We start from the raw sequence: 115343 nt of genomic DNA, 5'->3' as shown, positions 1-115343 counted from the left end.
CGGTTTGGTGCGGTTGATTTCGTCAATCACAGCGTAGATGTAATCCAGTTTCGCCGGATCGGGAAAGAGGCCAGCTACCGGGTTTTCCCGGAAGGCAAGGGGCTCTTCAAAAACAGGACCATCGTCGGTGAAGTCGAGGCCCATGCCCATGGCATACGGAACCACCAGGATATCGGAAAACAGGATGGCCGCATCGACGCCTAAATCGTCTACCGGAAGGAGAGTTACTTTGGCCGCCACTTCCGGATGTTGCATCATCTGCCAGAACGTGTATTGCTTTTTAATCTCCAGGTAGGAGGGCAACACACGGCCGGCCTGGCGCATAAACCACACCGGGGGCCGCTCGGTCGGTTTGCCTTTCAGGGTACGTAATAAAATGGATTCGGTCGGGTTTGTCTGCATCAGGGTATTAACCTTTCTGTTTGATTTTTTTCAATGCGTTGTAACTGGCCTCGATGGTGCGCTGAATGTCTTCGTCGCTGTGTGCTGCCGAAACAAACCCGGCTTCGAATTGCGACGGCGCCATGTAGATGCCGCTTTCCAGCGAATGTTTGAAATAATCGGAGAAAACCTTCGTATCGCATTTCATCACATCGGCAAAGGAAGTCACCTTCTCTTCTTTCGTGAAGAAGAGGGTAAACATGGACCCGACGCGGTTCACCACGGCCGGGAAATCCAGTTCGCGGAGGCTGTTTTTCAGGCCTTCTTCCAGCATACCGGCTTTCCGTTCCAGGTCGTCATAAATCATCGAGTCGTTGTCCAGCAATCGCAACTGCGTCAATCCGGCGGCCATGGCCAGCGGATTTCCCGAAAGGGTTCCGGCCTGGTAAACGGGGCCCTGTGGCGCCAGGTGATCCATGATGGCTTTTTTACCACCGTAAGCTCCGACCGGCAATCCGCCACCGATGATTTTTCCTAAGGTCGTCAGATCGGGTTCGATGCCCAGCAGGCTTTGTGCGCCGCCTTTGGCTACCCTGAAACCGGTCATCACCTCATCGAAAATGAGCAGCGCTCCGTGTTTTGTGCACAGGTCGCGTACGCCCTGCATGAATTCTTTCGTCGGAACCACCACCCCCATGTTGCCGGTAACGGGCTCGATGATGAGTGCGGCAATGTTGTCGCCGTGTTTCTCAAAATGGGCGGCTACCGAATCCAAATCGTTGAATTGAGCCGTGAGCGTATCGTGTGCTGTTCCGGTGGTAACGCCCGGTGTGTTGGGTGTTCCGAAAGTCAAAGCTCCGGAGCCGGCAGCAATCAGAAAGCTGTCGTTGTGACCGTGGTAGCAGCCTTCGAATTTGATGACCAAATCGCGGCCGGTGTAGCCACGGGCCAGACGCAACGCACTCATGGTGGCCTCGGTGCCCGAGTTCACCATCCGCACGCTCTCGATGGACGGCATCATCTTCCGCACTTGCCTGGCCATTTCGGTTTCCAGCAGGGTGGGAGCGCCAAAACTGGTGCCCTTCTGCATGGTTTCGGACAATGCTTTCAGCACGTCGGGGTGGGCGTGACCGAGAATCATGGGTCCCCACGAACCTACATAGTCGATGTATTCGTTGCCGTCGATGTCACGGACTTTGGAGCCTTTGGCACTTTCGATGAAGACCGGATCACTTTCCACGCTCTTGAACGAACGCACCGGTGAGTTCACTCCGCCGGGGATGTACTCCAGCGCTTCCTGAAAGGCCTGTATGCTTTTGGTAAATTCCATGTATATGAATGCTTTTCAATAGACCTGTGCTGTCCCAGTTAGCCAGAACAGCACAAGTTCAATTCTTATAAATCTTTCACAATATCCTGCGAGTGGTAGGTGATGATGATGTCGGAGCCGGCGCGTTTGATGGAAGTCAGAATCTCGCGAACGATGCGTTTTTCATCAATCCATCCGTTGGCGGCTGCCGCTTTTACCATCGAGAATTCGCCACTGACGTTGTAGGCAGCAATCGGCATGTTGAAGTTGGTTTTCACCCGCTGAATCACATCGAGGTAGCTCAAGGCCGGTTTTACCATCACGATGTCGGCGCCTTCTTCAATGTCCAGTGCTACTTCGCGCAGTGCTTCGTTGGCATTGGCCGGGTCCATCTGGTAGGTCTGGCGGTCGCCAAACTGCGGTGCACTTTCGGCTGCATCGCGGAACGGTCCATAGAAAGCCGACGCATACTTGGCTGAGTAAGCCATGATGGGCAGGTTATGGAAACCATTTTTATCGAGCTCCTGGCGGATGGCGCCCACACGGCCGTCCATCATATCGCTGGGGGCTACCATATCCACACCTTCATTGGCCAGCGAAACCGATTGTTTAGCCAGCGTAACCAGGGTCAGGTCATTGTCTACATCGCCATCGACGATGGTTCCGCAGTGACCGTGCGTGGTGTACTCGCAGTTGCAAATATCAGCAATGATGTACAAATCCGGAACGGCTTTTTTCAGGGCACGGGTAGCTTGCTGTACAATGCCGTTGTGCTCGCAGGCGACCAAACCGGTTTCGTCCTTGTGTTCGGGTATCCCGAAAAGGAGAACGGCCTGGATGCCGATACCGTATAGACGTTTGCACTCTTCCACCAACTGATCGACCGACAACTGGTAGTTGCCCGGCATCGATTTGATGGGATTGCGGACATTGGTACCCGGACAAACGAAAAGCGGCATGATGAGATCGTCGCGGGTTAAAACAGTTTCACGAACCAGGTTCCTCAGAACCGGTGTTTTGCGCAGACGGCGCAGACGAGTGGTAGGAAATGCCATAATAATTGATTTTTTATGTTATTCGTTAAATGCTATGTTGTAATGACCGGCAATGGCGGCCATTAATCCTTCTGAATTACTCATGGAAGCGACCACAACAGGGGCGATTCCGTGTTTTTCTGCCGCTTTGGCCGTGGTATGCCCAATGCAGGCAATTCGCAAAGCGGAAGATGCCACCGTATTTTTCGTTAGTTGCCTGAAGTTATCGATGCCCGACGGACTTGTGAAGATGATCAGTTCATAATCGTCTGCTTCAATACGTCGCAGAATATCGTCGTTCATTACTTCCGGCATCACGGTTTGGTATACTTCCATCCGCTCAACCGTTGCTTTTCCGGCAAGTTTCTCTTCGATGAGGTGACGGGCTAAGTTACCAACCGACAGCAATACTTTTTCACCTTCCGTAATTTCATCGTACAACTCTTCCGAAAATTCATCGCCGGTTTGTCCGTGGTTGATGAAATGGGCTGCATGACCGTATGGTGTTAACTTGCTCGCTGTTTTCTTCCCAACGGTGGCGATTTTTATTTTTCCCGGAAGGGAATAGTTGCCCTGGACGGTTTTAAGCTGCTCGAAAAAGCAGCGAATGCCGTTGGGACTGGTAAAAACCAACCAATCGAATTTCTCCAGGTTCTCCAGCGTGTCTTTCATCTTCGTGCTTAGCGGAACGGACCGAATTTCGATCATCGGGAGTTCCAGCAGGGTGGCGCCTTCTGCAGCAAACCATCGCTTCAGGTCCTCCGATTTTCCTTTCGGTCGGGTCGAGATGAATACCTTATGTTGCAATTGACTTTTGCTCATTTTTCTTCTCCGCTATTCTACCGGACGAATATTCTGCAAAATAGTTTTTCCGCCTCTTTCCAGCAGTGTTGTGGCCAGTTGGATACCGAGGTGCTCACCGTCTTTTTCATTTCCCGTGAGGGAATCCTCCAGGTATTCCGTCCCGTCTACTGATGATACGAAGCCGGTAATGGTCATTTGCCCGTTTTCCCGGCGGGTGTAGCACCCAATAGGTACCTGACAACCTCCTTCGAGGGTTCGCAGAAAAGCCCGCTCGGCGGTTCCGGCTAACCAGGTTTCTTCATGATTGATTCCGGCCATCAGTTCGTTAATATATGTATCGCCTTCCTTGGTTTCGATGGCGATGATGCCCTGCGACGGCGGTGGCATCAGCTGGTCAGGTTCCAGAATTTCAGTGATGTAATCGTCGAGGCCGATGCGCTGCAAACCGGCAGCGGCCATAATCATCACGTCGCAGTAGCCTTCCTCCATTTTGCGAAGGCGGGTATTGACATTGCCGCGAATATCGTTGATTTGAAAATCGGGATTATGTCGCAGGAGTGAAGCCCGGCGGCGCAGGCTCGATGTTGCCAGAATATCTTCGGTTGTCAGTTCATCCAGCTTTTTCCCTTCGCGGCTGACCAGTGCGTCGCGGTATTCGGCGCGTTCCAGCACTGCTGCTAATTTTAAACCTTCCGGAAGGGTAGTAGGGAGGTCTTTCAAACTGTGAACAGCCAGATCGACTTCGCCGGCCACCATGGCCATTTCAATTTCCTTGGTAAACAATCCCTTGTCACCAATTTTGGAAAGGGCGACATCCAGTATTTTGTCTCCTTTGGTGTGAATAATTTTGATTTCGACGGGCAGGTCCGGATAAGTTGACTCGAGCGCTTCTTTTACGGCATTCGCCTGATACAACGCAAGCTGGCTTCCGCGTGTTCCTATCCTGACAGTTTTATTTTTCATAAAATAAGAGCTTTCAGCAGATTGATTCCGGTCGGGCCGGAATGGGATTATTCGTTTACCTTGAACAATTCGTTGATGATGCGCAGTGATTCGGCGTCGCGGCCGTTGTCGGTAATCTCCTTCAGGTTTTTGATGAGGATGCGGGCATAACGCTGCGTCAAATGCTCGGTGTATTCATCTACCTGGCGTTGCACATCTTCCGAATCAATCTTCTTGTACCCGCTCAGCTCTTCCTGATTCACCCGTTGCAAGTTCGCTTTGATAGCCTTGATGGCCGGACGCAGCGAACGACTGGCGTACCAGTCACAGAACTCGGCAACCACCTCGTCGATGATGGGACGGGCACTCTCAACAGCGACCATGCGCTTTTCGGTATTTTCGGCAATGTTCTGCTTCAGGTCATCGACACCAAACAGTTGCACGCCAGGTAACGTTCCCACGCTTTCTTCCACATTCCGGGGCACCGACAAGTCAATGAAAATCTGTTGATGTCCATTTGGCTCTTTCTTTTCAGTCGTCACCATTTTTTTGTCGATGAGATATTCGGGCGATGAGGTAACTACCATGACGATATCGTGCGATGCCAAATGATTGGGATAGTGTTCAAAAGGAATGGTACTGCCGTTGTAGCGCTTTGCCAGGTGTTCGGCTTTTTCGAGGGTACGGTTACTGACCGAAAAATCGGTTACGCCTTTTTTTATGAGGCTTTGCAGGGCAATTCCAGCTGTGTCGCCAGCACCAATGAGCAGTACTTTCTTTTGCGAAAGGTCGTCGACCAGGTTGTTGCAAACCTCTACCGCGGCCGCGCTTACGGATGTTGCCCCCACTTTGATGGCGGTCTCGGTGCGTACACGCTTGCCTGCCTCGAATGATTTCTGGAAGAGCCGCATCAACACGGCATCGGTCATGTTGGCTTTGGTACAGTGCAGGTAGGCGTCTTTCACCTGTCCGATAATCTGATCTTCACCAATCACCATGGAATCAAAACCAGCAATAACCTCGAACAGATGCCGGGCGACATCTTCGTCTTTTTTCCGGTAGAAATATTCGGCGTGTGAATTTTCCGGTTTTTTAAACTGGTTGACTTGTGCTAAGATGAGCTCGAAAGCTTTCTTTGACGGGTATTTACTCTGTGAAAAATAAATTTCCGTACGGTTACAGGTCGACAGAACCACCATGTCGGTGATGTCAGTCGCTTGCTGCACCTCTTCGTAAAAAGGCTGAATTTCCTCTGTCAGGAATGTATATTGTCCCCTGATGTCAAGGGATGCCGTCTTATGGCTGATACCTAAAAGGCCAATCATTTGTTGCTGCTTTGTGGACAACCGCCATACAAAAATACAGATTATCAGGAATATGGCGAACTATCCTGTCGGTCAATTATTATTCAAGCAATTACTTTCTTCTCGTAGGAAGAGTTTTAGGAATGATTTAGCCAAAGATTGGCGGAGGCCGGGAGAATAAACGGAAAGCGAGATGATGCTCCGGAAACTGAGTAGGTGCCTCTACTATTTTATGCACAATTCCAGCGGTGTAGGATTTTTCGTCAGATGCTTGCATTTCTGTCTGATCGAAATGAATGCCTGCAATGTCGCTGAAAAAATGAACGGTGTCCCCGGATGTTACATCGCTTTCTTCTGCAATGTTAATGGTATTTGCCGTGATTGAATCTACTGTGTTTTCTTCCACATTCGGTTTACCCAACAGCCACGATCCCAATCCTACGACGTAAAGTACGACGAGGAAAAGGTAAGGCAATGTGTTCGATAATACTCCGAAGAAAAACACCGGCAGATTATTTAATTATCAATATATTATAGTTGCTCTATTAACTGCTTAAGTTAAAGGAGTTCTGCAAACTTACTAAATCTGGCCGAGACTCTTTCTTTAAGAATGCTTAAAATTGAATTAGCCTAAGCTTATGTTTGCTGCGTAGAAAACAAGTTGATCGGGATAAAGTTTTGCCTGTGTATTTTACTTTTCTCTATTTCTATTGTGTATAAATAACAACTGCATTAACTCCGATTTCAATGGCCGTTTGGCGCGATGTTTTGATTGACTCTGAAAAGATTATTCGGATCGTATTTGCTTTTAATTTTTACCAATCGGTCGTAATTGTGTTTGTAGCTTGCCTTTATCCGGTCTTGCCCTTCGTTCATTATAAAGTTTAGATAGGCGCCGCCGGAGGAGAAAGGATGAACTGCGTCCCAGTAGTTTTTGCACCAGTTGGTAATCTTTTCAGCATTGGCCGGGTCTGGATCAATACCTACAATAACGCCTGCATATTTTGCATCCCGATAAGCCCATGGCGTTTCGTCTTTACCGACCCGGCTCGCTGCTCCACTAATTGGATACAGGTGCATTTGAGAAAGCGGCGTCGGTATGGCCTTACCGAATTCCATATGTTTAGCAATGGCTTTTGAATCCAGTTCATTGAAGAAATCAGCTTTCCAATACCATTGCAAACCGGGTGGCATTAAACCATCGAACAGCGATTGTAATGCAGGAAATGGCATGGCACCCAGGTGCTCGAATATGGGAGCATGTTCCAAGACAGGTTTAAATGCTTCTTCCGCTTTATCCAAATTGCCTGTATAGCACCATATAATTCCACAAAAATGTTTGTTATGTAAAAACTCAGGGAATGGTGCTCCTGGAATGACCAATGTTGCGATGAAACCATTTAAATCGTCAGGTGCGTTTTGAATGAATTTATCGTACCATTTCATAATCTCCTCTGTTTTTTCAATAGGCCAGAGTGTTGGTCCGCCATAAACTGTTTTTACCGGATGGGCCTGGAATTTAAATGAAGTCACAACTCCAAAGTTTCCGCCACCTCCACGAATGGCCCAAAATAGATCGGGATGTTGGTCTTTATTTACGGTAACAAACGATCCGTCGGCCAATACCATATCAGCTTCCAGTAAACTGTCGATTGTCAATCCGTATTTTCGGGACAAATAACCAACGCCGCCACCCAAAGTCAGGCCTCCGACTCCGGTTGTAGAAACCATTCCGCCGGGAACGGCTAATCCAAAAGCATGCGTTGCATGATCAAGTTCTCTCAAAATGTTACCTCCGCCAACTCTGACTGTTTTGTCTGTGGTATTTACGCGAACATACTTGATGCCCGATAAATCAATGACCAGGCCGTCGTCGCACGATCCTAAACCTCCGCCGTTATGTCCACCACCTCTGACTGCAATCAAAACATTGTTTTCTCTACCAAAATTCACACAGTGAATTACATCGGCAGCATCCACACAGTTGACAATCAGCCCGGGATGTTTATCGATCATTCCGTTGTAAACTTTTCGAGCCTCTTCGTAATTTTCATCTTTCGGAAGGATCAATGTTCCACTGATTTGTGAAGCTAACTCCTCAATTACAGTGGGTTCTAAATCTTTAATTGTGGTTGTCATATTTCTGTTTTTTGCGGTTAAATGCAAAAGCTGATTACTGAGCGACAATCATGCCCTTTAGAGACCACAAAATTGCCAGTACATCCTTTTTCGAATCGTCATCAATTTGATGTTTGTCGAGGATAAGCATGATATCATCCACTACCTCCATGTATTCTTCTGGTCTGATGTTCATTCCCTTGTGAGCAGCGGGCATTTCTTTACCGGAATATTGAGCTTGTCCACCACTTCCCGCACTAAAGAAATCGATGGTGTGTTGCCGGATAAGTGCCAAATGTTCGGGTTGCTCTTTTAATGGCAAAAAACGTTTCTGAATAACCGGATTATTCATGTGGGTTTCAATTACATCATCTACGATGGATGCGATTCCCTCAGTCTTTCCCAACCGTTCAAATAATGTTGGTTGACTGTTGTTTTTTGTGTCGTTACCGTTTTTCATATGCAAAGACTTTAGATTATTATTGAATAGATAGATTTACTCGTTTTATCATATTGGTAAGTGAAATCCGTAACAGATAAACTGCGATTAATGCGTTTATTATGTGTTGTATAAGCAATTTAAGACAAGAATGTCTTAAATGCTGGTAATTTTGGTTTTAATGCTGGTAATTTTGGTTCAGGAAATCTTCAGAGGAGAAGAAAACGGTTTATCGGAGGTTTGTATGTAATCGGAAGGTAAAATACCGAATCTCTTTTTAAAGCATTTGGAAAAATAGGAGGGACTATTAAAACCTGTTTCGTATGCTATTTCAGAAATATTCCCGGACTTTTTATTGAATAATCTTAGAGCTTTGTTTAGGCGATATGAAAGCAGGAAATTATTGGGCGAAATTCCCATCAGCTCCATCATCTTGCGATACAGCTGAGATTTACTAAACCCCAGATGCAGATTGAAGTCATTAACTTTTAACTGAGTATTTCCAGATTCCTTTTCAGCGAAGTCGAGCAGCTGGTTAATAAAATGTTCGTCGGAAGGCGAAATGGCTTCTACTTGCATGTTTTTAACAAACTGGTTGGAATTTTCACTTACATATAAATCCTTCACTTCCGATGAAACTACTATGTCAGCTTTGGAAGTATCAGTCATCCGTTCAGCAGATTGGACAACTTCCTCAAAGAGTTCTTTTTTCTCTGTAATAGGAGAACCTGCGCAGAGTCCGATTTTCAATTTTATATGACACGGGTTTTGTTTACAGGTCAGTTTTTTGAAAATAGCCTGGTTTTCTACAGCACATTGAACTGCATTAGTTACAGATTTAAAAGAGACCAAAAAGCCATTATGGTAGTGCCTTACAATTCTCCCGTTGAACTCTTCAAATACTTCCGGAATTTTCTTGTTGTACTCTGCTAATGATTTATTCAGCCTAATCAATTCATTTAATTTCAATGAAGACACTTTGAGTTTAGCAACCATAATGGTTCTAAAAGCCGGATCATCAATGATATTCAGTGCGGTATTCCTTGTATTTTGCGGGTCTTCAATTCTTCCCAGAAAAGATTCTACCAGGTCTACATCGACTTCGGTAACAATATGAGGTACATTCCCATGGGCATTGTGATGCATGTCTTTAAGAGCCTGTTTATTTGGAGCCTCAATCAGGCAGAAGGCAGTTTTTCTTCTTTCGTCGAACCAGTAGGTGAGCCCCCGGCAATTGTAGTTGTCCTGTATCTTTAAATCTTGCTGATGTAATTGTGCTACGTGTTCTGCTGTGACTGCTTCAGAAACATCATGTCGGTCCATGTAAATTGGCATACCCCTGTTTTTTAGCTTTCTACTTCTCCGATGAACTTTGTTTTCCCTACCTTTTCAACGAACTATTCGCACATTATTATAGTTATCGAGCGAACGATTTGGTTTCTTGTCTATTAAATTTAAGACTTTTTATTCGGATATCTATAAGTTTCGGAAAATGAAGGGGTAAGGACGAATCTGTTCCGTTAGATTAAATAAAATAATTCGATATATTTGATCTCTTTTTTCGAAAAATATCCTTTAGATGATTGGAATAATTACTATAAAACAAATTTGTAACCAATTTTGTCGGCTCCTGACTAAATAAGCAAAACCAACATTCATGCACACCAAAGAGGAACACTTTAAAGATTTGATTGCCGGGAACGAAGAGCGGTTGGTGCGAATCTGCCGGTACTATCATTCCAATGCCGAAGGGCAAAAGGACTTGTACCAGGAGATATTGGTCAACATCTGGAAAAGCCTCGACAAGTTTCGTGGTGAATCGTCGATCAATACCTGGATTTACCGCATCGCCGTCAATACGGCCATCAGTTTTAGCGGAAAATCGTACCGGCAATCCAAACTGATGATCAACACGGATAGTTCGGCTATGCAAATCCTGTACGATCACAATGAGCTGGAAAGTAAGCTGGAACAGGAAGCTTTGTTTGAACAGCTGCAGGTAGAGCTCAACCAGCTTTCGATTATCGACAAAGCGCTGATTTCGCTTTTGCTGGAAGGCTTGACAATGAAGGAAATTGCTAACGTAATTGGTATTACGGAGCCGAACGTGAAAGTGAAAATTCACCGAATTAAGAATCAGCTGAAAGAGAAGCTTGTTCGTGATGCATGATGTTGGAAAAGCTGTCGGAAACGGCAGAAAAAGAGTGTTACATGTTAAAATTGAGACCTGTCATGAATACAAAAAATAATAGCGACAAAAACAATCATTTACTGGATATCAACGGATTGATTCCCGGTTTGCAGAAAGAAGATCGGCGAAACGAACGAATCATGCGGAACTTCCAGTGGTTGATGTGGATCATGATCCCCGTTTACTTTGGGTTGCTGGTGGTGAATCCTGATAAAGACCTGATTTGGAGTGACCGGGTGGGTGGTTTCATCTATGTTCTGGCTTTCTTGCTGATTGGATTGATCATGAGGCATTATTACAAGGAGTACAAAGCGGTCGATTATTCGTTGCCTACTACCGAGATGTTAAGAAAGGCCATCAAACGGTACAAGTTGTTACGTCCTCAGAAATTATACATCTTGATTCCCGTCCTTTTAATCGACGTTGGGTATGTCTTTCTTTCTTTGAATCATTTCAAAGATGTAGATTACCTGGACCGCGTGTTGATTTACCAGGCTGTTTACCTGGGAGCTATCATTATTGGAGCCGGTATTGGTGTACTTATCTGGCGAAAGCGACAGAAACCTTTGCGCGATGCAGCCGTGGAATTGCTGCGGGAAATTGAATCGGAGTAAGGTATTTAGCCACACGAAATAAGAGAGCCGGAAGCCATTAGCATATCACATGACTTCCGGTTTATTTTTCCTGGTTCATCCGTTTTTTTATTTCTTTCCTCATTACGAAAGTGCCCGCAATGATGGCAACAGAAATACCCAGCCAGCCATAGTGCCGTAACACGTTTGGTTTCATGAAAATGGTGTACAGGTTCCAGATGGCAAAAAGAGCCATTACGATAATGAGAACAATCTGCCACCTTAGTTTATTCTGGTCACTCATTGGTCAGTCTTTTATTTTCAAGTTTTAAAATCGCAAAGTTAAGTGATTTTTTAATGCTCTGCCTGCGAACCGATAGTTTCTCCTTCGTACTTTTTCAGGCTTTTTTGTGCGGCATGCCGGCCCATACTGACCAACTCTTTGGCCCGGTAAAAATCAAACGTGCTGCAAGCTTCGTGTGATATTTCCATCAAAATATCCGGCGGGTGATTTTTCAGGTTGGCTTGCCCAATGTGGTAGGTCATCATCGCAATGGTTTTGTTGATGAGGTCGAAATATCCCAGTTTCTCTTCTTTATTGTCTGATGAAGAAAGATGCAACTGTTGGTAAAATTCCCTGATTTTTTCCTGGTAAACCGACCGGTTGTTCTTCTCTTCTTTTTTCGAAACGGCAGGTTTGTCTACCGGAACATCGGCGTTTACATTGACGGCAATCAGGAGATCGTCTTTTTCCCGTTTAACGTGATTGAGCGGAATATTATTGATAATGCCTCCGTCGACCAGCAAACCGTTTTTTGTTTTTACGGGAGTGAAAACAGTCGGAATGGCCATCGATGCTCGTATCGCTTCGAATACACTTCCTTTCCGGAAAACGACTTCTTTTTTATTCATAATATCAGCGGCAACAGCGGCATAGTGGATGCTCAGTTCCTCAATTTTGGCATCAGGAATGAATTCCTTCATCTTGTTCAGTACCTTGTCGCCTTTGATGAGTCCCTGCGAGCTGAGGGTAAAATCGACCAGATTGAAGACCTTGAATTTGTCAAGCGTGTACAGCCATTCTTTGTACTCCTCCATTTTGCCCAGGGCATAAACGCCACCTACCAATGCCCCCATCGAAGTTCCGGCAATGGAGCTGATTTCAAATCCTTGTTTTTCGAGCTCTTCTATAACGCCAATGTGAGCGATTCCACGGGCTCCACCACCCGACAAGACCAGGGATACTTTTTGTTTCATACGTTTCCTGAAAAGGAGAGTGATTAAATACTTATGTTCAAATAAAGATAATCATTTTCAGTTTGCCTGAAAGCGCAAGCTACACCCCGCCCACTTCATTTTATTCATTCCTGTAATTCTGAAAAAAATTTTTCCAATGAAAAACTATGATCATTTAAAAACTCGTTAATTTCATCAATGAATTCGGGCTGTTTTCGTTGACGATTGACGGTTAAATGTATAACTATTGAATCCCGGTCGGGTGGGTATCCTGTTGTAATGGTCCAGCACAGTGCATTAGGACACTCCAACAGAGCAAATCGAACTCCACCCTTTATTTGGCTTATACTCAATGAGAATTCTCCCCATATTCCACCGATTTTCAATTTATCACCTTCGGGATTATCAATCGCAAATAGTTCATTGCTAATCTTTTCGAGGTTGCTTAATTGTATGTGCTTTTGAATGAGGTGTTCCGTTGTTTTTACTTTAATTATTCTGAAAAACTCCATATTTCTTTTATTGAGAAAATTGATCTAATTGAGACCAATTAATGACTTTCCTCTTTTTTTGAGTCACATTTGGTGGCGGCAATATCTCAAATGTTTTTGAGAAAGCAGAGCTTACCGATAAATATTCCAATAAATCGTAGGAACCATGGAATATCATTTACTGATTTCCTGGTTAACCGATTGAAGCCATTCGTAGAGCTCATGCGCTTGCTGCGACCGGTTCTCAATCCGGATATCGCCGAGTTGTTGGAGCAAGATACGTTCGTATCGGTTGGTTGATTGGTCGAGAATATACCCAGCGTAAACAGCGCTACCGGCATCAGCCATTTCAGAAACGGGGTCACTAAGTGGCCCCTTGGCTGCCAAAGGCAATAGCAGGAATTTGGCTTTTAGTACTTCCGGGTTTATTTGGTAACAAATGCTGTCTGTATTCTGCAGATTCTGCTCCATATCGGTAGCAGAAATCGTTCCGGTGGAATCAGGAAAGTTCCAGTTGTCGGGTAAGTTATAGCAATGAAGTTCACCCGATGAATTGATTAGCCAGCCGCGATGCTGAAAGCCCCAGGCGTAATTCACATATTCGAATTGAAACAACACTTTCTGCCGGAGGGCGTATCGCGGATTATCTGATGGCACATGATCACATCCGGTAAGCAGAAGTACTATGAATATCAACAATGCTCTTCTCATGGTGGTTAGCTTTTTTCTATCCGTGAGATGCATTCAGTTGCCTGGAAGTTGCGCTTTTGTATTGATTTTTAACCCAAATCTTTTAGAAAATCATTAATCGCTAATCCTCCTGATTATGTTTTTGCCAGCTTTCAAATTGTTTTTTTAGCGCTTGTACTTTTTTCGGAAATTGTGTTGCGAGGTTCGTCATTTCTCCCGGATCGGTTTCCAGATCGACCAGAAACAAGGAATCTTTCGGTGCAAATTTCTTTCCGGAAATCACTGGGTTGCCAAGCAATTTCCATCTGCCATTTCTCGCCGCCCAGTGTTTTCCGTTTTGCCAGCAGAAAGCAGGGTGCAACGTCTCGTGCCTTTTATCGTTCAGAATGGGGACCAGGCTTTTCCCGTCAAGGTTATGGGTGTCGAGTTTGATTTTGCATAGCTCGGCCAATGTTGGCATCCAGTCTCCATTTATGGCGACCTGGTTACGCACTTCTCCAGGATGTAATCGGGCTGGCCAGCTAATTGCCGCCGGAACCCGGATTCCTCCTTCAAACAGACTAAATTTAGAACCACGCAGAACACCGGCACTTCCTCCGCCGAAATGCGCTCTTTCCTCAGTAGAATAGCCATTATCTGACTGGAAAACGATGATGGTATTTTTGCGTAAGCCCAGTTCTTCTAACTTATTCAAGAGCTGACCTATTTTTTCGTCCATGGTCGAAATAAAAGCTGCGTATAAATCTCTTGGGTATTTCACTCCTTTCTCCCGGTAATATTTTAGCCATTTAGGTGAGCCCTGATAGGGGTAATGCGGCGTGTTCATGGCGTAATACATAAAGAACGGATGGTCTTTATTTTCATCCAGAAATTTCGAAGCTTCCTGAACCATCAAGTCGGGAAAATACCGGCCCGAATAAAACACTTCCTTTCCATTTCGATACAAATCGTGCCGGTTAGGACCGTCCCAGTAGAAAAAATGGGAAAAATTGTCGATACAGCCCACAAAATGACCGAATGAATAATCGAATCCCTGAGCATTTGGCTGTTTATCTTTGGCATGGCCTAAATGCCATTTCCCAATGTGCGCCGTTTTGTATCCTGCATCTTTAAACATTTCGGCCATGGTGTACTGGCTTCCCGGCATACCGGCTTCGAGACTTCTTGCGCTAACATTGCCGGGCACGCCAGCTCGCTGTGGTGTTTTCCCGGTAAGCAACCCGGCCCGCGACGGTGAACAGATAGGAGCTCCGTAAAACCGGGTGAATTTGACACCGCTTTCTACCAACTTGTCCATATTGGGTGTCACTAAATCAGTGGCACCAAAACAATTTAGGTCGATGGCACCCTGGTCATCCGAATAAATAATGATGACGTTGGGGCGGTTGGCCGGTGGATTTCCGGCATGAGCCGATAGACCGGTTCCGGCAAGCAGTAGTGACCCGGTTATGGTTTTCGCTAATCGATTCATTCCAAAAAGGTTTAGTTAGAAGTGTAGCCTAAATTAAGGAATGATTCGAATTAACCCAAATACGTTTCCAGGATTATCTAATTCGAGCTGTTGGGCTTCATTTTTCTTTCTTTGTTTTTCAGTTCACTTCAAATCCGCAGTGAAATATCCTTTTTTCCCGTTGTACAAATTGCACCAAATGGAAAGTTTCACAGGTTTCACGTTCAATGGCATTCTTCGTCGGGGATTCAGAAAAAACTCTACCTGGCCAATCGAACACGTTTCGTCCGATTTCAGATTGTAGCCGGTTATCTTGTAGTATTCATTTACCGTCAGTTGCATGTTCAGATAGTCAAACGAATCCTGATTGGCAATCACAATGTGGTGCCCCTCCAGATGAGCGGAAGCGTGGAGCTGTACCATCGAGTTGTTCTCGTTGGAGTAGGAACGATAAATGAAGAAAATTAGCGTCCCGATAATAGCAAAGGATACGAGGTAAGCGATTTTTGTTTTCATGGCAGATAAGTTAGCCATTTATTCTTTTAATACAATCTTTAAAATCCCGTAGGTGCCGCGGCTACCATAAAGAGCTGTTGCAATGACTCCTGACTGGAAATCATAATCTCTGATTCTATCCAAACTTAACTTCTTTAGCTCTTTTTCGGAGACTGGTTTGCCATCAATTATTACGAGTGGCAATGTCAGGTACTTGTCTTTTAAGCCATTTGAGATGTGGTGAATGTAACTTAAGTTCAGCGCCAAATCATATGCTGTTTTCACTTTCTGAGGTCGGAAGTCTGCTGCTTTCAACTCAGTGGATTTTATATTTGTAATTGGAAATTGTTCTGCGATTCTTTTGACCTGTCCTGTGGCGATGACTGATAGAAACAAGAAAGTTGAGAGGAATAATAGCTTTTTCATATTGTTGGATTTGCTATGTTGTTTTAATTTTTGGTGGCTTTTTTCCTGCGCATACTGGCCCTGGCCATAACAATGGATACCGCTACAATCACCGGGATATCAGTTTTTAGTGAAATGTAAGAAGTGAGATCCTTTTCTGAATCGAAGTGTCCGGTAATCATCTGTTTAATCGGGTCCCATAAATCGAAGAGTAGTAAGCAAAGGGACATGATGAGAGCGGTGAGCAGAAACTGTTTTCCGAATTGCAGGATTTCTTTTTTCATACATTTATAGTGAGCGCTTTATCGTTTGCGTGTATTTAATTATACGCGTAATCTGTTATGTTATTCGGTTGAAATACTTCTTCTGTATGGATGTGGATAAAAACATTCAACGGACCTGTCAGATCGGAAACGGTCGTTCGGAAACTGACTAAAACAATGTCTTCCGCTTCGTTATCAGGATTTTTAATGACTTTAGCATTTGCATCTTGCCAATTAACCGTTACAAACTTTTGTTCTGAAGCGTTCAACGAATTCCAGGCAATCTCTTTAAATTTTAGTAAATCGGCTTTGCTCAGGTCGTTATCTTTTTCACATGATGGAGTTAAGAAAGATAAAAAAGTCAGTAATAGTGCGACTAAGAGAATATTTCGGTTCATAAGTACAAATGTTAGTTATGTTCTAATGATGAACCAGGCGACTTTAAGGTTGCTTTAGTTCTTGTCAAAACTCAGTTTAGTTTTTATTGCAGTACTTTTGGTAATATTTATTTGCAACGGTAAATCCATTTTTCACTGCTTTTTCCCAGTCATGGCAAGCTTTATCTTTTAATCCCAACTTATACATGGTAATTCCTCTGTTTGTTAGGCCGCTGGTTGAAGTGGAATCCAATTTTAATAAGTAATTGTAGTCATTCAGAGCTGACTCCAGTTTCCCGGTTTTTAGGTATATATTCCCCCGATTCAGATAGTAATAAGGCACCAGGTAAAAGTCTTCGCCATATACTTTAGCATATTTCATCGCGTTTGTATATTCTATAATTGCCTTTTCATAATTGGCGTTTAGTCTGTAGACCTCACCACAATAGAAGTTTAGCACGTCATCTTCCTGAAAGATTCTTTTTCCTTTGTCTAATGCTTTAATAATTATTGCATTGTGTTTGTGGTCTGCAATGGCTATCTGGTACAGTCGCAGATAAGTTTCCCGTATGGTTGAGTCTGTTTTTATAGATGCTAACAACTTGTTTAGAGCACTGTCGTAATTCTTATTTTTAATTTCTGAAATTGCCTCATTGGCTAATTGTATGGCTGCATTTCTGCTGTCGATTGAACCGGAGTAGGTCTTTTGTCCCAGCGCACAGGTCATTGTTAGAAATACCATGAATGTGAAAAGAACTGTTTTTTTCATGTAGGCCGGTTTGCGGTTGTTACTTTATTGGTTTCTGAAAAATAGAAAAAATCTCCCAGAACCTTCTCCTTTATATTCTACATGTTGTCTGATTATAGCAAATCAAAATTTTCATTCACGTACCAGATCTATACATTCATCAAAAAATTCAGACTGTTCATCAAAAAGATCGGGATAATTATCTTTTTTCAATTTATATTCATTATACGGTTTGTAGCAAATGGTTTTAGTCGGGTATGTGAGGGAAAAGTTTATTTCATGTCACTTTGAGAATTTATCGAAATAAATAGGTTAGGATGAAGATTAGAAATGTGGTAAGGTATAGCGACTATTTTTATTTGGTTTAATACAACGTTTAAAAGTCGCCGAAAGCCGCCGGACAGTTATCCGGCGGCTTGTTTTATAGATGTGGTGTGTCTTTTATCTTGCAGAATATCAATGGTGTTCTTTCAGGTAACTTCCCGCTTCAATTGTAGGGTAAAGCTCTTCGTACGTTTTTACTTTTCCCTGGATTTGCTTGTATATTAATCCCCGGTGTAGTTGTTCAAGGCTGCTACAGCCAGCAGCAGCAAATAGTTCCAGAAAATCATTGAGGGTTTCAGACTGATAGTTTTTCACCCGTTTCCATTTGTCTTCCACGACCAATCCTTTCATTAATCCAGGCTTATTGGTCGTAATGCCGGTGGGGCATTCATTGGTATCACATTTCAGAGCCTGGATACATCCCAGCGCCAGCATCATACCCCGTGCTGAGTTGCAAACATCGGCGCCCAGACTGAGTGCTTTGAATATGTCGAAAGCTGTGAATATTTTGGTGGCCGTAAAAATCCTGATTTCATCTTTAAGGTTAAATCCCCGCAGTGTATCCACGACGAAAACCAGCGCCAATTCCCAGGGCATGCCGACGTAATTGGAGAAATCGATGGGAGCAGCCCCGGTACCACCTTCAGCACCGTCGACAGTTATGAAGTCGGGCTTGATGCCTGTTTCGACCATCTCTTGACATATCTCTACAAACTCGTCTTTGCTGCCAATGCTCAGCTTGAATCCGACCGGCTTGCCTTTTGAAAGTTCTCTCAACTGCTGAACAAATTCCAGCAGACCGCGGGCATTACTAAAAGCGCTGTGCCCGGGAGGCGAAAGGACCGTGGTGTGAGGTTCCACTCCTCTGATTTGCGCAATCTCTTCATTGTTTTTCTTCGCCGGCAATACACCACCATGGCCTGGTTTGGCTCCCTGCGAGAGCTTAATCTCAATCATTTTAACTTCTTCAGCAGCAGCTTGCTTTTCGAACTTTTCGGGAGAAAAGTGACCGTCGTCGGTTCGACAGCCAAAGTAACCCGTACCTACTTCGTACATCAGGTCTCCGCCCTGCCGGTGATAGGGCGAAATAGCACCCTCGCCGGTATCGTGGAAAAAGTTTCCGGCAGCGGCCGCTTTGTTCAGTGCTATCACGGCATTTTTGCTGAGCGCACCGAAGCTCATCGCCGAGATATTAAACAGGCTGGCTGAATATGGATGCTGACAAGCACTTCCGCCAACGGTAACCCGGGGTGGTTTATCCAGTTTTGGAGCCGGATAGATGCTGTGCTGTAGCCATTTGAAATTGTCCTCCTCTACATCCAGTTCGGTACCAAACGGATGTGTTTCGTTTTGTTTTTTGGCACGCTCATAAATATAAGCCCGATGGTTCCGGTCGATAGGTTTACCATCGGTATCCGACTCGATGAAATATTGATGAATTTCGGGAGAAATCATTTCGAATAGATACCTGGCATGACCAATTACCGGGAAATTCCGGAGGATGGTGTGTTTCTTTTGTGCCAAATCGTAAATGCCGACACCCACAAAAAAGACAACAATGCCGATGAGTGTGTATATCGGGTATTTTATCAGGCTTAGCCCGAGTAATACAACAACGGTTGCTATCACTGTCAGCGTGATGGATTTTCTCATATCTGTGTTTTAGTCAAAATAACCTTCTATTTCTTTCTTTAAGTTTTCCCATTGTTCCCGGTTTCCGCCCAGCGACTGAATGATCTCTTTCACTTTCGACAAGCCGAAATCGGTAGCTTCGGTTAAACCAATTCGCGGTGGAAGCGACAACTCGCCACTGTTGACGATTGCTTCGATGATGAAAGGCTTTTTAGAAGCTTTGGCCATTGCCACGGCTTTCTCCACATCACGAGCATGCTCGACCTTTATACCTTCACCTCCGCAAAGTTGTGCATAGGCCACAAAGTCGAAGTTATCTACGTGCAGCGCGTCGAGGTTGGGTGCCAATCCGGCTTCTTCCATTTCAATTTTGACGAAGCTCAATTCATCGTTTTTGAAGACAATTACTTTGATGGGTAGATTGTATTTTACTGCCGTAGAAAATTCGTGGAGGGTCATGTTGAATGCTCCGTCACCAACCATCGCCCATACTTCCCTTTCGGGAAACTGAAACTGAGCGCCTAGGGCCGCGGGGAGACCGACGGCCATGGAGCCGTGGTTAAACGAACCGATAATTCTTCTTTCGGAATGAAAATTCATGAAGTTCGACGACCAGATAACTGAAGTACCCGTGTCGAGCGCAAAGATGGCGTCATCGGCAGCCTGCTCACTGATACTTCGGGCAAATATTTCGGGATGAATGGGCTCGAGCTCCCGCTCGTCATCGGCTTTTTGCTCCATCGATTTTTTCCATTCGCGAAATTCCTTCTTCAGGTCGTCCAGAAAACTGCAGTCTTCTTTTTCCGGGCAGTTTTCCAACAGAAGCGCTACCGTTTCATGGATGTCTCCGTGCAGCCCCAATGTTACGGGGATTCGGTTCCCGATGTTTTCCGGGCGAATATCAATCTGAATAACATTGGTTTCTTTCGGTAGAAAATCGGTATAAGGAAAGTCGGTACCGAGCATGATGAGCAAATCGGGTTCCATAACGGCCTTGTATCCCGATGGATTTCCGATTAGGCCGGTTAATCCCACTACGTTTTCCATCGAGTGGTCAAAAATGTCAGAAGCTCTCAGCGTGTGAGTGACTGGGGCGTTTATTCGGTTGGAGAATGCCTCTACGGTTTCTTTAGCTCCCCGGCAACCAGCTCCTGCCAGGATTCCGATTTTTTTCGCATCGGCAATCAGGTTTACGGCCTCCTCTATCAGCTTGGTGGGTGGGGTGGTAATTGACTCTGAGCGGAAAGCAGAGTGAATGTATTTTTCGCTTTCGGCTTCCATCATGGCTATATCAGCCGGTAATTCAATCCGGCAAACGCAATTGTCATTCAACGCTGTTCGAATGGCTTTCAGGATAATTTTCGGTGCTTGTTCGGGTGAGCGGATGATGGCCTGGTAACCACACACATCGGCAAATACCTTTTCGAGGTTTACTTCCTGGTGGAAATTGGTGCCCTGCACAGCAACCGGAACCTGACCGGTGATGGCCAATACAGGGGAGCGTTCTTTTTTGGCATTGTATAAACCGTTAATCAGATGAAGTGCTCCCGGCCCTACCGTGCTGGCGCAAACACCCAGATTGTTGCCCAGTTCACCTTGCGCAAAAGCGGCATAAGCACCATTCTCCTCATGCTTTACTCTTATCCATTCGATAGTGTCTTGCTTTGCTATTGCAGAAATGATTGGATTCAGTGCATCTCCGGCTACTCCAAAAATGTGCTGAACTCCTTCCTGTTTTAAGATATGAAGAAGCTGCTCGGATACATTCATGATATTATCTTTTATTCGTTTTCGGAAGGCGTACCGATTAAACGAACAAGTAATAATGTCTTTTGTTTTCCGATACTTGGCGAGATAGCTTCTTCGTTGCCTGTTTAACTTTCTTTAATAATGATAAGGATGTTCTATCTGTTTTTAGTTGTCGAAGTTTATTTCCGGAAGAACCGTTCCACCGTTTCGTTGAACTGTTCGGGATGCTGGATACAAACACTGTGGTTCGAATCGGGGAAAATGCACAACTCTGCTTTGGGAATGGCCTTGAATATCCGAATCGTGTGACAAGGCTTGATGATGTCGTGATCGCCGGCCATCACCAGTGTCGGACATTTTATTGTATGAAGATTTTGATCGGAAATGTGAGGCTGGTACAGCATCATCTTATTGAGAGCAATGGCTGTTGGTGTTGCCTTCTTATCATGTTCCACAAAATTTTTCATATCCAGAATATCCTTATAAGGAACAGCAGTAGAATCGGGAACCGTGTTGGCGCCGGAAATGGCCAGCTTTTTCACCTTGTCGGGATGTTCAATGGCAAGCAACAAACCATCGATGCCGCCGTCACTCCAACCGAGTACGTATGCAGAATCGACGTGGAGCTGTTCCATCAGGGCGTTAAAGTCCGAAACCATTAACCGGTAGGAGATGGTATCGGGAGAACCGCCCGATTTTCCTTGCAAACGGCTGTCGATAGCAATCACGCGGTAATGTTTTTCGAAGAAAGGAATCTGGTTCCGGAAAGCGTTAATGGAACCTCCGTTGCCGTGAAACATCACCAAAGGCTCACCACTTCCGTAAGTTTCGTAATAGAGTTGTATCCCGTTCACAGTATCGTAATGACCGGCTTTGGGATTGTTGCCGTAAGCTATGTTTTCCGACTGTGCTTTTACTCCGGCGATGAAGAAAAAGAAAACCAAAATCAAACTCGTTGCTTTGTTCATCATCTTATCTCTTTTTGTTTATACTGCGAGGACGCAAGCCCGGCTCACTGGATAAAATTAAACTAATTTCAGGTATTTGATGAGCATGGAGATGTGATTAGGCCTTGAACGACATGGTGAAAGTGGTTCCCCTGTTGGGCTCGCTTTCAACCTCGATTTTTCCGCCCAAACTGGTAATGTGGTTGTGTACCAGGTAAAGTCCAATACCTTTACTTTCTTTATGGTCGTGAAATTTCTGACGCAAACCGAAAATTTTGTCTTTCACTCTTTCCATGTCGAATCCCAAACCGTTGTCACTAAATATCAACAGAGCTCTTCCATCGGCTTTTTCTGAACGAACCTGAATGATCGGATGTCTATCGGACCTGGCGTATTTAATCGAATTCGTCATCAGATTCAGGAAAACACTTTCCATGTATGCCCGGTTAAACCGGATGGTATTCAAAGCTGAAAAGTCGGCATGAATAAATGTCCCGGATGTTTCGACTATTGATTGTATCGATTTACGCACTTTGTTCAGTGTTTCGCTCAAATTCACCTCTTCCAAACGGGAATGAGCCTGATGTTTTTCGCTTAAAGCATCGACATAATTATCCAACGATTCTTTCAGGTATTCACCCGATAATTTTAAGATCTTAACTAATTCAATAGCCTCTTCGTCGGTAAACTTCGAAATATCGAGCATATCGAGTACCGCCAGCACATTGTTAACCGGCGCTCGTAGATCATGTGAGGTAGTGTAAGTTAACTGTTTTAAATCATTGTTTGAGCTGGACAGTTGGGAGAGCAAAGCGCTTCGATCGGCTTCCAGTCTTTTCTTATGAGTGATGTTTTTAGCAATAGCGAAGATTAGTTTCTCACTTTCAATTGGATAGGAAGTCCAGGATAACCATACAATCTCACCACTTTTGGTTTTATACCGGTTTTCAAAATGAAGAAGTGGTTTTGCCCTGGTAAGCTCCTCCCTTGCCTTATCAGTAGCACGCTTATCAGCACAATATACAAAGTCATTAATTGGGCGGGCATACAATTCTTCCATGCTATATCCCAGTAACTTCGAAACGGCTGGATTTATTTTCCTGAAATATCCGTCGTATCCTGCAATGCACAACAAGTCGGGCGACAAATCGAAATAAAGTTCATAATTAAAATTCGCACTATTCATCTCTGTTGAATGAGTCATAAATCGATCTGCTGTTATTCTACTTTATCCAAGGTATATAGCCATTTTTGGCTTTTCTCCCTGTGTTTATTTTGAACGGAGAAAATGAACAAAAGTTGTTGTAGGGAATGAATTATCAATCAAAGGAGGATAAACTCTTTATTTAATCCCAAACAAATCGCCACGAACCATCGGACTGGCGTTTCCAAACCGTGTGAAAAATTCCCTCGGACGTTTTCGCGTTTCCCAGCGAGTCGGTCACAGTGTATTGATAACTGCCATAGGTGTATCCCAAATCGCCCGATGAGGAAACCTCTACAAAGTCAGGTTTCCAGGTAAGACTGACTTTCTTCGACGGTGTCGGTTGTTGGGAATAAAAGTCCTGTATTGCCTGTTTCCCTTTAATTAATTGGCTATTGCGCAGTATGACTGCATCATCGTCCGCATAGGTGAGAAATGCTTTGGAAATGCCTTGCCTTTGTACCATTTCTGCGAACGACTGCTCAGTTTGCTTGATCTCTGTTTTCCACTGTTCCACTTGCTTCTCTTCTTCCGGTTGGCATGAAGTCAGTAAGAAAATGGGCATAAGTAACAGCGCAAAGAGTTTTTTCATATGGTTTGAATTGGATGTGGTGTGTGAATTTTAGAACAGCAGGGCTACAATTCAAATTATTTCAATACATACGATGCCAGCACATGATGGACGTCGTACACATTCACTGATTTGTTGAACTGTTTCTTAACACTGGGCGTTTGTTCTCCAGCGACCCAAATCTTCAGTTCAGCGTCCGGATCGAATGCATTGGGAGCTTCGATGCTGAACTTCGAAATATTTTTGTAAGCGATGGATTTGTATTCGACCTTATCCCCGGCTAATCCCTGTTTGTCGATTAGTATTAATCGTTTGGTGGTAAAGATGAATACGTCGTGGTATAGTTTGAATCCGAGTTCAATACCTTCGCCTTCAATCAATAGCTTGTCGTATTTCTTCAAGAGCTCTTCCGGTTCCACTGTTCCGGCTTTGCCCAAAAGTGATGAAAATAGTCCCATATCGTTTTGTTTATTGGTTTGGCTTTATTTCTTCAAGGTAATTAAATATCTGAATACGATCAACCAAACCTTTTGGGTGTAGGATTACCTGACGGAGATTATTTTAGTTTCAGGCGAAAGCCAAATACGGGAAGCTCTTCCTGCATGAAGTCGAGGTCTTTAGAACGTTTAAATCCTAGATTTTCATACATTTTCCAGGCTACTTGCATCGCTTTGGTCGAGTGAATAATCACTTGCTCCTGCTTTAGAGCTTTGGCTTTTCGAATGCATTCATTGCTCAGGAGTTTGCCGATGCCTTGTTTCCGGAAGGAAGGCGCAACAGCCAGTAACCTGAAGCCGGACGCATTTTTCTCGTGAGTGGCGGTGCCGCCGGAACCATAATATTGCATATCGCTGAAATACACTACGCCACCGGCTATTTTGCCCTCCGGCGAAACGGCTACCAAAAGTTCCGTGTATGGTTTCTTTGTCCATTCCCCGATGTTGGCCAGCAAGTTGTAGTATTCGGGTTGTTCCGATTGTTTCGGAAATCCTTCCAGTTGGGAATAAACTTCGACCATGATTTGACCTAAAGTATCAAACTCTTCTGGTCTACCATTGCGGATGGTGTAGATTTGCTGATGCATCGTTGATATTTAACTGTTACCAAATTAATATTTCACCTATTCAAAAATTGCTACAACCCGGGCTGGTGCTGCTGATGCTCCCACAATCTTCAATGGAAAAACAGCCACTTTAAAACCGGAATAGGGGAGTGCTCCCAGGTTGACCAGCTGTTCCATGTGATAATATTCCTTTTCCTTTCCTACCAGGTGAGCTTCCCAAAATAATTCCGGATTTCCCGATGCTTTCGCTTTTTCAATCATATGTGGCAAAGGCAAATCCCATCCCCACGAATCGATTCCCATCACTTTGATGCCTTGCTCGATCAGCCATTCAGTAGCTTCGGCGCTCATACCAGTCCCGATTTTGTGAAAATTTTTGTTTCCATTGAATTTGTCTCTTCCGGTTTTGATCAGGACAATCATACCTTTTTTGAGTTCCAGATTATTTTGGGTAAGGAAACCTGTAATATCTTCTACCGTAATAGGATCGAAATCGGCCTTGTGTTCCATGTCGATAACCAATCCGTCGGCATAACAGAGATCCAATGGCATTTCATCGATGGTTTTGGCTTTTTCTCCGTTCGTCGTTGGCGCGTAGTGCCAGGGAGCATCGATATGCGTGGTGGCATGAACCCCCATTTTCGTTATGGTATCATCAGCCCATCCGGTAAAGCCTTTCGGGAAAAGTTTAAACGGCAGTCCCAGTAACCGAATCAGCCATCTCGCTTTCCCGTGTGGTTTATGTTTAACTCTTACTTTCATAAACCACGGGTCATTCGGGTTGTACTGAATGGGTTTGGAAAGATCGACTATTGGCATATCATTTCTGCTTTTGGTTATTTCCGGTCTTTGGTGTCCGAAAATAACCATTCTCAGTTTACAAAAATCTCCTGTCAAAACATTTTTACCTGAATTCCCGTTTAACATTTCGGACAGATAATTGAAATAAAACATGCGTAAACTTGCTCTTAACCCTTATCGTCGGAAGATTACGTCCGGCTTTCTTTTGTTTGCTGTACTTTTGGTGTTGAATGCGTGCTCTTCCGACAATTCAAATGCGCCTTCAACCTCCGTCAATCCGTTTGCTCCAACTAACGGTTCATTCAATCATAACCTCGGGCCGGGGGCTTCGGCACATGAATTCCTGGCATCCGATACTTACACACAACTGGTTGTTGAAGTACAGTACATGGATGGTTACAAACCGACCGCTGATGCTATTTCGCAACTGAAAACATTTCTGGAAAACCGCTTGAATAAGCCTTCCGGAATTTCGTTCATTTATACGCAAATTGCGCCCGGAGGGAAGACTACCTACACGCTGGATGACATAGCGAAGATGGAAGAAAATAATCGCACAGAATTTACAGAAGGCCAGAAAATTGCCGGCTATTTTTTGTTTCTCGATGGTGGATATACCGAAGACACGGACAAATCGAAGGTGTTGGGTGTTACCTATCGAAACACATCAGTCGCCATATTTGAAAAGACGATTCAGTCATTAACTGCTCAGCCAACAGATCCTCAGCGATATGTTCTGGAAGCAACTGTTTATGAGCATGAGTTTGGACATGTTCTGGGATTGGTTAACAATGGTTCGCCGATGCAAACCGATCACGAGGATGCGTCCCACCCACACCATTGCGACAATTCGAACTGCCTGATGAACTGGCAGGTTGAAAGCGGTGGTGTTGTGGGGAACTTGTTCGGAACAAATCCAATTCCGACGCTCGATCAAAACTGTTTGGATGATTTAAAAGCGAATGGAGGTAAATAGTCAGATCGTAATTTTTAAATGAAAATCATGTCTGGTTACGCCGGGCATTTTTTTATTGAGATGACCATCTCTTTTCGTACATTTCGGGTACTGTTATTTGACTACCTAACCACTAAGCTATGAACCGAAAACTGATATCTGTTATTCTAATCATTTTTACACTGATGGTAAATCAAAGTTCTGCGCAGGAGCAAAATAAACCTCACGTTAAATTAGGCATTGCCGGACTGACTCATGGTCACGTGGGGTGGATTTTGGATGCGATGAAAAAAGGTGATGTTGATGTTGTCGGGATTGCCGAAAGTAAACGGGAAGTGGCCGAACGATATTCAAAACAGTACGGTTTTCCGATGAGCATGGTTTATCCAACGTTGGAGGAAATGGTTGCTCAAACAAAGCCAGACGGAGTAACAGCTTTCGGACCAATATTCGATCATTTGCATGTGGTAGAAGTATGTGCACCACTGCACATCGATGTGATGGTAGAGAAACCGTTGGCTGTGAATGGTGAACATGCACAAAAGATGGCTCGTCTGGCTCGTGAAAACGGAATCAAATTGGTGACTGATTATGAGACGACTTGGTATCCAACCAACCATTTGGCTTATCGAATGGCGGTAGATGACAAAAAACTGGGTGAAATTCGCAAAGTAATTGTTTGTGATGGTCATCAGGGACCGAAGGAGATTAATGTGCAGCCGGAATTTCTGGCCTGGTTGACTGACCCGAAACTGAATGGCGGAGGCGCTGTGGTCGATTTTGGATGTTATGGCGCGAACCTTATCACCTGGCTAATGCAGAACCAAAAGCCACTGACCGTCTCAGCTACGTTGCAGACGATGAAACCGGATGTCTATCCTAAAGTGGACGACGAAGCAACTATCATCTTAACGTATCCGGGGACGCAGGGAATCATTCAGGCTTCGTGGAACTGGCCTTTCAGCCGGAAAGATATGCAGATTTACGGTCGCACAGGAGAGTTATTTGCGGCCAGCCGGCATGAATTTGACTACCGCTTAGCAGGAGAAAATACTGAAACGAAGAAAGAGCTTTCCGAGAGGCCGGCACCTTATAACGACCCGTTTGCCTGGTTTGAGGCAGTAATAAGAGGCGATATAATGGTCAATTCAACTGATCTTTCATCATTGGAAAACAACCTGATTGTTGTTGAAATACTGGATGCTGCCCGTGAAAGTGCCCGCTCGGGAAAAGTCGTTCATCTGTAAGACGACACGCTGAATATGCCCGGTTTAATCACCTTCGGGCATATCTCCAAGCGTTTTTCTTAGGTTGATGAGCGTTGTATTTTCAAACGGATGATAGGTCTGTTCGAAGGGCTCTTCGCAAATGGCCCGATAAATGGACTGAGTCCGATCGTCATTTGTATCGAAATGTGTGATTCCGCAAATCAACTGAAGCATCTCTTCCCGGGTCGCGCCCGTTTCCGATGCCAGAATGATTTCGCGCAGCAGGCTTCCGGCAGACGAAACGTTCAATGATTCTCCTCCAATCGCCAACATCCTGTTAATAACTAAATTAACTTGTTCCTCCTGTAGGTGAAGTTGCTGTTTTTTCATAGGTTACCTTACGTTATTGCAGTTACTCTTCTTTTTTGCACATGCGCCTCAAATATACAGCCCTTTCGGGTTATGGCAAATATGTTGTATTACATGTTGAGATTCCGTTATTTCTATTGCTTAAGAAAGTTGAAAACCATTGAGTTCGTAATACCCCTGTCCTGTATGACATTCCTGTTAAGTTGAAAGCAATTACTTTTTAAATATTATTTGGATTCACCGTCGATTCCATATTTTGTCTCCGTGAATTTTATCCATTTGTATGCTTAAACTAACTAATTATGAGGAGAACGTATTTCCTGTTTATTTTCTTGTGTTTCAGTGTTATTTATTTGCCTTCGGCGAAAGCGCAACAGCATGATATTAATCTGGATTCGAACTGGGTTGCCAAACGAAAAGCCGACGTCCAGGTGGATGGTACTGTGATTACTTCGTCTGGTTACCAGCACACCGGCTGGATGGACGCGGTCGTTCCGGGAACGGTATTGACCACGCTGTTGCACAATCATTTGGTGCCCGACCCGTTTGTGGGACTGAACAACAAAGAAATACCGGACATTCACGATGTCGGAAGAGGCTATTATACCTATTGGTTTTATACCGAATTGCCTGAATTGAACGTGAAACAGGGCGAACAGGTCTGGTTGAAATTCAGGGGAATCAATTATGCGGCCAATATTTTCCTTAACGGGAAAAGAGTGAATAAGGATACACACGAAGGAATGTTCTTACGCGAGAAATACAACATCACCAATTTGTACCATTCAGGGAAAGGGAACAGGCTGGCGGTGTTGGTCGAACCTCCTTCTCCGGAAGGTGATGCATCGCGCGGACAGGGCGGAGACGGAACTATTGCGCGGAATGTGGCGATGCAATGTACTGCTGGTTGGGATTGGATTTGCCCGATGCATGATCGCAATACCGGAATATGGGACAAAGTTAGCCTGGAAGTTACCGGTGCGGTTGATGTATTCAATCCACATGTAGTAACTCGTGTTCCTGGAAAAAGAACACCGGATGCGAAACAGGAGCCTGCTTTTGTGAAGGTTTCTTCGGAGTTGAAAAATGCCACGGACCGCAAGCAAACCGGTATGTTGCAGGTTACCCTTAACGGAAAAAGCTATTCCCGTAAGGTGACGCTTCAACCTTACCAAGAAGAAGAGGTTGGTCTGGATGAGATAAAGGTAACTGACCCGAAACTGTGGTGGCCCAACGGGATGGGAAAACATCCTTTGTATACGCTGAAGGTTTCGTTTGTGGAAGACGGAAAAGTTTCTGACGAACAGCGGGTAACCTTTGGCATTCGGGAAACCGGCAGTTATTTCGGCGAGAAAGTTGGAGCGAGAGTATTTCTGGTAAACGGTCAAAAGGTATTCATCAAAGGAGGAAACTGGATTGCTTCGGATGCGATGCTGCGATTGTCGAAGGAGCGGTATGACGCGGAAGTTCGAATGCATGCAGAGATGAACATGAATATGATTCGGGTTTGGGGAGGTTCCATCACTGAACGGCCTGAATTTTACGATGCTTGTGACAAATACGGTTTGCTGGTGTGGCAGGAGTTTTGGGTGACCGGCGATTGCAACGGTCGCTGGCCTGATCCGCTCAAAAAGGAATCGCAGGCTCGCCGGCATGCCTATCCCGATGATCATTCTCTCTTTCTGAAAGCAGCCGAAGACCAGATAAAAATGCTAAGAAACCATCCGAGCCTTTACTTGTGGTGCGGTGGAAATGAATATACGCCGGCTGATGATATCAATGCGGCATTGCGGGATGATGTCATTCCACAAACGGATGGTACCCGACTTTACCTGGAAGAATCGACCGGGACACAGTTGATGCGAAATACGATTGGTGGAAATGGGGACGGTCCTTATGGCATTCTAGAGCCCGACTGGATTTTTAAAACCAAATCCTACCCGTTTAACCCGGAGATTGGTTCCATTGGGATGGCCAACATTGAATCACTGAAGAAATTTATTCCTGCCAAGGATTTGGTTCCACCGAAAGGTAACTGGGTTCCTGAGTCGTGGAGATACCACAAATACATTCCGCTACACGATTTCCCAGACCGATATGGTAAAGTGAAAGACATCAACGATTTCTGTCGAAAGGCGCAAATTGTGAGCTATGAGCAGTATCGGGCACTTCAGGAAGGTTTTAACTTCCGGATGTGGAGCGATTACACCGGTATGCTGGTCTGGAAGAATCAAAATCCGTGGACGGCTTTGCGCGGTTTCTTCTATGACTATTATCTCGATTATACCGGTGGATATTTTGGCTACAAAGAAGCAGCACAACCGGTACATATTCAGTTGAATCTGAATGATTCGGTGGCGTGCGTTGTGAATCAGACACCTTTTAAGCAATCAGGTTTGACCGCTATAACAACGCTTTATTCTATTCATGGTAAGAAACTGGATGAGCAATCAGAAAAGAAAGATGTTGCTGCTAATTCTGTTACGATGTTGGGAAAAGTAAAACTGCCAGCTGAGGATCCGGACGAAGTTTATTTTCTGAAGCTGACATTGAAAGACAAAGATGGAAAGGACGTTGATGAGAATCTCTACTGGCTATCGAAGAATCCCAAATCGTATGAGCAGCTGAATCAGTTGAAACCGACTTCTGTAAAAGTGAAAACGGAAAAAACGGCTGATGGAAAATACAGCATGCGCATTCTGAATCCCGGGAAGGAGACCGCTTTCTTTATCCGGTTAAAAGTAGTGAATGAGAAAAAGGATGAGTTGGTTTTGCCGGTCTTTTTCAATCGAAATTATTTCACGCTGTTACCGGGCGAGGAGGAGGACGTTAATTTAGATTTGAGTCAGCACTTTGGTCAGATCGACATGCAAGATGTGAGATTGGTAGCGGAAGGGTGGAATGTATCTGAACAGAAAGTCGCTCTGTCTGAAAAATAGCATAAAAAAATCCGGAACGCAGCCTGGGAAGCTGAATTCCGGATGACAGACAACGAAATTGGTTTTAGGATGTATTTGGGAAGAATTAAGTTCTAAGTGTTAGGTATTTCAGGTGATTGGTATTTTCTTTTTGGACTTTCTTTTGCCTTTTTCTAAACGCGGACCTGCCGGTTGCTCATTGTCAAATTTGGTAAATCGTGAATTTTGTGAAATGAATTCCGGAACCAATAACTTCATGCGGCTGACCAGTTTTTCTTCATCTTCGAGTTGAACAGCAGCAAGCAGCCCTCTGATGCTTTCATTTACCTCGTCGTAAGGATACTTACGAACTTGGGCAATCATGATTTTCGGGTGATGGGTAGGCAGCGTATTTTCCTTGTTCGCCAAAAGTTCTTCATAGAGTTTCTCTCCGGGGCGTAATCCCGTGAATTTGATGGCAATGTCCTGTTCAGGAACAAACCCGGAAAGCGAGATCATCCTTTTTGCGAGGTCGTATATTTTCACCGGTTTACCCATGTCGAAAACATAAATCTCGCCGCCTTTTCCCATAAAACCGGCTTCGAGAACCAACTGACAAGCTTCCGGTATGGTCATGAAAAAACGCGTAATATCGGGGTGAGTGACAGTAACGGGACCTCCTTCTTCAATTTGTTTTTGGAAAAGCGGAACAACTGATCCGTTAGAACCAAGCACATTGCCGAAGCGTGTGGTGATAAATTGGGTGTTAATACCTTGTTTCTGAGACAACGCCTGGATATATATTTCGCAAATCCGCTTGGATGCTCCCATCACATTGGTGGGATTGACTGCTTTGTCGGTAGATAACATCACAAACTTTTTCACCTTGAACTGGACAGACAGATCGGCGAGTAATAAAGCTCCACCGATGTTCACACGAATAGCTTCGTAAGGGTGTGCTTCCATTAATGGAACATGTTTGTAAGCGGCAGCATTGAAAACAATGTCAGGTTGATATCGGGCGAAAACCTGGTATAGACGGAACGGGTCGCGGACATCACCAATAATGAGGTCGAATGAAGTTTTCGGGAACTTTACTTTTAGTTCGTTTTGCAAATCATACAGTGGAGTCTCAGCCTGATCATACAAAATGGCATGACGGATATCGAAAGCCATGAGCTGACGCACAATTTCGGAGCCAATTGAACCGGCTGCACCAGTTATCAGGATGATCGAATCCTTGAGGCCTTCCTTGATTTTGTCGATTTCCAGATGGATAGCCTCCCGGCTGAGTAAGTCGGCTATCATGACATTTCGAATTTGTTTGGAATTCAACTGGCCGTTCATCCAATCGTTTACGGCAGGAATTTGTTTCAGTTGGATATTATTATCCAGGCACATTTCCAGTAGCTGTTTCTTCCGCGTCGGCGAAATATTTGGCTGATTGATGGAAATGATGATTTCCTGAACCAACTCGGCCTTGACCACTCTTCGGAAGGCTTGCCGGGCAGAATAGATGGGGATGCCGTTGAGCGTTTTCCCGTTAAGGGTCCGTTTGTCATCGATGAATCCAACAACTTTATAGCCAGAAATACGGTCTTGCGCCAATACGTTGAGTGTGATGAGTCCGAGCTCTCCTGCACCAAAAAGCATCACGCTTTTGAGCGGGCGATTCGGGAGGAAGCAGTACTGGTAGGTTTCTTTGATAGCCATCCGGGTGCCTACCAGCAGAACCGTGGTTACAAAAAAGTGAATCAGGATAACAGAATACGGGATGACCAGAAATTCCATATCCGGAAAGTTCCGCGCAGCGGTGGATAGAAACAGTAAGCTGGTGGCTCCAGTCGACATAGCTAAAACCAACTTGACAGCATCCTGAATGGTTGTGTGTCGGATGATTCCGCTGAATGAACCAAAAAACAGAAAGGCTCCGATGTAGACCGGAAGAGCGACGAGGAAATGACTCGTTGCCCGATGAATATCTATTAAAACGGGATCCAGGTTAAATCTGAGGAGATAGGCCAGAACGAAACTGATCGCAGTAACGAACAGGTCCATGATTAACACCATGCCACGTGGGACAATGTGTCGGAGTAGAAATTTTTTGAGTAGGCGAAGCATAGGAATTTAGGTAACTTAAAATAGATAATGTGAATGTTTTTGCATTATCCTGAGGGAGGGAGTGTTTGGTGTAATGTTTTAGAACTTCCACTCAATGGAAGAGTAGAGCTTTATTTCATGCTGATAATCTTTAGATTGTGAATTTTACTTTAGTGATTCTGTATTTTGGGATGGTATAGCGGTATGACAAATCTCTTTCCTGTCAAATAAGCGATTAATAACACCAGCGATGCGTAACCGGTCTTCGTCTGTTAGGTTGGAACCACTGGGCAGGCATTGTCCTTTGCGGAATAATCTTTCCGATGTTCCGTCACCATAAAATGGATATTTGCGGAAAATCGGCTGCAAATGCATTGGCTTCCATAGCGGCCGCGATTCGATATTTTCGGCTGCGAATGCTTTTCGAAGCATCTCGCAGGTGATACCTCCGGTTTGACGGTCATCAACAGTAATAGCGGTTAACCAGTAGTTGGAGAAGAAACGGTCATCCGGTTCTTCCTGGAAGGATATTCCCGGTATACCGGAAAATAGTTCCCGATAGAATAGTTGGTTTTTTCGTCGCTGAACAACACGTTGGTCGATGACTTCCATTTGCCCAAGGCCAATACCGGCGGTGATGTTGCTCATCCGATAGTTATAACCAATGGAAGTGTGCTGATAATGAGGAGCTGGATCGCGGGCCTGTGTGGAGAGGAATCGTGCTTTGGCTGTCGATTTTTTATCGTTGGATAAAAGGGCTCCTCCACCGGAAGTGGTGATAATTTTATTCCCGTTAAATGAGAGAACTCCTATTGCACCTATCGAACCCAGTGCTTGTCCGTTATAACGACTGCCCAACGCTTCGGCTGCATCTTCTATTACCGGAATCTGGTAATAATTTGCAATCTCCATGATTTCCTCCATTTTGCTTGGCATGCCATAAACATGCACGGGAATAATAGCCTTGGGTTTCTTTCCTCTTTTTATCCGGGCTTTAATGGCTGTTTCCAACCAGTCAGGACTCATGTTCCAGGTTCGTGGTTCACTTTCGACAAGAATGGGGTGCGCACACTGGTAGATTATCGGATTAATGGTGGCAGAAAAAGTGAGAGAGGATGCAATTACTTCATCACCGGTTTTTACTCCCAGTATAATCAAGGCCAGGTGTAACGCTGCAGTGCCAGAGCTTAGCACTGCAGCATCCTGTACCTGATGGTAGCGTGCCAGTACTTGTTCGAATTCATCGACATTGGGCCCCAAAGGAGCCACCCAATTGGTCTGAATTGCTTCAACGATATATTGCAATTCATGGCCACTCAGATGGGGGGATGATAACCAAATCTTCTTCTCCATTGTGATGCTCAGTTGAAGTTAGAGTTTGTTGTGGTTTGCTCTGTTTTTCGGTTGACATCAATATTCTGAGGCTTTTCTTCAACCGGAGCATCGATTTTATCGAGCCAGGCTTCCTTCCAGAAGAAATAGCAGTTCCGATCGCACACGGCTTTGTAGCCGGGCATTTTTCCTGAGCAATGCAAACCCTCCAGCAGAACGGTAGTTCGCATCTTCCGCATTTTGTAGTTGGCTTCGTCGAGAAAATATTCAACGCGTTTGACTACCTTGGTTTCCGTGCCGCAATACTGCCACATCTCGGGCATGACGATACATCCTTCCAGCTTGTTGTTATCATCAACGGTTTTCAGTATTTCTTCTCTCGATTTGATTCTTACCCAATCACCTTGTTTCAGCGGGCCGGTTGGCTTTTTGACTATCTGTGGTTTCGGCTCAGCAATGAGCTTGGGTGTTCCTGATGCTCCGGAATAATGGGTTCGGAATCCCAGAAAATATTTGACCTTGCGGAAATACAAATAGAATTTGATTTTCCGTAAGAAAGCAACGATGGCTAAGTTGATTCGTAACCCAATGGGCTCTTTGGCAAACATCTCCTCAGCATGCGCAAACTGACAGTTTTTATCTCTCTCTGTTTCCATACGACTATCGGTTTTTATAATGCAGATGAATAAGTAGGTGAGTGAAAGCGAATATTTCGGTATTCAGGGAAATATTCGGTATGTAGAATATCCAGTTTGTTTTTTTGGATATGGATTTTTTTCAAGTGAGATAGTTCTTTGTATACATCAGGAAGGTGAATTTTTTTCCCGGTATGGAAAGGAATGGTTTCTTTGGCAAATTTGGTTTTCATTCTCAACAGGCTATCATGTGGCGAAGCTGATCGGCCACCTCCTAAGATGAAGTACCGGTAACCTTGTTTGCCGGCCCAAATGGCGGCTTCGTGAAAAAGAGCCATCATAGGGGAAAGATGAAGATACGCTGTGTTCGTGCCGGCCAGATGAGCATTGGCAAATGCACCGCCAGTAATGACGAGAATGGATGCAATGATTTTGTCGTCGAGACGGGCGTGGAAAAAGGTAATGTTGCCGTCCATTAGAGTCACCATACGGCGGAAGTAATCCTTCGAAAAATAATAGTAAAGGTTGGCCTCATTCCGGGACATGGTTTCGGTATACAGAGGCAAAAAAAGCTCGATTGCTTCCCGCGAACTGTCCATTTCGATGACAACACCTTCCTTCGCACTTTTCCGAATGCGATTGCGGCATTTGCGATCGAAATCGCTCCATATTTCTTCTGCGGTTTTGGCTGTGTCGATGGCGACGACCTGGTTGTATAAGTTGATGTCCATTTCTGTGTCGCAACCTTCGTACGTTTTCAGCCAGGGATGGAAGCGGACAAATTCGGAGACAATCTGTTGTTCCTGACAGTAACGATGGAAGGTTTGGAGAAAATCTTCCATTGAAATGGTACAGGCATCGCTGTGGAGATACCCCCCATAACCATACGGCGATACGATGTCGTAATACGTTTCTCTGAGTTGGGAGAATAGACTTATGTTGTTGATTTTTCTTTTCAGGAAGGGAAACAGAATGTAGTCATTATCATGTTTTTGATAAACAAAGCAGGTTGCTTCTCCTTCGTCATTTGTTTCACTTAGCAAGGCATATTGCGGGTAGAAGCAAATGTCGCAGTCGGTTATATTCGCACATAACCTTTGCCATTCCCGAAAATGAGATTCGGTTCCGGCCTTTAGAGTTTTAGTTATCATGTGGTGGTTCCTTTAAAATATTCCATTCTCTCGCGGTGAGGAGCATAAATTCCTTCCCTCTTGAATACCTTGGTGATGGTGAGGTATAGTATTTTTATATCAAGATTGAGTGACAGGTGCTCAACGTAGTACACATCGTATTCGAATTTTTCCTCCCAGCTTAAATCATTTCTTCCGTTTACCTGTGCCCAGCCGGTAATCCCCGGTTTTACATCATGTCGTTTTGTCTGACGTTCGTTGTACAGGGGAAGGTATTGTTTCAGCAGTGGGCGAGGACCAATTAAACTCAGTTCACCCTTCAATACATTCAGTAACTGGGGAATTTCGTCGAGCGAAGAGTTTCGAAGAAAATTGCCCGTACGGGTTACCCGCAGGTGATCGGCCAGCAGTTCACCCTCTTTGTTCCGTTTGTTGTTCATGGTTCTGAACTTGTACAACCGGAATAGCTTTCCGTTTTTACCGGGCCGTTCCTGATTGAAAAACGGGTTGCCTCTGGTCGAGATAGTCAACCAGACGAGTATAATGAGGAAGAGCGGACTTAACAGGATAATACCAATCAATGCCAGCACAAAATCAAGCAAAGGTTTGAACAGATACCGGTACATGTACTCCTAGATTCATGTATTCAAGCAATACTTTATTTACTTCGGTTACCTCGAAAATGTCCACGGCCATTTGTCTGCTTTTGTCCGCCATAACTTTCACTTCTTCGGGGTGTTCCACCATGTAAATCATAGCGTAGGCCAGACTTTCCACATCCCGGGGTTTGACGAGGAGGCCGTTCTGGCCATGTTTCACTGTATTTCGGCAGCCAATGGCGTCGGTGGTGATGATGGGGCGTCCTGTGGCCATCGCTTCCATAATAGAGCGGGGAATTCCTTCACGGTAGTAGGAGGGAAGCACAAAAACGGTTGAGTCTTTCAGGTAAGGCCGCACATCGCTGGTGGTTCCCCGGTAGTGAAAAAGACCTTCCTGTTCCCAGTTCTGGACCTCTTCAGGGGTGATGGCGTCTTCACAGCTTAAGTCGTAACCACCAACTATTTCGAACTCCACGGTTGGATGCTTTTCTTTCACTATCCTTGCAGCATCGGCGTATATGGCAATTCCTTTAGACCGCAGAAGCCGGGACACGAGTAGAAAACGAAATGTGCCGTAAGGCAATGGTTCTCTTGTAAAATACCGGGTGTTTACTCCTGAGCCCATGGTTACCTGTGCTATGGCTGGTGAATTGATGTATTCCTTTTTTAGGAAGAAGGCCACATCTTCATAGTTCTGGAAAAAAAGACCATTGATGTTTCTTAAACTCGTCCGGTACAGAATATCAATGATTCGCAAAACCAGTTTTCTGGAATTGACTTCGTTTTCGCTGGCTATGTATCCCAGGCCCGAAATAATCGAATAGCGTTTCAGGTTCTTGAATAAGCGACCTGCCAGATTGCCGTAAATGACTGGTTTGATGGTGTATGTCAGTAGGTAATCCGGTCTTTCCTTAAGAAGAATACGAAGTAGGGAGAAAAAGAAAAGAAAATCCCGAAACGGATTTCTTCCGTTTTTACTAAGTGTTAGCGGATAATATTTGATGCCCAGACGGTTCAATTCCCGACGGACGATGGGAAGTTCAGGAGGGGCAGCAGCAACGATGTCGAACCTGCGGTTACGAAACTCCAAAATAAGCTCCTTGCGAAAGTTAATTAGTGAGAAATCGTTGCTGGCGATAATCACAATCTTCATTTCAGTTGGTTTTGGCAGCGCAGCTATTTTACTCGTGATGTTGAATTGCTTGCAGGGGAATGCTTACTCACAGAGTACTATCAGAACTGCATGAGGTGAAAAACGTGTTTCTGAGAAAAATGGGTAGCGCCTGTTAACGGCTGTTAGGGAAAAGCATTTCAATATTTAGTTTTCGATCTGTACGGATGATTTTACCTGACGATAGAATTCTTCACGGCGACGGCTTAGAACATGGTGGTTGTAAGACTGAGCCACTTCCAGGTTTCGGGCCGACTGTTCGTTTAGGAAAGCTGAGTTGGTTATCATTTTTTTCAGGAGCCCGGCCAACGCATACGGATCTCCTGCCGGGACAATCACCTGCTCATCCAACAATTCGGGAATACCTCCGACTTCACTTCCTACACATGGTAACGCTCTGGCCATCGCTTCAATCATAGCCCTCGGAAGTCCTTCTGTTTTGGAGGCCAGGATGAAAATGTCGGCTTTGTCCAGATAGGCCCGGACATTCCTTCCGGAGTTGACACGTCCCTCGAAGGACACATTCTCACCTATTCCTAATTCATTGGCCAAACCGATCATGTCATCCATGTACTTTCCATCACCGAGCCAGGTTAAATGACAATCGATTCCGTCTCCATGCAATTTTTTTATTGCCTCAAGAACGATATCGGGTGATTTATACATTTGGGCCAGTGCACCTACTGAGATTAGATTGAATTCTTTGATATCTCCGTTATAATGTTTGGGTTGCCGAACAAATGCTTCATCAATTAGTGTTACGTTGGATGCATGCGTTTGGTATTTTCCGGCTGCAGCCGGATAGCGTTCCTGGAGATAGTCGCGTGTAACAAAAAGAGCGGCTTCTGCTTTCCTGACAATTTTCTGCAAATCGGTCTTCAGTTTCCACCGAAAAACAGGGCGAAGAGGATGCTGGATACTTTCGGGGCTAAATGCATCATATGGGTCACCTACAACTTCCACTCCGTATGGGATTTTGTTGCGATTAAGCAGTTCGCTCATGATAGTCCCGACTACACTGGGAGTCCTTATGATGTAAGCACAGTCCTTTCGAATATGTTTTTTTAGTTGCTGTCGTATTGCCAAATATTTTAGTGTGAACTGAACCGCACCTGTATAAAACGGAAGCGCGTGTACTTTGATATTGCCACATTCTACCTTGTTGTTGGCCGGGTAAGTACCATTGTCATCCCGAACGCGGGTTATCACATCAACATGATCAAATACTTTCAGGTAACGTCTAAACATCTTTGCTGAGAAATTTCCTCCCACACTGTAGATCGTTCCGTCGGGAGTCCTGACAAAAGGAGATTCATATATGTAAACTAAATCCATGATGAAAAAGATAATAGGGAGTTGTCGTTTCTGTACAGTTGTTTAAGTTGGCTGTTTTGCGTGATGCTTTTCCGAGATGATCCAAATCAACAGGATCGGAATGAGCATTCTTTTAAAGAAGAAAAAGCCGACATTATCGAGATCAGACAGAAAGAATATGATGATCAAATTAAAAATCAACGGGACAAGTATTAACCGAATATCGTTGGGACGTAGCATGTTAACAAAACGGTCGGCCAGCATGATGCCAGCGGCAAAGATAACATATGCCAGATAAGCTGTTGATATTCCGAAATTGAAGATATATTCTCCAAATACGCCGAATATACGGGTTTTACTCCCGTATAGATAGCTTTCTCCCACTTCAATCTTTGATGGGATATCAGTGAAGTGGTCGGAAATGACTGATGGAAACATTTTGATCAGGTCGCCAAAATACTCCAGTCCCCAGTAATGAGGAAACCCATCGACATAGTTTCGGTAAATGGCAAAGCTTTGAACGTCACAACGACCAAAATCACCGATGAGTGTAGGAACAATTCCGTTTCCATAGCTGGCATTGTATTCCATCAGTGTATTAAAATCCAGTTTTGAAAGCAGTATAACTGCTTCGAAGCCAATGAATTTATATACTTTTCCTATTAACATGAATAACATTCCGAAGACCAATGCTAGTACTATCTCTCTGAATTTAAATCGATAGATGTACAAATGAACCAGAAAGAAGCCATGAAACATCGTAAATATGGTATTACTTCGTCGCCCTTTCAATCCTCCAAAATAGATGCATGCGGCAAAGAGAAGGATAAAAAAGAGGTAAACTTTTAGCGAGGATATGTTTTTTTTTCCACGGTTATTGAGAAAGAACCAAATAATAAACAGGATGGGGAATATTTCCGATACCGTGAAGAGGTATCCCATTCCCTTGAAAGCTGTATCTCGGGCTGTTTCGTATGCGTAAATGTAACCTGATACTCCTCCAAACCTCGCATATACCAATACTTGTGCGGCAAAGCTGACAATCATGAACAGTACAATGATGTAATTTCTGTTTGGATTGTATATCCAAATACCTTGTGATAAGCGTGGTTTCTGATTGGTTAATTCCCTGATGACGATGAAAATAATCAGCCCAATGAGATTGAGCAATGCCCATATTAAAACCCAATTGTCCCAACGAACCGGATGATTAGGTACCCAGGGAAGCCAGAAATCCTTTAGGAAGTGCAGGTTCGGTGCCAGGAATAGTGCGTTGAAAAATATGATGTAGGCGTAGAAATCAACATGTGAAAGGTAATCACTTTTCGATGCGATGTTGATGATTTTATAAATTACCAGAATGCCAATCAAATCTACCGGAACCAGAAACCAGTGAATCGGTACATTCCCTGAATACAGAACCAGTGCCTGTATCGCAGCAGTAATGAAAACAGCCAGCGTAAATTGGAAGCGATGCGTATAACGTTCCCGGTAGTTGTCTGCCCTGACAACTGGTGTTAGTAGAATATTCGACTGTTGATGAAGCATATAAATGCTTAATTGTTTTTTGATTGTTTAAGATAGAGATGCCGGTAAAGCAGCCATTCAGATAGAATAATTCTCACGGTGAAAGCTATCATCGTGGCATAGATAATTCCAACAAGCCCTAAGCGATTGACAAGAATGAGTATGGCAATGATATTAACCGTAAACGTGATGACATGTATCCAGGGTTGAGGCTTAAATATTTTAAGTGCTGTTAGAGTTTGTCCGGCAGACGACGAATAGTAAATCAGGATACCGGAAAGCATCAGTAGAGAAAACAGGTGTTGATATTGGGCTATTTCGGCCGAAAAAAGTACTCGCAGAATCATTCCACCTGCTGAAATACTGGCCATGTAGAGTGCTAATCCGGTTACAATACATATAATGGAAAAGTAGAATTTTAGTCGCTTGACAGCTTTCCAGTTATTGTTCATGGCGTATTTGTTGATGCGGGGAATAAATGTCTGCCCGATGGCCTGAATGAACACATCTCCCATAACAATCAGATAAGCCAGCGTCGAGTAAATTGCCTGTTTTTCTGTTCCCAGGTTTATCTCGGCAATGTATTTCGCCACGTTACTATTCAGTGCAATTATCAGCCGAACTACGGCCAAAGGGAATCCAATGATTAGTATACTTTTTGTAATTGATTTTGACAGCATTTTAATTTTTCCTGCCACGAGTTTCAAAAAGTGGTAATCGACAAAGTAGATGAAGCCGATGCAAAGCAGAAAATAAAGGGCCAGTCCGGAAACCAGGCTTTTGAAAATGAGAAGACCAATAATGACAGAAACAACATACCCGGACCCTTTCAGCATTAGCGAACGGGCTATCATCGACATCGATTCTTCCTTTTGCAGTCGGGCATGGATAATATCGGTGAGTGCCTCGATGGCTTTAATGGCGCTAATCAGCAATAGTATGCGAAGAAAATTGCCCTTCCCGAAGAAGAACCCGATGAGCAGAACAAGTAGGAATCCGGTGGCGGTCGAAACAGTCCGCATGGTAAAGAATTCGGAAAATTCCCAGCGTTTTTCAGCATCGGTGATTAATACCGGCCTCAGTTGAAAGTTCATGAACATATAAACGGGTGCAGCGATTGCCAGTGAAAGCGTAAAATATCCTAGTTCCTGTATGTTTGTCCATTTTGAAATGAGAGACAATACCAGCCATTGGCAGAAAGCATAAAATCCGTTTCCCACAAACATCCATGCCACATTTTGGCGCAGGCTTTTCACATGTACTGATGCAATGACCATACTTTTGAATATCCCGGTTACAGGATTTTGTTTGGGTATTTAGTGCTGTAAATTAAATCGATTCCTTGCAGAAATTTTTAACCAACCTGAATTTGCCACTTCGTTCGTTTGGTATCTCGTCAACATATCGGTATTCTATTTTTATTTTTTTACCCAAACGAATACGAAGCTCTTTTGTCAACATCTTTTCATCAGTCTCTTTTTGGTATTCCTTTGTTTTTACAACATTTACAGCAATAGAATCGAGGTTGTTCTGTATGATTTGGAACCGTTGAACTCCATTAACGTGTTTAAGCGAATTAGCGATATTTCCCTGGCATACTCTTCCGGTTTCCCGCGAAAAAAGACAATCGGTGAAGCGACCATGTATCTTCTTCACAATCGGATATCTTAAATAGCAGTCCTGCTTTTCTGTTTCCAGTTCGACCAGATCGCCAATCCGGTAACGAATCAGCGGAGTGCCTTCGGTGGTAAAAGAAGTAACGACCAACTCGCCGTAATTGGAAGGTTTGTCCTGTAAATCCAGCACTTCAAAAATGCCGGACATCATCTCCAGATGCATATGTCCCTCCTTACATTGGGTGATAAATGGTGCTCCTTCCGACGACGCATATTGGTTATAAACGCCACATCCGTAAAATTTTTCCATCGCGTTGCGGTCTTCTTTTAAAAGTGTTTCTGCGGTTGGAAAAACGGCTTTGGGTTGATAATTAAGTTTCAATCCCAGTTTGAGGCCTGTTTTCGCGATTTCCGCCATAGACGATGTAATGCCGCTGAAATAAACCGGTTGATAGGCGTTCAGATTTTCAATGTATTGAGGGACATTTTTTTGCTGAATATAGAATGTGGAATAAAAGCGAATATGATTTTGGTAATCGGTTTTCCAGTACCGGTGTTTGTCTACATCTTTTTGACTCAACAAATCTTTGCCGGTAAACCAGGCCGTTTTCTCTCCAAATTGAAATCCAAAGCGACTGCGAAAGTGTTCGACCATGGCAAACCGTTCCTGAATATTTTGGTGTGTGTAGAAAACCTGGAGAGCTACCCCGGTTGTTCCACCCGTTTGAAATTTAACAGCGGTTTTTGGGTTGATCGTGCAAATGGTTTTGATGTTTTTCTGTAAATCTTCTTTGGTTAGAAAAGGAATTTGTCTGAATTCGTCCCATCCGAGATTATCAAAATCCAGATGCAGAGCTTCCCATTTGTTACGGTAGTATTCAGAATGGTGATAGGCGTATCTCAGAAAATGGCGCAAACGTTTTAATTGTTCTTGTTCAACCTTTTCTTGCGGCCATTTTTCGCTTTCTTCGAAATACCTCCTGAATTCCTGATACTCGCCACCGTGCCTGATGCGGTATTGACTGGTATTGTATAAACTAATCAGTAAATTGGATAGGGCATTGGGCGAAGCTTTGTAAATGTGTTCGTAAATGCTGTTCATTTTGGTTTGGTTTAGCAGATTTGCGAAAAGGATAGTCTGAAATTGTTTGTTGAGCTTATAGTTAGTGTGGGGAGTGTAATCAAAGGGGCCAGAAAGTTCTATATTTCTTCGTTGCAGTTATTCTTGATAATCCGGTATTTTCCACTTCGTTCGCGGGGGATTTCATCTACATAGTTGAATTGGATATCCATTTCTTTACCCAGACGAATTCTGAGTTCTTTCAATAGTTTGGGCTCTTCAGTTGCTTTGATGTACTCATCAGCTTTGACAATCTTTACTAAAATGGCATCCAATTCATTTTGTACTATTTGAAAGCGGGTAATTCCTTTGATATTCTTTACTGAATTGACCAGGTTGCCCTGGCAGATTTTTCCTGTTTCCCGGGAATAGACGCAGTCACTCAACCGGCCGTGGATACTTTTTACAATGGGATATTTGAGGTAACAATCGATGGGTTTGGTTTCCATTTCAACCATGTCGCCAATGCGGTACCTCACCAGTGGAGTGCCTTCTGTAGTGAACGAGGTGACGATTAATTCTCCAAAATCAGTCGGTTGTTGATGGCAATTCAGTACTTCAAAAACACCGGTCATTAATTCCATATGCATATGCGCATTACGGCATTGAGTGATAAACGGCGCACCTTCGGATGAAGCGTATTGATCGTAGACTCCGCAGCCATAAAATGTTTCCATGGCTTCCCGGTCTTCTTTCAAAAGCATTTCGGCGGTTGGAAAAACTGCTTTGGGGTGGTAGGTTAGTTTTATTCCGGCTTTGAGTCCGCCTTTGGCAATCTCGGAAAGAGACGATGTGGCACCGCTGAAGTAAGCCGGTTGGTATTTGTTGAAGTTGTCGATGTAATAGTTAAAGTTTTTTTGCTGAAGATGATAGGTCGAATAAAAACGAATATTGTTTTGACGGTCGGTGCGCCAGTAGCGGTGTTTACTCGCATCTCTCGAGTTTAGTAAGTCCTTGCCGGTGAACCAGGCTGTTTTCTCTCCGAATTCAAACCCAAACCGACTCCTGAAATGATCGACCATGGCGAAACGTTCCTGAATGTTATGCGGAGTGTAATATACTTGCAGGGAGACGCCGGTGGTTCCTCCGGTTTGAAAGCTCACAGCAGTTCGCCGATTGATGGTGCAAACATCTTTAATGTTTTTCTGGAGTTCTTCTTTTGTCATGAAAGGAAGCTGCTTAAATTCTTCCCATTCCAAATGTTTGAAATCCAGATGCAGGTTTCGCCATTTTTCGTGGTAATACTTCGAATGCTCATAAGTGTACCGCAAAAAACTCCGTAATCGTCTAAGCTGCTCTTTTTTGGCGTCCTCAAGAGATAGCTTTTCTGTTTCTTCGTAGTATTTTCGAAAGGCCTGGTAAGCTCCTCCATGGCGGATTTTGTATTGCCTCACATTGTAAAAACCAATGAGCAGGTTGGCAAGCGAATGTGGTGAAGATTTGTAGAGCTTCTGGTAAAGGTTTTTCATTTGGTTAAAGAGTGGTTCTGGTTAGGTTTCCGGAAAAAAGGGGAATGGGGTAATTGTTGCTTACAGCCTTCCGTCGACTTTGTCGGAAGGCCAAAATCCTTTTACATCATAAACGACTGTATGGCTATTGCATAAATTGAAATCGAAATTTTCGAACTGATGGTGTGCAACGGCGAGAACAACCGCGTCGTAATCGGGAATTTGGTAGGTTGGGACCAGCGGGATATGGTAAACTTTTTCCACTTCATCGGGATGAGCCCAGGGATCGTATACGTCGATTTTGCAGCCAAATTCGCAGAGCTCGTCAATCATGTTGATTACCTTGGTATTCCTGATATCCGGACAGTTTTCTTTAAACGTAATTCCCATGATTAACACTTTACTTTGTTTAATGGAAATGCCATGTTGTATCATGAGCTTGACAACTTCAGCCGCGACATAGTGTCCCATGCCATCGTTCATTCGCCTTCCGGCAAGAATAATTTCCGGGTGATAACCGACTTCCTGCGCTTTCTGGGCCAGGTAATACGGGTCGACTCCGATGCAATGACCTCCAACCAAACCCGGTCGGAAGGGGAGAAAGTTCCATTTTGTTCCTGCCGCTTCCAGTACCGCTTGTGTATCGATGTTTAGCCGGTTGAAAATTTTTGCGAGTTCATTGACGAACGCAATGTTGATATCCCGCTGACTGTTTTCAATTACTTTAGCTGCTTCCGCGACTTTGATGGAGGGCGCTTTATGGGTTCCTGCAGTAATGATGGTTTTGTAAAGTTGGTCTACCTTTTCGGCTGTTTCTGGTGTCGAGCCGGAAGTTACTTTTTTGATGCGGGTCACGGTATGTTTCTTATCTCCCGGATTGATCCGCTCTGGTGAATATCCGACAAAGAAATCTTCGTTGAATTTCAGTCCGGAAAACCGTTCCAGCACCGGGACACATTCTTCTTCCGTTACTCCGGGGTAAACAGTCGATTCGTAAATGACGATATCTCCCTTTTTGAGTGCAAAAGCAACGGTTTGGGAGGCCCTGCAAAGTGGGGTTAGGTTGGGTCTGTTATTTTTGTCCACTGGTGTCGGGACGGTGATGATAAAGAAATTGCAATCGCTGATTTCTTTTTTTTCATCGGTAAATTGCAGACGACCGACTTTATCAGGGGACCCCAAAACCGTTTTTAGTTCACTATCCGTGATTTCCAGGGTTTGGTCATGTCCTTTTTTTAGTTCTTCTATGCGGGCAGAGTTGATATCAAAACCAACCGTATGTAATTTTTTACCGAACTCCACTGCCAGGGGAAGACCAACATATCCAAGTCCGATAACAGCAATTCGTATATCAGTCATGGATGGAAGTTTTTCTGATTTTTGAACTAGCTCTATCTTTGAAAAATCGTTGGGTTGATCGAGTATTGTATTGTTTGTGAGCTTTTGGGTTTTTCAGATAATACGTTTGGTACCATTCCAGGAATTTGCTGATCCCTTCGTCTATGCCGGTTGTTGGCTTATATCCGAAGTCCTTTTGTAGCTCCGAAGTATCTGCCCAAGTCATGGGAACATCCCCGGGTTGCATGGGAAGGAGATTTTTCTGCGCTTGAATTCCCAGCTTTCGCTCGATGGATTCGATGAAATCCATTAAACGGACCGGTGATGAATGTCCGATATTGTAGATTTTATAAGGAGCGGTTGTACTTCCGGAAAGGGATGCTTCCTTGTCATCGGTTGGCTGAGGTTGCCTATCGATAATGCGGATTATTCCGCCAACGATGTCGCTTATGTATGTGAAATCACGGAGGATTTTTCCTTCGTTATACACATCAATCGGACGGCCTTCGAGGATTGCTTTCGTGAAAATAAATAAAGCCATGTCCGGACGGCCCCACGGACCATAAACGGTAAAAAAGCGTAAGCCGGTAGCTGGAATTCCAAACAGATGGCTGTAGGCATGAGCCATCATTTCGTTGCTCTTTTTCGTCGCAGCATACAAACTAATAGGGTGATTTGTGTGGTCAGTTGTGCTGAGCGGCATTTGGGTATTGTTACCATAAACACTCGAAGAGCTGGCGAAAACAAGGTGCCCGACTTTGAAATGTCGGCATGCTTCCAGAATATTCAAAAATCCGATGATATTGCTGTTGATGTATGCATCCGGATTTTTTAGCGAATAACGCACTCCGGCTTGCGCTGCCAGGTTACATACCTTATCAAATTTTTCAGAGGCGAAGAGATTAAATAAACTTTCACGTTCTTCCAGTTTCATTCGAACAAATCGATAGTTTGCATAAATTCTACTCTGAATAAAGGCTCCGATTCCATTTCTTAGCGGAGGTGCTATGCCGGTTTCGGCGAGTCGGTCATATTTCAGGTTAACATCATAATAATCGTTAATACAATCGAGACCAACTACTTCATGCCCCGCTTTTAGTAAGGCTTTGACTAAATGAAAGCCAATAAAACCTGCGCTTCCGGTTACGAGAATTTTCATGGTAAAAAGTTGAGGATTAGGTTGAAGGATTGATGTGTGTAATCACGTCGATAGTTGTCAGGTTGTTTGTGCTTGTTTCTTGGAATTCACTTTTCGCCAGTAGGCTGCAGGACGATTTTTGGGCTTTTGAGTTTTATATCCATAGCCGTACATGTAGCTATAGTTGTATCGGTCACCGAGTGGTTGATTATTAATTCGAATGTCATTCAGAAGTATACCAACGTTGCGGATATGTTGGTTGGAAATTTCCTGTAAAGCACTTTTAATGGCTGGTTGCGGAGTTACTCCCTGGCGGCTTACATATAGGTAAGCGTTGCATAAATGACTGTATTGGAACAGATCGGCAACCAGCAAAGGGCTGGAGTCGATAACAATGACGTCGTATTCTTCTTTCAGCAATTCAATCAACTCTTTAAGTTTTTTGTCGGCTAACAATTCTCCGGGATTGGGCGGAAAGCTTCCTGATGGGATGAGCCACATGTATGGGTGAGTAGACCTGAATGTGATATCCTCGAGTCTCATTTCACCTAACAAATAGTTGCTGACTCCTCTGTTTTTATCGTAGTTATGCATCTCCGCCATTTTCGAATTGCGCAAGTCAAGATCGAGAAGTACGGCCTTTTGTCCCAACAGCGCAAATGATGCAGCAAGATTCATGGCTGTAAATGTTTTCCCTTCGTCAGAACCGGTTGAGGTAACTGCTATAACCGGTTGTTCCGTGCCGTTTAGCATGAATTTAAGTTTCATGCGCAAGGCCCTGTACGTTTCACCCACGGGAGAATTGGGATGATCGAGTAACGCAGTATGGCTAATGGCAGCCTGGTCGTCATGAATGATATGTCCTAATATGGGGTACTTAGTCAGATTTTCCAGGTCCTCTGGAGTCCGGACTTTGTTGTCGAATTCATTTTTTAGAATAATTCCCCCAGCCGGGAGAAAAATTCCGAAGAGCAATGCTACCAGGTAAATTGTCATGTTGTTTGGACTAATTGGGGTGTTGCCTTCCATTCTTGCGGGGTCAATTATTTCATTGTCAGGCATGTTGGACGCTTTCGCAATCTGTGCTTCTGATAGCTTTTGCAGGAGGAATGTATAGGTGTCGTTATTCAGCTGATAACGTCTTTCTATATTCACATAATTGCGTTCTACCGATGGTAGATTTCGGGTTCGTTGCTGCAGATTATCAATGCGTTTGGTTAAGTCGTTCAGGGTGATTTCCGACTGGTGCATAATGTTGCGGCTATTTTCCAGTAAGGTGCGCTTGGTTGTTTCCATCTGGATATTCAGTTGTCGCATGCGGGGATGGTCAGGGTCCTTTACCGTGGCGGATAAGGTAGTTTTTTCGATGTTGAGTTGACTTAACTCCTGCAATAAATTAACGAGGAGCGGATCATCGATGCCGACCGTTGTCGGAGCAACGAGCGATTGTAAGTTGTCATTCCTCGAAAGATAAGTTTCCAGGTACTGGTAATATTGATGTTGAGTTTCCAGCAGACTTTTCTGGTCCTCAAGTTTTACTAACTGGTCAAGAAGTTGCTGAGATTGGTATGAAACATCGAGCAGATTGTTTCGACTCTGAAAGCGTTCACGAATTTTTTGCGATGCGGACAGGGAATCACTTACGTTGGCTAACTGAGAGGTAATGAAGAAGATGGTTTTTGTGGCAATGATATTCTTCTTATCCAGGTTATGTGTTTGATAGACCTGCATCATTTCGTTTAGAAAGTCGATGCCTTTTTGTGGATTCTCGCAGGTTGTACTGAGTTTGACGATAGTTCCTTCTTTGGATATTGGTGCCACGGTCAATCTGTTCAGGTAGTCAGCGGTTAACTCGTCCAGCGAATGGAAAACAACGCGGTAATTGCCTTCCAGTTTGGAATCGGCTGCCGGGATAATTCGGAATGCGTAATCATCGGAAGCAACGAAACTATCAATAGGGAATGTTCGGGTTTCTTCGATTTCTTTCTCTGGTTGTAACTCTTTCTCATTCCGATAATCATATCGTACTGCTTTTTTCCCCTGGATAGTCATTTCTACCCTGTTATTTGGAAGGAAGTGAAGATCAAAATTGGCATCCAGTAACTGAGGATGACTTCGGTCCAACTCTATGTGAAACGGAACATCCTTGTACAGTTCAATTGTCCTGAAACGACCAATTTTATAGTAAGTTGCTTCGAAGTTAAAATGTTCGAGCGTAGTCCTTACCTGTGTCCAGGATTTCAAAATCTGAATTTGGTTCTCCGTGTTTTGTTTTCCCTGGAATAACCCGAATCCCTGAAAAACATTCGATTCCGGGTCTTTCTGTGTGGTAAGTGGATTTTGGTTTTGCTGTTCGTGAATTAGCATGGTTGAGGAAACAGCATACACCGGGTGTGAGTAACGGTAATATAACCATATTCCGGTAACCGTGAGTATGAAGGCTATTACAAACCAGTACCAGTGAGACAGCAGCAGGAAGAAGTATTTTCGATAATTTCTGGGTCTGGAAAATGTTGTGGGTTGATTTGGAGTGAGCGGGTTTTGGGTATCCATATGGCAGTTTTTTAGGAAAGCTTGTTATGTCTGAATGGAAGCATCATGTATAAAAAGAGAGGAAATTGTCTTAAATATTGACACCAACTCATACGATATGCATGTGCTCTTTTCTGGAAAGTGTTGGGCAAATATTATTAAGGGAAGTATAAATTTCCTTCTGGGTCTTATGTGTGAAGTAAACGATTAAGGCCTAAAGGAAGTATATAGTAGAACGGCGGTAGATATTGCCGTAAAAAGAGTCGCGAAAGGAAGTGTTTTTGCTCCGTATATTCGGTTTTTAGGTTGTACGTAAATAATATCGTTGGGGAGTATGTAAAAGTATTTAGAATGCGTGATGTTGCTGTTAGTCAGGTTTAATGTCGCTACTTTTCTTTCGCCGCCCTCTCCTCTGATGACCCTGACGTCTTTTCTGTTTCCAAAGTCGCTTAGGTCTCCGGCGGTTCCCAGGGCCTCAAATATCGTCATCGAATTTTTGTTAACCCGGTATTGGCCGGGGCGGTTAACCTCTCCGAGTATAGTTATCGTTCGGTTTACCAGCTTGACGAACACGGAAGCATTTTCCATAATGTTGTCAATCTGTTCTTGTAATTCATCTCTTACCTGGTTGGTTGTTTTGCCCCCTACATGCTGTTTCCCGAGATATGGAAGCACAATATTACCATGGTCATCCACAATATATGTGATGAGTTCCAGCGACGATTCTGAAGTGTAGTTGCGATCGGGTTGGGAAAGATTCAAAAAGGAAGCAGCATCGGGATTATCACTGATAATACTGATGTAGAGGTTGTCGTTGGGATGGATGGTGTAGACATCCGGCGAAACGGTTTGTAACGTGGAGTCTGCTTTCCCTAAATTATATAGGTAGGTAATGTTTTTAAGAGGAGTGCTACATGATGAAAACAGGGCTGTGAGCAGAAGGAATAACCCTGCCCAGGTGAGAGAACGAAATTTCATGAGGATTACAGGTTATTAGTGAGATTAAAATCCGGACAGTGACAATGCATCAGATTTAATAGGCGGTGCCAACTGTCATTTCCGTCAATCCTTTATACAAAAGCGAGCATTAGTTTTGGCTGCATGGCTATGTGTAAGAATTTATGCTCAAAATTATGCTCGTGGAGTATGCTTAAACAAGCTATAAATAAGATTATGATTTATAGCTTCGCCTCTTCAGTCCCATGAGGATTGATCGGATGGAAAGTGGTTTAGGAGAATGATTCGGCTTAATAAAAAAGCTAAACAAAAGTTAAGAATTAAATGAGGCAGAAGTAAATACCTGTTTTACGGAAAATTTAAAATTACGGATAGAAGTGATTTGTGAGTTATCGAGAGTGTGGTTCTGCTGATCCAATGAAGACGTAATTTTCTGTGATACTTTATATTAGTTAAGTTAATCAGATAAATAAGTCCTTTAAATTCGAGCCTCACAGCACTTTAATTAATCATATAATTATTATGTGATTAATGTGAATTATGTGAAGCTGATTCCCCAAAACGTCATTTTTGTGCGCGTTATGCAGAATTTTTAATTGTTCTGGAAAGCATTTTAGGGGTATTTTTTATTATTGTTCGTTTCTGTGATAATGAATTGTTCATCAGGTAGTTGTTTTAATATTTATTATTGTTTCTTATCGTTATTTTTGAAGTTATAAACTATCATTTAGAGATTATTTTTTAAGAAAGTGTTTGGGTTTGAATAATTTTATGCTTTGACGCGAAACCGTTTTTAACTTTGTCTTATTGGTTTTAATCTAAATTGTTGGTTGAATGAAACGTTCGGGACAGGCTGATTTGCCACTTCATTATGGACGCGTACCTTCATGGTTGTATGAGCGCATGCGGGCGATGGGACTGGCGATTACGGAAGCGATCGTTGAGGAGTACGGCCCGGACGAATTTCTCCGGCGTATCAGTGATCCGTTTTGGTTCCAATCGTTTGGTGCTGTTTTGGGAATGGACTGGCATTCTTCAGGAATAACCACCTCGGTGATGGGAGCATTGAAACATGCTCTGAATCCGGTTTCACAAGAGTTGGGAATTTACGTCTGCGGAGGTCGGGGAAAGCATTCCCGGAAGACGCCCGAGGAATTATTGCACATAGGTGATCGGACCGGTTTAAACGGAGACGAATTGGTGCGCACCAGCAAGCTGACCGCCAAAGTGGACAATACAGCACTGCAGGATGGGTTTCAGTTGTATCTGCATTCTTTCATTCTGACGCAGAACGGAAACTGGGCTGTGGTGCAGCAGGGAATGAACGATGGAAATAATATGGCTCGTCGCTATCACTGGCTTTCTGAAAAAGTGAGCTCGTTCGTTGATGAGCCGCATGCATCGGTTATTGGACACAATCAGGGATTGATATTGAATCTGACAGCGCATGAAGCTGCGTCTTCCCGCGAAGGAATTCTGAATGTAGGAAAAGAAAATCCCGGTAGGATGTTGCCTGAAATCCGAAAGGTTTTAATGCCCCGTCATCATGATGTAAAAGTGACTGACGTGGACATGAAACGCTTGGGAACGATTTTGGCCATGGCCTATGATAGCCAGTTCGAGAAGTTCGATGATTTGTTGCTGCTGCGGGGACTGGGACCAAAGACGCTGCGTTCGCTGAGCCTGGTTAGCGAAGTGATTCACGGAACACCTTCGCGTTTTCACGATCCGGCTCGTTTCTCTTTTGCACACGGAGGAAAGGACGGACACCCATTCCCGGTGCAAACCTCTGTTTATGACGAATCGATTCATTTTCTTCAGGATGCTGTTCGGAGGGCAAAAATTGGAGAAACCGAAAAGAAGGATTCCATCAAGAAGCTTTCTGATTTACTTTTCAAACTTGAAAAGGATTTTGTTCCCAATCCCGAAAAGTTTGAAAAGTATATTGAGCAGGAGCGAAAAGAGTCGAAAGCTTTTGGCGGACGAACAGTGTTTGATGACAAAAAGAAAACGAGGAAGAACCTGGATGACGGGCAATTGGAACTGTTTTGACATTTGGTGAGAACCGGCTAGTTTGTACATACATCTGAAAAAGAACCTCGTATTTGTGTGGCTCACATGAGAAGGTTTCTTTAAAATTATGAAAGATAATTCGGCCAAAGCCTTAATTTTGATCCTCAGAACTGGCACACTCAACTACCTACCAAACCATACAACTTAGTGGAATATTACCGGTGTTTATCACTGAAAAAGAGAATACTGGTATTAAGGAGATATTGAATTTTGAAACATATCAATGCGATGTGTATCAGAAATCAATATGTCTTGTTTGCCAAATGTCAATAAACTAAAACACATGAAGACAATCCGGAAAACGATTTTTGCTGTTATGTTTGCAGTCGTTATGAGCATGCCATCATTTGCAGCAGGAAGATTAAGTGTACAGATTGGGAATTTTACTTCCTGGAAAGAAACTCCACACGGCGTTTTAATTTCGGCGGGCAACGCCAAACTCTCGTTGACGGTTTACGGCCCCGAGGTTGTTCGGGTTCGCGCCACTCAGAACGAGTTTAGTACTACGCCCTCGTACGCAGTGATTACAGAGCCTTCGGGGAAATTTACTTCCGTGAAGGACGAAAAAGACAAACTGGTGTTATCGACCGGTGAGTTAAAAGTAGAGGTGAATAAGGATCCGGTACTGGTCCGTTTTTACAATAAAGACGGTAAGTTGCTGAATGAAGACGATCCGGGGCTGGGAATCAGTTGGCTCGGAACGGGGACTACTTGTTACAAAAAGCTGCAGCCCGGTGAACGGTTCATCGGACTTGGTGAGAAAACAGGAAACCTCGATCGTCGTGGTTCGGCCTACGTGGACTGGAACACCGACAACCCGGCTTATGCCACGAACGGCGACCCGCTTTATACTTCGTTGCCATTTTATATTGGCTTGCACAACAAGTTGTCCTACGGAATATTCTTTGATAATACGTACAAAGCAACGTTCAATTTTGGTGCATCGAACAACCGGTTTTCCAGTTTTGGTGCGGTCGATGGAGAAATGAATTATTACTTCTTTGGTGGTCATTCGGTTGCTGATTTGTTGAAAGAATACACCAACTTGACAGGGCGAATCAAGATGCCACCCATTTGGGGACTGGGTTTTCAGCAAAGTCGCTGGAGTTATTTCCCGGACACGGAAGTATTGAACCTGGCCCGCACATTTCGTGAGAAGAAAATCCCGGCTGATGTGATTTATCTCGACATTCACTATATGGATGCCTATAAGGTGTTTACGTGGAACAAAGAGCGTTTCCCGAATCCGTCAGCCATGATTGATTCGTTGAAAGACATGGGATTCCATATCGTGACCATTGTCGATCCGGGCGTGAAGAAGGAAAAAGGCTATTGGGCTTACGACAGCGGTTTGAAGAACGATTGCTTTGTGAAATATCCCGACGGAACCAATTGGTCGGCTGATGTTTGGCCGGGTACCTGCAATTTCCCCGATTTCACGAATCCGAAAGTTCGGACCTGGTGGGGAAATCTTTACAAAGGACTGGTTGCGGACGGCGTTACCGGATTCTGGAACGACATGAACGAGCCGGCTTCGTGGGGAAATATGGTGCCCAACCTGGTGGAATTCGATATGGAAGGTCATAAGGGGACAATGGAGGAAGCTCACAATGTTTATGGTATGCAAATGGCCCGCAGTACCTTTCAGGGCGCTACCAAACTGATGGATGGTAAACGTCCGTTGGTTCTTACCCGCGCAGCTTACGCAGGAATACAGCGTTACTCGGCTATCTGGACCGGAGATAATGTAGCTTCTGACGAGCATATGCTGTTGGCATCGCGGCTGATTAACTCCATGGGATTGGCCGGAGTACCGTATGTAGGAGCTGATATTGGTGGCTTCATGGGAGGAACGACGAACCGTAAATTGTTTGCGCGTTGGATATCCATTGCAGCTTACACTCCCTTCTTTCGCAGTCACTCGGAGTATAATTCACGGGCTCACGAACCATGGACTTTTGGCGAAGATGTGGAGGCCATATCACGGAAGTATATTGATGAGCGTTATCAATTGCTGCCATACATTTACTCAGCTTTCTATCAGGCGCACGAAACGGGAATGCCGATTGCACGGTCGCTGGCCATTAATTACACGTTCGATAAGAATATTTACAACCCGGATTTCCAGGATGAGTATCTTTTCGGTCCCTCCATTCTCGTAGCGCCGGTTTCCAGCGAGCAGAACTTCGGGCGGGTTTATCTGCCGAAAGGCGTTTGGTACCGCAAGAGTACAGGTAAAAAATACGACGGCGGTCAGTCGGTTATTGTGGATGCGCCGCTGTCGGACCTGCCGGTATTTGTAAAGGCTGGTGCCATTATTCCGATGCAATCGACGGTTCAGAACACAGCTCAAAAGGGCGATGGTATCATGAGACTGAATATTTATAGTGGTTCCGAGCCCAATAAATATTTGTATTACGAAGATGACGGAACGACTTACAAGTACGAGAATGGTCATTTCCTGAAAAGAGAATTCGCTTTCGATCCGGCGGCTAAAAAGATTACTATTGGTAAAGCCGAAGGTAATTACACGTCGAAGTTCAACAAAATCGAGGTTGTATTGCATGGTTTCGATGCGATGAATTCAGTGAAAGTTGGAAGAAAAACGATGAGTCTGCAAAAAGGTGAAGGCGATACGCAAACGCTGACACTGGATGCCAACAATGGCGAAACGGTTCTTTCCTGGTAAGAAGAGAACATAAAATATAGTGAAAGCCTGTCGGAGGGAAGTGTTCCTGCCGGCAGGCTTTTTTGTTAAGATATAAGATCTTGTGAATTCGAAGTTTTGACTAAGCTAAATTAGTCGACGGCATGCTTGCCAAAGAAGGAATTAAGTATTTCGTTAAGAATTACCGGATTTTCAATAGCTGGCACATGTCCGGTGTTTGGAATAATGTGCAACTCTTTTTTTTCTGGTGATAAATCGGTTAGTGCGTCGTAAATTAAGTGTGCGTGTTTTATCCCTACCACGTAATCTTTTTCTCCTTGAATAACTGAAACCGGTATTTTTACTTTTCTCAGCTCGGGTTCAATATTCATATTGTTGTAATCCGGATTGTTACGAAAAGCTCTGTTGACCCGTTCTGCTTTAGGACCTATTGCTAAATATTCTTTTGGGCTATATTTCATTAAAGTCAACAATGCGGAATCGGCTAAAATCGATTTAGTTGAGATGATTTTTGATGTATCTGCAAAATAAGCATTGAATCCGAGTTTTGGAGGATATTCATGTTTAATGCGATTGACATCCAGGTAAAATTTCTCGAAGTTACTTGACTTAATTCGTTGCAAATCTTCTTGCATTGCTAGTAGCGTTTCTCTTTCCTTTTGAGATGGATTTTGACCAAGTTTCTTTTCAATCAAACGTAGTTCGTGTTCAATAAGTGAACTGTTCTGATATTGACTATTGGCTTTACCATCAACGCAAGCATATGCGCCAACCTTTTTCTGGTGGTTGAGGACATAAAGAAAGCCGTACATGCCGCCCCAGGAAGTTCCAATTAGATTTATTTTGGTTTTATGGTAACGGCTAATTAATGTGTCGACAACAATGTTGAGATCCTCGATGTATTGAGAAACATTGAGCAAAGTTGAATCAGAACTGACAGGGGACTTTCCGCAGCCGCGTTGGTCGAGCCACGCCATAAGATAATGGCTCTCGAGACCCGGGCCCATTAGTTTTATATCAATTCCGGAATATCCTCCGGGGCCTCCGTGCAAATTGATGATTAATGGTTTATTCGGATTTCCTCGCATTCGGACATATAGCTCGGATTTTGGAACAGGAATTCGAATTTCTTCATCGATAAATGAGGACGATTTTTTTGTTTGGCCGAAAGTAACACCCGTTACCGATAAGAAAATGCAGGCAAATAGCAGTTTGTACATAATCAGTTAGTTAGGTTTGATTCTCGAAAATACCGAATCTGAAGTGGATATTCAAATGAAATTGGTGATTTTATGAGCTTCTTTTGAAGGTGTAACTAATTGGTGGAGTTTCTGTTGGAGGGTGTATCCCTGAAAGGAATTGGTGGTTTGTATGGCGATTTTAAGGATTCTTTATCAATTCTTGCGAGCCAAAATTGACGAAATCCTGTTTGGGAAAAGCAACATTGAATGAAGTGCTTAGATGTTGGTCTCCTTCTTTTTGGATAATCCATCTTGCTTTTCCGTCAGGGACAAAGTTTTCGGTTCTTTCGGTATCGAAAACCAGTGTGTGAGCTGTTGAAATGGTGTCGTTCAGATAATACTGATTGACGTAGCCGTCGTTGCTAAACTGACGGTAGATAATCAGTTTTCGGTCCTCGTCATAGCTAAAAAAGCCTTTCTCCTGATGAAACTGGCCTTTGTTATTCTTGCCTTTCGGGGCAAACCTCGATTCAGCATCCATTTCGATGAATTTTCCCTGCATGATGTAGTAAAAGGATACTTCCACTTTCGATTTCGTGTCACCGTATCCACTTCCTGTTCCCATCCAGTCTCCGATTAAAAAATTGAGTTGTTCGAGCGGATTTCCCTGGGCAAACGAGACGCCGGAGAACGAAAGCAAACAAATTAGCAGGACAATATTTCGTTTGTTCAAAATACTCATCTGGAACTTTTCACTTATAGGTTTGATTCATTGGTGAACCTGAACTTTTCCGGGAAGAAACATTCAGTGCACTTATTCCCCTTTATTCCCTTCGCATATAAAAGTAAGGGATTCCAATCATAATTTGAAAGCACATTTTATGTTTTCAAACGAAATGTCAACAGAATGAATAGTAAAGAATGTATTTGCAAGTTGTCAAAATATTTTAGATAAGGTGATGATTTGTCTGATTTAAGTGAGTAAACTGATTGAAGTGTAGTGTTTTGACGATAAAATTAGTTGGTGATTTTGCATCGAATTCGGAAATTGAATAGTCTTTAGATTGGTACCACAAAAACGAACAAGCCATGAAAAAGAATTTTCCAACTCAGGATAACCTAATTCCTTTATGGTTTTCAATTTTTTCCTTCAGTCTGGCTTTTGTAATTTTTCTGTCTTTAAATGTTCATGGGCAGGAAACCAGCGATTTTCATAAAATCAGCGGTTATTGGGAAGGCGAATTTATGCCCGGCAATCATCTCACGATGATTCTGCATTTTCAGGAATCAGAAGACGGAGCAACAGTTGGTCGGATCTTCCTTTACCAGGAAAACAACCAAATCCAGGATGATGCACTGAGTGATATTCAATTTGATGGCAAGCAGCTTAAATTCTTGATTGAGGCCAAGAATACTCCTTTCAGAGGAGCTTTGTCAGAGGACGGAAATGCTATTTCCGGGGAGTTTCAGTTCCCTGATAACTCGTTTCAGCCAGTTCAGGTTCGAAAAGTGGAAAAGCCGTCGAAGGGGTATCTGGCAGGGAAAGAGGTAGGCGCAGATGCGTTGGATCGGAAATATTCGGTAACTGAATTGCAGAATGACTTCAATTTTCTGCGAAAGCAGCTGGAGCAAACGCATCCACAACTTTACCTCTATACCTCAAAGAAAGAATTTGACCGGCTTTTTGTGCAAACTTATGCAAATATCCAAAATGAAATGACAGAAGATGAATTCTTCCGTTTGATAGCACCGGTGGTTGAGAAGGTTCATTGCGTTCATACCGGAATTCGCCCGTCAGAAGCCTATGAAAAGATGATAACTGATTCTCCGGGTTTTCTTCCTTTGGATATCCGGTTTGTTAAGGGAAAGGCTTATGTTATTAACGATTACAGTCAATCGTCATCGGTTGAAAAGGGAATGCAGGTGCTGTCAATCAACGGGAGAACAGTGGAGGATATTTATAAACGATTGATGGATTGTATTCCTTCAGACGGTTACAATCAAACTGCTAAGACTTTTGAAGTAAACGCTGATTTTTCGCGTGTTTATGTCCGGTATATTGGTAAAACCAGATCATATGAGTTGAAGTGTGTTCGTTCTTCCGGTGAAAAGGTTCGGTTAAGTGTTAGGGCTTTAACGGGAAAAGAGCTGGAAGAAGCTATGAGGGCAGTGTATCTCGAAAGATTTCCTGCCGGATTGCCGGTCAATCTGAAGACAGACGAGAAGAAGAGTACAGTCATCCTGACGGTTTCCGGTTTTTGGGCTCGTAACCCCGATGATTACATTGCTTTTCTGGAGAAAGCATTCGCGGAGATGAAGTCGAAGAATGTTCAACATTTGATTATCGATGTGCGAGGTAACAAAGGTGGACATCCGTTCTTTGGCGCCGAATTGTTATCATATCTGGCCAAATCGGATTTCATTTATTTTGAGCAGCCGGAAGAAAGGCCTGAAATCGCTCCGTTGTATCATCCCTGGCCGGTAAAAGAGAATGCATTCAAAGGGGATATTTATGTACTGATGGATGGTGGTTGCTTATCGACAACCGGGCATTTTTTGTCACTGTTGCGTTATCATAAATTGGGCACACTAATAGGCGAGGAATCAGGAGGATCGTTTTACTGCAATGATGGCAGCAAACAGCTGACTTTGCCCGAAACAGGGATTCGATTCAATTTACCACAAGTCACTTTTCAAACAGCTGTTTCTGGTTTTAGGAAAGGTGAGCCATTGCTTCCGGATTATTCGGTTACGCCTGGCCTCGATGATTTGCTGGAAGGGAAAGATGCTGTGATGGAATACACAATGAAATTGATCAAGGACTAAATTTTAACAGCTGGCATCATTGTTCATGCAGGATACCAGATTTAGGATAGGAGCCCAGCACTTTCACTTTGTTCATCGTTTTAATCTCATCCAATGCGGCGGTCACTTTCTCTTCCCGGATGTGCCCTTCAAAATCGATGAAGAAATGGTACTTGCCAAATGCCTGACCGGTTGGACGCGAGACAATGGAGGTGAGGTTGATACTCCGTTTGGCGAAGGAGGAGAGGATACCTTCCAGTAATCCGGCCCGGTCGTTATCGTCAATTACGATCAGCGAAGTTTTGTGATTTCTTGCGGAAGAATATGCGTCCGGTGCAGCATTGTTCGTGAAAGCAAGAAAGCGCGTGGCATTGTTGGGATAGTCGTTTACATTCTCAATTACCTGGGGAAATTCTGATTCGGAATAGGAATCGGAAGGTACGATAGCTCCATCTGCATCGTTGCTCTCCTTTACTTTTTCGAGTGATTCCATATTGCTTTGTGTCGTAATGATTTCTACGTTTTCCAGCGAATCAATAAAATCGGCACATTGTCCTTTGGCAACGTATTGAACATACAAAAGCTGTAGGTCCTTGAGATTTGCTGCTTTTCCAACAAATGAAAATTGTATGGGAAGCATAATCTCACTGACAATTTTGAGCTCCGATGAAACCAGGAAATCCAGTACTACAGATACGAAACCTTCCGTCAGGTTTTCGATGGGCAGAACTCCGTAATCGCACGTATTACCAATGGCATTTAAAACCTTTTTAATGGAAGGGTAGTACTCGATCTCGTATTCTTCATTCAATTGGGCTCTGAATATTTTCGTGGCTTTGTCCGAATAGGTTCCTTTCGGGCCCAATGTGGCAATCTTCTTCATCCTCTTTTCAATGCTAACTTAAATCAAGATAACGGTGCTCGTCTGTTTTAGTTCAGATGGTGAAGGTACCAAATAAATAAAAATTCAGAATTGATTAATTGTTTTTGAATTTGAAGAGAGACCAACCTAAAGCGTAGATTTTGATAAAATTAGGGCATTTCAGAGATAAGGCCCAATAAATCAACAAATAGATACTTAAAAGAACAGGTCTTGAACAAAAATCTGAATCCTGATGAGCGTAGGGTGTTTTTTGATATAAAGACATTCTTTTGTTACTTCTTCTCTGTATTGTTGTGATCTACTACTCATATTTTAATATGTTATAAATGAAATTAAATAGACGATTATTGCTTGCTTGAATACAAAATTATTTTTTTAATAAAATTTTTAGCTTAAATCGAGTATTGAAAGACTCAAACTATGCAAACAAATCAGGACAATAATTTACGTTTTACTTTGATTAACTCTCAAAAATACTTTGCAAAACGTATTGCAGGGAGTGTAATTATCGGATTGGATACATTGTTAGCTGGAGCAGTTGCATCAAGGGGGGCAAGTAGAAGTTTTTTGAGTTGGATTTTGGATATTCCTTATGGGTTAGAAGTTGCATTGTATGTTGTTGTGTTCATTTTATTAGTAGTTGGTTCGTTGCTTGTGGCTAACCAGGAAGATAGTAAAGGTGAAGTTCGAATTAGTAAAGAAAGAATCTTGATGGAGGATGTCGTTTATGAATTAAAAAGCATTTCACTGAAAATTTCACTAAATGCTGTGCCTGATAAAAATATATATAAACGTACAATTAAAGACCAAGGAGGTAATAACTGGATTGAAATCGCATATGATGGAACAAGACGAAGAGTTGAGTTTCTAATCCGTTCTTTGGACGATGAAAATAAACTCAAGAGCATGATAGAATACTATCAGCTTAATAAGAATAGAGTTACATTAAAAGAGTCACCTATTTCGTTGATAAATAAGTGGAAGGAATAGATTTATGCTGAAAAGTTCAATCAGCTCCTAATTGCTGAGGTGAGTAAACAATTAAGTTTTTCTTACAACGGTCTTTATTTTTCTATCTACAGTTCCTGTTTTTTAATCCTGGAAGTACATTCTTCAGGAGTCAAATTGTTGAGGGGGGAGATCTGTTGCCTTGATTTTAAAAGTACCGATGTAAAGAAGATTGCCGTACATTTTCTGTTGTGAATAAAAACTTGACAAAGTTTATTTTCGGCTCTTTTTCTGATATTTACCTATTCGTATATTGGTAACTTGAAAAGCCACTGACATTAACGGTATTGATATGGTAATTATTCTCGCTTTAATTCTGGTCATTTTCCTGGTTGTGATTGCAACAACCAAGTTCAATATTCATCCCTTTCTTTCCTTGCTATTTGCGGCCGTTGTTATGGGATTCGTTTCCGGAATGGATGGAGGTGTTATCGTCAGGAAATTGACGGAAGGCTTTGGAAAAACACTTTCCAGCATTGGTATCATCATTGCATTCGGGACCATTATTGGAGTCTACCTGGAAAAGAGTGGCGGGGCCATGAAGATTGCCCGTACCATTTTGAAAATGATCGGTGAAAAACGTTCGGCGTTGGCTATGAACCTGACCGGATTTATCGTTTCCATCCCTGTGTTTTGTGATTCCGGTTTTGTGATCCTGTCCCGTTTGAATAAAGCATTGAGTAAAAAATCGGGTATCTCCCTTGTGGTTTTTGCCATATCGCTGGCGGCGGGGTTATATGCAACCCATGTATTTGTCCCACCGACACCAGGTCCTCTGGCTGCAGCGGCAGCATTGAAAGCTGATTTGGGAATGGTCATTTTTTTAGGCCTCATTGTTGCGCTGCCTGTTTCACTGGCTGGATACTTTTGGGCGAAATTTATCAGCAAGAGAGTGAGTGTTGTCGTAAAAGAAGAGACAGAGATGGAAGAAGAGCCGGAAAAGCTACCCGGTAATCTTGTCTCCTTTGCACCGATTATTTTCCCCATCATCCTAATTGCTCTTAAATCCATCGCAGATTACCCGACGCATCCGTTTGGGAGCGATTGGATATACCAGGTTCTTGTTTTTATGGGAAATCCGGTAATCGCACTTTTCATGGGAGTCATCCTGGCGTTTGCGCTGAAACATAGCTTTAAGGAGACTCATTTTGACTGGACCATAAAGGGTTTGAAAGAAGCGGGTGTTATTATTTTGATTACCGGTGCCGGAGGAGCATTTGGCGAGATTCTGCGGGCAGGTGGTATTGGCGATATCATCGGGTCGGGCTTATCTGATTTTCAGGTAGGTATTTTGCTGCCTTTTATTCTGGCTGCCATTTTGAAATCGGCACAAGGCTCGTCAACCGTGGCGATCATTACTACGGCAGCTATCGTTTCACCTCTGCTCGGTTCTCTGGGACTGTCATCCGAAACCAGCAAAGCGTTGACCGTTCTGGCTATCGGTGCCGGAGCAATGACTGTTTCCCATTTGAATGACAGCTATTTCTGGGTGGTTTCACAATTCTCGGATATGAATACCTCCACAGCGTTGAAGAGTCAGACGATGGCCACCTTGCTGCAAGGTATTACAGGTATCATAATTATTTACACACTTAATTTGATTATTGGATAAGAACAAGACTGTTTTCTTTTCTTTAATAGTTATATTAGATTTATACAGAGACTAACTTAATATAAAACGATGAAGTCGATTAAAAGAACGGTCCACAAAACGTTTAATATTTTAATGTTGCTCTTATTCGTGACCTATCTTTTTGCATTCATTCAGAAGAAATCAATAATCATTAATAAATCAATATGATGAATCGATTTAAAATTTTACTTATACTCTTTACATTAATTCAGTCTTCTTGTTCATCAAATTCTAAAGATGGTGGTTCCCAGATTATTATTAAAAAATTTTTCTCGCTTTACGAAACAAAAGGTGTAGAAAGTGCTTTAAATTATGCTTATTCAACCAATAGTTGGTTGGCTAGTGGGAGTAGGGAAGATACCCAAAAAGTAATCATGCAGTTGAAAGAATTTACGACGAAACTAGGTAAATTGAATGGTTTTGAGTTGCTAAAAAAGAAAGATATAAATGAACGTTATACTGTGTGTAGTTACATGTTAATGTATGATAGACAGCCTTTACGTTTTACATTCATCTTTTACAAACCCAATGTTGAATGGCAGCTTCAGTCTTTTCAGTATGATGTAGGAATGAGCGACGAGTCAGTAAATTCAATAAACCTTTCATGGTGAATTATATATATAGGAGTTATTCGTTGAAGAACGAATAACTCTTATATGTGATTTGACAAAGATAAATCAATTGCTTTACGATGGTTTAATAAGAGTATCTTTTACAAAATTTGGTGAAAAACCAACTAGCAAGATCGTCGGCGTGTTCCTTATGAAAAACTTAGTGCTCTTGGCTGACTGTAAGAAAAATTAACCACAAAGTAGTTTTATTATTTCTCTTGAAGACTTCATGTCATACACGGATATGACCGGAACTGGAACATCACCAACCTCACCCGGAAGAATTCAGGAGGTAACAACCGGGAGAGTCTAGGGTATACCTATGCAGGTAACCGGCTTAGCCGCATCTCCGGTACGTATAATGGAATCTATAAAAGTGGCAATTTGAGCTACGACGGCAACGGAAACGCTACCAGTGATGGCCTGCGGGAATTGACGGTTACTTACTTCGATGAGTTAAACTTGCCGAAGCAGTACTATATTCTCATAACAATTCTCGCAAAAGAAATTTCAAGTTGTATAACAGGTCAATTAAGACGATATTTTTAAGAAAAACCGGGTAACCATTTTCCCATATGATGTATTAATAAATGTATGAGTTGTCATCTTCAAAGACAATCTTACAAATTAACTAAGACTACCATTGACTGGACCATCATATCGGGATGAAAGGAGAGGTGATAACCTTATCTTTCATTCAGGATTAAATTCGTTAAACGAGTTTTCGCTGTATTTACCAGGAGTGTTCAGCCGATTGTAAAAACTAACGAGGATACGAAACGATCGAACCTGAAAAAACAGACTTATGAAATTTTCCATCACCTCGCGAATGCTGAAAGGCTTTACATTGCCAGAACTATTAGTTGTTCTGGTCATTATCGGCATATTGTTGCTGATTGCATTGCCTAACCTGATGCCCTTGATATCCAGGGCAAAGAGCACAGAGGCGCAAATGCAGTTAAACCATCTGTACACGTTGGAGAAGAACTATTTTTACCTGCATTCGAAATACACGAATGAGATTGACCAGCTCGATTTTGTGCAGGAGAAACTGGTCACCGACGGAGGAAATGCCAATTACCAGATTACCATTACGGAGGCAACAGCCAATACCTTCAAAGCGAAAGCCACGGCGGTGGTCGATTTCGATGGCGACGGGATATTCAACGTCTGGGAGATTGACCAGGATAACAATTTGAAACAGGTAACCAAGGATTGATGGTTTGGTTGCTGTTGTTATCGGTTATCTTTTTGCTTCTCATTGCCGTATCTGATTTCCGCACCCGGGAAATACCGGTTTTCTTCCTGTTGGCAGCGTTCCTTCTTTCTGCCGGGATTCGTTATTTGTTGGTTGGAAAGGAATTGTTATGGGAAGGCCCGGTTAATCTGGTGGCTATCGGGCTGCAGGTATTCGTTTTGTGGGCCTGGATACGGTTTGGAAAAAAGAACTCGGGTGATCTGTTTTCGGGCTTTGGGCCGGCCGATATGGTGATGCTCATCATCATTGGAGTAAACTTTACACTGGCCGGTTACCTGGTGTTCATTTCGTTGGTTAGCTTTTTAACGCTGCTTGTATGGATAATCGTGACTAAGGTACGTAAGTCAGGAGAAGCCTCGGTTCCGTTTGCTGGATTTCTGGCAGCCGGGCTGATTATATACCAGTTTTCCCTGCTATGGATGGGAGCTAAAGGCGACTGGGTCGACCAATACATTGGAAAGGTGATTTATGGATTATCAGGAAGTTTTTGAATTAAGTACCGAACACCGGCAGTTGTTATCGACGGCCCAGGCATGGTATCTCCGGATTATTCCGGCGGGACACACCAATGGTAAGCTTCATTTCTTTTATGAGGAGGAGAAAGATGTTGCGCAACTGCAAAACGAGCTGGAGGTATTGCTGGGCAAAGAGGTGGCGTTAAAACCGGTGCCATCGGATTGGATTACCCGGCAACTGAACCGGCACTATCCCAATAATCACCAACGGAAGAATGTAGAATGGCTCAATTCCCAATCGAAGGATCTGTTGTCGATGATCCTGGAGGAAGCGGCCAAAATCAAGAGCAGTGATATTCATCTGGAACCTTACGAGGAGCGGTGCCGGGTCCGGTTCCGCGTCGACGGCAAGCTGGTGGAACGGTATGTGATACCTACTACCGAATATCCGGCCATTGTGAATAAGATCAAGATCAAATCGCACCTGGATATTTCTGAAAAGCGGTTACCACAGGATGGACGTATCATTTATGAGCAGGGAGGGAACAAATTCGATTTAAGGGTGTCGGTGTTGCCCACGTTGTACGGTGAAAAAGTCGTATTGCGCTTGCTAAACCGAGATGCTACCCAGATCCAAATTGACCGGTTGGGATTTAGCGAAGTACAATTGTCTAAATACCTGGAAGGAATAAAGAATCCCAACGGATTGATTTTGATTAGCGGACCGACCGGATCAGGTAAAACCACAACTTTGTATGCTACGCTGAAGTTGCTGAACCGCAATGAAACGAACATTTTAACCATCGAGGACCCGATTGAATATATGCTGGAGGGGATTAACCAGGTTCAGTTAAAAGAAGCCATTGGGTTAACGTTTGGCAGTGCGCTCCGCACTTTCCTGCGACAAGACCCGGATATTATCATGGTCGGTGAGATTCGCGACGGTGATACGGCCCAAATGGCAGTCCGGGCGGCGCTGACTGGCCATCTGGTTTTATCGACAGTACACACGAATTCTGCATGGGGTACCATTTCCCGGTTAATCGATATGGGGATTCCTCCTTACCTGATTTCTTCCACTGTAAAGTTGAGTATTGCTCAGCGGCTGGTACGTAAACTTTGTCCGCACTGCAAAAAAGAAGAAGCATTTAACGCAACCGATGTGCGTTGGAACTACCGGCCGGAAGTTTTCCCGGAAAGCCATTTTACGGCTGTGGGATGTCCTGAGTGTTTTTATACGGGGTATCACGGACGTATTGCCGTGTATGAGGTGATTACGATTGATGATGACCTGCGCGAGATGATTCGCAGGAATGAATTGAATGCAACCGAATATTATGAAAGGAAGAAAATGAAGACCCTGTCTGATCAAGCCTTTCAATTACTGGTCGATGGAACGACTTCGCTGGAAGAGGTGTATGCCATTCTTTCCGGTTGAGCAAACTGCAGAAGAAGAAAATAAAAAGAACACAAGATTAAACCTGGTGCAGATAGAATCTGCATTGAACTGATCCCGATATATGAATTTACGACAACGCTTTTTATTACTGTTACCCCTGATGAGTCTGGTTTTAATATTGATAGCCAGGCCCGTTTCAGCAGTTGGACAAACGGAAAACACACCGGTCATCCATTTACTGGATTCGCTATCCAATAAAATTCCGGCACTCAATGAGAACATCGATATCACGGTCAATGCTACCCCGGTGCAGGAATTTTTAAGAGGAGTTGCCAACCAAACGGGATTGAACATCAATATTGATCCGACGCTCAATTTTACGGTTACCAACAATTTCGTTCACGTCAGGGTACGGGATATTTTGCAATTTCTGGTCGATAATTATGATATTAATCTTCAGGCGGCAGGCAATATCATCAATATCCGGAAAAACAGGCCTGCGCCGACGCCTCTTTCCGACAGACTTCAAATCGAAGTGGATACGAGTTCCCATCATGTCAATATGTCGATTGAGCAGGTTCCCATTCAGGATTTGGCGAAAGAAATTACCCGGAAAACAGGCAATAACATTGTTGTGACACCCGAGCTCAGCAAAAAAGTGATTAGTTCCTATATCCAGAATATGCCGCTGACCGATGCGATGGACAAGCTGGGAATGGAGAACAATTTTACGGTGACCAAAACAGATGGTGGTTTTTATGTATGGGAACCTAAACAACCGGTTAGAGCAAATGAGATGCAACAACATCGTTCTTCCGGTAGAAATTCCATAGGTGACGGAACCATCGATATTGAGGCGTTAACAAAAGACTCAGTGAAGATACATACGGCCAATGCTCCTTTGGATAAGGTGGTGGAAAAACTGTTCGATGTATGTCATCAACCATACAAATTATTAGGGCCCTTGACAGATAACGTGTCGATCGATTATGATCGCATCTCGTTTGCTTCGCTGATTGATGAATTGTTTGCAGGCACTGATGCGACGTTTAAAATTGTTGACGGTCGTTATTGGATAGGGAAACGGAATATTGATGCTTTACAGGATGTGAAGATGATTCAGCTAAAATACCGTACGGTCGATTCGTTAGTTCAAATTATTCCGTTGCAGCTAAAGACCGGGGTCGAAATAAAGGAGTATCCTGATATCAATAGTATTATTCTCTCGGGTCCGCAGGAACGGGTTAATCGTCTGGCCACGTTTATTCATCAGGTCGATAAGTTGATTCCTGTTATACTGATTGAAGTGTTGATTATCGACAACAAAAACAGTAAAGCGCTGGCGACCGGAATTACCGCCGGTTTATCTGATGAACCGGTCACGACCAAGGGAACTGTTTTTCCATCGGTTGATATGACCCTGAGTTCGAAAGCGATTAATAATTTGATTGATGGACTGAACGGCTTTGGTTGGGTGAACCTGGGAAAAGTGAAGTCGAACTTTTATATGACGCTGAAAGCACTGGAGGAAGACGGGGTGATCGATCTCCGGTCCACACCACAGTTATCCACGCTGAATGGACACAAAGCCACGATGAGTATCGGAAATACCGAATACTACAAGGAAGAGATGAACACCATTTATGGGTCCATCAACACCCAATCGCAGGTGGCTACCACTTATAAACCAGTGAATGCAGAGTTGGCCGTCACCATACGTCCGATTGTTGCGGGAAATGACGAAGTAACACTGGATATTAAGGTGGAGCAGTCCGATTTCACCAGTCGTATTTCTGAATATGCACCTCCCGGAAAGGTCTCGCGCAAATTCGAATCCCTCATCCGGGTGAAAGACCAGGAAATGATTTTGCTGGGAGGATTGGAAGAGAAGGAAGTGAAGGATACCCGCAGCGGACTACCGCTTTTGGCCCGGATTCCGATTATACGGTGGTTCTTTTCCAGCCGGGAAAAATCGAATACCAAGTCGAAGCTGAATCTGTTCATCAAACCAACCATTATCAAATAAAGAAGAGGTTTTGAAGTTAAATCTTGACAGACATATACTAAAAAGGACGTCACGGGTCACCGGCTTAGGCATTACGTTTCTCACCCGCGATGACTGGCGGTTTTCGGTAGTGGAACTGAAGCGGACAAAGCAGGAGATTCAAATCCTTTCGCAAACCGAAAGTCAAAACGATTGGGATGCCGTTAAAAGCTATTTTAAACCTGATATTCCGGTGGTATTACATCTCGATGGTGTCGGGATTTTACTCCGGGACGCGGAGCTGGAAGGACACGCTTCGGAGAATGGCAGCTCTTTTCAGTCAGATGATTCGGACTTTATCGTTCGTCGGTATGCAAAAGGAGATGGGACCGGAGAGTTGGTATCCATTATGCGAACGGAGCTCTTGCAGACGGTCCTTGATTTTTGCGAAAACAATGGAGTCAATGTAGTCGATTTGAAATTTGGGCCGTTTCCAGTAGCAGCAATCATTCCCCTGCTGCCCACTGTAAGCAGTGAGGTCATCACCGGACGTTGGAAGTTACTCCTGAAGGATGGAAAGCTTCATTCGTTCTCGGCCAACAGCGATGAGTCGCGTGTTACATATTCCATAGAAGGAGAGCTGGTATCCTCAAGCGTAATTGCTCTTTTGGCTGCTTGCCTGCAATTTTTGTCTGGTGATATGGATGATATCCCTTTGCTGGGTAAGCCACGGGAAGAGTACACTTACGGATATCTGCTGAAAAAAGGAGGCATCGTTGTATTGGGCGTGCTGCTGTTATTCCTGACGGTGAATTATTTTGTTTGGGATAATCTGCGCAGCCGGTATGCGGGATTAAGGATGCAGGTATCCAACAATGAAAACTATCTCACCGAATTGTCCGGATTAGAGTCGAAGCTGAAAAAGAAACAATTCTTTGTTGATAAATACATTGGCAACGATGTATCTACCCGGTTTTCATTTTATGCCGACAGGCTGGCGTCTACATTACCGGGATCGATTCGACTGACCAAAATGGAGCTTCAGCAGTTGATGCAGAAGCCCAAAGAAGGAAAAGCTATTCTTTACCAGGAAAAGACAATCTCCGTGGAGGGAACCTCGAGACATATGACGGCGATTAGCCGGTGGATAAAAAGGATCCGCAGTGAAGACTGGGTGAAAGAGGTAGAACTGGTATCGTATTCGGTAGATGATAGGCACCATACGGGAAATTTTGAACTGGAAATTAAATTTTAGGCTATGCTGAGCAACTGGACCAATAAACGGAAATTCATCGTGGCACTGATCGGCCTGGTCATATTTGCATGGCTGGCTTACCGGTTGACCTTTGCGAAAACATTTGCCTTGTTGCATGAATACCGGACATTGAAGAGTCAGCAGGTACAAATAAAAGACATGGCCACACGGGTTCCTGAACTCAAGGCGCATCTCGAAAGACTGAACAACATGTTTGGAGAGGCCAACAGTGAGGATTTCTCGGTTCTCGTGATGGATGAACTGAACGAATTGTGCAGCAAATCAGGCATTGTTCTGAAGGATATCCCTCAAAAACATGTCTTTGATGGCGATGGTATTCGAATTGAAACCATCGATGTGAATTTTCAGGGAGCATTTAAAAAACAATTGGCCGTAATTTCGAATATGGAAAACAATGAGCATCAGGCTAAGATTCGCTCGGTACAGTTCCAGTTGGAAATCGATAAAAGAACCAACCGGAAGCGGTTGCTTGGAACCATTTTTTTGCAATCCATTCAGCTTTTAGAATCAAAATCTAACGAAGAACCTCATGAAAACAAATAGAATTCTGAATACTATCCTTGAAGTGGCATTGTTGGTTACGATGGCAGGATGTGATTCCTTTTTCGAGGATGATATTTCTAACCGCACGGTGGAGCTTGTCTCCCCGGCTGACCAGGTAGAAACTGATATTATTACACAGACTTTTTATTGGGATGTAGTGGAAGGAGCATCATCGTACCGATTACAGGTCGTCACCCCATCATTTGCCAACGCAGAGAATTTAGTACTCGATACCCTGGTATCGGATAATAAGTACACGTATACGTTATTTCCGGCAAAATTTGAATGGCGGGTCAGAGCAGAGAATAGTGTGTATCAGTCCGAATGGTCTTCCTCACATTTAACGATTTACGCCAGTGATGATTTGACCCGACAAAAAGTTCAGGTATCATCGCCACATGACGGTTACATCACGAACCAAGCTGATATTTCTTTTGTTTGGGATGCCCTGTACAATGCAGATAATTACCAGGTGGTCGTATATAGAGGTTCCTGGGAAGGAGAAACAGAGGTGGCGCCAGTCAATGTTGACGGCACCAGCTATGAAGGAGCATTGTCGGAAGGCACGTTTTTCTGGGGGGTGAAGGCTCAGAATCAGACCTCGGAAACTTCGTACACCATTCAATCATTAATGATCGATCAAACGCCGCCCAATGTTCCGGTATTGACCTCGCCCGAGAATAACTCGACGGTTACTTCCACATCGGTTCAGTTTACCTGGAGCAGCGGTGACTCGGGTAGCGGTATTGCACAGGATACGGTGAAGATCTATTCCGACGGGAGTCTATCGACGTTGGAGAAAGCTGTCGCATCATCCGATCAGCAGGCTACGATTGACTTAACCGACAGGAAAACCTACTACTGGACCGTACTTTCAGTCGATAAGGCGGGAAACGTTGGAGCTCAGGCAAGCATCGATACGCTCACTGTTCGGGTCAACTAATCGTATGAAATAACCTGACTGCTATGTTGAAGAATAAGAAACTGATCTATCTTTTGTTGCCGTTGGTCCTGCTCATCTGGGGATTGATATTTTACCGTATTTATACGAACCTGCATGGGAAACAGGTCAACTCCTCTTTCAGAAAGCAGGTGACGAAAGAAATCGATGTATCCAATAACGAAGAGAAGCCTGAGCTGTCTCTGAATTATCCCGATCCGTTCTTAAAAAGTGTTTCGGGTAAGACAGTAGAAAAACAGGCCGGTAATCAACGTAGTAATTCGCAATCCCAAGCGGTTAACTGGCCCATGATTACCTACCGGGGAATGGTAAGAGGTGAGAAGTCGAAGGCGAAAGTCATGGGTTTTCTTTGTGTCGGAACCAAGGATTTATTGGTGCATAAAGGAGATGTCGCGAATGAGTTGACTGTTCTCCGGATTGCGAAAGATTCTATTCAGCTGGAAAACCGGGGGGAAAAGAGGTGGTTTCGGGTGCGTGAAAAATAGAGAGTTAATGAAGTAAAAGATATAATGAAATATCCGAATGTTTACCATTCTGAAATTAATGTAAGAAACGAGGCAAAAATGGTCAATATTCATTCGTGTTGGAGATACGACTCACCCCACCGCCCTGGTTTCGGGCGGTCTCCCCTCTCTACTGGTAGAGAAGGGACGGGGGAGAGTAGAGTTAATTTCAGATTTTATGACTATAGGTAATTAACTGGATTTATCATAAAAGATATTTGTCAAATGAGAAATTTAGCGGTTATTTTTTTTCTGGTTTTATGGTTCACGTCATGCCGGTCAACTTCCGATGTCCCTGAAATCACTCACCGGAATATCAGTGTGGTATCGGGTAACGGTACGGTGGAAGCGAATATTCTGATTGAGCGAAACAAAAAAGCAGCAAAAGGAGATCCGGCCAAGATGTATGCCGGGTATTACCTGAGCGGAATTCACTATACACAGGGAATGGTCGTTGGGCATCCGCTGGACGGTTTATACCAGAAGTTTGATGGAGATAACCAGCTAATGATTTCCGGAAAATACAAGGATGGCTTGAAAGATGGTTTGTGGCGGAAATGGGATAAGGCAGGTAAGTTGACAGAATCTTCAACCTATCGGAAGGGAATACTGGATGGAGAGCGCCGGATTTATTTCCAGGGACAGCCGGCAGGTATCGAGCAATATAAAAAGGGTGAGTTGGATGGGAAACAAATCACATTTGTCAGTAACGACTCCGTCCGGGTGGAGCGGTACCGCAATGGAGAGAAGGTAGCGAAAAAGCATTTGTTTCATCGACTGTTTCATTCCTCTAAAAAATGAATAACCGTATAGAGTCATTTTTCAGGTTTCGGATTCAACTATCAATTCGTTTACCCCGACCCTAAAGGACGAGTCCTGAAAAATCAAGTTTTCCCTTTAGGGATTCAGGGTAAAAAGCTTGATTTTTCTTGATTTAGGGAGTTTCGCACAACGGATTCATTAAATATGAAAAATATCTAGGTAAATGCTTAAATGAAAATACTGTTTTCAACATATCAGGATAAGACATTCAGGACGAAACCACAATGTCGGTTGAGGGGGGGCGCACTTTATTTTGCCATTTTGGTCCTCCTGTTGCTCAGTGTTCTTTCCTCATTTTTCATCTTGTTGGAGCGGTTGTGGAATGAAGAGGATGTTCAGTATATCAAAAATGTGGAACTGAATGATCGAATGGAGTCAGCGGCAGAGTGGCTGCATGCCAAGCCTTCTCTTGTCCACCCCGGAGAAACCAAGGAACTAACGCTTTTTGAGGATAGCGTGCCGGTAGCGATAAGCGTACGCCCCTGGGGAATGCTCCGGATAGCGAGTTATCGCACCCAATGGCACCGAATGGAGAAGGAATATACCGAGCTGTTGGCAGCCGAAGATGAACCATCTTACGCCCTGTATTTGACGGATCAGAATAAATATTTATCGCTGGTTGGACAGAGTTCGTTGGTAGGTAACTGTCAACTGCCCCACCTGGGGATACGGAGCGGAAACATCAGGGGAAGAACGTTTGAAGGAGAAAAGCTGGTGGACGGAACCGTCTCTCCCAGTGATACCCGGCTGCCGGCTCTTTCTGAACATTTTCAGGATTTTGCGGCTGCCTACCTGAATGGTAACTTCACAAAGCAGGACAGTGTGATAGCGCTTAGCAAGATCGAAAGAAATGGTCTGCATCAGTTTTCGTTCCATCATAAAACTTGTGTGATAAATTGTGGAGGTTCTGCTTACCTGGATAATATTCAGCTGGAAGGAAATGCTGTTGTACTGGCAAGGGATACCCTTGTTGTATCTCCGGGTGCCAAACTGAAGAATACCATCCTGATAGCCCGGGTGATTAGGGTGGAGGATAAGGTGACAGGACGCTTTCAGGCTTTTGCTACAACAGAGATTACGGTCGGGAAGGATTGCCGGCTGAACTACCCCTCTTTTCTGGTTTGTCTGAATAACCGGACGACCGGGAAGATAACATTTGGGAAAAAAAGTACCGTCATCGGCGGCATAGCGTTGAACGGCAAAAATGAGGAGCACAAGAACAATTTGCTGTTTTTGGATGAAGACGATCACCTGGCCGGAACGGTCTATGTGAATGGTGATGTCCATTTTACCGGCCGTATCGACGGTCGGTTATATTGCAACCGGTTTGTCATTGATACGCCCCGGGCTTTTTACGAGAATATCATTGTCGATGGCATCATCGATAATACCAGTACGCCTGCTTCATTTGGAGCATTTTCTGTTTCCGATCAGCCGTTTCAACTAAAACAGGTAGCGATATGCCAGTAAAACGTTTACATACACTCCGGGGAAGTACTATGATTGAAGTGGTAGTCGGCTTTTTTCTCATCTCTCTGGCCGTCGGGTTGACAACCGTACTGTTCAATCAGGTCATGAACAGTTCCGTGCTGTACTCCCGGCACCGGGCTTATCTGGCTGTTAACAACCTGGTAGAAAAACAACAGGAACAGAACACCTATGAAGCGGTATCGGAAGAGTATGGCGATTTGGTAATCGAAGTAACATTGACGCCATTCGATGAGGAGAAAAAGCTATACATCGTTACTTACCAGGCGATACAAAAAGAGAAGAAGGAAGTACTGTATAAGCGGCAACTGCTGAAACAGATAAAACCGAACAATCATGAAACAAGCGAATAGAAATGATATGCAGGCGCTCGGGATTCTGTTTACCGCAAAGATACACTAAGGTGGATCACAAAGTACTTCGTGGGCTTGGAGTTTTCTTTGTGAACCTTGTGGTATGAGTTCTGCTCATGGCATCTGTCGTCATTACCTGAATAGTGCTTTCGGGGATACGAAATGAACGAAAGAAAGAGGTAAGAAATGGTTAAAATACATCTGTGTGATAAAACTGACTCACCCCACCGCCCTTATTTCGGGCGGTCTCCCCTCTCTACGCGTAGAGAGGGGCCGGGGGAGAGTAGCGTCAATTTCAGCGATGGAGATTCAGTCAGCCAAATAAACATCCATAATAAACTGAAGGGGTTTACCCTGATGGAGCAGCTCATCGCCATTGCGCTGACCAGTCTTCTGTTGCTGATAGGTTTTACGGCTGTGATGAATTTCAACCGGCTTTTCCGGGGAATCCGGTTAAATGCCAGTGAAGATCGGAGTGTGCTGCTTTTGGAAACCCAACTCACAAACGACTGGCATACGAGCAACGAGATACGGTGGGATGATCAATTAACCTTAAAAAAGGCTTTCAGTACGATTACCTACCAATTCGAACCGAAATACATTGTGAGGAGTTACGATGCCCATGTTGATACGTTCCGGTTAAGTAACCGTGAATTGAACATCAAAGAAGTGACCGGAATAAGGGGACTGGTTCGCACCCTTTCTTTTCAGATACCCACCACCAACGAGCATTATACCATTCAACTAACCAAAGATTATCCGCAATTTAAACAATGGGAGGCAAGAGGTTATGGCGATTAAACTTTCCAGCATCGAATCGGGGAAGCCTGTTTCCAAACAAGGCATCCGTCAGGCCAACAGGCAAAAGGGAGCTGATATTTCGTCGCTAAAGCAATATTTCAAGACGAAAGGACAATTGCTGAAAGACCGGAAGAAGGAGGAGTTTTATGCCGAGATATTTTTGCTCCTTCAGGCGGGCCTGGATTTGAAGAGCGCCATCGAGTTGTTTTCCTCCCAGGAGAGCAATGTCAAGTTGAAAGCGATATTTACTGATATCGAAAATAAACTCATTAAAGGAAGTTCCTTCTCGGAAGCATTGGAACAAACCGGACAGTTTTCGCTGTATGAATATTATAGTGTGAAAATTGGGGAGGAGAGCGGGAAGCTGCCGGAAGTGGTGAAGGAATTGGGGCACTATTACGAGCGAAAAATCAAATTACAGAAACAGGTATTTGGAGCACTCTCATACCCTTTTATTATCCTGATTACGGCTGTTGTGGTAGTGATTTTCATGATGAACTTCATTGTCCCGCTGTTCGCCGATGCCTTCAAACGTTTTAATTCCGATTTGCCGACCTTTACGCAGTCGGTGATTGATATTTCGAACGGATTACGAAGCTACTGGTGGCTCATCCTGCTTATCGTAATGGCTATGGGCATCACTGTTTTCTTTGTCCGGCAAAACAAAAAGGTGCTCCGAACCCTCAGCTCCCTGGTAATTCATGTACCGGTTATTGGCCCATTATTACTAAAAATCTACCTGGCACGCTTTTGCCAGTTCATGTCGCTTATGACCTCGGCCAAAACTCCTCTCATTACCGCGCTGGATATGGTGGGGAAGATGGTGGGCTTTTTACCACTGGAAGAAATACTTGTTTCGGTGAGAAGCCAGATTTACAAGGGAATGTTGCTGAATGAAGCCCTGGCATCGTATTCGCTTTTCGATGAACGGATGGTGGCATTGCTTAAGGTAGGAGAAGAGACCAATAACCTCGATGTGATTTTCCGGAAGTTGCACAGTCAGTATTCCGAAGATATCGATCACTATACCCAGTTGATGAGTTCACTCCTGGAACCATTGATGATTGTTTTTGTGGGTGGCCTGGTAGCACTTATCCTGGTAGCGATGTATTTGCCCATGTTTAAAATCGGAAACACCATGATTGGATAGTCATTGAATATGAAGGCTATTTTATTCAATCGTGCATCTGGTGTACGGAAGAGAAGACAGAAAAATGAAGCTTTTCCCTTTAGCGATACAGGGTAAAAAAAGCTTCATTTTTCTGATGTCAGGGAATTACTGTTCCATAATTGGGTTGAGTGACTTCCCCTTGAAAAGTCAGCAAAATAAGTATGCTATGAAACATTCCGGGACGAATGTTGTCAATAAGATTCAGAGAAATAAGGAGATAGAAATAGAGAATGACGGTTGTATGAATTTTGTCATAAATTAAATCGGTAAAGGGGGGTAACCAATTGGTTATTCCGGGTATTAATAAGTGTAATATGTTAATGGCCAAGCCTTCCCTGCTGCTTTTACCTGCTATAAACGTATTCGGATAACTAACTTATTTAACCTGTTTCAGCTTTAAACCCGAAGGAATGAAAAAAATGTTTTTGCAACAACCACTTTTATAACCGAGCAGGAATCCACTGTCACGAATATCCCTTTCTTTTAGGACGAAGGTTTTTCCGGTTGGCATTTGTTCATCACTGATGGATAAATGTAAAGACCGGAGCACACAAGGTCTTTGTCTCTAGGCGAATGGTAAATAGATAAAAAGCCCCCCGGAAAACCGGAGGGCCAACCTTTAATTTATTCACCGGGAATTGCAGTTCCCGCTAAAAACATAAAGATATGAAAAAGTAAGTTAAAAGTCTCCATCCGACCATGAACTGCCTATCAGCGGTTCACACCACTCATTTTAATACTAGCTAACTGGTTATTGAAATATATCGGAGAAATGTGCACATCTCCCATGTTTCAATAACCATGTCCTCTCAAAGCTTTTGTCGATAGAAGGAAATCTGTTTTCCTTCTGCGAAGGATATACCAAACTGCTTTGACAAACCTGTTGTCTGAAACGAATCGGAATCAGAAAGAATCCTGTTTCCTGCTTTGCCCTCAGAAATTCGGAGTTTAAAGGGAAATTTGATTTTTCAGGAGATCGTTTCATGCAACTGGCATTAACAAATAACCAAACAACCTATCATGGAGAATGATGTATTGAACTACGCTTTGTTTGAGAACCATCTGACAAGCGATCCGAATGATTACATGGCCGTTACCACCAACGCCATTAGCCTCGACCAGGAAGCATTGATAGAACTGATGCTGAAACGAGGCTCCACCCTGACTGCTACCGATATCATGGCCGTACTGAAAATGGAGCGGGAAGTAATTTGTGAACAGGCAGCTCTGGGCAACAACATTACCATTCCCGTATTTAACCTGAACATGAGCATCAAAGGAGTATTCAACGGACTCGACGATTCGTTCGACTCTTCACGTCACAGCATCCGGTTCAACCTGAGCCCGGGTGTAGAACTGCGTAAAGTGATGGATTCCGTGAAGACCCAAAAGGTGCGTGGAGAAAAGGCCGGCCCGGTTATCGATCAGCTGGTCGATGCGGCTACAGGCAGCGTAAACGACCAGCTCACCTCGGGCGGATTAGCCACGTTACGGGGGAGTTACCTCAAGTACGATGCTTCGGACCCGGCACAAGGGATCTTCTTTGTAGCCAACGATGCCACAGAAACCCGTGTGGAGGTGATTTCGCTGAACAAACCCGGCGAGCTGCACTTCCTGGCCCCGGCCCTGGCAGCAGGTACCTGCCATGTGGAAGTACGGGCCATCCTGAACGGACGGAAGGAAATTGCCACCGGCCGGCTGGATGCAGAGATCAGCGTGGTAGGAGGTTAACAGCCTCCTGTCTGTATTCGGGGACCGGTTTTACGGCTTCCCGGAATATGAGGTTACAACTACACGCAGCAGATCCTTATAACCATCAGAGGAAAAACCTTCTAAGGTTTTGTGTCCGATCCTTCTAACCTTTTTCCGAAAAAGGTTAGTACCATTTGTTGCTGATCCTTATAAGGATCTTCGTCTGGTGCTTATAAGGTTTTGGAGCCTGACATAATAACAGTCTGACGAATCGTAAGGCATGTTTTACTTCTCACGGAGTTCATAACTAACAGTAATAACTAACCTAAAAAGAAAAATGTGATGATAAATCGTTTATTGATTATTGCAATGCTTGTTGGCATTGTAAAATTTGGACATTCACAGGACATCCCTAATTTTGTCCCTCCATCACCCGAGTCGGTGTCTCTGGTGAAATTTGTGGAAACACCTGTATCTCATTACACGGGTCTTCCCCAAATCAGTATACCTATTTATACGATTAAGGAGAAGGGGCTTACCATCCCCGTAACAGTTGATTATCACGCCAGGGGAATCAAGGTAGAAGAGATTGCTTCCAGGGTAGGAATTGGTTGGGCACTCAATTTCGGAGGTAATATATCACGACAAATCAGGGGCAATGCCGATGAAGGGACCTACGGCTACCTGACAACTGATTTTTACAGTAGTTTCTTCACTAGTTCAAGTACTCGTCAATCGGTATATTCAACAAAAGTCACGCATCCTGAATTCGATTTAGTTCCCGACCAGTTTTATTTAAATGCGAATGGCGTAAGTGGGAAATTTGTTTTCGATCAGGCTGATGGAGAAGCTGTACTGCAGAAGTTTGATGATGTTGAAATAAACTATACCCTGGTGGGCTCTGTCATTGAATCATTTAAGGTGAAAGATTCTTATGGCAATGTCTACTATTTCGGGAAATCGAAGAATGGTCTAAGGGCAGCACGGGACTACGATGCGACAAAATTGATTACCCAATTGCAGGGGGCAAGTCCCGCCTGGTCTCCTGAATGGGTAACTGAAAAATACAATACCTGGCATTTGATGGAGATTGAAACCCCCGACAATGGGAACGTCGAATTCTACTACAACGAAGAAATACCGTTATACTACCGGAGATTATATGATAAGGTAGTCGATGGTAAGGTTAAGAGTTATTTTTCACAGGTTATTGGCCATCAGTACCAGTTAAGCGAGATTCGGTTTAGCAGCGGTAAGCTGGTGTTTTCTCCTTCAACAACTGAACGTAGTGACCTGAACGAAGCCTATGCACTTGACCACATCGAGTTATTTGATTCCAACAATACCCTGGTAAAGAAGTTCCAGTTTACCTATGAGTATTCAACCTCCACCAATACAAGCAATATTCTTACCTATCTGAAAAATATAGAACCGCAGGCTTTTAAACGGTTATTTTTGAAACAAATTCAGGAAAAGGACAATCAAAACAATTCCCTGCCTCCCTATTCGTTTAGCTACAATGCAACGGTCCTGCCCAACCGGTTTTCCAATTCGCAGGATGTATGGGGGTATTATAACGGGGCCAACAACGGGGAGTTCCTGACCTTTTTTAACTACTCGACCTTTAACATTGACAGAACAGTTGACGAGGCCTGTTCCGGTGCCGGTATGCTTCAGAAAATTACCTACCCAACAAAGGGATATACCCAGTTTACGTATGAAGATAACCTGGTAAGACCCAATCCGGATTTAAATTCAATCGTTTCGAATGCCATTAATCCGATGGAATATACGATAACTGGCCTGGGTTTTTTGGATTTGGCTTACTATGATGGTCGAGCTTACTCGAAGCCATTCACCGTGCAAAATATTGTAGGGGTGGTTGACGTAACTGGTTTCTGGGTACAAAATCCGGATATCATGGATTTCTATTTCTATATTGAAAATGCTTCTAACAGAACAAGATATTACCTGGTGGTGGGACAAACAACTTTTGTCAATTTGGTGCCAGGTGACTATTATCTCAAGGCCGTTCCTAAAGATAGCGGATTTGACCCGCTTAACTGGGAGCATGCCTTTAACGTGAACCTGGGTTGGATGCAACAGTCTGTCAGCCAGTCTGAATTTATTTATGCCGGGGGAAAAAGAATTCTGAAAGTAGAGAATAAACTGGATGACGGAACGGTCACTTCTAAGAAAGAATATAGTTACGTGGATACTGTCGGAGAATCGAGCGGAGCGCTTTTTGGAGTACCCAATTGTTATACGATAAATAAGGTGTTAAGCAGCGGTGGATTCACCGTGTTTAAACCCTGGGGAGCTGTTCCGGGAAGCCCGCTCAACATGGGACAGGGAAACAGTGTGGGATATGCCCGGGTGATTGAATATTACGGAGACCAGACAACCAACCAGGGGAAAACGGAGTATGAGTTCACCAACGTGGAGAACACCGGAGAATATTTTGTATTTCCATACACCATCCCGACCGATAATGAATGGTTAAGAGGAAAGCCCTTGACGGTAAGTGAATACCGAAAAAATTCCAACGGAACCTACAGTATTGTCCGGAAAACGGATTATCAGTATTTATATGCGGGTGGTGACGAAGTTTATGGAAATTCTGTTTCACTTTTTATTCCTTTTTTGGCTGGTATCAATCCTATTCCTTTAGCAGACGATGTGCCGTCAAACTGGAACCTACTACATCTGAAAACTGAAACAATGTTTCGCTTACCCTTGGCTATCTTTGCATTTGGAGTAGATGACTATGGTAATATTGATTACAGCGACGAAAACAATTACAAAATCTATCATCTCACGGGGGGAACGATGGATTTATATCATAAAACCGTGACCACCTATTCTGATAATACCCCGGAATTGGTGGCAACAACGGATTACTCTTATAACTACGATCATCATTACCAGCTCAGCCAGACGGAAACGACCAACAGCAATGGCGAAGTCATTAAGAACACGTACCGATATCCCCAGGATTATTATTATGGTGTACAGAATTTTAATACGTTAATAGGTAGTAATATTGTCGGTAAAGCAATCGATATCCGTACTTACAATGGAAGCCGGTTGATTTCAGGAGTCCAGAACAAGTACAACGACAGCGGGCAGTTGACCGATGTATACAAGTTTGAATCGACAGCCACCGATATAGCCTTTAACGGAGGAAGTCCGTATACCTTTTCCCATAAAATTAATTACCAATACGATCCGGATAAAAACCTGGTGCAGGTTCAACCGGAGAATGATTTTATTACCTCTTATTTGTGGGATGCAACGGGGCGTTATCCCATGGCCAAAATAGAGGGCGCCACCTACTCACAAATCAGTTGGATGAATGGGATAGTAAGTTGCACCTACAGCAGTCCGACATTATACAATAGTCTAAAAAATTCAGTACCGGCTGCTCATATTGCTACCTACTCGTACAAGCCGTTGGTGGGGATATCTACCTATACGAACCTGAATGGAGTGACCACCTACTATGAATATGATGGCTTTGGACGCTTTCATCTGAGTAAGGATGACGATTCACAGATAACGAACCGATACAACTACCACTACAAATAAAAAACCTGAACGTAATGAATACAAAATATAAATTAGTCATATTGTTGATGGTGCTCTGTGCAACCGGTCATGTACACGGGCAAACATCGACACAGAACTACGTTAAGTCAGAAACCGTTCTCGTTTCGGGTAAGACAACCGAATCGGCAGTTGACGGTCTTAGCTATACTCAAAAACAAACGGCTGTTACGTACTACGACGGCCTGGGGAGAGTAAACCAGACCAACCAGTATAAATCATCCGGAGATGCGGCGAAAGATGTTATTACTTCGGTGGGGTACGATGCATTCGGGCGGGAAGTAAAACAATATCTTCCTTTTGCTGCGGCTCAGAACGGAGCATATCATACTTCACCTACGTCGCCGGCTAACTGGACAGGTTACTATGGGACGACCGATGATGATTATGCGTATTCTCAGACTTTATATGAGTCGTCACCATTGAACAGGACGTTGAAACAAGCTGCACCGGGTTACACCTGGAGAAACGGTTCCAATCATGAAGTCAAAATGGAGTATGCAACTAATACAGCAGGAGAAGTCGAGTACTACTATGTTGATGCGAATGGAAACCTGTTACACGGGACCGATTATGCTGCAGGCGCCTTGTACAAAACCACGACCTGGGACGAGAACAATACACAATCGACCAGTACCAGCCGTACTGTAGAGTTCAAAGACAAGCAGGGCCGTGTTGTGTTGAAACGCAGCTACAATGGCACAGAAGCTTTTTCGACGTACTATGCATACAACCAACGAAACCTGCTTTGTTGCGTCATTCCGCCAAAGGTGACAGCCGATGATGGGAGTGTCAGCTCTACGGAACTGGATTCATTGTGTTACCGGTATAAATATGATGGTAAGAACCTGATGACGGATAAGAAACTTCCCGGGACGGATGGTTGGGAGTACCTGATTTACGACTCGCGTGACCGGTTGGTACTGAGCCAGGATGCCAAATTGCGGGCAGTGAATGCAAATGAGTATCATTACACGCTGTATGACAGTTATGACCGTCCGGTGGAAGAAGGAACCTGTACGGAATCGACAGCCTACGCCACCCTGAGAACGAATGTGAGCAACAGCAGTAATTATACACCGGCATTACGAAGCCCGGAGGTCTATACGTATTATGATTATTATACTACCGTTTCGGGATGGGGATATGCTTATGCTTCGGTTTACAGCGACCAAACCCAGACGAATAATGTAATAGGCCTGGTAACGGGCGTCAAAACCAAGGTGCTGAATACCGGGGCATGGCTTTATACAGTGAATTACTACGATAAGTATGGCCGTTTACTGCAACAGTTCCAGCGCAACCCGGAAGGAGGTTACAACCGGGTGTCGACCGCTTACAATTTTACCGGCGACCCGGTTAAACGGCAAACCTACCACAGGAAAACTTCGTCATCGACTGCTATCACCATTAACGAGGAGTATGGTTACGACCACATGAGGCGTCCCACGTATGTGAAGTACGGTTACAATACGACTTCATTGACGACCGTGGCACAGTTTACCTATGACGAGTTGGGACGCATGTCGAAGAAAGAGCTGCACAACGGGTACCAGGACATCGACTATGCCTACAACATCCGTGGATGGCTGACCCAGGTAAATGATCCCACGGCTACAGTGACCAACAATAAATTGTTTGCCACGAAGCTGTATTACGAAACCGATATGACCACTGCGCTGGTCGGAGGAGTCCAATACAACGGCAACATCAGCGGGGCCATGTGGCGGTTGTCGGGCAACAGCAAAAAAGGGTACGGTTTTACTTACGATGGACTGAACAGGCTGACTATAGCCGATTATGGTACTTATTCAGGAAGCTGGGCCAATACCAGTGCTTACGATTTGAGTTCGGTGGGGTACGACAAAAACGGAAATATCACCAGCCTGACCCGGAAGAACTCAGGAGGTAGCAACCGGGAAAGTTTAGGCTATACCTATGCAGGTAACCGACTTAGCAGCATATCAGGTACCTACAACGGGATCAGTGACAACGGCAACTTTGGATATGATGCAAATGGGAACATGACCAGTGACGGCCTGCGGGGATTGACGGTCACTTACTTCGATGAGCTGAATTTGCCGAAACAGTACTACCAGAATTCGACGAATAAGGTCGACTACACGTATGATGCCGGGGGTAACAAATGGAGCAAAACAGCCACGGTATCGGGTACTGCCTCTACCACACTTTACGATGGTACCTTTATTTACGAGAATGGTACCCTGAAGAAGGTACTGACCTCCGAAGGATACTACGACCCGTCGGCAGGGCTGTATTACTATTACCTGAAAGACCACCTGGGGAATACCCGCCTAACGTTCCATTACAGCGGTACCACGGCGGTAGTCGACCAGGAGGTTGAATATTATCCATTTGGCAGTCTGTTTACAGAGAACAATCTCGATAAAAATAAGTACCTTTATAACGGTAAGGAATTAAACGACGAGTTCTTTGAAAATTATGATTATGGGGCCAGGTTTTATGATGCGGAGTTGGGGAGGTTTCATACGATTGATCCGAAGGCTATCGACTATTGTTTTCAATCACCTTATTTGTATGCTTATAATAATTCCCTAAGGTTTATAGATTTTATGGGGATGAGCGGTGAAGAGTCAAATAAAAATGTTCAACAGAATCCTAATGGGGTAATTAAACCTTATGAGCCTAATGCATTTGGGCAGGTAAAACAAATTGTAAATAACCAGTCGAGTGTTGGAGCGGTTGCTGGAATTGTAAAAATAGCTAAGTTTTCTGCAAATATTGCTTTTAACATGATAAATGATGCGACAACTATTGTAACCAAGATAGTTGATGGCCCTTCTAATGCAAGAAATGCGGAAGGAATAGGTCAGAACGCTACAGAAATTACCGACGCTGGAGTTAATACATTGCTTAATTTTGCCCCAACACCTGATAAATTGTTAAAAGTGTCTCCCGCTAAATTAAACGCTGCCGAATTTAGTGTACTTAATAGAGGAACTGAAGTTTTAAAGAAAAGCAAAAGTAAAGTAGGAGCTGAAATTATAAAAACGAATAATGCGACAAAAACAGCTTCAGAATCACTGAAACAATCAGGACAAGCAGTTACGGCCACGTCAGGTGCAGGAAATGTAAAACAAGAAATTGAAAGAAAAAAAGAGGAGAACAATGACAACTAATAGTAGACAAATTTTTGTTGTTTTTATGTTAATAGCTCTTGTATGCTTTTTCTTTTTTACCTATTCATGTAAAAAAGAAAAAGGAGCCAAATATAGTACTGAAATGGCAAAAGAAATGTCATCCTCGGGGAATTTGGACTCAGCTATAAATATCTACAATAGAATTATTGCAAAGGATAGTGAAAATTCTTTTGTACTAAATGAACTGGCACTAGTTTATAAAGATAAAGATGAATTCAAGCAGGCTCTTAGTTATCTAAATCGTGCGATTGAAATAGACTCTATTAACTACATATATTTAAACAATAGAGGAAACATATATCAAAGTTTGGGTATGTTCAAAGAAGCCGAATTGGACTATGGTCAATCAATAAATATAAATAAAACGTATGCGCCTGCGTACAATAGTAGAGGATATATGAAGTTTCTTCGAAAGAAGTATCGTGAGGCCATTGATGATTATACAAAGGCTGTTATGTTGGATAGTAGTTACTCCGTTGCTTTTTCAAATAGGGCAATTGCTTTCTTTCAAATAAACGATCTTGATAATGCTTTGGCAGATTTTAATAGGGCGATTGATATAAATCCTAAATTATCAAAGGCTTATGTGAACCGGGGAATAACTAAGTATAAATTGAATGATATTAATGGTGCTTGTAGTGATTGGTTGCTTGCAGAAGAACTCGGAGAAAAAGAGGGCTACAAGCTTTATCGTATCTATTGTAAGTGATTAAAGATGAGAGCAAAGTATGATTATGAGAATCAGGATAATAATACCAATAGCATAATTTACACCTCTAATGTTATTTGTTCTATCTTTATATCCATTTATTTCGTTTGATAGATCTGTTTTACATCCTTTAAGCAACCAACGAAAAAAGCCTACAATCACAATTAAAAGTTGACCAAGCATAAGCGTTGTTTTAAATTTTTATATTGTTTCTTAGGTGCTGACAAAATATATACTTAGGACTTCGCATTTAAAAGGTCCCACTTCGGTGGGGCTTTTTTGATTTGCCGGTTTTTGCTGTAAGTCGGCCCTTAGTAGAAGTCTTTTATGATTACTTTTCTTACATTCGAAAAACTGATTACTTTATGGAACTATGAAAGCACTTCTTTAATAGAGGTTGCTTTGTTTGCTTGGTCATTCACCAAACCCTCCATCAGATGTCTACAGTTAAGTCCAGTTCGCTTAACAGTTTTCCAAGCACTTCGAATGTAGAATTATTCTCTCCCTATTCGTACCTTGAAACATTGATCATATAAATCTCGATAGCTTTGGCACGTTGGCTTTGGGACAATCCTCTCCGGCTGCTGACTTGTTTTGGTTGGTCTTTGTGTTCCATATTGCTTACAAAGGTTAATGCGATTAATCGCAGGTTGCTATAGAATTTTTGCATGTTTTCAACAATATATCATATATAGTTATTGTTAATTAGATTTCATTTGTTTCGTCCGACTTCGAATCATAGCGTCTAATATAAGCATTATTGTCTACAATAAAACTTATTGACAATAGAGACTCTTGGAATCAAGTCCTGCTAAGCATTATAAAAGTAATAGAGTAGTATAATCTTAAACTCGACTGGAACATCATGCTATGTTTCCCTTTTCATGAATATGACACATTAAGCGTGGATGTCTACTCGGACACGAATAGAACCAACTGCTTTGGGTGTGGCGCCAATGGTGGTGTGATTGGTTATGTGCTGAGAAGTGAGAGCTACAGCAAACGCAAGCGTAGGCGATGGCAAGTCAATAAATGTTAACATCAGCGGAGCTATGTGGCGGTTGTCGGGGAACAGCAAAAAAGGGTACGGCTTTACCTATAACGGACTGAACCGCCTGACCATAGCCGATTATGGTACTTATTCAGGAAGCTGGGTCAATAACTCGGCCTACGATTTGAACCCGGTTGTATATGACAAAAACGGGAACATTAGCCGCCTAATCAGGAAGAATTCAACAGGTGGGACCCGGGAAAGCCTGACCTATACTTATTCGGGTTCGGATACAGGCAATCAACTCAGCAGCATTTCCGGTTATTACAATGAGAGCTATAAAAGTGGCACTTTCATCTATGACGGCAACGGAAACGCTACCAGTGACGGGCTGCGCGGTTTGACGGTCACTTACTTCGATGAGCTGAATCTGCCGAAGCAGTACTACCAGAATTCGACGAATAAGGTAGACTACAAGTATGATGACAGGGATAACAACGTGACCATAACCGGGGACGACCGGAACAGGAACATAATGAGGCTAAAGGAAACCCGATAGATTGAGAACATAGCTAATCTTGTTACCAAATGCTTAAATCGGACCGTTGGATTCTCAATCTTTTTAGGGAAGAAGTACCTTTGTCCCATCGTTTTGATGCGTTTTACGCGTATCTGAAAAAGACCTGCCATGAGCAAAACCTCCCGTTATCTCACCTCTGTTCTTTCCATTACACTGGGAATGCGCCTTTTCTCCATGTCCATTATCATTCCGTTTCTGTCGGTTTATGCATTGAACCTGAAAGGAGGAGCTCCATGGCTGACTGGTTATGCATTGGGAATTTTCGGGTTGACACAGGCGGTGTTGCAGATTCCGTTCGGTGCCCTGAGTGATCGCATTGGGTATAAAAAGGTGATGGTGGCTGGTTTGTTGATGCTCATTGCCGGATTGCTCATGGCTGCATATGCCCCCTCGGTTTACTGGCTCATTTTTGCAAGGGCGTTGCAGGGGAGTGGGGCTATTGTCACGGTAGGGTATTCCTGGATATCGTCGGTGGCAAGTGACGAAACCCGTGACAAGCAGTTGACCCGGCTGGGAGCCGTTCTGGGCACCTTCACCATGTTGTCCTATACCATCGGGCCGTTGATTCACATCTTCCTGAAGGTCGACCGGATGTTTATCTTTTCCGCTGGTTTGATGGTGATTTGCCTTTTCTGGGTATTATTAGGGACAAAACAGGTTGATCCGAATATGCGTCGGATACACCACCAAAAACGAAAAGGCAAAACGGTGTTCAACCGGAAAACGTTTATGCGGGGATTGTTACTGACAGTCAATAACCTGCTGATGATGGCTTTCTTTTTTATGTTGCCTATTTTACTGGAAGGAAAGCTCGAAACCAGTCAGATGTGGATGATCCTGACTCCGGCAATTTTGGTGGCCATGGCTTTTCTGACCCTCTTTTCACGATTGGCATCAAAAGGCAAAGCCAAGCCGGTGATGCTCTTCCTTTATCTGTTGGAGGGAATTGGATTCCTGTTGCTTTACGGGCAGACGTTTTCCGGCATCATCGCAGGAACGGTTCTACTCATGACCGGTTCCTTTTCTGTGTCGACCATCGTTCCTATGTTGCTGAATCGCGACATTGATAACGAACAGCGGGGAACTGGGAATGGCATCGTGGTGAGTTTGCAATATTTTGGTTCTTTTCTGGGAGCAGCGGTAACCGGTTCGCTTTGGAGTATATCTCCGAATATCGCCTTTCTGTTTACCGGGATTTTCTCTGTTCTTGGGGTGGTGCTGGTATTCACCTTTCCCCGAAAGTGAGGGAGGCTGTGGCCGGGATACTTCTTATGAAGATTTTCGCGCCACCGATTTATGCAAAAAAAGTCACTCGGCTGAGTGACTTTTTTAATCGACATGTATTTTTTTGAACGTTTAACGTGGTGATACCTCTAAAATCGTGAATGTTCCCGGTTTCATTTTCGGCCATCGCTCTCCTTTAGCCAACGGATAAAATTCAGCTGTCGGTAAGAAAATGTGGTGGTTTTTTTGATCCACACACATGGTTCGAGCTCCCCGTTGGGTGGGAACCGTTTCCAATACCTTGAAATGATTTCCGTCTTCGGCAACCACTGTAAGTGTTCCATCTCCGTTCGAACTGTATGCTCTGTGCAATCCTTCATCGAATGCGGCGCCGTCTGGTCCACTGCCAATGGGTAGTGTCTCTGCAACTTTTTCTGTTTTCAGGTCAAATACGGTCATGATATGATTATGGCAAACACTGAACAATTTTCCAGTAGCAAAATCGGCTGCCAGACCGCTGGGCTCTTCTCCGGGGGCAATCGACCAGCTTTTCTTCAGCTTTAAATCCTTCGCATCGATGCATGCTATCATCGATTTATCTTCGATGTTGACATAAACTTTTCCTTTTTTGTCGGTGACCGAAAACTCGGGTTTTCCGGGAAGTGGAATGGTTGCAACCACTTTATCAGTAGCAGCATCGATTACCGTGGAACTGGAGCTGCCTCCATTGAAGGTAAATACCTTGTTGCTGAATGGATCATACAAAATGGCATCGGGATTGGCGCCAGTGACTTTCACCTTTTTGATCACCTTTAACGTCTTTAAATCAAAGATTGCGACCATCGAATCCCTTCCGCTGGAGATAAATCCTTTGTTTAGATTCTCGGCCAAGGCAATGCCATGGACTCCGTCCAGATTTTCGATGGTACCCAAAACGTTACTGTTTTTGGGGTCAATGACTTGAACCATGTTACCGTGAGAAACATACAGATGTCCCTGTGAGTCGGCAGTCAGGTAGTCCCAGAAACTATTTCCGGGCACATGAATCCTTTTTACGATGCGATACTGACCGGCAGGTTGCGCATACGCTGAAATTCCTGCAAAGAGGAACATGATTAGAAATAGACGTCTCATATTATCGAATTTTTATTGTCCCGATATGGAAAGATTCGGTTTGACATGCAACGAAGCTTTATCCAAATCGGCTGATATTTTAATTGCTTCTTTTATAATTTCATCCGGATATTCGTTGATCTGAAGAATCCGGATAGCGTTTCTGTTTTTTAATTTTCCATCTTTTAGTTTGAAATCGAAATCAATGGATTGATGGTTGACAATTTCGCTGAAGTGAAATAGTTCATATTCGTCTTTCAGTAAATCGGCCAGTTCGATATCGTGGGTCGAAACAAAAACAATGTGGTTGTTCTGATTTAAAGAAGAAAGAATAGCCTTGCCCGCAGAAATCCGTTCGATGGTGTTGGTTCCTTTGAAAATCTCGTCCAGCAAATATATATTAGGAGTTTCGCTATGAGATTTATCTATCATCTCTTTAATCGTCAGCACTTCCTGAAAGTAATAACTCCGGTCATTCATCAGGTCATCGCTAATTCGAATGGCGGAAAAAACGCGCATTTTAGGTAGTGAGAATTGACGGGCAAAGCAGGTATTTATGGTTTGGGCGGTAATTGCATTGATTCCTATGGTACGAATAAAGGATGTTTTACCAGACATGTTAGAACCGGTCAGGAGAATCGACTTTCCGTTAATCTCAATGTTGTTGGTTACACATTCAGGAATAAGCGGATGATATACCTCCCGGGCCGATATTTTTTTGTCCGATCCGTGAACTTCCGGTTGGCAGTAATGTGTTAATCCATGCCTGAGCGAAGCCACAGAAATAAGTGTATCTGTCAAACCGATGAATGAGTATACTTCTTCTATCTGTTTCCTTTTGGTATCCAGTTGTTTTAGTACCCCGAACAATAACAACGGTTCCAATAAAAAAACGATTTTTATGATATCCACGAATGCCCAAAATATGGCTACTGCGTCTCCTCCCAAATTAGCCTCCAGTTTGAATAGTGACATCCGGTTTCTGACCTTATTGATATCTTTTATGGAAGAGGCCAGATTGGGATTCAGTTTTTTCAGCGAATGGTCTTTGAATAGCTCGCGTGCTACACTGTTCATAATAAGTAGTTGCGGAATAGGCGCCAGATAAGCATATAGATTTCGTTTATTCCGGTAATGCAGGGCAAAGTTGATGAGAATGATGAAAGACCAGAAAAACAGCATTTGTGGTAGGAAAGGAATTAACACGAGGGACAGCAAACTGGAGAACGATAATATCCTGATAAGAAAAAACCATTTGGGCGGTTGCAGGTGTTCATCCTGAAAAAGAGCAGGAATGTAATATGATTCCCTTTTGTCCAGTTTCTTCAGTTGCTTCTGTATGGCTACCCGATATGCCGGTTCGTTAATGAGACGCGTGAGCAATGCTTCGTGAGAGGCAACTTCCTGATGGTTTTCCGGGATGACCCGAAGTTTGTTGTAGAGATATTGCTGACCGACTTTTGATTGTGTCCGATCAAGAAACATGAACAGTTCTTCAAAATCCAAATCATCGCAGGTTTTATCTGATATTATCTGGAATGCGTCAGGATGCTGCTTCTTCCTGAAATACTTCCCGATAGAATCGAAATCAAAAGTTGCGTCTTTTAGTTTGCCGAACGATTGTTGCAGGTTTTCCTCTTCTTTTTTACGGTTAAATACCATTGGTCGTGGAGTAATGATTGATGGTTTGAATCATCTAAAAGTATTCCATCCCCAATGAATTGCAAAATATTCCACAAGGTAACATCAGCTAAAACGAAAAAATCCCGGGGCAGAACTACTACAAACTGCCGCCGGGATCGATATGAAATATATGAGCTAATAAAAGGGTCTAAATTGATTATTGCGCCTTAAAACCGGGGGGAGGCTGGTGAAAACTCTTTGGCAAAACATGAAGTGAATCCAGTTCATTCAGGTGTACCGAGGGTAACTTGCCTTTCTCCAGCTTTTCTTTTACCAGTTGCCCCACTTTCTGAGCTGCTTCTTTGCTTTGGAATGCTACTTTGCCCGAAAGACCAGGGTAATAGGTTTGCTCGATGAAAGGTTGCCCGTTGTGCTTAACGAGGTAACCCCACTCGTTATGGTAACGGACAACCTGTACAGCGAATCCTCTTTTCGCTCCATGCTTCTGCACTCCAATAAAAAACAGAATTCCTATTAACAGTCCAATTAGTATTTCAGAAATGATGACCGTTTTGCGTTTAGTCATATTCGTTATATGTATCATCGGGATGAATGCCCCACAAATCATCGAAATAGTAACTACTGCTGCGACCAGTAGTAATGTAACCTACATTACCGATTGCAAAGCCTACCGCTTCGGTGCGGCCACTTCCTTCAAAATCGTGTATCTGTTCCCAAAGGTCGGTAGAGGAATTGTATTCCCAGATATCGGTTCCGGCTACTCCCTGACCACCTGTGGCAACGAAACCACGGTCGCCAATGGCAAATGCTACACGGTTCGAACCGGTCATGGCGTAATCGTCGTCGAAGCTCTGGGCCGTTGCATCTGACAACCTGTTTTTTTCCGTCCAGGTATCGGTTGCCGGGTCATATTCCCAGAAGTCATCTTCGTAAATGCCGTTGTCGACACCGGTACCTACGTATGCTTTTCCGTTAATCACGAAAGCCACAGCATCCCGGCGTTTACTTCCACCTACACTGGTGACGTGTTTCCAGGTATCGGTTGTCGGATTGTAGGCATACATATCTTTTAGGTAGTTTCCGTCGTAACCGGTACCCAGATAGCCTAACGAATCGATGCCAAAACCAATGGCTCCGTAACGGGCTGTTCCCGGAAAATCAGCTTTCTGGGTCCAGGTGTTGGTTGACGGATCGTATTGGTAAAAGTCTTTCAGTTTTTCAATTCCATCATAACCGGTTCCAACATATCCTTTATCACCTACAGCAAATCCAACGGCTCCGTTTCGGCCTTCGCCCGGAAAATCGGCACATTGAATCCATGTATTCTTAACCGGGTCATACGCCCAAAAATCGGTCAGACGGTCGGTACCGTCGTAACCTGTTCCAACGTAACCCCGGTCGCCAATCGTAAAGCCAACCGCATCACTTCTTGAAACACCCTCGAAATCGGATAACTTCACTGAATTACCTATTAATTCACTATCACTGCTGCTTCCGCAGGAAACCAGTGTGCCTGAAGCAATCACTAAGAAGGCAAAATACCATACGAATTTTTTCTTACGCATCGGGGAAATCATTTTATCAGTTAATCATTCGAAGGCAAACATAGCCTTGTTGTGGCAGGGCTAAAAACAAAGTAGATGTACAGCCGGCCTTGCTCGACAAAAAGGTGAATTTGGTCGACAAAACGTCAAACACTGGTTTTGCGGGGATGAAGGAGGCTGTAATAGTAGAAAAATGGCCGTTTGTCTTCTGATTTTGTGTGTTCGTATATTATCGTTTTTCGAACGGTATTTATTCGGTTGCTTTGTTCGCGAGATTATCCTGAAGATTTGATATGCGAATGACTGAAAAAGGTAGGAAGAGAACCGGGATTCCCCGAAAATTTGAACATCTGATTTTTCGATGGCTGCTTCGTGCTGTGGTGGTTTCCGGCGTAAGCTGGATGATGACGGCCTGCAATGTGGGCTCGAACGAATTTACGATGGGTAGCGAATTTATCGATGGCGGTTCCACACTGACGATGATTGACACTTTTCAAATTAAGATGTCAACCGTATTAATTGATTCACTAAATACTTCCAATACCGGAACGGCACTGATTGGTCATTACGTGGACCCGAATCTGGGCACCGTAACGGCAACTTCCTATTTTGAGTTGGGAATTCCCACTTCATTCTCGGAAAGCAGCGACAACGTTTACGATTCGACCGTCGTGATTCTGCGGTACAACGGCTACTATTACGGCGACACAACCCGGTGGCAAACCATTACGGTTCATCCCATCGCCGAGCGTTTGAACGGCAATGAGTGGGACAACGGAATTTATAATAACCGAAACACTCCTTATTCTTCGGAAGTGCTTGGTAGTGTTCACTTTTTAAAAAGAACAGCAGTCAGTGATTCATTGGTCATTCCGATTCGTGATACGTTGGGTAAGGATTTCTTTACAAGAATGAACGAAGGCGACGACGATTATATGACTTCCAGTTCCAGTTTAGTCAATTACTTTCACGGCCTTGCCATTGTTCCTGATACAACGGAAAGCAATGTGGTTTATGGTTTCAAAGCCGATGCGACAAATCTGGTGATGCGGGTTTATTATCACCGGCCCAATGCTAATGGAGACGGACAGGACGATTATTACGCTGACTTTCCGTATACATCGGTCGATCCGGCCTATAACCGGATAGAGGATGATCGAAGCCAAACTTTGCTAAAGTCGTTGGTTACCCAGAAGGAAGACTTATCTTCCACCTCGACGGATGGCGAAACGTTTGTGCAGTGCGGAACCGGATTATTGACCAAAATGAGGTTTCCAAGCCTGAATGATATTCAGCTGATTAATAAACAGGGAGTTATCATGAAGGCCGAGTTGGAATTTAGTCCGGTAGCCAATACGTATGATCCCCAGGCTCTTCCGGATTCCCTCATTTTGATTGAGACGAACAAAATTAATGCACCGGTCAGCACGCTTACTTCGAGTGACGGAACAACTCTGCATCTTTCCCCTTCTTCGGATGAACTTTATAACGAAAACACCAAGTTCTCTGTCGATATCACCGACTATATTCAAAATGCATTCAGTGACGGTTTGTACAACACCGAAAACGGATTGCTGATTAGCTGGGGGACGACTCAGTACCTGAACCGACTCGATGGATTGGTTATTCAGGCCGACCAGAAGGCAGAAAACGGACCCAAACTGAAGATATATTACATGACTTTCTAACGACGATCGCAGGATGAAGCTGAAGAATCATATACTAATTTCTCTCATACTTACACTCTTTACTATTAGTGCAAACGGGCAAATCACCTCTTCGCCCTATTCCATGTTCGGGGCCGGTACCATTGAGGCTCCCGGATTTGGAACAAATCAGGCTATGGGCGGAGCGGGGATTGCCCTTCCTTCGGGAACTTTTTTGAACAGTCTAAACCCCGCTTCTTATTCCGGAATTGACAGTTTGTCGTTTTTGTACGAGTTTGGAGCGTTTATGAAGTATACCAATTATAATTCCTCCGGCTCGAACCAGGATCGGATCGATGGAAACTTCAATTATATTGCGTTTGGGTTTCGCGTAAATTCATGGTGGGCTTCATCGTTGGGAATTATTCCGTACAGCAGTGTCGGTTATACCATCGATACCCAGGGTACAATTGAGGGAACGAGAACTACCTACAACCGTAATTTTACCGGTAGCGGAGGAATTAATAAATTCTACATTGCCAATGCTTTTCATTTAACGAAGAATCTTTCCATTGGCGTGAATACCTCCTTTTTGTTTGGCTCGATTAACCAGGTGGAAACTGGAAGTGATAACTTGTCACTGTCAGATTATACCGTTACCACGAAAAAGTATATCCGGAATCTCTATGCTGACTTTGGTTTGCAATACGCCATCGAAAAAGGAAAAAACAGGTACAGCCTGGGATTGACCTACGGTCCGGAAGTGAATTTGGTTGCGTCTTATAATTTGACCCTGGTGTATAATAGCACAACTTATCCTTTGACTTACAGTACAGACCAGAAATATTTGATGCCCGGGCAGTACGGAGTTGGGCTGTCATTCCAGCGAGGTTACCGTTTTTCAGTAGCGTTGGATTATACCCTGAGTAAGTGGTCTTCGGCGTCGTTTAACAATTCGGATATTCGTACACAGGACAATTCCAGATATTCGCTTGGACTCGATTACACGCCTCGAACGAGTTTGATCGATCGGGGGTTCAAAAAGATGCATTACCGACTGGGCGGATTTTACACCGGCTCTTATATGATTATCGATAATCAACCCATCAATTCGATGGGAATGACGTTCGGAATTGGTATCCCGTTGAGGAACAATCGCAGTATGCTCAATATTTCGCTGGAAGGCGGACAAACGGGAACAACCAACAACAATCTCATCAGGGAGCGCTACATGAAAATTCACTTCAACTTTACCCTGAACGATGTTTGGTTCCAGAAACGGAAATACAACTAATCACAACCGGAACCGGTCGACTAGTTCGAAGAAAGAGTTTTTGTACTGGCTTCCTATCGGGATGCGTCTTCCGTTGATGAGAATGCGGTTATTTTCGATAGACTCAATTTGCGACAAATTGACAACAAACGATTTGTGAACGCGGGTAAACATATTCGAAGGCAATTTTTCTTCGAGGTTTTTCATCGTGCTTTTGGTCAGCAGCGGTTTGTTGCCGGTATGAATTTTCACGTAATCCTTCAACCCTTCGATATAGAAAATCGAGTTGAATTCCACTTTCACAGTGGCATATTCCACTTTGATCAGTAAGTAATCGGGCGTCCCGGTATTTTCTCTGTGAGGAGAGGGAGCTACACTAACTGCATCTTCCCGTTGCAGGTTATATAATCCATATACTTTGTTGACAGCTTTCAAAAAGCGATTGAATTCGATCGGCTTCAACAGGTAGTCAGCTGCATTTAGCTCAAACCCCTTAACGGCGTAATCGGGGTAGGCTGTGGTGAAAATAATGTAAGGCCGCTTTTCAATACTTTGCAGGAAATCGATACCACTCAGGTGCGGCATTTCAATGTCCAGAAAAATCAAGTCGATTTTTTGCTGCTGCATAATGTTCAGCGCATCGAAAGCATTGGTGCATTTGTCGATTAGATTCAGGTACGGAACCTTGTTGGCGTAGTCTTCAATAATATTCAGGGCCAGCGGTTCGTCGTCGATTGCCAAACAATTCATGTGCTAATGTTTTACTTTAACTTTCAGCTTAATTTTCCGGTTGCCGGAATATTTTAGCAGTGGGCGATGTTTCGTTTTTGTCGCAACGACTTAACTTTTGTTCAGGTCGAGTATCAGTTGTACTTCAAAAAGCCCGTCCTTTTTCTCCGTTTTCAGCATGTGTGCTTCCGGATACAAAATCTCGAGACGTCTTCGTGTGTTATTTAGTCCAATGCCTGAAGTCCCCTTATATCTTTCGTTGGGATGTTCGTTCACCACTTTATTTATGATGCGGAATTCGATGGAATCGTTGTGTATATCGAAGAAAATATGGATAAATGATTCGTGAATACCGTCGGCACCAAACTTGAAAGCGTTTTCGACAAAAGGTATAAATAGCAGTGGTTCAATTTGTTTGTTATTGACGATGCCTTGAATATTCATCTGAACATCGGTCAAATCAGTCAGCCTCAGTTTTTGCAATTCGATATAGTTCCGAATATGCTCCAGTTCATTTTTCAGCGAAATCTGGTGTTTTTCTGCGTCATACAGCATGTAGCGCAGTGTATCCGAAAGCTTGAGGATAGACTCAGCCGTCAGGTCCGATTTCCGGTAGGCCAGCGAATAAATGCTGTTCAGAGAATTGAACAGAAAATGCGGATTCACCTGTTGTTTCAACAATGACAATTCTGTTTTAGCCTGTGCCCGTTCCTGTTCCGCTTTGTGTTTCTCTTCTGTCGACCAAAACTCGAAAAAGCGAATACCGATGGCTGCCATGATGAACATCAACATGTTGTACAGGTCGAGATAGATGCCGCGCATTCTGGGACCGCCCGGAGGTTCCCTGTGTTCACCAAAGGTGATATCGGGTGAATGAAACGGCATTTGATGCAATCGATCTCCAAAGTTTGGCGGAGGCATCATATCCATCTTAATGGTGTAGGTGAGGGTCAGTATAATTCCCGTAATGATTACCAGAAAAGCCAAATAGAGAACGTATCGCTTTTTAAACAGGAAAAAAGGAATCAGAACCAGATAGTTCACATAAAAAATGATGAACACTGCGACCCACATCACCAGTTGAAGTGGTAAGTTGAAGCGAATAAAGTAGGTATTGAACAACATGTAGTTGAGCCCGAAGTAAAGGATCCATCCTAAAATGTGGTAGTAATACCTGAATCCGGATTGTTGTTTTGTTGCCATGGACAGGAATTTAAGTAAGCATTTCTTTTACCGGAAAAATTGTCATTCCCGTTCCCTTTTATTCGCTTTCTATGTTTTTGTTTTAAGTGTGATGTAGTTTCTGCAAAGATAATTCCTTCAACAGAATTCCTGCACTTATTCAGCTTAAATAGGCAGCTGGCCATTCTTTTTCGAAAAGAAATATATATCCAAGGTAAACTCCTTATAAAGCTTTCGTTAAAGCTGAGTCTGTCGATGGTAAAAAATGCAAGTAAGAAATCCAATTCCATACCTTTGCATCCTAATCTATTCTGTATGTCGAACTACGCAAAAATTCCTTTTCGGGTCGATCGTTGGCCTTTTTTCTATGGTTGGTTTATTGTTCTAATGGGAACATTGGGCATGCTGTTCAGCGTTCCGGGACAAACCATGGGCGTTTCTGTATTTACCGACCATTTGATTGGTGAACTCAAGGTATCCCGCGATCAACTCAGTTTGGCGTACATGTTTGGTACCATCGGCAGTTCACTGTTTCTTACCCTTGCGGGAAAATGGTACGACCGCTACGGAGTTCGGTTGGTGATGAGTGGCGCTACTATTATGCTGGCTTTGGCTTTGATAGTGGCATCTTTTTCTCCGGCAATCGTTTCGCTGGGAAAAGGACTTTCATTTTTACCGTTGTCCTATTTTGCTGTATTTATCATGAGCCTGCTCTTTTTCATGATTCGTTTCTCGGGACAGGGAGTGATGACGATGTCGTCGCGCAACATGATTATGAAATGGTTCGACCGAAAGCGTGGCTTGGCGAATGCATTGAGCAGCGCGTTTGTGAGCTTCGGTTTTTCCATGTCACCGCTGATTCTGGCATGGGGAATCGGTCGTTTCGAGTGGTATGGTACCTGGCGTTGGCTGGCAGTTCTGCTGGTGCTTTTTGCTGTTTTAGTGTTGGTTTTCTACCGTGATAATCCGGAAATCTGCGGGTTGGTTCCTGATGGAAAAAATCCACGACCGTTGACTGAAAAGGAGCAATTGCAGCAAAACCGGAAGCAATTCACGTTAAAGGAAGCGAGAAAAACCACCGCTTTCTGGGGCGTTGCTATTGCCACAACGTTTAATGGCTTTTTTGTTACAGGTTTGACTTTTCACATCTTATCCATCTTCCACACGGCAGGAATGGATGATACGAAAGCGCTGGGAATTTTCCTCCCGGCAACACTCATTTCAGTGATTGTTTCCATTGGTGGTAACTACATCAGCGATTTTATTCGCTTGAAATACCTGCTCTTAATTATGGCGCTGGGAGGAATTCTTTCCTCCATTGGATTGATTTTACTCGGAAATGGCTGGAGTTACTATGTTCTAATCGTTGGGAACGGAACGTTGAGTGGCATGTACAGCGTGCTTTCTGCAGTAGCATTTCCCCGTTATTTTGGGCGCAAACATCTTGGGGCGATTTCCGGTTTCAACATGTCGATGATTGTTTTCGGTAGCGCCATTGCTCCGCTTATCTTCAGTTTGAGTAAAACGCAAACCGGAAGTTATCATCATGCCGGAATGTTTTCTTTGACGGTTGCCGCATTGATATTCCTGCTGGCAACTCGCGTTCGCAATCCCCAAACAAATTAATAGTTGCCGACTACCTTGTTGCAGGAGGTCTGAGTCAATTTGTTACTCATGTCCTGATTTAAAGGTTGAATTTCAATATCTGTTGAAAAAAAACTGTCCTTTTGTTCCATTTTTGTGCGAATTTTATTGAACAAAAAACTTTTATATTTATTTAAGACATGAAACTCTTATATTGCGGCAAATTTTGAAACAGATCAGATCCGAAATAGATGAGCAGTCACCCGACTTTAAGGAAAAGGTCGGTGAGTATGAGAATGTGCTGAATGCCTACCGGGAAGCACTTCGTCGGACCGTTGAACGTGAGCACGAACCGGCGGTGAAAAAGCATCTGGACAGAGGCAAATTGCCGGCGCGTAAGCGCATCAGTTTGCTGATCGATCCACAGACTCCGTTTTTGGAGCTTTCGACGTTGGCGGCATACGATCAGTACAACAACCAGTTTCCGTCTGCGGGAATTGTTACCGGCATTGGTCGTATTCATGGTCGCGAAGTGGTGATTATTGCGAACGATGCGACGGTGAAGGGTGGCACCTATGTGCACGAAACACTGAAGAAGCACATCAGGGCACAGGAGATTGCCATGCAAAACAATTTGCCGTGTGTGTACCTGGTCGATTCGGGTGGAATTTTCTTGCCCGAGCAGGCGAGATTATTTCCCGACAGGTTCGATTTCGGTCGCATTTTCAACAATCAGGCCCGGATGTCAGCGGAAGGAATCCCGCAGATATCGGTTGTGATGGGCTCTTGTACGGCTGGTGGCGCTTATGTCCCGGCCATGAGTGATGAAACCATCATGGTGAAGAATCAGGGAACCATTTTTATTGGAGGACCTCCTTTGGTGAAAGCGGCTACCGGCGAAGATGTGGATGCGGAAGAACTAGGTGGCGCACTGGTGCACACCGGAATTTCGGGTGTGGCCGATCACCTGGCGGAGAATGATATTGACGCATTGAAAAAGTGCCGCAGTATCATCGAAACGTTGCCGTTGCCCGATAAGCAGGTATTGGACGTAACGCCTCCGGAAGCTCCCTTGTACAATGCTTCTGACCTGTATGGTCTGGCACCGGTTGATTTGAAAAAGCCAATCAGGATGCGTGAAATCATCGCCCGTCTGGTAGATGGCAGTAAGTTTCAGGAGTTCAAAGAGCGTTACGGAACCACTATTATTACCGGTTTTTCCAAAATAATGGGATTCCCGGTAGGGATTATTGCCAATAACGGATTTCTGACATCGGAGGCGTCTTTAAAAGCGGCTCATTTTATCGAATTATGCAACTTCCGGAAGATTCCGTTGTTGTTTTTGCAGAACATTACCGGCTTTATTGTCGGGAAAAAATACGAACAGGAGGGCATTGCCCGCAATGGTGCGAAACTGATTCATGCGGTGGCTACGGCTAATGTCCCTCGTTTTACGGTGATTATTGGTGGTTCATATGGTGCCGGCAATTATGCAATGGCGGGCCGGGCGTATGACCCGAATTTTCTGTTTATGTGGCCCAATGCCCGTATCGGGGTGATGGGAGGAGAGCAGGCTTCGCAGGTGCTACAGTCTATCGGCAAGAAAGGCGGAAAGAGCGGCGCACCTGATTTGGTCAGTCAGTTCGAAGAAGAGAGTCGGGCTTTGTATAGCACTTCCCGTTTGTGGGATGATGGCATAATCGAGCCAACCGAAACTCGCCAAGTGTTGGGACTGGCTATTTCTGTTTCACTAAACCGGAAGTTCGGTGAACCCAAAACCGGTATTTACCGTATGTAGGCTTAGTGCCGAATGGATTGATAAAAAGAGATGAACAGAGAAATCTGTATTTGCATAACCTGATTGATTTGCGTAAGCATTGATCTATGGAAAATTACCAAACCCTGGTGGTGAAACCGGAAGGAAAAACGTTGAACCTCTGGTTAAACCGAAGTGAAGTACATAATGCACTCAACCGTGAGATGATTGTTGAGTTGCACCGTTTTTTTCAATGGGCGGAGGAACAGCCTTCCTACCGTTTTGTGGTAATTCGCGGTGAAGGAAAATCGTTCTGTGCCGGTGCCGATCTGAACTGGATGAAAGAGTCTGCAACACTGAGTGAAGCAGAAAATCTGGAAGATAGTCGCTTGCTCACTCATATGTTGATGGCTATCTATCGAAGTTCGAAAGTAGTCGTTGGAGCAGCATACGGTAATATATTCGGTGGTGGAACCGGATTGTTGGCCGCCTGTGATATAGCTTATACAGTGTCCAATGCCCGCTTTTCGTTGAGTGAAACCCGACTTGGACTGGTGGCTGCCAGTATTACGCCTTTGCTGATGAAACGAATGAAAGCTTCGCGGCTGAAAGAATTAATTTTCTCGGGAAGACATTTCAATGGGGAAGAGGCATATGAGAACGGTTTAGCCGATCGGGTTTTCGAATCGGTCGAAGATATGGATAGGTTCATCCTTCAACTGCTGGAGCAGATGTTGAAAGGTGGACCTCTCGCTGTGATTCGTTCCAAACAGTTAATCAATGAGCTATCAGACGGAACGTCGATGGATGAATATATGAAGCAAATGCCCGAACTGTTGGCGGAAGTGAGAGTAACTCCCGAAGCACAGGAAGGCATTACTGCATTTTTAGAAAAACGAACTCCCGACTGGCCTTGATGATGGAGAGACTGGAAAAAATATTAATCGCCAATCGCGGTGAAATTGCGCTTCGGATTATCCGGGCTGCGCGTTCCATGCACATTTCCACCGTCGCTGTTTACTCCGAGGAGGAAGCGGAGGCGCTGCATGTTCGCCAGGCCGATGAGTCGGTTTCGCTCGGAGAAGGTTCGCTGAATGATACCTACCTGAATATTGAAAAGATGATTCAGGCGGCCGTTCAATCCGGAGCACAGGCCATTCACCCGGGATATGGTTTCCTTTCGGAAGATTACCGTTTTGCCGAAGCTTGTGCCGAAGCGGGTATTATTTTTATCGGTCCCGATGCTGAAGTGTTGAGGCTGATGGGAAATAAAATGGAAGCCAAGCAGTTTGCTCACAAGCTGGGAATTCCGGTCTTACTCGGACAGACGTTGGTTGCCGGTCAATTGAACGGCGAAGCCGAAACATTGGAGTATCCAATGCTGATAAAAGCTTCCCACGGAGGTGGTGGAAAAGGAATGCAGATCGTCAGCTCGGCTGATGAGTTAAATGAAAAACTTACACAGGCATCGCGTGCTGCTGCCAATTATTTTGGAAACGGCGAAGTGTACGTTGAGCCATACGTCGAAAAGGCCCGTCACATCGAAGTGCAGATTTTAGGCGATCGTCATGGTAACCTGGTACATCTCTTTGAGCGGGATTGTACGCTGCAGCGGAACCACCAAAAGATTGTGGAGGAAGCACCGGCAGCGAATCTTCCGGCTTCAGTACAGAAGAAACTTCTGGATGCGGCTTTAGCGTTGGGAAAAGAAACTAACTATTCGGGTGCCGGAACCGTAGAGTTTCTGGTGGAACCTGACGGCCGTTTTTGGTTCATGGAGATGAACCCGCGTATCCAGGTCGAGCATCCGGTAACCGAGGAAGTGACGGGTATCGATATTGTCCGGGAGCAATTGAGAATAGCTTCTGGCAAACCACTGTCCTTTCAGCAAAGTGATGTTTCACTGAAAGGTCACGCTATCGAGGTTCGTGTCTATCGCGAAGATCCGGAAAAAGCGTTTGCGCCGTCTTCTGCGCCGGTCAATTTTTACCGGTTGCCCGGAAATGGTGTCCGGCTGGAGACGGATCTGGATGGAGACAACGAAGCCGGAAGTCAGTTCGATCCATTGATAGCTAAGGTTATCACTTTCGGTGAAAACCGAAACGACGCATTGGCGAAGATGGAGTTGGCACTGAATGAATTGTCGGTTCATGGCCCGAAGACCAATCTTTTGTATCTGAAACATTTGTTGAAAGAAACTTCGGTTGTCAACAACGATATACATACCGCCTTTATTGGCGAACAGCTGCGGGAACATTTGGATGGCTTACAGCAAAATCGCGAGAATGTTTCGCGCGAAGTTCTGTTGGCTTCCTATCTGTATCTTGGTTTTCTGCGAAAGCAAAACAATGCGGTTGATACCTGGGAACAGATTGGATTTCATCGCTTAAAAAATCAGGTCGAAATAGCTATTGACGACCAACTTTTTTCGGTTACTTTTCATTCCCAGAAGAGAAACAGTTTTCAGTTGCAGAACGGAGGCGAAACGTTTTCCTTTTCGGTGAAAGAAATGGATACGCAGCGCTTAGTTGTTTCGCTGGATGGAAAGAACCACGAGATTTTCTGGTCAAATCATCCGGTAGCCGGAAAATGGCTGGACTCAGATGGCTTTCATTTTCATCTGACCAGTTCCGATTTGCTGGATGATTACCATGGTGAAGCAGCCGGAGAAGAGCCGGAAACGGCCGAAAATGAAGCGGTGGTTCGTTCGCCGCTACACGGAAAGATTATCGATATTCAAGTCAAACATAATCAAATCATCAAAAAAGGGGAGATATTGCTGGTGATCGAATCGATGAAATCGGAGAACCACGTTACATCGCCCCGAGCAGCAAAAATTAAATCCATTGCTGTAGAGGTTGGCAGCCAGGTAACTGACGAAATGCCTTTAATTATTCTGGAGGATATTTAACTATGGACGAATTATTGCCCAAGCACTACGCAGACTATCGTAAGCGAATCAGAGACTTTGCAGAGAAGGAGGTTCATCCTGTTGCAATTGAGCATGACGAAAACGAGCATTTTCCTGTTGATTTAGCCCGCAAAATGGGTGAAGCCGGACTCTTTGGAATTGCCATTCCCAAGGAGTATGGTGGGCAGGGACTCGACACGTTGTCGTACATTATCGCGGTGGAAGAATTGGCTCGAGTGGACAGCTCGCCGGCAGCAACCATTGCTGCCCATAATTCGCTGGGAATTGCACCCATCTATTCATACGGAACAGAGGAACAAAAGCAGAAATATATCCCTGGTTTGTGTACCGGTGAGAAACTTTGGGCATTTGGATTAACCGAGTTAACAGCGGGCTCCGATGCCAAAGGGGTGGCATCGCGTGCCGAACTGGTCGATGGCGAGTGGGTTGTCAATGGCTCCAAGATGTTTATCACGAATAGCGCATCGGAAATTGCTTCCGGCATTACTTTGCAGGCCATTACTGGTGAAAAAGACGGCAAAAAAGAGCTGACTGCTATTCTGGTTCCCCGCGAAACGCCGGGATACGAAACCTGGCCGGTTAAAGGAAAACTGATGTGGCGCTCGGTGGACAACGGTAAAATGAAATTTACCGATTGCCGTGTACCGGAAGAAAACATGCTGGGTAAACGTGGCGAAGGAATCAAGATTATGCTTGCCACACTCGATGGCGGACGTTTGTCAATTGCTGCCATGGGACTTGGTCTGGCGCAGGGCGCTTTCGAAATGGCTGTGAAACATGCCAAGAAGCGTGAGCAGTTTGGTAAGCCGATTGCCGAATTTCAGGCGGTTTCCTTCAAACTGGCTGAGATGGCTATGCGAATTGAGTTAGCCAGAAATACGCTGTACCGTGCCTGCCAACTGAAAGATGCCGGAAAACCTTTCGGAAAAGAAGCGGCGATGTCGAAACTGTATTGCTCGGAAGTAGCCAAATTTGTAGCCGATGAATCGGTTCAGGTTCATGGAGCTTACGGTTTGCTTCGCGAAAATCATATCGAGCGTTTCTATCGTGACCAGCGTTTGCTTCAGATTGGAGAAGGAACTTCCGAAATTCTGAGGATGGTCATTGGTCGTTATGTCTTAAAATCGTAAACTGTTTTCCAAAGAAATCAGATAAGCACCATGGGCGCCGATCGCAAACTGGATCACATTAAACTGGCTTTTCAGTCGCAGATGAACGGAATAGCTGCCGATGAGCGGTTCTTCTACGAACCGATGTTGTCAGGACATCCGGCAGACGAACCGGACGAAATTCCGTTTGTCGGGAAAAAGCTGAAAGCTCCGGTTTGGGTTTCGAGCATGACCGGCGGCACCAAATTGGCCAATACCATCAACCATAACCTGGCCCGCGCCTGCGGCGAATTTGGCCTGGGAATGGGGTTGGGCTCATGCCGCAAACTGTTGGATGACGATACCTATTTCTCCGATTTTGATGTGCGTGCCGATATTGGTGATGAACAACCACTTTATACCAACTTGGGGATTGCTCAGGTGGAGGAGTTGCTGGACAAAAGGCAGACAGACAAAATCGAAAGGCTCATCGATCGCCTTCGTGCCGATGGATTGATTGTCCATATCAATCCGATGCAGGAGTGGCTTCAGCCGGAAGGAAACCTCATTCAGCATCCCCCGATTGAAACGGTGGAACGCTTGTTAGAGCAGGTTCAGTTCCCGGTTATCGTGAAGGAAGTGGGGCAGGGATTTGGCCCGGAAAGTCTACTCCGGCTTTTGAAGCTTCCGCTGGCTGCGGTTGATTTTGGTGCTTTTGGCGGAACCAACTTTGCCCGCATCGAACTGGAACGCAACAGCGACCTGAACAAAGAGCTGTATGAGCCGTTTGTGCGTGTCGGCATGTCCGCGGAGCAGATGCTCGATGCGGTGAATCAAATGGTAGATGGAGGTGAAGAAATCAAGTGTCGGCAACTGATCATTTCAGGCGGTATACAAAATTTCCTCGATGGTTACTACCTAACGGAAAAATCGAAATTGCCGGCCCTCTATGCGCAGGCTTCTGCTTTTCTGAAATACAGCCAGGGGGAATATGAGGTGCTGAGAAATTATGTGGAAGCCCAGTTGAAAGGTTTGCGTATTGCCAAAGCATTTCTTCGGATTAACGAAAATCATTCTGAATGACGAAAAACGAACGGATTATCAGTGGCTTTTCCAAACTGAACCGGTCGCAACGAATCGATTTAATATGGGACCGGCTGGGACTTGATGAGGCTTCCCGGTCGGTGCTTGATAATTTCTTGCATCAAAATCCGTCAACTCAAGCACTTTTCGAAGAGTTTAGCGAAAATTTCCTGACGAACTTCTTTATGCCCATGGGCGTCGTTCCCAACGTAGTGGTGAACGGTCAATCATACATCGTTCCGATGGTGATTGAAGAGAGTTCGGTGATTGCTGCTGCGTCCAGGGCTGCCAAGTTCTGGGCTTCGCGAGGTGGTTTTCAGGCCCGCGTATCCGGAATGGTCAAAAAAGGGCAAGTGCATTTTTCCTGGTCCGGAGAATCGAAAGATTTGAAGGCTGCTTTCCCGTTTCTGAAAGAGAAAATGCTGGCTGCTACACATGATTTAACGGCTCGCATGCGGAAGCGAGGCGGTGGAATCATCGCAGTCGAATTGGTCGACAAAACCAGTGAATTGGCCAATTATTACCAGGCAGATGTTTCCTTTGAAACAGCCGACGCGATGGGTGCAAATTTCATCAATTCGTGCCTGGAAACCATGGCGGGAGTTTTAGTCGATGAGTTGAATAACTCGGAAACAAACGGCGAGGCGAGTGTCATCATGTCGATTTTATCGAACTACACGCCCGATAGTCTGGTGGAATGTTGGGTGGAATGTGATATCGACGAACTGGCTCCGTTTAGCGGAAAATTGAAGCCGGAAGAGTTTGCCCGGAAATTTGAAATGGCCAGCCAAATTGCACAATTGGATGTATCGCGGGCAGTAACGCATAACAAAGGCATTTACAATGGCGTCGATGCTGTTGTGTTAGCTACCGGAAACGACTGGAGGGCGGTTGAGGCTTGTGGTCATGCATTTGCGGCTTCTAATGGAAATTACCGCAGCCTGACGTTTGCCGAAATCGACGGTGACCGGTTTCGTTACACACTGCGGCTTCCTTTGGCACTTGGAACCGTGGGCGGCCTGACCAAAGCACATCCGGTTTCCAAGCTGGCGCTGGAACTGTTGGAGAATCCCGATGCAAAAACATTGATGATGATTGCAGCGGCAGCTGGTTTGGCTAATAATTTTGCGGCTGTTGCATCGCTCACAACGGTCGGCATTCAGCAAGGGCACATGAAAATGCACCTAACCAACATTCTGAATCAGTTGGGAGCAACGGCAGAAGAAAAAAGCAAATGCACTCAATATTTCAGTGATAAAAATATCGCTTACGCAGAAGTGGAAAAATACCTGAACCACATCAGGAATACCAATGGCTGAAACAACCAACACAAGAGTATTTTATTCCCGCGGCAAATTGTTGCTGACGGGTGAATATGCTGTGCTTCGTGGTGCGCAGGCGTTGGCTCTTCCTTCCAGGTTGGGGCAATACCTGGAAGTGTTAGAAGGAAATGAACCCGGCGTTTTATCATGGGAAAGTATTTCGCCTTCCGGGAAGTGGTTCGAAGCGCGTTTTAGTTTACCCGCATTGGATGTTATTTCAGCTACAGATAGCCAGAAAGCCGGTGTTTTGAAGGAACTTTTCCTGACCGCCCGAAAACTGCATGCTGGTTTCCTGGAAAGGGAAGAAGCTTTGCAAGCCAGGTCGACCCTTGAATTTCTTCCCGAGTGGGGATTGGGTTCCAGTAGTTCATTGGTTTCCAATATTGCCGATTGGGCCAAATGCGACCCGTTTCGGTTAAATGGACTAGTCTTTCACAGTTCCGGCTACGATGTCGCGTGCGCCCGTTCGAAAGGGCCGATTTTGTATCGAAGGGTGAATAATTTGCCCGAAGTAATTTCCGCGAAATTCAGGCCTTCGTTTGGAGCTAATTTGTGGTTGGTGTACCTGAATGAAAAGAAAAATTCGAAGCAGGCAGTAAACGCGTTTGCCGGGTTAACTGTTGATGAAATGATACTGAAGCGAATTTCGTCGATTGCAGGCGAAGCTGCTGCGGCTGATGATTTGGATAGCTTTTGTGCCTTGATGGATGAGCATGAAAAGCTGGTCGGCGGAATGACAGGGCAAATTCCTGTGAAGGAAAGACTCTTTTCCGATTTTGAGGGGTGTATCAAGTCGTTGGGAGCATGGGGAGGCGATTTCATTCTGGCAGCGACTAAGTGGCCGGAAGAGGAAGTGAGAAAATGGTTTGGAGAGCGGGGATATGAAACCGTTCTTCCGTTTAACGAAATGATTTCATATGGCTGATAAAAAGAGTGACTGGAAAGAGACTACGTGGGTTAGTCCTTCAAATATTGCCTTGATTAAATATTGGGGAAAGCATGGCGAGCAATTGCCCAATAACCCGTCGTTGAGTTTGACGTTGAAGAATTCGGTCACTAAAACAAAGCTTCGTTACCGGAGGCTTGATGAACCCGTGCCGGATTCCGAGGATTTGAAAGTTGCTTATTGGTTCGATGGAGAGCGGAATGAGGCTTTCGAAAGGAAAGTGGCTAATTATTTACGGCGATTACTCCCGGAGATGCCCTATTTAACAAGCCTTGAGCTGGAATTTCAAAGTACGAACACCTTTCCGCACTCAACCGGAATTGCTTCTTCGGCGTCTTCGATGAGTGCGATTACGCTCTGTTTAGTCGATATGGAAAAAAAGATGGGACTGCGAAAACCTCCTACACAGGATTTGTCTCGTCGTGCGTCGCATCTGGCCCGGTTAGGGTCGGGGAGTGCCTGTCGCTCGGTGTATGGCGGTTGGGTCACCTGGGGGGAAGACGGTTTGTTGCCCGATTCTTCCGACCGATATGCGTCGCCTTTGGAGCAGGACATTCCCGAACAATGGCAAAATTTGCGGGATGCCATTTTGATTGTTAATTCCGACCGGAAGAAAGTTTCAAGTTCTGCTGGTCATGGATTGATGAGCAATCATCCTTTTGCGGAAGGTCGTTACCGTCAGGCCCGGAAACACCTGAACTGTATGATGCTGGCGCTCCAGAACGGAGATGAGAAGACCTTTGTTGAAGTGGTGGAGAGTGAAGCATTGTCGTTGCATGGTTTACTGATGACCTCCTCGCAGGACGGTTTGTTGTTGCAACCCGAATCGCTTCAGATTATCAATGCGGTTCGCGCTTTTCGCGAAAAAACAGGCTTGATGGTTTGTTTTACGTTGGATGCCGGCCCCAACGTGCATTTGCTTTATCGCGACGAAGACAAAGAGATGGTGCAACAATTTATTCAGGAGGAGTTGCTTCCGTTCTGTGAAAACAAGCAATGGATTGATGATGAAATTGGCGAAGGCCCCTATAAAGAGGAAATTAAATGAAGCGTTTCCCGGCAAAAATATTACTATTCGGCGAGTACAGCATTATTACGGGCTCGAAAGGACTGGCGCTTCCGTTTAATTTATACGGTGGCCAGTTAGCCTTTCCTGTCGGGAAAATGAGTCCGGCCGAGAAAGAGGCGGCTCATATTTCCAACCAACATTTGGCGGAATTGCTTGGTTTCCTGGAGAAAAATGCAGCAGCACCGGTCTTCTTAAATTTGACTTCCTTCCGGGATGATTTGGCTACCGGACTTTATTTTCAATCAAATATTCCCAATCAATACGGAGTGGGCAGTTCCGGCGCTTTAACAGCTGCTTTGTATCATCGGTATGGTCAGGATACGGAAGAAGAGACGTTGCCGGAGATACGGAGTCAAATGGCGGTTATCGAGTCGTTTTATCACGGAACCAGCTCTGGACTGGATCCGTTGGTGTCGTACGTACAAAAGCCTGTTTGGATCGAAAGCCGCGATAAAATCAGCGTAGAAGCCGGTTGGCCTGAAAAATTCTTCGATGAATATGCTGTATTCCTAATTGACAGCGGACAGCAGGGTGGAACCGGCGATTTGGTTAACTGGTTTATGGAACAGCATCAGCGGCCCGATTTTCGGGAAGTTTTCGAGGAAGAATTAGTAAGCGGTATTGATGAACTGGTAGACGCTCTATTGCATGCTCAAACCGATCCGGTTCAGGCGGTTCTGCAACGTATTTCCCGTTTTCAGCTCGACTATTTTCGTCCCATGATTCCGGTGGAGTTCCGGAAGCATTTCCGGTATGGGCTGGAAACTGATGATTTTACGTTAAAGCTGTGTGGCTCGGGAGGCGGTGGTTATCTGCTTGGTTTTACCAAAAATCGCATTGCAACCGAGAAATATTTCCGGGAAAGGGAAATCAGTTGTCTTTTTGTCGAAATGATTCCCGAAAGTGTGGACGGAAACGGGTTCCCTTCTTAAAAAGAAAATGTACCATCGGTGCTTCTTCGGCTACCAACGGTACATCTCTAATTTTTTGTTGCTTATTTGTTTACTGAATTGTCACTTCCAGTGGATGCAGAATGCGTTCAGCCTGTTTTTGTAGCATAGCGTCCCAGCCTTCAACCGACTTTACCTGTCCGCTTTTCACCCATGCAAACCCGGCATAGTAAGTAAGTACCGAATCGTTAGGCTGCGTAACGACCATAATCTGACTTTGGTCCGGGGTTGGTGAGATATGGGTAAAGGCGCTGTCCACGCGAGCCGAATTAACCACGACACCTTCGCCGACAAAGGAGTCGGCTCCTTTTTCCCACTGACGGAACCAGCCTTCTTTCGGCTCCAGTTTGACCTCGCCTTTGCGCTCGTGCATCGAGATACCGATGGTGATATTGGGAACCGGTTTTTCGGGTTTCAGCGATACAACAAATTTGGAGAAGTTCGAGCCCAAATCGAGTGAAATTCGTTTTGTTTCGTGAATCCTGTATTCACTCCACGGTGCATAGGTCAACTCAAAAAGGGCACGAATTGGTCCCCGGGCAATGGTCTTGTAGCTGACAAAATTTTTCGAAACATGCAGGCTATCATCTTGCCAAACGCCAATACCCCCATCGCCGCGACTCGAGCCAACATGGTAGGCATCGCATCCTTCTCCACGATCAACGTTATAGTAATCGACACTATCGACGGCGCCTGCGTACCATTCATCAATAATCGGGTATTTAACTCGCTTAAACCACAAGTCGATACCACTGGTTAGTGTGCCGCCGGGCTTGTGTTCTTCGGTAAGTTGCTGTGCTTTTGGCCCAAATGTCCGGAAAGCTACTTTATCGTTCTCCCAGGCGTAGTCATCAATTCGTTCGGGAACGAACCTGGAGAAGGTCGTGTATTTGCTGTGTGGTTGTTCTTCGGCACCGTTTTCTCTGCCAATAATCTGGTACGTTTTTTCTTCGTTGGCTTTGATGCTCACCTGGAAAAGCAGTTCGTCGGGTTGACCATCCTGGTTTTCGTCAATCAGCTGCCGAACCAGGTAATTTCCGCTCGACGGATCCAGCACCAAAAGATCTTTCGGCGAATACTTAGCCGTTAAATCTTTTAGTTTCGTCATGGGAATGGATACCGTTTCCGAAATGCGGTTGAAATCCAGCGTATTCTTCACGTGAACTTCTTTTTTGAGGACCGTGTTTGAGTTGCAACCTGCTAACAGGAACAGAGAGAGTAGCGGCCAGTAAATCAGTTTTTTTTGTCGATTGATTTTCATCTGTTTGAATTGTATTATCGGTTCCGTTTATCTTTTTTAGTGTTGACTATGTCACAAAGCGTGATCGGCTTTCAGGGGCATGATAAAAAATTCCGGAGTCATAAAGGTAGAATTTTCGGGCCATTGTGGGGGGAGAAAGTGTATAAATTACATCTTCGTCTCATTCATTTCACGAAAAGTGGTACACCTTCCGGTGAATTCTCCTACCGGGAAATCGCTATCCGGGTACGGTATCGTTCCGGTTAACAAACCGTGATATAATACCTATCCGGTAGCCCGAAAGAGTCGAATATTGACCGGCGATACATAGCATTGCGGTATTTTTCGCGGTAGCCGGATACCATATGGGCCCTGCATGTCCTCTATTTTAATTGATTCTTAACGATATAATACTTAAGTTGATTGTTGAAATTTTGAAGAGCCGGCAAACCCGCCGGCATGGGACAGACAACTTAGCATGTAGTTTTTCGTGGTAACAAGAGAGAACGATCGGCGCATAACCCGGCTTTGAAAAAGCTATAGATAAAACGATAGCCAAAATCAACCGGATATACCGGCATCTTGTGTTTTTGACTCGCCGGAGGGTCGGATAAGCTGCCGATTTCTGTCGGCGACATTCCTGAGGGTAGGATGAGGTGCCGATTTTTTCCGGCAACGTTCCTGAGGGTCGGTTGAGCTGCCGGTTTTTGTCGGCAACATTCCTGAGGGTCGGGTGAGCTGCCGGTTTTTGTCGGCAACGTTCCTGAGGGGCGGATGAGCTGCCGGTTTTTTCCGGCAACGTTCCTGAGGGTCGGATGAGCTGCCGATTTTTTCCGGCAATGTTCCGGAGGGGAGGTTGCACTGAAAACAGTGATCGGGAATAACATCCCGATTAGTATATAACCAAACTTCAATAAAAACAATTAGAATTATGATTGAAATTGCATTATCAGGTTTGAAGAACAACGTCCTGTTTACCTTGTGTAAACGGATTTATGAATTGATTTTATCGGTGAAAACCGAAGAAATGGGTATCGACTTTTACTTTGGCCGCTTTGAGGAAGCTTATGCCGAATACAAAGCCGCAATGGAAAAGTCGGTGCTAAGTGCTGCCGAGATTGCGGAAAAAGACAGTTTCCGCGACCGGATATGGTCGGCCCTGCGTATTCATGTGAAGAACTACCTGCGGCACCCGTTACTGGGGGCAAAGGCAACACCCATTTTGAACGAGATTGATAAGTACGGGAAGCAGGTCGTTAAGCAGAGCTATGAAGCGGAGTCGGCTATTATCCATAATTTAACCGAGACGCTCGAATCGGGGTTTACCGACGATTTAGCTGCCATGCACGCCGATGAATGGCTGTCGTTGCTGAAGGATGCCAACACCGATTTCGAAACCACGCTGCGGGCTTATAACGCACAAAAATCGAATGCCGATGAAGTGGATGCTGCCACATCGGTCCGTCCCCGTCTGGAGGAAGCCCTGCGCAAACTGCTCACCTTTCTGCCGATGCAGGCCGAAGTAACCGGGAACAGCGGTTTGAACGAACTGGTGAAACAACTGGAAGTGGAAGTTAGCCGGTTTTAATGAAAAGAGACCTTCAGGGTTTTTAAAACCCTGAAGGTCTGAAAAGATGTTATTTTACTTTCCAATTATCGGTCCGGAAAGGTTCCAGAGGAAGGCCATTCGTGTCGAACAGATTGGGCATGCCGCCATTGGTATAACAATAGCGAACAGCCACAGGGTGTTTTACTTGCTTCGAAAACACTTCAATCGTTCCGTCTTTCTTCAGTTTGGCCTGGGCCGGATAGAAGTGCTGGTCGCTTCCGGCAACCTGAAAGCTCTCGATGGTTCTCCCCTTCACGGTCAGTTTTCCAATCGATTTAACCGTAATGAAAGCCTTGTTTCCTTTGATGTTCATCGAGGCAAACTGTGGCTGATACGGTTCCAGTTTATCAAACCCGTACACTTCTTTCAAGGCCAGGTTCGCCAACCGGTCACCAACCGGTTTTTTTGATTTGGGATGAATGTTCGTGACATCATCAACCAAATCGCCAACCGTAGCCATTCCGGTTTTTGGGAGGCTCAATGCCGATGCCTGTTGCTCGCGGACAATGGCACCACTCAAACCGCTGTAACCACTCCAGGGGGCAATTTGCACAAAGTAAAACGGAAAATCGTTGTGGAATTCTTTCCGCCAGCTGGTAATCATCGCTTTGAACAGGTCGCCGTAGTACTGCGGCCTGTCGGTATTTTGCTCACCCTGGTACCAGATGGTTCCGGCAATTTTGTAGTTGAGTATCGGGTGAATCATGGCATTGTAAATAACGGTCGGTGCTACCGGCGACCAACTGACTGCCGGAAGGTCTTCTGCTTCCTGCCGGAGTTGGCTGTTACCTTTATACGCCTCTTCCGGGGTCCAGGCTTGCACGCATGATCCGCCCCAGTACGAACCAATCAGCCCGACCGGTTTGTGCAATTGGGCATTCAGCTTTCGCCCGAAGAAATACCCGACGAGGCTGAAATTGGGCATCGACGCGGCATCGCATACTTTCCATTCGCCATCTGTATTTCCTTGCGGGTAATCGGCATAGGAGTGAGAAGACTGGAAGAAGCGAATTTCCTGGTTGGCGGTCTTCTGTACATTTACGGTATCGATAGAACCCCACTTATAATTGAATTCCATGTTCGACTGGCCGGAACACAACCAGACTTCCCCCGTTAAAATATCGTGAATGGTAATTTGTTTTTTGCCACTGCTGAAGAAGATTGTGTATGGACCGCCGGCTTTTGGGGTTTTCACGGTAGTTTTCCAGGTCCAGTTTTTCTTCGGCATCACCGTAATGGTATCGGTCGGATTCCAGCTGCAAACAATCTTCACCGGGACGGTACTGTGCCCCCATCCCCACAGTTTTACATTCGAAGAAGCCTGCAGCACGGCATGGTCACTCAAAATGTTCGGGAGCTTTAAAGTCGGCTGAGCGATCGTAAATGCCGGAATAATAATGAGAAGTAGAAAAAGAATGCGTTTCATTGGCTGTAGTTTTATCATTTTGTATAACTAAGATTTGCGATTGATGAAATTACAAATAAAAAAAACGCCGGTGAAAATGAAGTCTTTACACCGGCGAGTAGAGTTTATCTCTTATGTATGTTTTTCTTCCTTATCGGGAAAAATTCTGAGACTAATTGGCCGGGAAAGTGTAACCTTTCCGTTTGAATATCCAGAACCAGGCTCCTCCCCAACCGCCAGCTCCAGGCTCAGGTGCACCTAATATCATCACATTATCGTCGAGGTAAAGGATGTCATAAACGTAGATAGGATCGGCATTGAAATTGGGTTGATAACCTAGGCTGGGATGTGTATCGTCCTGAAAAAAGTTTACAGGTTAGACATTTAAATTTACTTGTTTTTTATAATAGGTTTTCCATCTTTTTTTGAGTGTACCCGATCT

99 protein-coding genes (1 of these 99 running past the window's edge) are annotated in these 115343 nt (G+C 44.2%); 44 read left to right on the top strand and 55 right to left on the bottom strand.

What is annotated here, in order from left to right; genetic code table 11:
- From hemE to CLV93_RS09510, 10 genes are all read right to left on the bottom strand, one after another.
- Nucleotides 1-402, bottom strand: partial view of a uroporphyrinogen decarboxylase gene (gene hemE, locus CLV93_RS09555; protein WP_106541974.1) — the 5' end (the start) only. It extends 645 nt beyond the left edge of the window; the window shows 402 of its 1047 coding nt (coding positions 1-402); it begins with the start codon at nt 400-402; its stop codon lies off the left edge, out of view.
- A gap of 7 nt (nt 403-409) precedes the next feature.
- On the bottom strand, nt 410-1711 hold the full coding sequence (gene hemL, locus CLV93_RS09550) for a glutamate-1-semialdehyde 2,1-aminomutase (protein ID WP_106541973.1): 1302 nt from the start codon (nt 1709-1711) through the stop codon (nt 410-412).
- Nucleotides 1712-1776: 65 nt separating this feature from the next.
- A complete protein-coding gene (gene hemB / locus CLV93_RS09545; protein WP_106541972.1) occupies nt 1777-2745 on the bottom strand; it encodes a porphobilinogen synthase in 969 nt (322 codons plus the stop codon).
- Between the two features lie 18 nt (nt 2746-2763).
- Nucleotides 2764-3546, bottom strand: coding sequence for a uroporphyrinogen-III synthase (locus tag CLV93_RS09540; protein WP_106541971.1), 783 nt, complete (start codon nt 3544-3546; stop codon nt 2764-2766).
- Nucleotides 3547-3558: 12 nt separating this feature from the next.
- Nucleotides 3559-4491: a hydroxymethylbilane synthase gene (gene hemC / locus CLV93_RS09535; protein WP_106541970.1), complete on the bottom strand. Its 933-nt coding sequence runs from the start codon at nt 4489-4491 to the stop codon at nt 3559-3561.
- 47 nt (nt 4492-4538) lie between these two features.
- Nucleotides 4539-5795: a glutamyl-tRNA reductase gene (gene hemA, locus CLV93_RS09530; protein WP_106541969.1), complete on the bottom strand. Its 1257-nt coding sequence runs from the start codon at nt 5793-5795 to the stop codon at nt 4539-4541.
- Nucleotides 5796-5922: 127 nt separating this feature from the next.
- Nucleotides 5923-6279 (bottom strand): hypothetical protein, encoded by a 357-nt coding sequence (locus CLV93_RS09525; RefSeq protein WP_106541968.1) that lies wholly within the window; start codon nt 6277-6279, stop codon nt 5923-5925.
- A gap of 239 nt (nt 6280-6518) precedes the next feature.
- Nucleotides 6519-7913, bottom strand: coding sequence for an FAD-binding oxidoreductase (locus CLV93_RS09520; protein WP_106541967.1), 1395 nt, complete (start codon nt 7911-7913; stop codon nt 6519-6521).
- A gap of 34 nt (nt 7914-7947) precedes the next feature.
- Nucleotides 7948-8352 (bottom strand): group I truncated hemoglobin, encoded by a 405-nt coding sequence (locus CLV93_RS09515; protein WP_106541966.1) that lies wholly within the window; start codon nt 8350-8352, stop codon nt 7948-7950.
- A gap of 177 nt (nt 8353-8529) precedes the next feature.
- On the bottom strand, nt 8530-9666 hold the full coding sequence (locus CLV93_RS09510) for a nickel-binding protein (RefSeq protein WP_106541965.1): 1137 nt from the start codon (nt 9664-9666) through the stop codon (nt 8530-8532).
- A 322-nt stretch (nt 9667-9988) separates the two neighbouring features.
- On the opposite strand from CLV93_RS09510, the gene CLV93_RS09505 reads away from it, so the two are divergent.
- Together CLV93_RS09505 and CLV93_RS09500 are read left to right on the top strand one after the other, a co-directional pair.
- Nucleotides 9989-10501, top strand: a complete 513-nt coding sequence (locus CLV93_RS09505; RefSeq protein WP_106541964.1) for an RNA polymerase sigma factor — start codon at nt 9989-9991, stop codon at nt 10499-10501.
- 62 nt (nt 10502-10563) lie between these two features.
- Entirely contained in the window at nt 10564-11136 is a 573-nt protein-coding gene (locus CLV93_RS09500) for a hypothetical protein (protein WP_146141993.1), read from the top strand.
- Between the two features lie 61 nt (nt 11137-11197).
- Here CLV93_RS09500 and CLV93_RS09495 read toward each other — a convergent pair whose 3' ends face one another.
- The 18 genes from CLV93_RS09495 to CLV93_RS09405 all read right to left on the bottom strand — a co-directional run bounded on the left by CLV93_RS09495 (nt 11198) and on the right by CLV93_RS09405 (nt 25558).
- The gene (locus CLV93_RS09495; RefSeq protein WP_106541962.1) at nt 11198-11398 is read right to left on the bottom strand and encodes a hypothetical protein; all 201 of its coding nucleotides are present in this window, start codon (nt 11396-11398) and stop codon (nt 11198-11200) included.
- Nucleotides 11399-11448: 50 nt separating this feature from the next.
- Nucleotides 11449-12351, bottom strand: coding sequence for a patatin-like phospholipase family protein (locus tag CLV93_RS09490; protein ID WP_106541961.1), 903 nt, complete (start codon nt 12349-12351; stop codon nt 11449-11451).
- Nucleotides 12352-12455: 104 nt separating this feature from the next.
- Entirely contained in the window at nt 12456-12842 is a 387-nt protein-coding gene (locus CLV93_RS09485; protein ID WP_106541960.1) for a hypothetical protein, read from the bottom strand.
- Between the two features lie 153 nt (nt 12843-12995).
- On the bottom strand, nt 12996-13532 hold the full coding sequence (locus CLV93_RS09480; protein WP_106541959.1) for a hypothetical protein: 537 nt from the start codon (nt 13530-13532) through the stop codon (nt 12996-12998).
- 100 nt (nt 13533-13632) lie between these two features.
- Nucleotides 13633-14982, bottom strand: a complete 1350-nt coding sequence (locus CLV93_RS09475; RefSeq protein ID WP_106541958.1) for a sulfatase-like hydrolase/transferase — start codon at nt 14980-14982, stop codon at nt 13633-13635.
- A gap of 123 nt (nt 14983-15105) precedes the next feature.
- Nucleotides 15106-15477, bottom strand: coding sequence for a hypothetical protein (locus CLV93_RS09470; RefSeq protein WP_146141992.1), 372 nt, complete (start codon nt 15475-15477; stop codon nt 15106-15108).
- 18 nt (nt 15478-15495) lie between these two features.
- Nucleotides 15496-15882: a hypothetical protein gene (locus CLV93_RS09465; RefSeq protein WP_106541956.1), complete on the bottom strand. Its 387-nt coding sequence runs from the start codon at nt 15880-15882 to the stop codon at nt 15496-15498.
- Nucleotides 15883-15905: 23 nt separating this feature from the next.
- A complete protein-coding gene (locus CLV93_RS09460) occupies nt 15906-16145 on the bottom strand; it encodes a hypothetical protein (RefSeq protein WP_106541955.1) in 240 nt (79 codons plus the stop codon).
- Between the two features lie 35 nt (nt 16146-16180).
- A complete protein-coding gene (locus CLV93_RS09455) occupies nt 16181-16522 on the bottom strand; it encodes a hypothetical protein (RefSeq protein ID WP_106541954.1) in 342 nt (113 codons plus the stop codon).
- A 76-nt stretch (nt 16523-16598) separates the two neighbouring features.
- A complete protein-coding gene (locus CLV93_RS09450) occupies nt 16599-17270 on the bottom strand; it encodes a tetratricopeptide repeat protein (protein WP_106541953.1) in 672 nt (223 codons plus the stop codon).
- A gap of 435 nt (nt 17271-17705) precedes the next feature.
- Nucleotides 17706-19226: an FMN-binding glutamate synthase family protein gene (locus tag CLV93_RS09440; RefSeq protein ID WP_106541951.1), complete on the bottom strand. Its 1521-nt coding sequence runs from the start codon at nt 19224-19226 to the stop codon at nt 17706-17708.
- A 9-nt stretch (nt 19227-19235) separates the two neighbouring features.
- Nucleotides 19236-20975: a thiamine pyrophosphate-dependent enzyme gene (locus CLV93_RS09435; RefSeq protein ID WP_106541950.1), complete on the bottom strand. Its 1740-nt coding sequence runs from the start codon at nt 20973-20975 to the stop codon at nt 19236-19238.
- A 158-nt stretch (nt 20976-21133) separates the two neighbouring features.
- Nucleotides 21134-21925, bottom strand: coding sequence for an alpha/beta fold hydrolase (locus tag CLV93_RS09430; protein WP_211297793.1), 792 nt, complete (start codon nt 21923-21925; stop codon nt 21134-21136).
- A gap of 94 nt (nt 21926-22019) precedes the next feature.
- Nucleotides 22020-23105, bottom strand: a complete 1086-nt coding sequence (locus CLV93_RS09425; protein WP_211297792.1) for a PAS domain-containing sensor histidine kinase — start codon at nt 23103-23105, stop codon at nt 22020-22022.
- A gap of 142 nt (nt 23106-23247) precedes the next feature.
- The gene (locus tag CLV93_RS09420; protein ID WP_106541948.1) at nt 23248-23697 is read right to left on the bottom strand and encodes a YybH family protein; all 450 of its coding nucleotides are present in this window, start codon (nt 23695-23697) and stop codon (nt 23248-23250) included.
- Between the two features lie 56 nt (nt 23698-23753).
- The gene (locus tag CLV93_RS09415; RefSeq protein ID WP_106541947.1) at nt 23754-24134 is read right to left on the bottom strand and encodes a PH domain-containing protein; all 381 of its coding nucleotides are present in this window, start codon (nt 24132-24134) and stop codon (nt 23754-23756) included.
- A 98-nt stretch (nt 24135-24232) separates the two neighbouring features.
- Nucleotides 24233-24760: a GNAT family N-acetyltransferase gene (locus CLV93_RS09410; RefSeq protein WP_106541946.1), complete on the bottom strand. Its 528-nt coding sequence runs from the start codon at nt 24758-24760 to the stop codon at nt 24233-24235.
- Between the two features lie 36 nt (nt 24761-24796).
- Entirely contained in the window at nt 24797-25558 is a 762-nt protein-coding gene (locus CLV93_RS09405; RefSeq protein ID WP_106542207.1) for a cyclase family protein, read from the bottom strand.
- A gap of 133 nt (nt 25559-25691) precedes the next feature.
- Here CLV93_RS09405 and CLV93_RS09400 point away from each other — a divergent pair, with 133 nt between their 5' ends.
- Nucleotides 25692-26516 (top strand): peptidase, encoded by an 825-nt coding sequence (locus CLV93_RS09400; protein ID WP_106541945.1) that lies wholly within the window; start codon nt 25692-25694, stop codon nt 26514-26516.
- Nucleotides 26517-26635: 119 nt separating this feature from the next.
- Nucleotides 26636-27742 (top strand): Gfo/Idh/MocA family protein, encoded by a 1107-nt coding sequence (locus CLV93_RS09395; RefSeq protein ID WP_106541944.1) that lies wholly within the window; start codon nt 26636-26638, stop codon nt 27740-27742.
- 24 nt (nt 27743-27766) lie between these two features.
- Here the strand turns inward: CLV93_RS09395 and CLV93_RS09390 are convergent, their stop codons facing one another.
- Nucleotides 27767-28093, bottom strand: coding sequence for a hypothetical protein (locus tag CLV93_RS09390; protein ID WP_106541943.1), 327 nt, complete (start codon nt 28091-28093; stop codon nt 27767-27769).
- A gap of 281 nt (nt 28094-28374) precedes the next feature.
- Between CLV93_RS09390 and CLV93_RS09385 the strand changes: the two genes are divergently transcribed.
- Complete coding sequence (locus CLV93_RS09385; protein WP_106541942.1) at nt 28375-31011, top strand: glycosyl hydrolase 2 galactose-binding domain-containing protein; 2637 nt, start codon at nt 28375-28377, stop codon at nt 31009-31011.
- A 108-nt stretch (nt 31012-31119) separates the two neighbouring features.
- On the opposite strand, the gene CLV93_RS09380 is transcribed toward CLV93_RS09385, so the two are convergent.
- The 15 genes from CLV93_RS09380 to CLV93_RS09310 all read right to left on the bottom strand — a co-directional run bounded on the left by CLV93_RS09380 (nt 31120) and on the right by CLV93_RS09310 (nt 50947).
- Complete coding sequence (locus CLV93_RS09380; protein WP_106541941.1) at nt 31120-33090, bottom strand: polysaccharide biosynthesis protein; 1971 nt, start codon at nt 33088-33090, stop codon at nt 31120-31122.
- 144 nt (nt 33091-33234) lie between these two features.
- Nucleotides 33235-34422 carry an aminotransferase class I/II-fold pyridoxal phosphate-dependent enzyme gene (locus CLV93_RS09375; RefSeq protein ID WP_106541940.1) on the bottom strand — a complete coding sequence of 396 codons (1188 nt, stop codon included), beginning with the start codon at nt 34420-34422 and terminating at the stop codon, nt 33235-33237.
- 8 nt (nt 34423-34430) lie between these two features.
- Entirely contained in the window at nt 34431-35057 is a 627-nt protein-coding gene (locus CLV93_RS09370; protein WP_106541939.1) for a hypothetical protein, read from the bottom strand.
- A 14-nt stretch (nt 35058-35071) separates the two neighbouring features.
- Complete coding sequence (locus CLV93_RS09365; RefSeq protein ID WP_106541938.1) at nt 35072-36187, bottom strand: lipid II:glycine glycyltransferase FemX; 1116 nt, start codon at nt 36185-36187, stop codon at nt 35072-35074.
- Entirely contained in the window at nt 36184-36792 is a 609-nt protein-coding gene (locus CLV93_RS09360) for a sugar transferase (RefSeq protein WP_106541937.1), read from the bottom strand. The genes CLV93_RS09365 and CLV93_RS09360 overlap by 4 nt, the downstream gene beginning before the upstream one ends.
- Entirely contained in the window at nt 36761-37918 is a 1158-nt protein-coding gene (locus CLV93_RS09355; RefSeq protein WP_106541936.1) for a glycosyltransferase family 4 protein, read from the bottom strand. Before CLV93_RS09355 ends, CLV93_RS09360 begins: the two co-directional genes overlap by 32 nt.
- Nucleotides 37919-38083: 165 nt before the next feature.
- Nucleotides 38084-39271: a glycosyltransferase gene (locus tag CLV93_RS09350; RefSeq protein WP_106541935.1), complete on the bottom strand. Its 1188-nt coding sequence runs from the start codon at nt 39269-39271 to the stop codon at nt 38084-38086.
- Nucleotides 39272-39313: 42 nt separating this feature from the next.
- A complete protein-coding gene (locus CLV93_RS09345) occupies nt 39314-40798 on the bottom strand; it encodes a hypothetical protein (RefSeq protein WP_106541934.1) in 1485 nt (494 codons plus the stop codon).
- An 8-nt stretch (nt 40799-40806) separates the two neighbouring features.
- A complete protein-coding gene (locus CLV93_RS09340; RefSeq protein ID WP_106541933.1) occupies nt 40807-42054 on the bottom strand; it encodes a lipopolysaccharide biosynthesis protein in 1248 nt (415 codons plus the stop codon).
- A gap of 52 nt (nt 42055-42106) precedes the next feature.
- Complete coding sequence (locus CLV93_RS09335; RefSeq protein ID WP_106541932.1) at nt 42107-43495, bottom strand: phenylacetate--CoA ligase family protein; 1389 nt, start codon at nt 43493-43495, stop codon at nt 42107-42109.
- Between the two features lie 98 nt (nt 43496-43593).
- Complete coding sequence (locus tag CLV93_RS09330; protein ID WP_106541931.1) at nt 43594-44982, bottom strand: phenylacetate--CoA ligase family protein; 1389 nt, start codon at nt 44980-44982, stop codon at nt 43594-43596.
- Between the two features lie 60 nt (nt 44983-45042).
- Nucleotides 45043-46320 carry a Vi polysaccharide biosynthesis UDP-N-acetylglucosamine C-6 dehydrogenase TviB gene (tviB, locus tag CLV93_RS09325; RefSeq protein ID WP_174821589.1) on the bottom strand — a complete coding sequence of 426 codons (1278 nt, stop codon included), beginning with the start codon at nt 46318-46320 and terminating at the stop codon, nt 45043-45045.
- Nucleotides 46313-47458, bottom strand: coding sequence for an NAD-dependent epimerase (locus tag CLV93_RS09320; protein ID WP_106541930.1), 1146 nt, complete (start codon nt 47456-47458; stop codon nt 46313-46315). The genes tviB and CLV93_RS09320 overlap by 8 nt, the downstream gene beginning before the upstream one ends.
- A 57-nt stretch (nt 47459-47515) precedes the next feature.
- Nucleotides 47516-49990 (bottom strand): GumC family protein, encoded by a 2475-nt coding sequence (locus CLV93_RS09315; protein WP_106541929.1) that lies wholly within the window; start codon nt 49988-49990, stop codon nt 47516-47518.
- Between the two features lie 186 nt (nt 49991-50176).
- The gene (locus tag CLV93_RS09310) at nt 50177-50947 is read right to left on the bottom strand and encodes a polysaccharide biosynthesis/export family protein (RefSeq protein ID WP_106541928.1); all 771 of its coding nucleotides are present in this window, start codon (nt 50945-50947) and stop codon (nt 50177-50179) included.
- 813 nt (nt 50948-51760) lie between these two features.
- Here CLV93_RS09310 and CLV93_RS09305 point away from each other — a divergent pair.
- Complete coding sequence (locus tag CLV93_RS09305; RefSeq protein ID WP_106541927.1) at nt 51761-52978, top strand: DUF763 domain-containing protein; 1218 nt, start codon at nt 51761-51763, stop codon at nt 52976-52978.
- A gap of 304 nt (nt 52979-53282) precedes the next feature.
- Nucleotides 53283-55688, top strand: coding sequence for a glycoside hydrolase family 31 protein (locus CLV93_RS09300; RefSeq protein ID WP_170108912.1), 2406 nt, complete (start codon nt 53283-53285; stop codon nt 55686-55688).
- A 110-nt stretch (nt 55689-55798) separates the two neighbouring features.
- Here CLV93_RS09300 and CLV93_RS09295 read toward each other — a convergent pair whose 3' ends face one another.
- Both CLV93_RS09295 and CLV93_RS09290 read right to left on the bottom strand, forming a co-directional pair.
- On the bottom strand, nt 55799-56887 hold the full coding sequence (locus CLV93_RS09295; protein WP_106541925.1) for an alpha/beta fold hydrolase: 1089 nt from the start codon (nt 56885-56887) through the stop codon (nt 55799-55801).
- A gap of 160 nt (nt 56888-57047) precedes the next feature.
- Complete coding sequence (locus CLV93_RS09290; protein ID WP_106541924.1) at nt 57048-57590, bottom strand: heme-binding beta-barrel domain-containing protein; 543 nt, start codon at nt 57588-57590, stop codon at nt 57048-57050.
- Between the two features lie 347 nt (nt 57591-57937).
- On the opposite strand from CLV93_RS09290, the gene CLV93_RS09285 reads away from it, so the two are divergent.
- Nucleotides 57938-59674 (top strand): S41 family peptidase, encoded by a 1737-nt coding sequence (locus CLV93_RS09285; RefSeq protein WP_106541923.1) that lies wholly within the window; start codon nt 57938-57940, stop codon nt 59672-59674.
- 16 nt (nt 59675-59690) lie between these two features.
- On the opposite strand, the gene pheA is transcribed toward CLV93_RS09285, so the two are convergent.
- The gene (pheA, locus tag CLV93_RS09280) at nt 59691-60536 is read right to left on the bottom strand and encodes a prephenate dehydratase (protein WP_106541922.1); all 846 of its coding nucleotides are present in this window, start codon (nt 60534-60536) and stop codon (nt 59691-59693) included.
- 420 nt (nt 60537-60956) lie between these two features.
- Between pheA and CLV93_RS09275 the strand changes: the two genes are divergently transcribed.
- From CLV93_RS09275 to CLV93_RS09155, 23 genes are all read left to right on the top strand, one after another.
- A complete protein-coding gene (locus CLV93_RS09275; protein WP_106541921.1) occupies nt 60957-61526 on the top strand; it encodes a hypothetical protein in 570 nt (189 codons plus the stop codon).
- A gap of 310 nt (nt 61527-61836) precedes the next feature.
- The gene (locus CLV93_RS09270) at nt 61837-63156 is read left to right on the top strand and encodes a GntP family permease (protein ID WP_106541920.1); all 1320 of its coding nucleotides are present in this window, start codon (nt 61837-61839) and stop codon (nt 63154-63156) included.
- 185 nt (nt 63157-63341) lie between these two features.
- Nucleotides 63342-63788, top strand: a complete 447-nt coding sequence (locus tag CLV93_RS09265) for a hypothetical protein (RefSeq protein ID WP_106541919.1) — start codon at nt 63342-63344, stop codon at nt 63786-63788.
- Between the two features lie 805 nt (nt 63789-64593).
- Nucleotides 64594-65007, top strand: a complete 414-nt coding sequence (locus CLV93_RS09260) for a type IV pilin protein (protein WP_106541918.1) — start codon at nt 64594-64596, stop codon at nt 65005-65007.
- Nucleotides 65007-65537: a prepilin peptidase gene (locus CLV93_RS09255; protein ID WP_106541917.1), complete on the top strand. Its 531-nt coding sequence runs from the start codon at nt 65007-65009 to the stop codon at nt 65535-65537. The genes CLV93_RS09260 and CLV93_RS09255 overlap by 1 nt, the downstream gene beginning before the upstream one ends.
- Nucleotides 65515-66939, top strand: a complete 1425-nt coding sequence (locus CLV93_RS09250; protein WP_106541916.1) for a GspE/PulE family protein — start codon at nt 65515-65517, stop codon at nt 66937-66939. The genes CLV93_RS09255 and CLV93_RS09250 overlap by 23 nt, the downstream gene beginning before the upstream one ends.
- A gap of 82 nt (nt 66940-67021) precedes the next feature.
- A complete protein-coding gene (locus CLV93_RS09245; protein ID WP_106541915.1) occupies nt 67022-68926 on the top strand; it encodes a type II secretion system protein GspD in 1905 nt (634 codons plus the stop codon).
- Between the two features lie 10 nt (nt 68927-68936).
- Nucleotides 68937-70139, top strand: a complete 1203-nt coding sequence (locus CLV93_RS09240) for a PilN domain-containing protein (protein ID WP_106541914.1) — start codon at nt 68937-68939, stop codon at nt 70137-70139.
- A gap of 3 nt (nt 70140-70142) precedes the next feature.
- The gene (locus CLV93_RS09235; protein ID WP_106541913.1) at nt 70143-70703 is read left to right on the top strand and encodes a hypothetical protein; all 561 of its coding nucleotides are present in this window, start codon (nt 70143-70145) and stop codon (nt 70701-70703) included.
- Nucleotides 70690-71646, top strand: coding sequence for a hypothetical protein (locus tag CLV93_RS09230; protein ID WP_106541912.1), 957 nt, complete (start codon nt 70690-70692; stop codon nt 71644-71646). Before CLV93_RS09235 ends, CLV93_RS09230 begins: the two co-directional genes overlap by 14 nt.
- A 23-nt stretch (nt 71647-71669) precedes the next feature.
- Nucleotides 71670-72149, top strand: a complete 480-nt coding sequence (locus CLV93_RS09225) for a hypothetical protein (RefSeq protein WP_106541911.1) — start codon at nt 71670-71672, stop codon at nt 72147-72149.
- Between the two features lie 243 nt (nt 72150-72392).
- The gene (locus CLV93_RS09220) at nt 72393-72968 is read left to right on the top strand and encodes a toxin-antitoxin system YwqK family antitoxin (RefSeq protein ID WP_106541910.1); all 576 of its coding nucleotides are present in this window, start codon (nt 72393-72395) and stop codon (nt 72966-72968) included.
- 192 nt (nt 72969-73160) lie between these two features.
- Nucleotides 73161-74459, top strand: a complete 1299-nt coding sequence (locus tag CLV93_RS09215; protein WP_106541909.1) for a hypothetical protein — start codon at nt 73161-73163, stop codon at nt 74457-74459.
- Nucleotides 74450-74830, top strand: coding sequence for a type IV pilus modification PilV family protein (locus tag CLV93_RS09210; RefSeq protein WP_106541908.1), 381 nt, complete (start codon nt 74450-74452; stop codon nt 74828-74830). The genes CLV93_RS09215 and CLV93_RS09210 overlap by 10 nt, the downstream gene beginning before the upstream one ends.
- Nucleotides 74831-75016: 186 nt before the next feature.
- A complete protein-coding gene (locus CLV93_RS09205; protein ID WP_106541907.1) occupies nt 75017-75631 on the top strand; it encodes a prepilin-type N-terminal cleavage/methylation domain-containing protein in 615 nt (204 codons plus the stop codon).
- Entirely contained in the window at nt 75621-76781 is a 1161-nt protein-coding gene (locus CLV93_RS09200; RefSeq protein ID WP_106541906.1) for a type II secretion system F family protein, read from the top strand. The genes CLV93_RS09205 and CLV93_RS09200 overlap by 11 nt, the downstream gene beginning before the upstream one ends.
- Before the next feature lie 1041 nt (nt 76782-77822).
- Nucleotides 77823-78533, top strand: a complete 711-nt coding sequence (locus tag CLV93_RS09190; RefSeq protein ID WP_106541904.1) for a DNA-binding domain-containing protein — start codon at nt 77823-77825, stop codon at nt 78531-78533.
- A 303-nt stretch (nt 78534-78836) separates the two neighbouring features.
- Complete coding sequence (locus tag CLV93_RS09185; protein ID WP_146141991.1) at nt 78837-82082, top strand: RHS repeat domain-containing protein; 3246 nt, start codon at nt 78837-78839, stop codon at nt 82080-82082.
- Nucleotides 82083-82096: 14 nt separating this feature from the next.
- Nucleotides 82097-85261, top strand: a complete 3165-nt coding sequence (locus CLV93_RS09180) for a DUF6443 domain-containing protein (RefSeq protein WP_106541902.1) — start codon at nt 82097-82099, stop codon at nt 85259-85261.
- On the top strand, nt 85251-85991 hold the full coding sequence (locus CLV93_RS09175) for a tetratricopeptide repeat protein (protein WP_106541901.1): 741 nt from the start codon (nt 85251-85253) through the stop codon (nt 85989-85991). The genes CLV93_RS09180 and CLV93_RS09175 overlap by 11 nt, the downstream gene beginning before the upstream one ends.
- A gap of 865 nt (nt 85992-86856) precedes the next feature.
- Nucleotides 86857-87030, top strand: a complete 174-nt coding sequence (locus CLV93_RS20655) for a CHC2 zinc finger domain-containing protein (protein WP_106541899.1) — start codon at nt 86857-86859, stop codon at nt 87028-87030.
- On the top strand, nt 86978-87541 hold the full coding sequence (locus CLV93_RS09160; RefSeq protein ID WP_170108907.1) for a hypothetical protein: 564 nt from the start codon (nt 86978-86980) through the stop codon (nt 87539-87541). Before CLV93_RS20655 ends, CLV93_RS09160 begins: the two co-directional genes overlap by 53 nt.
- Before the next feature lie 129 nt (nt 87542-87670).
- The gene (locus CLV93_RS09155) at nt 87671-88807 is read left to right on the top strand and encodes an MFS transporter (protein ID WP_106541897.1); all 1137 of its coding nucleotides are present in this window, start codon (nt 87671-87673) and stop codon (nt 88805-88807) included.
- Between the two features lie 111 nt (nt 88808-88918).
- Here CLV93_RS09155 and CLV93_RS09150 read toward each other — a convergent pair whose 3' ends face one another.
- The 4 genes from CLV93_RS09150 to CLV93_RS09135 form a co-directional block, all read right to left on the bottom strand.
- On the bottom strand, nt 88919-89920 hold the full coding sequence (locus CLV93_RS09150; RefSeq protein ID WP_106541896.1) for a YncE family protein: 1002 nt from the start codon (nt 89918-89920) through the stop codon (nt 88919-88921).
- Between the two features lie 12 nt (nt 89921-89932).
- Nucleotides 89933-91561: a MutS-related protein gene (locus tag CLV93_RS09145; RefSeq protein WP_106541895.1), complete on the bottom strand. Its 1629-nt coding sequence runs from the start codon at nt 91559-91561 to the stop codon at nt 89933-89935.
- A 178-nt stretch (nt 91562-91739) separates the two neighbouring features.
- A complete protein-coding gene (locus CLV93_RS09140) occupies nt 91740-92108 on the bottom strand; it encodes a DUF4907 domain-containing protein (protein ID WP_170108911.1) in 369 nt (122 codons plus the stop codon).
- The gene (locus CLV93_RS09135) at nt 92101-93108 is read right to left on the bottom strand and encodes a Kelch repeat-containing protein (protein ID WP_106541893.1); all 1008 of its coding nucleotides are present in this window, start codon (nt 93106-93108) and stop codon (nt 92101-92103) included. The genes CLV93_RS09140 and CLV93_RS09135 overlap by 8 nt, the downstream gene beginning before the upstream one ends.
- Before the next feature lie 278 nt (nt 93109-93386).
- Here CLV93_RS09135 and CLV93_RS09130 point away from each other — a divergent pair, with 278 nt between their 5' ends.
- Both CLV93_RS09130 and bamG read left to right on the top strand, forming a co-directional pair.
- On the top strand, nt 93387-94775 hold the full coding sequence (locus tag CLV93_RS09130; RefSeq protein WP_170108910.1) for a DUF4270 family protein: 1389 nt from the start codon (nt 93387-93389) through the stop codon (nt 94773-94775).
- A 13-nt stretch (nt 94776-94788) separates the two neighbouring features.
- Entirely contained in the window at nt 94789-96027 is a 1239-nt protein-coding gene (gene bamG, locus CLV93_RS09125; protein WP_146141990.1) for a BamG family beta-barrel-assembly machinery protein, read from the top strand.
- On the opposite strand, the gene CLV93_RS09120 is transcribed toward bamG, so the two are convergent.
- Both CLV93_RS09120 and CLV93_RS09115 read right to left on the bottom strand, forming a co-directional pair.
- Nucleotides 96028-96756, bottom strand: coding sequence for a LytR/AlgR family response regulator transcription factor (locus tag CLV93_RS09120; protein ID WP_106541890.1), 729 nt, complete (start codon nt 96754-96756; stop codon nt 96028-96030).
- Nucleotides 96757-96846: 90 nt separating this feature from the next.
- Nucleotides 96847-97938, bottom strand: coding sequence for a sensor histidine kinase (locus tag CLV93_RS09115; RefSeq protein ID WP_106541889.1), 1092 nt, complete (start codon nt 97936-97938; stop codon nt 96847-96849).
- 294 nt (nt 97939-98232) lie between these two features.
- Between CLV93_RS09115 and CLV93_RS09110 the strand changes: the two genes are divergently transcribed.
- The 10 genes from CLV93_RS09110 to CLV93_RS09065 all read left to right on the top strand — a co-directional run bounded on the left by CLV93_RS09110 (nt 98233) and on the right by CLV93_RS09065 (nt 110629).
- Nucleotides 98233-99543 carry an MFS transporter gene (locus CLV93_RS09110; RefSeq protein ID WP_170108909.1) on the top strand — a complete coding sequence of 437 codons (1311 nt, stop codon included), beginning with the start codon at nt 98233-98235 and terminating at the stop codon, nt 99541-99543.
- Nucleotides 99544-99727: 184 nt separating this feature from the next.
- Nucleotides 99728-101299, top strand: coding sequence for a carboxyl transferase domain-containing protein (locus CLV93_RS09105; protein WP_106542205.1), 1572 nt, complete (start codon nt 99728-99730; stop codon nt 101297-101299).
- Between the two features lie 86 nt (nt 101300-101385).
- Nucleotides 101386-102174, top strand: coding sequence for an enoyl-CoA hydratase-related protein (locus tag CLV93_RS09100; RefSeq protein ID WP_106541887.1), 789 nt, complete (start codon nt 101386-101388; stop codon nt 102172-102174).
- Nucleotides 102174-104168: an acetyl/propionyl/methylcrotonyl-CoA carboxylase subunit alpha gene (locus tag CLV93_RS09095; RefSeq protein WP_106541886.1), complete on the top strand. Its 1995-nt coding sequence runs from the start codon at nt 102174-102176 to the stop codon at nt 104166-104168. The genes CLV93_RS09100 and CLV93_RS09095 overlap by 1 nt, the downstream gene beginning before the upstream one ends.
- 2 nt (nt 104169-104170) lie before the next feature.
- Nucleotides 104171-105319 (top strand): acyl-CoA dehydrogenase family protein, encoded by a 1149-nt coding sequence (locus tag CLV93_RS09090; protein WP_106541885.1) that lies wholly within the window; start codon nt 104171-104173, stop codon nt 105317-105319.
- A 30-nt stretch (nt 105320-105349) separates the two neighbouring features.
- The gene (locus CLV93_RS09085) at nt 105350-106360 is read left to right on the top strand and encodes a beta/alpha barrel domain-containing protein (RefSeq protein WP_106541884.1); all 1011 of its coding nucleotides are present in this window, start codon (nt 105350-105352) and stop codon (nt 106358-106360) included.
- Complete coding sequence (locus CLV93_RS09080) at nt 106357-107679, top strand: hydroxymethylglutaryl-CoA reductase (RefSeq protein WP_106541883.1); 1323 nt, start codon at nt 106357-106359, stop codon at nt 107677-107679. Before CLV93_RS09085 ends, CLV93_RS09080 begins: the two co-directional genes overlap by 4 nt.
- Nucleotides 107672-108607 (top strand): GYDIA family GHMP kinase, encoded by a 936-nt coding sequence (locus tag CLV93_RS09075; RefSeq protein ID WP_106541882.1) that lies wholly within the window; start codon nt 107672-107674, stop codon nt 108605-108607. The genes CLV93_RS09080 and CLV93_RS09075 overlap by 8 nt, the downstream gene beginning before the upstream one ends.
- On the top strand, nt 108600-109676 hold the full coding sequence (gene mvaD / locus CLV93_RS09070; protein ID WP_106541881.1) for a diphosphomevalonate decarboxylase: 1077 nt from the start codon (nt 108600-108602) through the stop codon (nt 109674-109676). Before CLV93_RS09075 ends, mvaD begins: the two co-directional genes overlap by 8 nt.
- Nucleotides 109673-110629 carry a mevalonate kinase family protein gene (locus tag CLV93_RS09065; protein WP_106541880.1) on the top strand — a complete coding sequence of 319 codons (957 nt, stop codon included), beginning with the start codon at nt 109673-109675 and terminating at the stop codon, nt 110627-110629. Before mvaD ends, CLV93_RS09065 begins: the two co-directional genes overlap by 4 nt.
- Before the next feature lie 70 nt (nt 110630-110699).
- Here CLV93_RS09065 and CLV93_RS09060 read toward each other — a convergent pair whose 3' ends face one another.
- Entirely contained in the window at nt 110700-111908 is a 1209-nt protein-coding gene (locus CLV93_RS09060; protein WP_106541879.1) for a DUF4861 family protein, read from the bottom strand.
- 910 nt (nt 111909-112818) lie between these two features.
- Between CLV93_RS09060 and CLV93_RS09050 the strand changes: the two genes are divergently transcribed.
- Entirely contained in the window at nt 112819-113475 is a 657-nt protein-coding gene (locus CLV93_RS09050; RefSeq protein ID WP_106541877.1) for a DUF6261 family protein, read from the top strand.
- Nucleotides 113476-113524: 49 nt separating this feature from the next.
- On the opposite strand, the gene CLV93_RS09045 is transcribed toward CLV93_RS09050, so the two are convergent.
- Complete coding sequence (locus CLV93_RS09045) at nt 113525-114922, bottom strand: sialate O-acetylesterase (protein WP_170108908.1); 1398 nt, start codon at nt 114920-114922, stop codon at nt 113525-113527.
- Between the last annotated feature and the right edge of the window lie 421 nt (nt 114923-115343).

Source organism: Prolixibacter denitrificans (assembly GCF_003014495.1).
Taxonomy (GTDB): Bacteria; Bacteroidota; Bacteroidia; order Bacteroidales; family Prolixibacteraceae; genus Prolixibacter; species Prolixibacter denitrificans.
Note: the sequence above shows the minus strand (reverse complement) of the source record. Positions and strands in the feature narration are given on the sequence as shown.

Bases quoted from the DNA above. Each gene is read 5' to 3' on its own strand.
- CLV93_RS09450 (WP_106541953.1), bottom strand. From the start codon at position 17,270: ATGAAAAAAACAGTTCTTTTCACATTCATGGTATTTCTAACAATGACC.
- CLV93_RS09220 (WP_106541910.1), top strand. From the start codon at position 72,393: ATGAGAAATTTAGCGGTTATTTTTTTTCTGGTTTTATGGTTCACGTCA.
- CLV93_RS09410 (WP_106541946.1), bottom strand. From the start codon at position 24,760: ATGCATCAGCAAATCTACACCATCCGCAATGGTAGACCAGAAGAGTTT.
- CLV93_RS09140 (WP_170108911.1), bottom strand. From the start codon at position 92,108: ATGACTAAACGCAAAACGGTCATCATTTCTGAAATACTAATTGGACTG.
- CLV93_RS09465 (WP_106541956.1), bottom strand. From the start codon at position 15,882: ATGAAAAAGCTATTATTCCTCTCAACTTTCTTGTTTCTATCAGTCATC.
- CLV93_RS09285 (WP_106541923.1), top strand. From the start codon at position 57,938: ATGAAAAAGAATTTTCCAACTCAGGATAACCTAATTCCTTTATGGTTT.
- CLV93_RS09095 (WP_106541886.1), top strand. From the start codon at position 102,174: ATGATGGAGAGACTGGAAAAAATATTAATCGCCAATCGCGGTGAAATT.
- CLV93_RS09515 (WP_106541966.1), bottom strand. From the start codon at position 8,352: ATGAAAAACGGTAACGACACAAAAAACAACAGTCAACCAACATTATTT.
- CLV93_RS09495 (WP_106541962.1), bottom strand. From the start codon at position 11,398: ATGAGTGACCAGAATAAACTAAGGTGGCAGATTGTTCTCATTATCGTA.
- CLV93_RS09500 (WP_146141993.1), top strand. From the start codon at position 10,564: ATGAATACAAAAAATAATAGCGACAAAAACAATCATTTACTGGATATC.
- CLV93_RS09045 (WP_170108908.1), bottom strand. From the start codon at position 114,922: ATGAAACGCATTCTTTTTCTACTTCTCATTATTATTCCGGCATTTACG.
- CLV93_RS09085 (WP_106541884.1), top strand. From the start codon at position 105,350: ATGGGCGCCGATCGCAAACTGGATCACATTAAACTGGCTTTTCAGTCG.
- CLV93_RS09135 (WP_106541893.1), bottom strand. From the start codon at position 93,108: ATGCGTAAGAAAAAATTCGTATGGTATTTTGCCTTCTTAGTGATTGCT.
- CLV93_RS09050 (WP_106541877.1), top strand. From the start codon at position 112,819: ATGATTGAAATTGCATTATCAGGTTTGAAGAACAACGTCCTGTTTACC.
- CLV93_RS09455 (WP_106541954.1), bottom strand. From the start codon at position 16,522: ATGAACCGAAATATTCTCTTAGTCGCACTATTACTGACTTTTTTATCT.
- CLV93_RS09355 (WP_106541936.1), bottom strand. From the start codon at position 37,918: ATGAAGATTGTGATTATCGCCAGCAACGATTTCTCACTAATTAACTTT.
- hemC (WP_106541970.1), bottom strand. From the start codon at position 4,491: ATGAAAAATAAAACTGTCAGGATAGGAACACGCGGAAGCCAGCTTGCG.
- hemL (WP_106541973.1), bottom strand. From the start codon at position 1,711: ATGGAATTTACCAAAAGCATACAGGCCTTTCAGGAAGCGCTGGAGTAC.
- CLV93_RS09290 (WP_106541924.1), bottom strand. From the start codon at position 57,590: ATGAGTATTTTGAACAAACGAAATATTGTCCTGCTAATTTGTTTGCTT.
- CLV93_RS09120 (WP_106541890.1), bottom strand. From the start codon at position 96,756: ATGAATTGTTTGGCAATCGACGACGAACCGCTGGCCCTGAATATTATT.
- CLV93_RS09110 (WP_170108909.1), top strand. From the start codon at position 98,233: ATGTCGAACTACGCAAAAATTCCTTTTCGGGTCGATCGTTGGCCTTTT.
- CLV93_RS09470 (WP_146141992.1), bottom strand. From the start codon at position 15,477: ATGAAAACAAAAATCGCTTACCTCGTATCCTTTGCTATTATCGGGACG.
- CLV93_RS09475 (WP_106541958.1), bottom strand. From the start codon at position 14,982: ATGAATCGATTAGCGAAAACCATAACCGGGTCACTACTGCTTGCCGGA.
- CLV93_RS09145 (WP_106541895.1), bottom strand. From the start codon at position 91,561: ATGGTATTTAACCGTAAAAAAGAAGAGGAAAACCTGCAACAATCGTTC.
- CLV93_RS09315 (WP_106541929.1), bottom strand. From the start codon at position 49,990: ATGGATACCCAAAACCCGCTCACTCCAAATCAACCCACAACATTTTCC.
- CLV93_RS09390 (WP_106541943.1), bottom strand. From the start codon at position 28,093: ATGAAAAAACAGCAACTTCACCTACAGGAGGAACAAGTTAATTTAGTT.
- CLV93_RS09210 (WP_106541908.1), top strand. From the start codon at position 74,450: ATGCCAGTAAAACGTTTACATACACTCCGGGGAAGTACTATGATTGAA.
- CLV93_RS09305 (WP_106541927.1), top strand. From the start codon at position 51,761: ATGAAACGTTCGGGACAGGCTGATTTGCCACTTCATTATGGACGCGTA.
- CLV93_RS09420 (WP_106541948.1), bottom strand. From the start codon at position 23,697: ATGAAAAAACTCTTTGCGCTGTTACTTATGCCCATTTTCTTACTGACT.
- CLV93_RS09385 (WP_106541942.1), top strand. From the start codon at position 28,375: ATGAGGAGAACGTATTTCCTGTTTATTTTCTTGTGTTTCAGTGTTATT.
- CLV93_RS09375 (WP_106541940.1), bottom strand. From the start codon at position 34,422: ATGGAGAAGAAGATTTGGTTATCATCCCCCCATCTGAGTGGCCATGAA.
- CLV93_RS09230 (WP_106541912.1), top strand. From the start codon at position 70,690: ATGAAAACAAATAGAATTCTGAATACTATCCTTGAAGTGGCATTGTTG.
- CLV93_RS09350 (WP_106541935.1), bottom strand. From the start codon at position 39,271: ATGGATTTAGTTTACATATATGAATCTCCTTTTGTCAGGACTCCCGAC.
- CLV93_RS09200 (WP_106541906.1), top strand. From the start codon at position 75,621: ATGGCGATTAAACTTTCCAGCATCGAATCGGGGAAGCCTGTTTCCAAA.
- hemB (WP_106541972.1), bottom strand. From the start codon at position 2,745: ATGGCATTTCCTACCACTCGTCTGCGCCGTCTGCGCAAAACACCGGTT.
- CLV93_RS09360 (WP_106541937.1), bottom strand. From the start codon at position 36,792: ATGTACCGGTATCTGTTCAAACCTTTGCTTGATTTTGTGCTGGCATTG.
- CLV93_RS09345 (WP_106541934.1), bottom strand. From the start codon at position 40,798: ATGCTTCATCAACAGTCGAATATTCTACTAACACCAGTTGTCAGGGCA.
- CLV93_RS09395 (WP_106541944.1), top strand. From the start codon at position 26,636: ATGAACCGAAAACTGATATCTGTTATTCTAATCATTTTTACACTGATG.
- CLV93_RS09510 (WP_106541965.1), bottom strand. From the start codon at position 9,666: ATGCCAATTTACATGGACCGACATGATGTTTCTGAAGCAGTCACAGCA.
- CLV93_RS09365 (WP_106541938.1), bottom strand. From the start codon at position 36,187: ATGATAACTAAAACTCTAAAGGCCGGAACCGAATCTCATTTTCGGGAA.
- CLV93_RS09150 (WP_106541896.1), bottom strand. From the start codon at position 89,920: ATGAGACGTCTATTTCTAATCATGTTCCTCTTTGCAGGAATTTCAGCG.
- CLV93_RS09370 (WP_106541939.1), bottom strand. From the start codon at position 35,057: ATGGAAACAGAGAGAGATAAAAACTGTCAGTTTGCGCATGCTGAGGAG.
- CLV93_RS09295 (WP_106541925.1), bottom strand. From the start codon at position 56,887: ATGTACAAACTGCTATTTGCCTGCATTTTCTTATCGGTAACGGGTGTT.
- bamG (WP_146141990.1), top strand. From the start codon at position 94,789: ATGAAGCTGAAGAATCATATACTAATTTCTCTCATACTTACACTCTTT.
- hemA (WP_106541969.1), bottom strand. From the start codon at position 5,795: ATGATTGGCCTTTTAGGTATCAGCCATAAGACGGCATCCCTTGACATC.
- CLV93_RS09180 (WP_106541902.1), top strand. From the start codon at position 82,097: ATGAATACAAAATATAAATTAGTCATATTGTTGATGGTGCTCTGTGCA.
- CLV93_RS09215 (WP_106541909.1), top strand. From the start codon at position 73,161: ATGAAAATACTGTTTTCAACATATCAGGATAAGACATTCAGGACGAAA.
- CLV93_RS09185 (WP_146141991.1), top strand. From the start codon at position 78,837: ATGATAAATCGTTTATTGATTATTGCAATGCTTGTTGGCATTGTAAAA.
- CLV93_RS09175 (WP_106541901.1), top strand. From the start codon at position 85,251: ATGACAACTAATAGTAGACAAATTTTTGTTGTTTTTATGTTAATAGCT.
- CLV93_RS09265 (WP_106541919.1), top strand. From the start codon at position 63,342: ATGATGAATCGATTTAAAATTTTACTTATACTCTTTACATTAATTCAG.
- CLV93_RS09480 (WP_106541959.1), bottom strand. From the start codon at position 13,532: ATGAGAAGAGCATTGTTGATATTCATAGTACTTCTGCTTACCGGATGT.
- pheA (WP_106541922.1), bottom strand. From the start codon at position 60,536: ATGAAGAAGATTGCCACATTGGGCCCGAAAGGAACCTATTCGGACAAA.
- CLV93_RS09415 (WP_106541947.1), bottom strand. From the start codon at position 24,134: ATGGGACTATTTTCATCACTTTTGGGCAAAGCCGGAACAGTGGAACCG.
- CLV93_RS09270 (WP_106541920.1), top strand. From the start codon at position 61,837: ATGGTAATTATTCTCGCTTTAATTCTGGTCATTTTCCTGGTTGTGATT.
- CLV93_RS09065 (WP_106541880.1), top strand. From the start codon at position 109,673: ATGAAGCGTTTCCCGGCAAAAATATTACTATTCGGCGAGTACAGCATT.
- CLV93_RS09060 (WP_106541879.1), bottom strand. From the start codon at position 111,908: ATGAAAATCAATCGACAAAAAAAACTGATTTACTGGCCGCTACTCTCT.
- CLV93_RS09205 (WP_106541907.1), top strand. From the start codon at position 75,017: ATGGTTAAAATACATCTGTGTGATAAAACTGACTCACCCCACCGCCCT.
- mvaD (WP_106541881.1), top strand. From the start codon at position 108,600: ATGGCTGATAAAAAGAGTGACTGGAAAGAGACTACGTGGGTTAGTCCT.
- CLV93_RS09490 (WP_106541961.1), bottom strand. From the start codon at position 12,351: ATGAAACAAAAAGTATCCCTGGTCTTGTCGGGTGGTGGAGCCCGTGGA.
- CLV93_RS09505 (WP_106541964.1), top strand. From the start codon at position 9,989: ATGCACACCAAAGAGGAACACTTTAAAGATTTGATTGCCGGGAACGAA.
- CLV93_RS09380 (WP_106541941.1), bottom strand. From the start codon at position 33,090: ATGCTTCGCCTACTCAAAAAATTTCTACTCCGACACATTGTCCCACGT.
- CLV93_RS09075 (WP_106541882.1), top strand. From the start codon at position 107,672: ATGGCTGAAACAACCAACACAAGAGTATTTTATTCCCGCGGCAAATTG.
- CLV93_RS09440 (WP_106541951.1), bottom strand. From the start codon at position 19,226: ATGAGAAAATCCATCACGCTGACAGTGATAGCAACCGTTGTTGTATTA.
- CLV93_RS09400 (WP_106541945.1), top strand. From the start codon at position 25,692: ATGCGTAAACTTGCTCTTAACCCTTATCGTCGGAAGATTACGTCCGGC.
- CLV93_RS09425 (WP_211297792.1), bottom strand. From the start codon at position 23,105: ATGACTCATTCAACAGAGATGAATAGTGCGAATTTTAATTATGAACTT.
- CLV93_RS09250 (WP_106541916.1), top strand. From the start codon at position 65,515: ATGGATTATCAGGAAGTTTTTGAATTAAGTACCGAACACCGGCAGTTG.
- CLV93_RS09520 (WP_106541967.1), bottom strand. From the start codon at position 7,913: ATGACAACCACAATTAAAGATTTAGAACCCACTGTAATTGAGGAGTTA.
- CLV93_RS09100 (WP_106541887.1), top strand. From the start codon at position 101,386: ATGGAAAATTACCAAACCCTGGTGGTGAAACCGGAAGGAAAAACGTTG.
- CLV93_RS09090 (WP_106541885.1), top strand. From the start codon at position 104,171: ATGGACGAATTATTGCCCAAGCACTACGCAGACTATCGTAAGCGAATC.
- tviB (WP_174821589.1), bottom strand. From the start codon at position 46,320: ATGACTGATATACGAATTGCTGTTATCGGACTTGGATATGTTGGTCTT.
- CLV93_RS09190 (WP_106541904.1), top strand. From the start codon at position 77,823: ATGGAGAATGATGTATTGAACTACGCTTTGTTTGAGAACCATCTGACA.
- CLV93_RS09460 (WP_106541955.1), bottom strand. From the start codon at position 16,145: ATGAAAAAAGAAATCCTGCAATTCGGAAAACAGTTTCTGCTCACCGCT.
- CLV93_RS09235 (WP_106541913.1), top strand. From the start codon at position 70,143: ATGCTGAGCAACTGGACCAATAAACGGAAATTCATCGTGGCACTGATC.
- CLV93_RS09245 (WP_106541915.1), top strand. From the start codon at position 67,022: ATGAATTTACGACAACGCTTTTTATTACTGTTACCCCTGATGAGTCTG.
- CLV93_RS09335 (WP_106541932.1), bottom strand. From the start codon at position 43,495: ATGAACAGCATTTACGAACACATTTACAAAGCTTCGCCCAATGCCCTA.
- CLV93_RS09260 (WP_106541918.1), top strand. From the start codon at position 64,594: ATGAAATTTTCCATCACCTCGCGAATGCTGAAAGGCTTTACATTGCCA.
- CLV93_RS09320 (WP_106541930.1), bottom strand. From the start codon at position 47,458: ATGAAAATTCTCGTAACCGGAAGCGCAGGTTTTATTGGCTTTCATTTA.
- CLV93_RS09430 (WP_211297793.1), bottom strand. From the start codon at position 21,925: ATGATGAACAAAGCAACGAGTTTGATTTTGGTTTTCTTTTTCTTCATC.
- CLV93_RS09405 (WP_106542207.1), bottom strand. From the start codon at position 25,558: ATGCCAATAGTCGATCTTTCCAAACCCATTCAGTACAACCCGAATGAC.
- CLV93_RS09340 (WP_106541933.1), bottom strand. From the start codon at position 42,054: ATGGTCATTGCATCAGTACATGTGAAAAGCCTGCGCCAAAATGTGGCA.
- CLV93_RS09275 (WP_106541921.1), top strand. From the start codon at position 60,957: ATGCAAACAAATCAGGACAATAATTTACGTTTTACTTTGATTAACTCT.
- CLV93_RS09225 (WP_106541911.1), top strand. From the start codon at position 71,670: ATGTTGAAGAATAAGAAACTGATCTATCTTTTGTTGCCGTTGGTCCTG.
- CLV93_RS09435 (WP_106541950.1), bottom strand. From the start codon at position 20,975: ATGAATGTATCCGAGCAGCTTCTTCATATCTTAAAACAGGAAGGAGTT.
- CLV93_RS09130 (WP_170108910.1), top strand. From the start codon at position 93,387: ATGACTGAAAAAGGTAGGAAGAGAACCGGGATTCCCCGAAAATTTGAA.
- CLV93_RS09080 (WP_106541883.1), top strand. From the start codon at position 106,357: ATGACGAAAAACGAACGGATTATCAGTGGCTTTTCCAAACTGAACCGG.
- CLV93_RS09310 (WP_106541928.1), bottom strand. From the start codon at position 50,947: ATGAAATTTCGTTCTCTCACCTGGGCAGGGTTATTCCTTCTGCTCACA.
- CLV93_RS20655 (WP_106541899.1), top strand. From the start codon at position 86,857: ATGCTATGTTTCCCTTTTCATGAATATGACACATTAAGCGTGGATGTC.
- CLV93_RS09540 (WP_106541971.1), bottom strand. From the start codon at position 3,546: ATGAGCAAAAGTCAATTGCAACATAAGGTATTCATCTCGACCCGACCG.
- CLV93_RS09300 (WP_170108912.1), top strand. From the start codon at position 53,283: ATGAAGACAATCCGGAAAACGATTTTTGCTGTTATGTTTGCAGTCGTT.
- CLV93_RS09155 (WP_106541897.1), top strand. From the start codon at position 87,671: ATGAGCAAAACCTCCCGTTATCTCACCTCTGTTCTTTCCATTACACTG.
- CLV93_RS09330 (WP_106541931.1), bottom strand. From the start codon at position 44,982: ATGAAAAACCTTTACCAGAAGCTCTACAAATCTTCACCACATTCGCTT.
- CLV93_RS09115 (WP_106541889.1), bottom strand. From the start codon at position 97,938: ATGGCAACAAAACAACAATCCGGATTCAGGTATTACTACCACATTTTA.
- CLV93_RS09485 (WP_106541960.1), bottom strand. From the start codon at position 12,842: ATGGAGTTTTTCAGAATAATTAAAGTAAAAACAACGGAACACCTCATT.
- CLV93_RS09255 (WP_106541917.1), top strand. From the start codon at position 65,007: ATGGTTTGGTTGCTGTTGTTATCGGTTATCTTTTTGCTTCTCATTGCC.